The organism is Glycomyces tritici, from assembly GCF_030403505.1.
In genome coordinates this window covers 168,263-283,605 of the sequence record NZ_JAUEMJ010000003.1, presented here as the reverse complement: position 1 = coordinate 283,605, position 115,343 = coordinate 168,263, and the positions used below count along the sequence as shown (strand labels likewise).

At 69.4% G+C, this 115,343-nt stretch carries 102 protein-coding genes and 3 pseudogenes (2 of these 105 running past the window's edge); 69 read left to right on the top strand and 36 right to left on the bottom strand.

From position 1 onward, the window contains the following. The 10 genes from QWI33_RS11790 to QWI33_RS11745 all read left to right on the top strand — a co-directional run. Window positions 1-1,109, top strand: partial view of a glycosyltransferase family 4 protein gene (locus QWI33_RS11790; RefSeq protein WP_435367580.1) — the 3' portion only. The gene continues 418 nt to the left of window position 1, outside the view; only the last 1,109 of its 1,527 coding nucleotides appear in the window; its start codon lies beyond the left edge, outside the window; it ends in the stop codon at window positions 1,107-1,109. Beyond that, window positions 1,106-2,302, top strand: coding sequence for a glycosyltransferase (locus QWI33_RS11785; RefSeq protein WP_289957340.1), 1,197 nt, complete (start codon window positions 1,106-1,108; stop codon window positions 2,300-2,302). The genes QWI33_RS11790 and QWI33_RS11785 overlap by 4 nt, the downstream gene beginning before the upstream one ends. Beyond that, the gene (locus QWI33_RS11780) at window positions 2,299-2,838 is read left to right on the top strand and encodes a hypothetical protein (protein ID WP_289957339.1); all 540 of its coding nucleotides are present in this window, start codon (window positions 2,299-2,301) and stop codon (window positions 2,836-2,838) included. Before QWI33_RS11785 ends, QWI33_RS11780 begins: the two co-directional genes overlap by 4 nt. Then, window positions 2,828-4,162: a glycosyltransferase gene (locus tag QWI33_RS11775; protein ID WP_289957338.1), complete on the top strand. Its 1,335-nt coding sequence runs from the start codon at window positions 2,828-2,830 to the stop codon at window positions 4,160-4,162. Before QWI33_RS11780 ends, QWI33_RS11775 begins: the two co-directional genes overlap by 11 nt. Next, window positions 4,159-4,803, top strand: coding sequence for a hypothetical protein (locus QWI33_RS11770; protein WP_289957337.1), 645 nt, complete (start codon window positions 4,159-4,161; stop codon window positions 4,801-4,803). The genes QWI33_RS11775 and QWI33_RS11770 overlap by 4 nt, the downstream gene beginning before the upstream one ends. A 203-nt stretch (window positions 4,804-5,006) precedes the next feature. Further along, entirely contained in the window at window positions 5,007-5,927 is a 921-nt protein-coding gene (locus QWI33_RS11765; protein WP_289957336.1) for a proline dehydrogenase family protein, read from the top strand. A 132-nt stretch (window positions 5,928-6,059) separates the two neighbouring features. Beyond that, on the top strand, window positions 6,060-7,829 hold the full coding sequence (locus tag QWI33_RS11760) for a hypothetical protein (protein WP_289957335.1): 1,770 nt from the start codon (window positions 6,060-6,062) through the stop codon (window positions 7,827-7,829). Between the two features lie 198 nt (window positions 7,830-8,027). Continuing rightward, a complete protein-coding gene (locus QWI33_RS11755) occupies window positions 8,028-8,231 on the top strand; it encodes a helix-turn-helix domain-containing protein (RefSeq protein ID WP_030155806.1) in 204 nt (67 codons plus the stop codon). A gap of 143 nt (window positions 8,232-8,374) precedes the next feature. Beyond that, window positions 8,375-8,476 carry a 30S ribosomal protein bS22 gene (locus tag QWI33_RS11750; protein ID WP_081687713.1) on the top strand — a complete coding sequence of 34 codons (102 nt, stop codon included), beginning with the start codon at window positions 8,375-8,377 and terminating at the stop codon, window positions 8,474-8,476. 43 nt (window positions 8,477-8,519) lie between these two features. Further along, complete coding sequence (locus QWI33_RS11745; protein ID WP_289957334.1) at window positions 8,520-8,843, top strand: DUF2516 family protein; 324 nt, start codon at window positions 8,520-8,522, stop codon at window positions 8,841-8,843. Window positions 8,844-8,961: 118 nt separating this feature from the next. Here QWI33_RS11745 and htpX read toward each other — a convergent pair whose 3' ends face one another. The 5 genes from htpX to nuoK all read right to left on the bottom strand — a co-directional run bounded on the left by htpX (window position 8,962) and on the right by nuoK (window position 15,124). Further along, window positions 8,962-9,825: a zinc metalloprotease HtpX gene (gene htpX, locus QWI33_RS11740; RefSeq protein ID WP_289957333.1), complete on the bottom strand. Its 864-nt coding sequence runs from the start codon at window positions 9,823-9,825 to the stop codon at window positions 8,962-8,964. Window positions 9,826-9,930: 105 nt separating this feature from the next. Then, entirely contained in the window at window positions 9,931-11,547 is a 1,617-nt protein-coding gene (locus tag QWI33_RS11735) for an NADH-quinone oxidoreductase subunit N (protein WP_289957332.1), read from the bottom strand. After that, window positions 11,548-13,008, bottom strand: a complete 1,461-nt coding sequence (locus QWI33_RS11730) for a complex I subunit 4 family protein (protein ID WP_289957762.1) — start codon at window positions 13,006-13,008, stop codon at window positions 11,548-11,550. After that, window positions 13,008-14,810, bottom strand: coding sequence for an NADH-quinone oxidoreductase subunit 5 family protein (locus QWI33_RS11725; RefSeq protein ID WP_289957331.1), 1,803 nt, complete (start codon window positions 14,808-14,810; stop codon window positions 13,008-13,010). The genes QWI33_RS11730 and QWI33_RS11725 overlap by 1 nt, the downstream gene beginning before the upstream one ends. Beyond that, complete coding sequence (nuoK, locus tag QWI33_RS11720; protein WP_289957330.1) at window positions 14,807-15,124, bottom strand: NADH-quinone oxidoreductase subunit NuoK; 318 nt, start codon at window positions 15,122-15,124, stop codon at window positions 14,807-14,809. Before nuoK ends, QWI33_RS11725 begins: the two co-directional genes overlap by 4 nt. A gap of 246 nt (window positions 15,125-15,370) precedes the next feature. On the opposite strand from nuoK, the gene QWI33_RS11715 reads away from it, so the two are divergent. Further along, the gene (locus tag QWI33_RS11715) at window positions 15,371-16,432 is read left to right on the top strand and encodes a hypothetical protein (RefSeq protein WP_289957329.1); all 1,062 of its coding nucleotides are present in this window, start codon (window positions 15,371-15,373) and stop codon (window positions 16,430-16,432) included. Window positions 16,433-16,566: 134 nt separating this feature from the next. Here the strand turns inward: QWI33_RS11715 and QWI33_RS11710 are convergent, their stop codons facing one another. Beyond that, window positions 16,567-17,247 carry a TetR/AcrR family transcriptional regulator gene (locus QWI33_RS11710; protein WP_289957328.1) on the bottom strand — a complete coding sequence of 227 codons (681 nt, stop codon included), beginning with the start codon at window positions 17,245-17,247 and terminating at the stop codon, window positions 16,567-16,569. A 103-nt stretch (window positions 17,248-17,350) separates the two neighbouring features. Between QWI33_RS11710 and QWI33_RS11705 the strand changes: the two genes are divergently transcribed. Continuing rightward, entirely contained in the window at window positions 17,351-18,079 is a 729-nt protein-coding gene (locus QWI33_RS11705) for an NAD(P)-dependent oxidoreductase (RefSeq protein ID WP_289957327.1), read from the top strand. A gap of 2 nt (window positions 18,080-18,081) precedes the next feature. Here the strand turns inward: QWI33_RS11705 and QWI33_RS11700 are convergent, their stop codons facing one another. Further along, the gene (locus QWI33_RS11700; protein ID WP_289957326.1) at window positions 18,082-18,399 is read right to left on the bottom strand and encodes a hypothetical protein; all 318 of its coding nucleotides are present in this window, start codon (window positions 18,397-18,399) and stop codon (window positions 18,082-18,084) included. Window positions 18,400-18,401: 2 nt separating this feature from the next. Continuing rightward, window positions 18,402-18,725 (bottom strand): hypothetical protein, encoded by a 324-nt coding sequence (locus tag QWI33_RS11695; RefSeq protein ID WP_289957325.1) that lies wholly within the window; start codon window positions 18,723-18,725, stop codon window positions 18,402-18,404. A 377-nt stretch (window positions 18,726-19,102) separates the two neighbouring features. Between QWI33_RS11695 and QWI33_RS11690 the strand changes: the two genes are divergently transcribed. The 4 genes from QWI33_RS11690 to QWI33_RS11675 all read left to right on the top strand — a co-directional run bounded on the left by QWI33_RS11690 (window position 19,103) and on the right by QWI33_RS11675 (window position 21,702). Next, window positions 19,103-20,035: a helix-turn-helix domain-containing protein gene (locus tag QWI33_RS11690; RefSeq protein WP_353895451.1), complete on the top strand. Its 933-nt coding sequence runs from the start codon at window positions 19,103-19,105 to the stop codon at window positions 20,033-20,035. Then, entirely contained in the window at window positions 20,032-20,265 is a 234-nt protein-coding gene (locus QWI33_RS11685; RefSeq protein ID WP_289957324.1) for a DUF397 domain-containing protein, read from the top strand. The genes QWI33_RS11690 and QWI33_RS11685 overlap by 4 nt, the downstream gene beginning before the upstream one ends. A gap of 165 nt (window positions 20,266-20,430) precedes the next feature. Further along, window positions 20,431-20,955: a GntR family transcriptional regulator gene (locus QWI33_RS11680; protein ID WP_353895450.1), complete on the top strand. Its 525-nt coding sequence runs from the start codon at window positions 20,431-20,433 to the stop codon at window positions 20,953-20,955. 201 nt (window positions 20,956-21,156) lie between these two features. Beyond that, window positions 21,157-21,702: a glyoxalase superfamily protein gene (locus tag QWI33_RS11675; RefSeq protein WP_289957323.1), complete on the top strand. Its 546-nt coding sequence runs from the start codon at window positions 21,157-21,159 to the stop codon at window positions 21,700-21,702. Between the two features lie 115 nt (window positions 21,703-21,817). Here QWI33_RS11675 and mqnP read toward each other — a convergent pair whose 3' ends face one another. Together mqnP and QWI33_RS11665 are read right to left on the bottom strand one after the other, a co-directional pair. Next, a complete protein-coding gene (gene mqnP / locus QWI33_RS11670; RefSeq protein ID WP_353895449.1) occupies window positions 21,818-22,711 on the bottom strand; it encodes a menaquinone biosynthesis prenyltransferase MqnP in 894 nt (297 codons plus the stop codon). 42 nt (window positions 22,712-22,753) lie between these two features. Beyond that, the gene (locus QWI33_RS11665; protein WP_289957321.1) at window positions 22,754-24,214 is read right to left on the bottom strand and encodes a menaquinone biosynthesis decarboxylase; all 1,461 of its coding nucleotides are present in this window, start codon (window positions 24,212-24,214) and stop codon (window positions 22,754-22,756) included. Between the two features lie 253 nt (window positions 24,215-24,467). On the opposite strand from QWI33_RS11665, the gene QWI33_RS11660 reads away from it, so the two are divergent. Continuing rightward, on the top strand, window positions 24,468-26,102 hold the full coding sequence (locus tag QWI33_RS11660) for an MFS transporter (protein WP_435367574.1): 1,635 nt from the start codon (window positions 24,468-24,470) through the stop codon (window positions 26,100-26,102). A gap of 14 nt (window positions 26,103-26,116) precedes the next feature. Further along, window positions 26,117-26,818 carry a TetR/AcrR family transcriptional regulator C-terminal ligand-binding domain-containing protein gene (locus QWI33_RS11655; protein ID WP_289957319.1) on the top strand — a complete coding sequence of 234 codons (702 nt, stop codon included), beginning with the start codon at window positions 26,117-26,119 and terminating at the stop codon, window positions 26,816-26,818. A gap of 270 nt (window positions 26,819-27,088) precedes the next feature. Here the strand turns inward: QWI33_RS11655 and QWI33_RS11650 are convergent, their stop codons facing one another. The 3 genes from QWI33_RS11650 to QWI33_RS11640 all read right to left on the bottom strand — a co-directional run bounded on the left by QWI33_RS11650 (window position 27,089) and on the right by QWI33_RS11640 (window position 31,662). Then, entirely contained in the window at window positions 27,089-28,855 is a 1,767-nt protein-coding gene (locus QWI33_RS11650) for a glycoside hydrolase family 6 protein (protein ID WP_289957318.1), read from the bottom strand. Between the two features lie 663 nt (window positions 28,856-29,518). Then, window positions 29,519-30,970: a glycoside hydrolase family 6 protein gene (locus QWI33_RS11645; RefSeq protein WP_435367573.1), complete on the bottom strand. Its 1,452-nt coding sequence runs from the start codon at window positions 30,968-30,970 to the stop codon at window positions 29,519-29,521. Between the two features lie 479 nt (window positions 30,971-31,449). Next, entirely contained in the window at window positions 31,450-31,662 is a 213-nt protein-coding gene (locus tag QWI33_RS11640) for a BldC family transcriptional regulator (RefSeq protein ID WP_289957316.1), read from the bottom strand. Window positions 31,663-31,888: 226 nt separating this feature from the next. Between QWI33_RS11640 and QWI33_RS11635 the strand changes: the two genes are divergently transcribed. The 4 genes from QWI33_RS11635 (at window position 31,889) to QWI33_RS11620 (ending at window position 39,115) form a co-directional block, all read left to right on the top strand. Then, window positions 31,889-32,350 carry an Lrp/AsnC family transcriptional regulator gene (locus QWI33_RS11635; protein WP_289957315.1) on the top strand — a complete coding sequence of 154 codons (462 nt, stop codon included), beginning with the start codon at window positions 31,889-31,891 and terminating at the stop codon, window positions 32,348-32,350. A 1-nt stretch (window position 32,351) separates the two neighbouring features. Next, complete coding sequence (cds1, locus tag QWI33_RS11630; RefSeq protein ID WP_289957314.1) at window positions 32,352-33,422, top strand: L-cysteine desulfhydrase Cds1; 1,071 nt, start codon at window positions 32,352-32,354, stop codon at window positions 33,420-33,422. A 496-nt stretch (window positions 33,423-33,918) separates the two neighbouring features. After that, window positions 33,919-35,166: an RICIN domain-containing protein gene (locus QWI33_RS11625; RefSeq protein WP_289957313.1), complete on the top strand. Its 1,248-nt coding sequence runs from the start codon at window positions 33,919-33,921 to the stop codon at window positions 35,164-35,166. A gap of 226 nt (window positions 35,167-35,392) precedes the next feature. After that, entirely contained in the window at window positions 35,393-39,115 is a 3,723-nt protein-coding gene (locus QWI33_RS11620; RefSeq protein ID WP_289957312.1) for a rhamnogalacturonan lyase family protein, read from the top strand. A 41-nt stretch (window positions 39,116-39,156) separates the two neighbouring features. Here QWI33_RS11620 and QWI33_RS11615 read toward each other — a convergent pair whose 3' ends face one another. The 3 genes from QWI33_RS11615 to QWI33_RS11605 all read right to left on the bottom strand — a co-directional run bounded on the left by QWI33_RS11615 (window position 39,157) and on the right by QWI33_RS11605 (window position 41,758). Beyond that, window positions 39,157-40,080: a YihY/virulence factor BrkB family protein gene (locus QWI33_RS11615; RefSeq protein WP_289957311.1), complete on the bottom strand. Its 924-nt coding sequence runs from the start codon at window positions 40,078-40,080 to the stop codon at window positions 39,157-39,159. 441 nt (window positions 40,081-40,521) lie between these two features. After that, window positions 40,522-40,980, bottom strand: coding sequence for an RrF2 family transcriptional regulator (locus QWI33_RS11610; protein WP_289957310.1), 459 nt, complete (start codon window positions 40,978-40,980; stop codon window positions 40,522-40,524). Window positions 40,981-41,089: 109 nt separating this feature from the next. Further along, entirely contained in the window at window positions 41,090-41,758 is a 669-nt protein-coding gene (locus tag QWI33_RS11605; RefSeq protein WP_289957309.1) for a FadR/GntR family transcriptional regulator, read from the bottom strand. 257 nt (window positions 41,759-42,015) lie between these two features. Between QWI33_RS11605 and QWI33_RS11600 the strand changes: the two genes are divergently transcribed. The 9 genes from QWI33_RS11600 to QWI33_RS11560 all read left to right on the top strand — a co-directional run bounded on the left by QWI33_RS11600 (window position 42,016) and on the right by QWI33_RS11560 (window position 50,983). Further along, on the top strand, window positions 42,016-43,401 hold the full coding sequence (locus QWI33_RS11600; RefSeq protein WP_289957308.1) for an MFS transporter: 1,386 nt from the start codon (window positions 42,016-42,018) through the stop codon (window positions 43,399-43,401). Between the two features lie 47 nt (window positions 43,402-43,448). Beyond that, window positions 43,449-45,374 carry an acetoacetate--CoA ligase gene (locus tag QWI33_RS11595; protein WP_289957307.1) on the top strand — a complete coding sequence of 642 codons (1,926 nt, stop codon included), beginning with the start codon at window positions 43,449-43,451 and terminating at the stop codon, window positions 45,372-45,374. 220 nt (window positions 45,375-45,594) lie between these two features. Further along, window positions 45,595-46,302, top strand: coding sequence for a TrmH family RNA methyltransferase (locus QWI33_RS11590; RefSeq protein ID WP_289957306.1), 708 nt, complete (start codon window positions 45,595-45,597; stop codon window positions 46,300-46,302). Window positions 46,303-46,767: 465 nt separating this feature from the next. Then, a complete protein-coding gene (locus QWI33_RS11585; protein WP_289957305.1) occupies window positions 46,768-46,923 on the top strand; it encodes a hypothetical protein in 156 nt (51 codons plus the stop codon). Window positions 46,924-46,936: 13 nt separating this feature from the next. Next, complete coding sequence (locus tag QWI33_RS11580; RefSeq protein ID WP_289957304.1) at window positions 46,937-47,770, top strand: PH domain-containing protein; 834 nt, start codon at window positions 46,937-46,939, stop codon at window positions 47,768-47,770. A 242-nt stretch (window positions 47,771-48,012) separates the two neighbouring features. After that, window positions 48,013-48,558 (top strand): SigE family RNA polymerase sigma factor, encoded by a 546-nt coding sequence (locus tag QWI33_RS11575; RefSeq protein ID WP_270115268.1) that lies wholly within the window; start codon window positions 48,013-48,015, stop codon window positions 48,556-48,558. Next, entirely contained in the window at window positions 48,555-49,736 is a 1,182-nt protein-coding gene (locus QWI33_RS11570; RefSeq protein ID WP_289957303.1) for a hypothetical protein, read from the top strand. The genes QWI33_RS11575 and QWI33_RS11570 overlap by 4 nt, the downstream gene beginning before the upstream one ends. A 53-nt stretch (window positions 49,737-49,789) precedes the next feature. Then, window positions 49,790-50,413 carry a MarC family protein gene (locus QWI33_RS11565; RefSeq protein ID WP_289957302.1) on the top strand — a complete coding sequence of 208 codons (624 nt, stop codon included), beginning with the start codon at window positions 49,790-49,792 and terminating at the stop codon, window positions 50,411-50,413. A gap of 24 nt (window positions 50,414-50,437) precedes the next feature. Next, window positions 50,438-50,983, top strand: coding sequence for a hypothetical protein (locus QWI33_RS11560; protein ID WP_289957301.1), 546 nt, complete (start codon window positions 50,438-50,440; stop codon window positions 50,981-50,983). Window positions 50,984-51,049: 66 nt separating this feature from the next. Here QWI33_RS11560 and QWI33_RS11555 read toward each other — a convergent pair whose 3' ends face one another. Both QWI33_RS11555 and QWI33_RS11550 read right to left on the bottom strand, forming a co-directional pair. Next, a complete protein-coding gene (locus tag QWI33_RS11555; RefSeq protein ID WP_289957300.1) occupies window positions 51,050-51,277 on the bottom strand; it encodes a hypothetical protein in 228 nt (75 codons plus the stop codon). A gap of 162 nt (window positions 51,278-51,439) precedes the next feature. Next, on the bottom strand, window positions 51,440-53,149 hold the full coding sequence (locus QWI33_RS11550) for a DEAD/DEAH box helicase (protein WP_289957299.1): 1,710 nt from the start codon (window positions 53,147-53,149) through the stop codon (window positions 51,440-51,442). Between the two features lie 417 nt (window positions 53,150-53,566). Between QWI33_RS11550 and QWI33_RS11545 the strand changes: the two genes are divergently transcribed. From QWI33_RS11545 to hpf, 5 genes are all read left to right on the top strand, one after another. Next, window positions 53,567-54,259, top strand: coding sequence for a ferritin-like fold-containing protein (locus tag QWI33_RS11545; protein WP_289957298.1), 693 nt, complete (start codon window positions 53,567-53,569; stop codon window positions 54,257-54,259). Window positions 54,260-54,388: 129 nt separating this feature from the next. After that, complete coding sequence (locus tag QWI33_RS11540) at window positions 54,389-55,690, top strand: hypothetical protein (RefSeq protein WP_289957297.1); 1,302 nt, start codon at window positions 54,389-54,391, stop codon at window positions 55,688-55,690. Further along, entirely contained in the window at window positions 55,690-57,048 is a 1,359-nt protein-coding gene (locus QWI33_RS11535; RefSeq protein WP_289957296.1) for an ABC transporter permease, read from the top strand. Before QWI33_RS11540 ends, QWI33_RS11535 begins: the two co-directional genes overlap by 1 nt. Before the next feature lie 16 nt (window positions 57,049-57,064). Then, complete coding sequence (locus tag QWI33_RS11530) at window positions 57,065-57,799, top strand: ComF family protein (protein WP_289957295.1); 735 nt, start codon at window positions 57,065-57,067, stop codon at window positions 57,797-57,799. Between the two features lie 315 nt (window positions 57,800-58,114). After that, on the top strand, window positions 58,115-58,780 hold the full coding sequence (gene hpf, locus QWI33_RS11525; RefSeq protein ID WP_289957294.1) for a ribosome hibernation-promoting factor, HPF/YfiA family: 666 nt from the start codon (window positions 58,115-58,117) through the stop codon (window positions 58,778-58,780). Window positions 58,781-58,945: 165 nt separating this feature from the next. On the opposite strand, the gene QWI33_RS11520 is transcribed toward hpf, so the two are convergent. The 3 genes from QWI33_RS11520 to QWI33_RS11510 form a co-directional block, all read right to left on the bottom strand. Next, window positions 58,946-60,094: an Ig-like domain-containing protein gene (locus tag QWI33_RS11520; RefSeq protein WP_289957759.1), complete on the bottom strand. Its 1,149-nt coding sequence runs from the start codon at window positions 60,092-60,094 to the stop codon at window positions 58,946-58,948. Between the two features lie 84 nt (window positions 60,095-60,178). Next, window positions 60,179-61,150 carry a GNAT family N-acetyltransferase gene (locus QWI33_RS11515; protein ID WP_289957293.1) on the bottom strand — a complete coding sequence of 324 codons (972 nt, stop codon included), beginning with the start codon at window positions 61,148-61,150 and terminating at the stop codon, window positions 60,179-60,181. A gap of 70 nt (window positions 61,151-61,220) precedes the next feature. Beyond that, complete coding sequence (locus QWI33_RS11510) at window positions 61,221-62,342, bottom strand: GNAT family N-acetyltransferase (RefSeq protein ID WP_289957292.1); 1,122 nt, start codon at window positions 62,340-62,342, stop codon at window positions 61,221-61,223. 114 nt (window positions 62,343-62,456) lie between these two features. Between QWI33_RS11510 and secA the strand changes: the two genes are divergently transcribed. Together secA and QWI33_RS29580 are read left to right on the top strand one after the other, a co-directional pair. After that, complete coding sequence (gene secA / locus QWI33_RS11505) at window positions 62,457-65,357, top strand: preprotein translocase subunit SecA (RefSeq protein WP_289957291.1); 2,901 nt, start codon at window positions 62,457-62,459, stop codon at window positions 65,355-65,357. A 4-nt stretch (window positions 65,358-65,361) separates the two neighbouring features. Beyond that, window positions 65,362-65,778 (top strand): annotated as a pseudogene (locus tag QWI33_RS29580) (DUF6912 family protein); the annotation flags it as partial. A 47-nt stretch (window positions 65,779-65,825) separates the two neighbouring features. Here the strand turns inward: QWI33_RS29580 and QWI33_RS11495 are convergent. Next, window positions 65,826-66,749 (bottom strand): hypothetical protein, encoded by a 924-nt coding sequence (locus QWI33_RS11495; RefSeq protein ID WP_289957289.1) that lies wholly within the window; start codon window positions 66,747-66,749, stop codon window positions 65,826-65,828. Between the two features lie 201 nt (window positions 66,750-66,950). Here QWI33_RS11495 and pruA point away from each other — a divergent pair, with 201 nt between their 5' ends. The 8 genes from pruA (at window position 66,951) to QWI33_RS11455 (ending at window position 76,644) form a co-directional block, all read left to right on the top strand. Continuing rightward, window positions 66,951-68,576, top strand: a complete 1,626-nt coding sequence (pruA, locus tag QWI33_RS11490; RefSeq protein WP_289957288.1) for an L-glutamate gamma-semialdehyde dehydrogenase — start codon at window positions 66,951-66,953, stop codon at window positions 68,574-68,576. Between the two features lie 160 nt (window positions 68,577-68,736). Further along, window positions 68,737-69,120 (top strand): DUF397 domain-containing protein, encoded by a 384-nt coding sequence (locus tag QWI33_RS11485; RefSeq protein WP_289957287.1) that lies wholly within the window; start codon window positions 68,737-68,739, stop codon window positions 69,118-69,120. A gap of 335 nt (window positions 69,121-69,455) precedes the next feature. Further along, window positions 69,456-70,997, top strand: coding sequence for a S8 family peptidase (locus tag QWI33_RS11480; protein WP_289957286.1), 1,542 nt, complete (start codon window positions 69,456-69,458; stop codon window positions 70,995-70,997). Between the two features lie 9 nt (window positions 70,998-71,006). Further along, on the top strand, window positions 71,007-71,624 hold the full coding sequence (locus QWI33_RS11475) for an RNA polymerase sigma factor (RefSeq protein ID WP_289957285.1): 618 nt from the start codon (window positions 71,007-71,009) through the stop codon (window positions 71,622-71,624). Beyond that, window positions 71,608-72,144: a hypothetical protein gene (locus QWI33_RS11470; protein WP_289957284.1), complete on the top strand. Its 537-nt coding sequence runs from the start codon at window positions 71,608-71,610 to the stop codon at window positions 72,142-72,144. The genes QWI33_RS11475 and QWI33_RS11470 overlap by 17 nt, the downstream gene beginning before the upstream one ends. A gap of 10 nt (window positions 72,145-72,154) precedes the next feature. Next, a complete protein-coding gene (locus tag QWI33_RS11465) occupies window positions 72,155-74,668 on the top strand; it encodes a CHAT domain-containing protein (protein ID WP_289957283.1) in 2,514 nt (837 codons plus the stop codon). A 56-nt stretch (window positions 74,669-74,724) separates the two neighbouring features. Next, window positions 74,725-75,984 (top strand): MFS transporter, encoded by a 1,260-nt coding sequence (locus QWI33_RS11460; protein ID WP_289957282.1) that lies wholly within the window; start codon window positions 74,725-74,727, stop codon window positions 75,982-75,984. 231 nt (window positions 75,985-76,215) lie between these two features. Continuing rightward, window positions 76,216-76,644: a protein-tyrosine phosphatase family protein gene (locus QWI33_RS11455; protein WP_289957281.1), complete on the top strand. Its 429-nt coding sequence runs from the start codon at window positions 76,216-76,218 to the stop codon at window positions 76,642-76,644. Here the strand turns inward: QWI33_RS11455 and QWI33_RS11450 are convergent. Then, a complete protein-coding gene (locus tag QWI33_RS11450) occupies window positions 76,641-77,858 on the bottom strand; it encodes a Fic family protein (protein WP_289957280.1) in 1,218 nt (405 codons plus the stop codon). The two genes, QWI33_RS11455 and QWI33_RS11450, sit on opposite strands and share 4 nt — an antisense overlap. 222 nt (window positions 77,859-78,080) lie before the next feature. Between QWI33_RS11450 and QWI33_RS11445 the strand changes: the two genes are divergently transcribed. The 9 genes from QWI33_RS11445 (at window position 78,081) to QWI33_RS11405 (ending at window position 87,803) form a co-directional block, all read left to right on the top strand. Beyond that, entirely contained in the window at window positions 78,081-78,803 is a 723-nt protein-coding gene (locus QWI33_RS11445) for a DUF4129 domain-containing protein (RefSeq protein WP_289957279.1), read from the top strand. Beyond that, window positions 78,800-79,309 carry a hypothetical protein gene (locus QWI33_RS11440; RefSeq protein ID WP_289957278.1) on the top strand — a complete coding sequence of 170 codons (510 nt, stop codon included), beginning with the start codon at window positions 78,800-78,802 and terminating at the stop codon, window positions 79,307-79,309. Before QWI33_RS11445 ends, QWI33_RS11440 begins: the two co-directional genes overlap by 4 nt. Further along, a complete protein-coding gene (locus QWI33_RS11435) occupies window positions 79,309-80,304 on the top strand; it encodes an AAA family ATPase (protein ID WP_289957277.1) in 996 nt (331 codons plus the stop codon). The genes QWI33_RS11440 and QWI33_RS11435 overlap by 1 nt, the downstream gene beginning before the upstream one ends. Beyond that, a complete protein-coding gene (locus tag QWI33_RS11430; protein ID WP_289957276.1) occupies window positions 80,301-81,659 on the top strand; it encodes a DUF58 domain-containing protein in 1,359 nt (452 codons plus the stop codon). The genes QWI33_RS11435 and QWI33_RS11430 overlap by 4 nt, the downstream gene beginning before the upstream one ends. Window positions 81,660-81,690: 31 nt before the next feature. After that, on the top strand, window positions 81,691-82,305 hold the full coding sequence (locus QWI33_RS11425; protein WP_289957275.1) for a hypothetical protein: 615 nt from the start codon (window positions 81,691-81,693) through the stop codon (window positions 82,303-82,305). 20 nt (window positions 82,306-82,325) lie between these two features. Continuing rightward, on the top strand, window positions 82,326-83,702 hold the full coding sequence (locus QWI33_RS11420) for an NAD(P)/FAD-dependent oxidoreductase (protein WP_289957274.1): 1,377 nt from the start codon (window positions 82,326-82,328) through the stop codon (window positions 83,700-83,702). Between the two features lie 75 nt (window positions 83,703-83,777). Next, window positions 83,778-84,467, top strand: coding sequence for an MtrAB system response regulator MtrA (gene mtrA / locus QWI33_RS11415; protein WP_030155693.1), 690 nt, complete (start codon window positions 83,778-83,780; stop codon window positions 84,465-84,467). Then, window positions 84,467-86,095, top strand: coding sequence for an MtrAB system histidine kinase MtrB (gene mtrB, locus QWI33_RS11410; RefSeq protein WP_289957273.1), 1,629 nt, complete (start codon window positions 84,467-84,469; stop codon window positions 86,093-86,095). The genes mtrA and mtrB overlap by 1 nt, the downstream gene beginning before the upstream one ends. Beyond that, window positions 86,079-87,803, top strand: coding sequence for an LpqB family beta-propeller domain-containing protein (locus tag QWI33_RS11405; protein ID WP_289957272.1), 1,725 nt, complete (start codon window positions 86,079-86,081; stop codon window positions 87,801-87,803). The genes mtrB and QWI33_RS11405 overlap by 17 nt, the downstream gene beginning before the upstream one ends. A gap of 51 nt (window positions 87,804-87,854) precedes the next feature. On the opposite strand, the gene QWI33_RS11400 is transcribed toward QWI33_RS11405, so the two are convergent. Further along, entirely contained in the window at window positions 87,855-88,082 is a 228-nt protein-coding gene (locus QWI33_RS11400) for a DUF3107 domain-containing protein (protein WP_289957271.1), read from the bottom strand. A gap of 273 nt (window positions 88,083-88,355) precedes the next feature. Next, entirely contained in the window at window positions 88,356-88,982 is a 627-nt protein-coding gene (locus QWI33_RS11395; RefSeq protein WP_289957270.1) for a TetR/AcrR family transcriptional regulator, read from the bottom strand. Between the two features lie 314 nt (window positions 88,983-89,296). Between QWI33_RS11395 and QWI33_RS11390 the strand changes: the two genes are divergently transcribed. The 6 genes from QWI33_RS11390 (at window position 89,297) to QWI33_RS11365 (ending at window position 96,473) form a co-directional block, all read left to right on the top strand. Next, the gene (locus QWI33_RS11390; RefSeq protein WP_289957269.1) at window positions 89,297-91,174 is read left to right on the top strand and encodes a hypothetical protein; all 1,878 of its coding nucleotides are present in this window, start codon (window positions 89,297-89,299) and stop codon (window positions 91,172-91,174) included. A gap of 5 nt (window positions 91,175-91,179) precedes the next feature. Then, a complete protein-coding gene (locus QWI33_RS11385; protein ID WP_289957268.1) occupies window positions 91,180-92,166 on the top strand; it encodes an alpha/beta fold hydrolase in 987 nt (328 codons plus the stop codon). Window positions 92,167-92,234: 68 nt separating this feature from the next. Further along, entirely contained in the window at window positions 92,235-93,089 is an 855-nt protein-coding gene (locus QWI33_RS11380; protein WP_289957267.1) for a DUF3152 domain-containing protein, read from the top strand. A gap of 111 nt (window positions 93,090-93,200) precedes the next feature. Further along, window positions 93,201-94,379 (top strand): adenylyltransferase/sulfurtransferase MoeZ, encoded by a 1,179-nt coding sequence (gene moeZ, locus QWI33_RS11375; RefSeq protein WP_289957266.1) that lies wholly within the window; start codon window positions 93,201-93,203, stop codon window positions 94,377-94,379. A gap of 182 nt (window positions 94,380-94,561) precedes the next feature. Then, on the top strand, window positions 94,562-95,458 hold the full coding sequence (locus tag QWI33_RS11370; protein WP_289957265.1) for a serine hydrolase: 897 nt from the start codon (window positions 94,562-94,564) through the stop codon (window positions 95,456-95,458). Between the two features lie 136 nt (window positions 95,459-95,594). After that, a complete protein-coding gene (locus tag QWI33_RS11365; RefSeq protein ID WP_289957264.1) occupies window positions 95,595-96,473 on the top strand; it encodes a serine hydrolase in 879 nt (292 codons plus the stop codon). Between the two features lie 70 nt (window positions 96,474-96,543). Here the strand turns inward: QWI33_RS11365 and ahcY are convergent, their stop codons facing one another. Then, window positions 96,544-97,992 (bottom strand): adenosylhomocysteinase, encoded by a 1,449-nt coding sequence (gene ahcY / locus QWI33_RS11360; protein ID WP_289957263.1) that lies wholly within the window; start codon window positions 97,990-97,992, stop codon window positions 96,544-96,546. A gap of 339 nt (window positions 97,993-98,331) precedes the next feature. On the opposite strand from ahcY, the gene QWI33_RS11355 reads away from it, so the two are divergent. Next, window positions 98,332-99,363, top strand: a complete 1,032-nt coding sequence (locus tag QWI33_RS11355) for a GNAT family N-acetyltransferase (protein ID WP_289957261.1) — start codon at window positions 98,332-98,334, stop codon at window positions 99,361-99,363. 89 nt (window positions 99,364-99,452) lie between these two features. Here the strand turns inward: QWI33_RS11355 and manA are convergent, their stop codons facing one another. The 5 genes from manA to QWI33_RS11330 all read right to left on the bottom strand — a co-directional run bounded on the left by manA (window position 99,453) and on the right by QWI33_RS11330 (window position 104,236). Continuing rightward, window positions 99,453-100,601, bottom strand: coding sequence for a mannose-6-phosphate isomerase, class I (gene manA / locus QWI33_RS11350; RefSeq protein WP_289957259.1), 1,149 nt, complete (start codon window positions 100,599-100,601; stop codon window positions 99,453-99,455). A 152-nt stretch (window positions 100,602-100,753) separates the two neighbouring features. After that, window positions 100,754-101,947: an SIS domain-containing protein gene (locus tag QWI33_RS11345; RefSeq protein ID WP_289957258.1), complete on the bottom strand. Its 1,194-nt coding sequence runs from the start codon at window positions 101,945-101,947 to the stop codon at window positions 100,754-100,756. Between the two features lie 183 nt (window positions 101,948-102,130). Further along, complete coding sequence (locus QWI33_RS11340) at window positions 102,131-102,304, bottom strand: Trm112 family protein (protein ID WP_205326859.1); 174 nt, start codon at window positions 102,302-102,304, stop codon at window positions 102,131-102,133. Window positions 102,305-102,307: 3 nt separating this feature from the next. After that, window positions 102,308-103,687, bottom strand: coding sequence for a phosphomannomutase/phosphoglucomutase (locus QWI33_RS11335; protein ID WP_289957255.1), 1,380 nt, complete (start codon window positions 103,685-103,687; stop codon window positions 102,308-102,310). Window positions 103,688-103,795: 108 nt separating this feature from the next. Next, window positions 103,796-104,236, bottom strand: a complete 441-nt coding sequence (locus QWI33_RS11330; protein ID WP_289957253.1) for a DUF3499 domain-containing protein — start codon at window positions 104,234-104,236, stop codon at window positions 103,796-103,798. A gap of 121 nt (window positions 104,237-104,357) precedes the next feature. On the opposite strand from QWI33_RS11330, the gene QWI33_RS11325 reads away from it, so the two are divergent. Next, window positions 104,358-104,789, top strand: coding sequence for a metallopeptidase family protein (locus tag QWI33_RS11325; protein ID WP_289957251.1), 432 nt, complete (start codon window positions 104,358-104,360; stop codon window positions 104,787-104,789). A 448-nt stretch (window positions 104,790-105,237) separates the two neighbouring features. Here the strand turns inward: QWI33_RS11325 and QWI33_RS29350 are convergent. The 3 genes and pseudogenes from QWI33_RS29350 to QWI33_RS11310 form a co-directional block, all read right to left on the bottom strand. Beyond that, window positions 105,238-105,489, bottom strand: a pseudogene (locus QWI33_RS29350) (WhiB family transcriptional regulator); the annotation flags it as partial. A gap of 329 nt (window positions 105,490-105,818) precedes the next feature. Beyond that, window positions 105,819-106,340, bottom strand: a complete 522-nt coding sequence (locus tag QWI33_RS11315; protein ID WP_289957247.1) for a hypothetical protein — start codon at window positions 106,338-106,340, stop codon at window positions 105,819-105,821. A gap of 8 nt (window positions 106,341-106,348) precedes the next feature. Then, a complete protein-coding gene (locus tag QWI33_RS11310; protein ID WP_289957245.1) occupies window positions 106,349-107,437 on the bottom strand; it encodes a mannose-1-phosphate guanylyltransferase in 1,089 nt (362 codons plus the stop codon). Window positions 107,438-107,627: 190 nt separating this feature from the next. On the opposite strand from QWI33_RS11310, the gene QWI33_RS11305 reads away from it, so the two are divergent. Further along, complete coding sequence (locus QWI33_RS11305; RefSeq protein WP_289957242.1) at window positions 107,628-109,790, top strand: alpha-galactosidase; 2,163 nt, start codon at window positions 107,628-107,630, stop codon at window positions 109,788-109,790. A gap of 175 nt (window positions 109,791-109,965) precedes the next feature. Continuing rightward, entirely contained in the window at window positions 109,966-110,385 is a 420-nt protein-coding gene (locus QWI33_RS11300) for a hypothetical protein (protein ID WP_289957241.1), read from the top strand. Between the two features lie 56 nt (window positions 110,386-110,441). Here the strand turns inward: QWI33_RS11300 and nucS are convergent, their stop codons facing one another. Further along, window positions 110,442-111,107: an endonuclease NucS gene (nucS, locus tag QWI33_RS11295; RefSeq protein ID WP_289957240.1), complete on the bottom strand. Its 666-nt coding sequence runs from the start codon at window positions 111,105-111,107 to the stop codon at window positions 110,442-110,444. Window positions 111,108-111,325: 218 nt separating this feature from the next. Between nucS and QWI33_RS29575 the strand changes: the two are divergent. Further along, a pseudogene (locus QWI33_RS29575) lies at window positions 111,326-111,403 on the top strand (DUF3885 domain-containing protein); the annotation flags it as partial. Between the two features lie 141 nt (window positions 111,404-111,544). Here the strand turns inward: QWI33_RS29575 and QWI33_RS11290 are convergent. Continuing rightward, window positions 111,545-113,092, bottom strand: a complete 1,548-nt coding sequence (locus QWI33_RS11290; RefSeq protein ID WP_289957238.1) for a hypothetical protein — start codon at window positions 113,090-113,092, stop codon at window positions 111,545-111,547. A gap of 545 nt (window positions 113,093-113,637) precedes the next feature. Between QWI33_RS11290 and QWI33_RS11285 the strand changes: the two genes are divergently transcribed. The 3 genes from QWI33_RS11285 to QWI33_RS11275 all read left to right on the top strand — a co-directional run. Then, window positions 113,638-114,174, top strand: a complete 537-nt coding sequence (locus QWI33_RS11285; protein ID WP_289957235.1) for a hypothetical protein — start codon at window positions 113,638-113,640, stop codon at window positions 114,172-114,174. A gap of 77 nt (window positions 114,175-114,251) precedes the next feature. After that, window positions 114,252-114,638 (top strand): hypothetical protein, encoded by a 387-nt coding sequence (locus QWI33_RS11280; protein ID WP_289957233.1) that lies wholly within the window; start codon window positions 114,252-114,254, stop codon window positions 114,636-114,638. Window positions 114,639-115,006: 368 nt separating this feature from the next. Next, window positions 115,007-115,343, top strand: the 5' end (the start) of a protein-coding gene (locus tag QWI33_RS11275) for a cellulase family glycosylhydrolase (RefSeq protein ID WP_289957231.1). Its footprint extends 1,700 nt past the window's final position; 337 of the gene's 2,037 nt are visible here — the first part of the coding sequence; it begins with the start codon at window positions 115,007-115,009; the stop codon falls past the right edge of the window.

Sequence of the window (115,343 nt, the reverse complement as noted above, 5' to 3'; positions counted from 1 at the left end):
GCCGCGAACGCGCGAGCGGTGCGGTCGACCGGGCCGCGTTCCGATTCTGGAAGGGCGTGCTCGGCGACCGAGCCTGGCGCCGGCTCGACCCGGCCCTGTGGGACCTGGAGCTCGCGTTCGGCCCCGTGATCGACGAACTGGCCCCGGACCTGATCCACGCCAACGACTTCCAGATGCTCGGCGTCGGCGCCCGCGCGAAGCTGCGGGCCGCCGCGAAGGGCCGCGACGTGAAACTGGTGTGGGACGCGCACGAGTTCCTGCCGGGCATGAAGCCGTGGAAGGACCACCCGTGGTGGCACGCGGCGCAGGTCGGGCACGAACGCGAATACGCGCCCTACGCCGACGCCGTGGTGACCGTCGCCGAACCGCTCGCCGAACTCCTCGTCGCCGAGCACGGCCTCACCGAGCCGCCGGCGATCGTCATGAACACCCCCGACTTCGACGGCGCCGCCGACCCCGGTGACGGCGAGCCGGTCCCCGACCTGCGGGAGCTGTGCGGCATCGAGAAGGACACGCCGCTCATGATCTACAGCGGCGTTCCGCTCGTCCAGCGCGGCATCCACATCATGGTCGAGGCCCTGCCCTCGCTCCCGGACGTCCATGCGGCACTGGTGCTCTCGAAGCACCACTGGGCGTACGTGCGCTCCATCATGGCCCGCGCCGACGAGCTCGGCGTCGCCGACCGCGTCCACCTCCTCCCGCACGTCCCGCACCACCAGGTCGTGCCCTTCGTCGCGGGCGCCGACATCGGGGTCAGCCCCAACCACCACCACCAGAACCACGAGATCTCCTTGAACACCAAGTTCTTCGACTACTCCCACGCCCGGCTGCCGATGGTCGTCTCGGACGTGAAGACCATCGCCGCGACCGTGCGCGCCACCGGCCAGGGCGAGGTCTTCCGGGCCGAGGACACCGAGGACTTCATCCGCGCCGTCAAGCAGGTCCTCGCCGACCCCGACGGCTACCGGCGCGCCTACGACGAACGCGTCCCCCTCCGGACGTGGACCTGGAAGGAGCAGGCGCGCGTGCTCACCGGCGTGTACGAACGCCTCATCGGCAGCCCCGCGCCCCGGGGCGACCGCAACGAGACCGAGGAGCGCCGTCAGTGAGCGAACGCCGACACGTCACCGTGGTGACCCCCTGGTACCCCGACGCCCAGCGCCCCTACCGGGGCTCGTTCGTGCAGGCCATGGTCGAGGCCGTCGCCCCCGGCCTCGACAGCGTGGACGTCTACCACCTCGACGGCTGGGCCGTCACCCCCGAACCCGGGAAGCTCGCCCGCGTCCGCGACCTCCAGCACCGGCTCCTGCCGCGCGCCCTCGCGCCCGCGCCCGCCGTCGCTGGAGCGACCCTCTACCGCCTCCCCGTGGTGATCGAACGCAGCCGCGACCACGCCCTCCACGCTCGCCGCCACGCCGAATGGCTCCGCGTCGCATTGGACGGCGAGCCGATCGAGTCCGACCTCATCCACGCCCACGTGCCCATGTACGGCGGGTACGCGGCGCTGGAGAACGCCCGGCCCGGCGCGCGCGTCTACCTCACCGAGCACTCCTCGTTCCTCGCCGACGTGCTCGCCCAACAGGACGCCCGCGCCCTCTACGACGAGATCCTCGACCGCTGCGCCGGGATCTTCGTCGTCGGCGAACCCCTGCACCGGCTCATCGGGGAGGTCTTCCCCCACCACACCGGGAAGCTCGCCTACATCGCCAACCCGATCGACTTCACCGCCCAGCGGCCCGGACCGCCGACCGCGCTGCGGCGCTGGCTCTCGGTGGCAGGGCTCATCGAGCGTAAGCGCATCGACCACCTCCTGCGCGCGTTCGCCGACTGCCAGGCCGAGGACCCGGACCTGACGCTGACGCTCGCCGGAGAGGGCGAGCTGCGCCGGGGGCTCCTCGCCCTGAGCGCCGAACTGGGCCTGGAGGACGCGGTGGAGTTCATCGGCGCGGTCGAGCCGGGGGACGTCCCCGGACTCATGGCCGACCACGACCTGCTCGTGCACACCAGCCGCCACGAGACCTTCGGCGTGGTCGTCGTGGAGGCGCTCGCCGCCGGGACGCCGGTCCTCGTGACGCGCTCGGGCGGCTCCGACCAGGTCCTGGAGGGCATCGAGGACGATGCCGGGCAGCTCGTCGACGTGGTCGACGACCCGCGGGCCTTTGCCGACGCCTACCGCTCACTGCGCGACCGCTACCCCGAGAAGGTCGACCTCCCGCGGGCGCGGGCGCACCTGCGCGCCAAGTACGCCTACGACGCCGTGGGCGCCCACCACCACCGGATCTGGTTCGGAGCCGCATCGTGAACCTGCTCTTCCTCGCGCCGCAGGCCAGCCGCAAGCGCGCGGTCGCGGTCGAGACCCGCCGCGCCCTCGCCGACGGCCATCATGTGGTCCTCATCGCCGAAGCCGGCATCGGTCGCGAAGGCTGGGACCTCGACCCCCGCGTCGACGTCGAATGGCTGGAGGCGAACACCATCGACGCCGCCGAGTCCCGCTCGACGGCGTTCTTCGCCCGCAAGGTCCCGCTCGGCCTCCTGCGCCGCCTCGGCCGCGGCCCGCTCCGCGGCCCCGCGGAGAAGGCCGCCCGCCGCTGGCGGCGCCGCGTCGTGCAGCCCCTGGACGTCGGCCGCAAGCGCGAGACCGAGGCCATGCGCGAACGCCACCGCCTGGACCGCGTCCACGCCCGCCTGCGGGCGGTGCGACCGGACTGGCTGGTCCTGTGCGAATCGGCTGCCGTCGAACTGGCCGCCGAGTTCGTCCCCGACCTGCTCGACGCCCATCCCCAGACCCGCACGACCTTCTCGTACGAGCCCCGCCCAGGAGACGACCGTGACCGCTGAACCGCGACCCCTGCGGCTGCTGTACCTGGCCTTCTACTTCCCGCCCTCGCGCGCCAGCGGCGTCTACCGGGCGCGCGCCACCGCGAACTACTTCGCCGAGTCCGGCTGGGACGTCACCGTCGCCCGCGTCCCGCAGTGGTTCCTCACCGACGTCGTCGGCTCCACCGACGACGGCCTCCTGGCCACGGTGGACCCGCGCATCACCACCGTCAGCCCCCCGATCGACGACTTCCAGTGGGAGACCGACATCCGCAAGTTCGGGTCCTTCCGCGGGAACTTCCCGTTCCTGGCCTCCCGCTGGCACCAGTGGCGCCAGCGGTTCGCGTTCCCCGACAAGTACGCGTCCTGGGGCGAGTCCGCGGTCGAGGAGGGCCTGCGGCTGCACGCCGAACACCCCTTCGACCTCGTGATCGCCACCGGCAACCCCTTCGCGGCCTTCGGCGCCGCCTACGAGCTCGGCAAGCGCACCGGCCTGCCGTACGTGGTGGACTACCGCGACTCCTGGACCCTCGACCTCTTCAAGAACCAGGACGCGTTCCCCAAGGGCGACAAGGCATGGCGCTGGGAGAAGCGAATCCTCGAGAACGCCGCCGAGGCGCTGTTCGTGAACGAGGCCCTGCGCACCTGGCACGCCGAGCGCTACCCGCAGGCGGCCGACCGGATGCACGTGGTGCTCAACGGCTGGGACCCCGACGTCCTCCCCGAGATGCCCGAGTCCGCGGCGGACGAGAGCCGCCCGCTCTCGTTCGCCTACATCGGCACGCTGACCGCCTACCAGCCCGTCGACGCGCTCTTCGGCGGCTTCCGCGCCATGACCGAGCAGGGCTCCCACCCCGGCAGCACGCTCGACCTGTACGGCCACATCGGGTTCTTCGCCAAGTACGAGTCGCAGATGCGCAAGCGGCTGGGGCTCGACGGCGATCTCGAGGGCGTGCAGCTCCGCGGCCCGGTCTCCAAGGCCGAGATCGGCGCCGCCTACGGCGCGAGCGACGTGCTCGTGTTCCTCGTCGGCGGCTCCAAGTACGTGACCTCCGGAAAGATCTTCGAGTACATGGCCACCGGGAAGCCGATCGTCTCCGTCCACGAACCCGGCTCGGCCGCAGAGGAACTGCTCCGCGACTACCCGCTCTGGTTCAACCCAGGGAGCCTGGATCCGGACGCGGTCGCCGCCGCGATGGCCGAGGCGGGGGACGCCGCCCGCAAGTCCGATCCTGAACTGGCCGAACGCGCCCGCGCCTACGGTGCGGGCTTCACCCGGTACCGCGCGCTCGAGGCATTCGAGCGGCGCGCCCGCGACATCGCAGTGAAGAGGAGCCAGCGGTGACCACCACCCGGGAAGACACTGCCGTGAACGCCCTACCCGAGCGGGTGGTCGTGCTGCTCTTCGGCAACGGGGCCGTCAAGCGCACCAACGACTACGCCTGGCAGATGGCCCGCCGCGGCGTGCGCGTCCAAGCGGTCGTCGCTGACGGCCAGGGTTGGCGCCGCGCGCCCTCCCTCCACCCCAGCGTCGAGGTGTACTCGCTGGCGAAGCCCGAGAACCGCCAGCCGCTCCTGTGGTTGTACGAGGCGCTCGTCGAGCGCGCCCCCGCGGCCGTGCTGCGCCGGCTGGACGGAAAGCTGCCGGGCGCGGGCTTCGCCCGCCGCGCCCACCGCAAGGTTGCGGGCTTCTGCCGCCGCAATGTCTTCTGGAAGGTCTACCGCCCCTTCCGCCACCAGGCGCTCCGCGCGATCGCCCTCCGCCGCCTCGGGAGTCTTGACATCGGCGCTGCCGACCACGTGGTCTGCCCCGACCCGGCGGCCGTCCCGCTGGCCTGGTCGATCGCCAAGCGGCACCCCCGCCCCGTCGTCACCCGCGCGCTCCACTATGGCCCGTACAAGCCCTACCCGGTCGTGAACCCGATCGAGCCCTGGGACCCCGACGATCCCGCAGCGGCCCGCCGCGAGCCCTACACGCAGCTGTAAGACCGAACTCACGACCCAAACAGCGCTAACCAGCCTGAACTGGTCGAAACCGGTCACAAGCGAGTCGCGAACAGAGGCTGCAGCGTGCCCTCGCCTTCGAATGAGACGATCATTCTCATCTCGAGGCGCTGTTTCCAATGTTGCGGCGCACGTGTTATGCCACCGTGACCTGCGGCCGGGACGCGGGAAGCTACGCTGCAGGCATGTTGCGTTCTGTCATTCTCGCCGCCGCGAGGTCATCGAAGATCGAGCGGCTCGTCGGGACCGCGCCGGTTTCGCGATCGCTCGTCCGCCGCTACGTCGCGGGCGAGACCACGGCCCACGCCGTCGCCACCACCAGGACCCTCGCGGCCGACGGACTGCTCGCCACACTCGACTACCTCGGCGAGGACACGGTCGTCGTCGAGCAGGCCGACGCCACCCGCGACGAGTACCTCGGCCTCCTCGCCGCCCTCAAGGGCGAGGGCCTCGCCGGCTCCGCCGAGGTCAGCGTCAAGCTCTCCGCCCTCGGCCAGCGCATCGACCCCGAGCTCGCCTACGACCGGGCCCGCGAGATCTGCGCCGCCGCCGAGGACGCCGGGACCACGGTCACCGTCGACATGGAGGACCACACCGTCACCGACTCCACCCTGGAGATCGTGCAGCGCCTCCGCGAGGACCACCCCCGCACCGGCGCCGTGCTCCAGGCCTATCTGCGGCGCACCGAGGACGACTGCAAGACCCAGGCCGCCCCCGACTCCCGCATCCGGCTCTGCAAGGGCGCCTACAAGGAGCCCGAGTCGGTCGCCTACCAGCGCAGCCTCGACGTCGACCGGTCCTATGTGCGCTGCATCAACGCGCTCATGGCCGGCGAGGGCTACCCCATGCTCGCGACGCACGACCCGCGGCTCATCGAGATCGGCATCGACCGGGCCCGCTGGTACGACCGCGGCAAGGAGTCCTTCGAGTTCCAGATGCTGTACGGCATCCGCCCCACCGAGCAGCTGCGGCTCGCCGCCGAGGGCTACCGGATGCGCGTCTACGTGCCGTACGGGGACCAGTGGTACGGGTACCTGATGCGCCGCATGGCCGAGCGCCCCGCGAACCTCGCCGTCTTCGCGCGGTCACTGTGGACGAAGTCTTAGAGAGTTCTGAGGAACCGGGCCGGGCCGAGCACTGCTCCGCCCGGCCCGGTCCTGCTCACGGCCTTGGACGCCCAGCGCACACCACACTTCGCGGGCTCGCGCGGGTAGCGGTCGGCGACTACAGTTGCGAACGTGACTCAAGCCCCCGAGGACTTCACCCCGGACACCCCCGAGCGCGACCGCCCCGGCGAACCCCGCCCCGGGCAGGCCGCCTCGTCGCCGCTCGTGCCCGGCCAGCGGTCCGGCAGTGCCGCGCAGGGTGAAGCGCCGCGCAGCACCTCGCCCGGACCGGTGCTGCCGCAAGCGGGCACAGGCGATGCGGCGATCCCGCAGGCCGCGCCCATGCCGCCGATGCCGGAGCCGACGGCCCCGCCGTCGACGCTGCCGATCGACATGCTCCCGCCGGGGGCGATGCCGCAGGGGCACATGCAGGGCCAGCAGGGCCACTACGCGAACGCCCAGTACCCGCACGCCGCTTACCAGGGCGCGCCGCCCCAGATCCCGCCCGGGCCGATCCCGGTCACCGCGATGCCGCCGTGGCCCGGCGGCCCCGTCTACTACCAGCCGCGCCCCGACCGGAAGCGATCCCGGTTCGGGACGATCCTCGTCGTCCTCCTCCTCGTCACGGGCTCCGTCTTCGGCGGGGCCCTCGTCAACGGCTGGCGCCCGGGCATGCCCGCCGCCGAGACCGGCACGATCGAGGGGCTCGCGGTCCAGCCCGGCGAGGGCACCGTCCCCAGCCCGGGCCCGGACGCGTCCGAGGCCGAGATCCTCGCCTACCTCAAGGAGCAGGCGCAGCTCGTCCTCGACGCCCAGAGCGAGTCGCTCATCAACAACAGCCTCGAGGGCTGGCTGGCCGCGTACGACCCGGCGCTGCACCCCAAGATGACCGGCCGGTTCGAATCGCTCACGTCGATGCAGGTCTCCCGCTTCGACTACCGGATCGCCTCGGGTCCCATCGAGGACTCGGCCGGCGCGGTTCCGCTCTACGACATCTCGGTCGCGCTCTCGTACTGCTTCGTCGACCCGGCCGACACGTGCAAGGCCGCCGACATCGTCTTCGACTCGCGTTGGCGCGCTGGCGAGGACGGCCTGGTCATGGTCGAGGTCTCGGACTCGGAGTTCGGGGAGGGCCCGCACCCGTGGGAGGTCACCGACCTCGTTGCGGCCGTAGGCGAGCGCACCGTCACGGCGGTGCCGCTGGAGATGGCCGACCGCCTGGACGACGCACTTGAGATCGCCGAGGCCGCGGCGGTGAACGCGGACCAGTGGGCGTACTGGGAGAAGCCCGACCGGTACGTCGTCTACATCGCCAACGACGAGGAGTTCGAGGTCTGGTTCGGGGGCTTCTGGGACACCGAGGGCGTGGTCGGGTTCGCGCTGCCGCTCTCGGGCACGGTCGAAGGCGAGCGCCAGCCGTCCACGTACGCCACCGTCATGAACGTCGACGTCTCCGGCTGGGGCAACGATCTCACCTCGGTGATCCGGCACGAGCTCGGCCACGCCGTGACCCTGTGGGCCGCGCCCTCGGAGCGGTACGCGGACGACACGTGGTGGATGGTCGAGGGCATCGCCGAGTACATCGACGAGGGCGACAGCCCCTACGACCAGTACACCCGCCGGAACGACGTGCGCGAGTACGTCGGGCAGGGCGGCTGCGAGACCGACATCCTCCCGCCGGACGGGGACGACGACACGCTCGCCGGCTCCGGCAAGTACGGGTGCGGGTTCCTCGGCGTCACCTACATGATCGACGAGTACGGGGTCGACAAGTTCATCGAGCTCTTCGACGCGACGGCCCGTCAGGGCGAGCCCGCAGTGGACGCGGCGCAGGAGATCTACGGGAAGAGCTATGCAGAGCTGATGCAGGAGATTACGGCCTTCATTGCCCAGACCGTGTGAGATCGGGTGTTGCCGGGTGGCGCGGACTGCCGTAACATGAGCCTCATCCCAATCGAAAGACATCAACGTCACAGTCTGTGACGACCGACTTGTTTCGGTTCATATGGGCATTCGCGTCCGCCGCACCTCAACACACATCACACACCCCACGTCCTTGCATTAGTGCTCGCAACAGCCCTCGACAGAACGGTGAGACACATGAGCGAACCCGGGGACCTCCTCGACGAGGTCAAGTTCTTGACGGTGACGGAGGTGGCCGAGCTGATGCGCGTCTCGAAGATGACGGTGTACAGGCTCGTCCACAACGGCGAGATCGCGGCGGTGCGGGTCGGGCGCTCCTTCCGCGTTCCCGAAAGCGCTGTCAAGACCTACCTCTCCGAAGCGCTCCAGACCGACGACTGATCCCCTCGGCCCGGCAGGTCCCGCCACGCGCGAGCTGTGACGGGGCCTGCGGTTCCGCTCGCCCGGCGCGGGGGCCGCCGGGCACGCGCGTTAGGCTGGTCGGGCTCGAAAAATTGTCTAGTGAACATCTGTGAGGAAGCTCTATGGGCTCGGTCATCAAGAAGCGGCGCAAGCGCATGGCGAAGAAGAAGCACCGCAAGCTGCTCCGGAAGACCCGCGTGCAGCGTCGCAAGCTCGGCAAGTAGCCGAGCCGACCGGCTCCCGAGTTCCTGCGGGTAGGCTGGGCGCATGCCAGAGTTCGCAGCAGTGTTCGCCTTCGACGTGCGCTATTACGTCTATCTGCTCATTACGCTCGGAGCTGCCCTGCTCTCGGTCATCGCTCTCACCCACTGCGCGGTGCAGAAGCCCGATGCGTTCAACGCCGTCGGCACCCTTTCCAAGGGTGCGTGGCTCGGCATCCTGGCCGTCAGCCTGGCTTTGACGCTGCTGTTCATGCAGAGTCCCGGGTCGGGGCTCATCTTCACCCTGGTGACGATAGCCGCGGCGCTGGTGTACCTCCTGGACGTGCGGGCCGGGTTCAAAGACCTTCGTGGCGGCGGTTCGTCGTACTGAGCGGCTCCGCTCGAACACGTGAGAAAGCCGCGTCGACCTGTGTCGACGCGGCTTTCGCCATGCCCTGAGGCGGTCTCAGGGGTGTTCGAGCATCGACTCGCGGGACGCTCGACCATCCCTAGCGGACGACGCCGCGGGCCATCTCCCGCAGGCGCTGCACCCGCTCCGCCGTCGGCGGGTGGGTCGAGAACAGGCTCGCGAGCCCGCCGCCGCGCAGCGGCGACTCGATCATCAGGTGCGACTGCTCCGCGATGCGGCTGTCGGACCGCGCCGGCATCCGGTCGACCCCGGCCGAGATCTTCTCCAGCGCGCTCGCGAGCGCGAGCGGGTCGCCGGTGAGGCGGGCGCCGTCGGCGTCGGCCTCGAATTCGCGCGAGCGCGACACGGCCATCTGGATGAGCCCGGCGGCCAGCGGGCCGAGGATCATCGTCAGGAGCAGGACCAGCGGGTTCGGCCGGTCTTCGTCGTCGGAGGCGAAGAACGGCAGGAACATCGCCAGGTTCGCGAGCATCGTGATGATGCTGGCCAGCGCCCCGGCGACCGAGGAGATGAGGATGTCCCGGTTGTAGACGTGCGACAACTCGTGCCCGATCACCGCCCGCAGTTCGGCGGGCGTGAGCAGCTGCAGGATGCCCTCGGTGACCGCGACCGCCGCGTTCTCGGGATTGCGGCCGGTGGCGAACGCGTTCGGCTGCATCGTGGGTGAGACGTACAGGCGGGGCATCGGCTGGTTCGCGCGGTGCGCGAGCTCGCGGACCATCGCGTACAGCTGCGGGGCCTGCGCCTCCGAGACGGGCTGCGCCCGCATGGAGCGCAGGGCGATCTTGTCGGAGTTGAAGTAGGCGTAGGCGTTCATGCCCACGGCGATGACCGCTGCGATGAGGATGCCGGTCGACCCGCCGAGCACGTAGCCGATGGCGATCACGAGCGCCGACATCGCGCCGAGCAGCACCGCTGTCTTGAGGCCGTTGTGGTGCTTCATGGTGGTTGGATTCCCTCCTGGTGCCCTCGGCGAACCGTGCGAGCCGTAAATTTGTACAGCTGCAACGTCCTGGTTACGGCCAGTATTTCTCTGTGAGCTGGGAATTTACCGAGAAACGGCGGTGAAGTCCAACACGAGCTGCGGCGCGAGCGTGACGGCGAGCAGCGCGAGGCCGATCGCGGCCAGTGCGATCGCGAAGCGCCCCTTGCCGGCCGCGCGGCCGGCGGGCGCGGGGCCGAGGAGCACGGTGCGGGCGAGCGGCAGGTAGTAGGCGAGCCCGAGCACGGCCCCTGCGGCGACGATCACGGCGAGCCACACGGCCGAGGACGCGAGCACTTCGAGCACGGCCACTTTCGCGAAGGTCCCGGCGAGCGCGGGCGGCAGACCGGCGAGGCCGATCACGGAGAAGAGGAAGAGCGAGGCGGGCAGGGGAGCGGCTCGCCAGAGTCCGGCGAGTTCGGCGATCGAGCCGCCCTCACCGCCGGAAATGTGAACGCCCGCAGCTCCGGCACTTGCCTTGACATCGGACCCTCCGCCGATTGACGGCTCGCCGGCTTCGCCGAGACCGGGATCCTCCGATTGCAATGCTCCAGGAAGGGGACGACGTTCCATGTCCGCGAGCGGTGCTCGGGTTTCCGGCCCGGTCGCAGCGAGCGCGGCCCCGGACCGGACGGCGGTGAGCGCCGCGAAGGCCCCCGCCTCCAGCAGTACGAAGAACACCGCGTACGCCAGGGCCGCCGATGCGGCCGCCGCCGCGTCGGCCTGCCCGGCGGCCGTCGCGATCACCGCGAGGGGTGCGAGCGTGTAACCCGCATGGGCGATCCCGGACCAGGCCAGCAGCGGCACCGTCCGGCGCTGCACCAGCGCCCCGAGGTTTCCGATCACGATCGAGGCGACGCTGAGCGCCGCCACCACGATCCCGGTGCTCGTCCCGGCGATCGCGCCGAGCCCGAAGTGCACCACCCAGACGATCGCGACCGCACCGCCGAGCTTCGAGGCGCTCGCGAGGTACGTCGCGATCGGCAGCGGGGCCCGTTCGAGCACGAGCGGCGCCCAGGCGTGGAGCGGCGCGGCCGCGAGCTTGAACGCGAGCCCGCCGAGCAGCAGTGCGACCCCGGCCGCCACGAGCCCCGGTTCGGCTCCGTCGAGGCCGGCCGCGAGCCCTTCGAGGTGCACGGTGCCCGCCGCCGAGTACAGGAGCGCCGCGCCCATCAGCGCGGTCGCCGAGGACGTGATCGAGGCGATCAGGAACGTGACGCCCGCTTCGGCCCCGTCGCGGCCGGGCTCCTTCGGCGAAGCTTGCGAGCTTGGCCATGTGACCAGCGCGTACAGCGGCACCGTCAACGTTTCGAGCGCCACGATCAGCGTGATCAGGTCGCGCGCGCCCGCGAGCGTGATGCCGCCCGCCGCCGAGACCGCCAGCAGGAACCAGTACTCGCCGGTCTGCCGGCCGCTCAATGCGGCTACGAGGACGCTCAACCCGGCGAACACGACCGCCGCGCCCATCGCCGCGTCGTCGGCCGCGAACGAGTGCCAGTCGCCGACCGCGAACGTCGCGCGGTCCTCGCCGCCGCCCACCCACGCCGCCGCGATCGCCGCCGTGCTGAGCCCGATCATCATGCAGGCCTTCGCGAACCGACCCCCGAACAGCGCGAGCACCGCCGCTCCCGCCGCAAGGTAGAGCGGCAGCAGCGCCACGTGGTCGATCGCCTGCACCCGCATCTACAGCAGCCCCTCACCGAACAGGTCCAGCAGCGGGCCCGGGACCAGGCCGAGCAGCAGCGTCCCCGCCACCAGCGGCGCCCAGACCACGAGCTCCGCAGTGGAGGCGTCGCCGATGCCCGAGGCCGCGGGCGCCACGGGGCCGTGGCTGACCCGCCGCAGCATCCGCAGCAGGTACGCCGCGGCCAGGAACGCCCCGAACGCCGCCGCCGCGGCCAGTGCCAGCCAGGCGCCGCCGCGTTCGGCCGCCGCGAACACCGTGAAGGCCTCGCCCCAGAACCCGGCCAGGCCCGGCAGGCCGAGCGACGCGAACGCGGCGAAGCCGAGCAGCCCGGCGAGCGTCGGCGCGGCGAGCCGGAGTCCGCCGAGCGAGCCGAGGAGGCCGGTGTGCGTGCGGGCCTTGAGCGCTCCGGCTAGGAAGAACAGCAGGGGGGTGATGAGGCCGTGCGCGAGGTTCCCGAAGAGCGCGGCGTTGACGCCCGCCTCGGTGCCGGTGGCGAAGGCGAGGACCACGAAGCCCATGTGGCCCACGGAGGAGTACGCGATGAGGCGCTTGAGTTCGGGCAGGCTCAGGCACACCAGGCCCGCGACGAGGATGCCGAGCGCGGCGAGCACCGCGAGGACCGGTGCGGCGTCGGCCGCGCCTTGCGGGGCGATGCCGCCGGCGACGCGGATGAGGCCGTACGTGCCGAGTTTGAGGAGCACGCCCGCGAGGAGGACCGAGCCGACGGTGGGTGCTGCGGTGTGCGCGTCGGGCAGCCACGAGTGGAGCGGCCACAGCGGGGCCTTGACCGCGAACCCGATGGCCAGCAGCGCGAACACGAGGAGCGAGAGCTCGGGGCTGACGCCGCCGAGGACGATGAGCGCCCCGAGGTCGGCGGTCCCGGTGTCGGCGACCGCGACGAACAGGCCCGTGGCCATGAGCAGCGACCCGGCGACGGTGAACAGCGCGAACTTCGCGGCGGCATGGCGGCGCGCGGCCGGGTCGCCGTAGCGGTGGATGATCGCCCACATCGGGAGCAGTACCGCTTCGAAGGCGATGAAGAAGAGGACCAGGTTGTCCGCGAAGAACACAAGGGTCGAAGCGAACTGCACCGCCAGGAGCAGCGCGGTGAGCGTCGGCGACGGCCGCGCCGCCCCCAGTGCATTGTGGAGGCAGCACAGCAGTCCCAGCAGTGCCGTCAGCGTCGCGAGCGGCCACGAGATCCCGTCGACCGCGAGTGAGAGGTCCAGGTGGATCGAAGGCGCCCATGCGAACTCGACCTCGTGCCACCAGCCGCCGGTCATGCTCCCGCCCATGGTGGACCAGTTGCCGCTGCCGCGCCCGACCGGCAGCAGTGCGACCACCAGGAGCGCCAGCGCCGCCGCGCCCACTCCGATCCAGTGCGCGAACGCCCGGTCGCGCCAAGCCCACACCAGCACCGCCCCGAAGAACGGCACCGCGACCGCGGGCACCAGCATCAGCTCCACATGCCCACCCCGATCGCCACCGCCGCGACCAGCAGCGTCCCCGCCGCACTCAACCGCAGGTACCGCACCAGCCCGCCCCGGTGCCCGGCCGCGGTCTCCTCGGCCGCCGCGAGCGTCGCCCGCGCCGAGCCCTCCACGGCCGTCCGGTCGACCAACTGCTCGTCGAGGACCCGGGCCGCCGCGCTGGCGGCCCGTGCGATCGCGCGGGTCGCCTTGCCCGCCAGCCGTTCCGCGTAGAACCCTGCGGCCATCGCGGGCCGGGCCCGGCCGAGGACGACCGCCGGGTCGCGCTCGCCGTCCATTGCGGGCACCCCTCTGCGGTGTCCGCGCCACCAGGCGTCGGCGATCACGGCGAACCCGCCGAGGGTCGCGAGCAGCAGCAGCGCCATCAAGTCGAGGTGCAGTTCGGGGAGGTGGAACGGCCCGGCGAAGTACAGCCCGCCGAAGGCGACGACGACGACCACCAGCGCCCACAGGCTGAACGCCTCGGCGCCCGGCACGACCGCCCGTTCGTCCCGCGCGGGTGCGCCGCGCCAGAACAGCAGCAGCCACAGCCGGGCCGCGTACGCCGCGGTCAGGAGACTCGCGCCGATCCCGGCCCAGAACACGACCACCCCGGCCGGGGTCCCGGCCTCGTAGGCCGCGCCAAGGACCGCCTCTTTGCTGTAGAAGCCGCCCAGCGGCGGCAGGCCCGCCATCGAGGCGAGCCCGATCGTCATGGCCCAGAACGCCAGCGGCGAGTCGCCCGGCCGCAGCCTCGTCGTGCGCAGGGAGCCGTTCGTGCCCGCGATCGCGATCACCACGCCCGCGGTGAGGAACAGCAGCGCCTTGAAGCCCGCGTGCGAGACGAGGTGGAACAGGGCCGCGTCGCCCGCGGCGACCGCGACGGCCGCGAACATGAAGCCGACCTGGCTGACCGTGGACCACGCGAGCACGCCTTTGAGGTCCCTCGCCGCGAGCGCGCACAGGCCCGCGCCGACCATGGTCACCGCCGCCGTGATCGCGACGACCAGGAGCAGGTGCGCCGGCCAGACGGGGATGAGCCGCGTCAGCACGTACGCGCCGGCGGCGACCATCGTGGCCGCGTGGATGAGCGCGCTCACCGGGGTCGGGCCGGCCATCGCCGGGGGGAGCCAGATCTGGAGCGGGAACTGCGCGGACTTGCCGATGCAGCCGAAGAGGATCAGCAGCATGCCGGCCGCGGCGGGCCCGTCCGGGACGCCCGCGAGCTCGCCGATGCGGAAGCTTCCGGCGGCCGCGCCGAGGACCATGACGCCGAGGACGAACGCGACGTCGCCGAAGCGCGTCACCAGGAACGCCTTGGCCGCCGCGCCGGGCGCTTCGGGCAGTTTCGCGTAGTGGGCGATGAGGAGGTACGAGCAGGCGCCCATGACCTCCCAGCCGATGAGGAGGAACACGAGGTCGTCGGCGGCCACGACGAGGAGCATTGCGGCGCAGAACAGGTTGACCTGCGCGGCGTACGCCGGATAGTGCGGGTCGTCGCGCAGGTAGGCGACCGAGTACGCCTGCACGAGGAGGGTCACGAACGCGGTCGCGATCGCCACGGCCACCGCGGTGCCCGAGAGTTCGAGGGCGAGGTCGACCCGGATCGGGCCGAAGTCCGCGAGGGTCAGCGCGAACTCCGGGTTCGTGACGGCGCACATGGCCGCCATCCACAGCGTGAAGGCGGGCGCGGCGAGGGCGAAGCACCTGGCGAGGCCCCGGTGCCGGAACAGCAACCCGGCCAGGCCCGCCGCCGCGGGGAAGCCGATGAGGAGCAGCCCGGCGGTCATCGGCCGCTCCGGCTGTCGGGCTGCTCTTCAGGCAGGTCGTCGGTGTCGATGGTGGCCCGCTCGCGCCACAGGTTGAGGATGAGAGCGAGGCCCACCCCGACCTCGGCGGCGGCGATGACCACGATGAACAGTGCGAAGCTCTGCCCGGTGTAGGCATTGTGGACGAGGTCGGCGGTGACGAGCACCAGGTGCACGCCGCCGAGCATGAGCTCCGCGGCGGCCAGCTGGAGCACGGCGTTGCGGCGCGTGAGGACCCCGTAGAGGCCGATCGCGAACAGCCCCACGGCGATCAGGAACCCGATCAGCGGGTGCACGGCACCCTCCCCGGAGGGGTGAGATGGGTCGATCGGGGCCACATTGCCTCATCTTGGACTACCGGGCACCCGGAAGTCCAGCGTCGAGACCGTGTTGATACTCGTCGATCCGATTCGCCGCCAGGCGTCCGGCCGGGCGGTCGCGATACCCTGTTCGACCCGGGACGGCCCCGCTCGGCGGCCGCCGCCCGGAACACGGCGACCGAGACGCGGCGGCCGGCGCGCCGGCGCCGGAGAGGAGTCCACATGCGGCAGGAGCGGGACCTTCGGATGAACGAGCCGGAGCTGGCCCGGCTCGCGCTCTTCATGGAAGGGGTCGTGCCCGGCTACGAGCGGACCGAGACCGGCATGCGGCAGTTGGCCGCCGAGCTCGGATTCGCACCCGACTCGACGGTGCCGTGGCCGCGCCGGGCCGACGGCATGCTCCAGGGAGTCGTCTGCACCGCCCTTGTGGACGGCGAGGCGCGGCCCTGGACCGTGCACCAGGACCACCGCGGTGTCGTGGTCCCCCTCAGCCGCATCACCGCGGACGCGCCGGGCCACGCCGCGGAGTACTGCCGCACCGCCGTCGCCCTACAGCGGGTTCTGGGCTCGCCCGATTACTTCGGCACCTACGCGAACGACGACGCCGGTCGGTCCTGGGGCACGCCGCACATGCGCTGGAGAGAGAAGTACGCCACGGTCGAGCTGCGCGCGGGCGCATCGGGTCCGGAGCTGGTCTCCGACTTCACCGACCTGTGGGAGGAGGACTATCGGGAGGCCATGCAGCGCAATCCGACCGGCTTCATCGGCGCGAACGGGGGCGATGCGCTGCTGCACGTCCCGGCCGCGACGGCGCGCGATCTGGGCGAGTTCACCGAGTCCTTGGCGGCACTGCTCTCCTGCCTGCCCGCCGAGACGACTGCTCTCGGGGTCACGCTGGGCCTCGGCCTGTTCGGCAGGGTGCGGCAGGGGTTCAGTCCGCTCCTGTTCGACATCCGGTCCGGCGGGCACCTGCACGTGGGCTACTTCGCGCCCGACGGCGTGGCCGCGGCGGCGAGTGGCGAGGCGGCGGCGCAGCTGGGGTGGCGTCCCACTCGCCCCGCGGCGTTCCGTGACAGCGCCCGTCCGGCGCACTTCGATGCGCCCTGGCATTTCGACGGGGGCGCGCCGGGAGCGACGCGTGCGCGCGAGGCCGCCGACCTCATCGTCCGCACCGCCGTCGCCGCCGGTGTCGAATCCGTGGAGGACCTCGCTTTGGGCGGCGAAGCGGAGCAGCAGGGCCACCACTACTTCCGATACCCGGGCTTGCGCCTCAAGACCGTCTAAGCCACGGGTGGTGTAGCCCGAGACCGCCTGAGGTCGCGCCTCAAGACTGCCTGAGGGCCGACCCCTGTGCCTCAAGAGCGACCCCGGGTCGTACCGCAAGACCTCTTGAGGGCCGCCCGCCGCCCGCCGCCTGTTCAGCGCCAGGCGTCGCGCCGCAGTTCGAGCCCGTCGAGGATGAGGTCGAGGCCGATCCAGAACTCGTCGGCGTAGGCGTACCCCGGTTTCATGGCGTGCTCGACCGCCATCTCGGTCAGGTGCGGGAACTTCTCGGGCGGGGCCAGTGCCAGGACCGACTCCGCGGACTCCTGAATCTCCTCGGGAGAGTCGAGCGGCAGCGCCAGCTCCTGGACCACGAAGCCGTAGACGTAGCTGTCGAGCAGTGAGAACGCATGCGCCGCACCGGCAATGGTGAATTCGCCGGCGCGGAGGCAGCCGATGACCGCGTCGTGGTGGCGGAGGGTGGCCGGGCCGGGGTTCGCGCGGGAGTCCATGATCGCGATCGCCCAGGGGTGGCGGATGAGCGCTTCGCGCATCGAGGCGGCGCGCCGCCGCATGGCGGGCTTCCAGTCGTCGCCTTCGGCGGGGAGCTCGACTTCGGCGAAGACGAAGTCGACCATGCCGTCGAGCAGCGCGTCCTTGTTGCGGAAGTGGTGGTAGAGCGCCATGGCCTGCACGCCGAGCCGCTCGGCGAGCTTGCGCGTGCTCGGGACCTTACCGTCGGAGGCGTCCGCCATCGCCACGGCGGCGGTCACGACCTTCGCTCTGCTGAGCGTGTTGCGCCGCGCCGCAGGCGGTCCGCCCGTCTCGGTGCTCACCGGTCGCCTCCCGTCCGTGGGCCGTTTCCCGCAGGGACTTTACACTGTACGGTTTTACTGTACAGTGTAAAGGTAGAAGCACCCTTCGAGCGAGGAGCAAGTCATGGAACCGTCGAACCCGATCGTCCCGCAGACCGGCGTGGGCAAGCGGATCTGCATCGTCGGCGCGTCAGGGAAGCTGGGCCAGTACATGGTGCGGCACGCGCTGGCCCGGGGCTACGAGGTCGTGGGCGTCTGCCGGGAGAAGAGCGTCCCGAAGCTCGCCGAGGTCGCCGACCGGATCACCGTCTTCGGCGGCGACACGAACGACCGCGAGGTCATCGCGAAAGCGGTCGAAGGCTGCGACGCGGTCCTCACGGTGCTGGTGCCCTGGGGCGTGGACGACTACGCCTCGGGCACCGCGCGGGCCGTCATCGACCACGCGAAACCCGGTGCGCGCCTGGTCTTCTCGTGCGGCTGGCACATCTCCCGCGACGGCAAGGACGTCTACTCCTGGAAGATCAAGGCCGCGGTCGCCTTCGCCAGGTTCCTGCGCTTCACCCGCCTCCTCGACCTCGACGACCAGTACCGCGCCGCCGATCTGATCTTCAAGAGCGACACCCGCTGGACGCTCGTGCGCGGCTCGGACCTCGAGGAGGGCCCGAGCGAGGGCCTGCCGGTGTGGGCCCGCCGCGTCGGTGACCCGATCCTGGAGAGCAACATGACCCGCCGCATCGACTACGCGCTCTTCATGGTCGAAGCCGTCACCGACGACACCCTGGTCCAAGAGGCCCCGGCCATCGTCGGCTGCCGCACCCCCTCAGCCCTCGCCCACAAGCAGAACGCCGCCTGATCTCAACCGGACTCGGCCCGGTTCACCCGCGCTCTGATCCCGGCAACCGCCTGGTCAAAACAGGACTGCTGGAAATCGGCCCGGAAGAACACCTCACGGGCGAGGCTCAGGGCATCGGCGCGCAACTCCGCTGGGCACCCCTCCACAAGCTCGGCGGTCGGCGCTTCGCGAAGCGAGCGAACGACGCCTACGGGCGCGGTCGCTGCGCTGAACAGCAGCATGATGCGGACCTCTCCGGTAGTGAGGTCGGGTACGAAGCGGAAGCATTGACCCCCACGGCGAATCACCACTGAGCGGTCGGTCGCGGAAGGCTCGGCCATGGTCACCCCACCTGCCCGAGGGAGACGACCGGATAGGGCCGGGGCCTGCGCCGATGACGGGCGGGGGAGCGGCGGCGGAGGTTGAGGTCGTCGGGAGTGAGGTCGCCCGAGTCGATCGCGGCTGTTTTTTGGGCGGCGCTGGCGGTGTAGACGAACAGCTTCGCGGCAGATTTGCGTGTGAGGCAGCCATGACGACCCCAAGCCTCGCCGCACCATTCACAGCGCAAGCGGCCGAGGCCGAACCAGGTGCGGTAGGCCCGGTGCAGTTGCAGGTCGATCTTCGCCCAGGCCGGGACAGGGTCGACGGGTACGCTGATAAGACCCATGAGAAGGTTCGCTTTCTCTAGGTTGCGCGGCCCGCCGGTGAACTCGCCAAAGTTTCTGTTCCGGCGGGCCGCTGTCTATGTGCGGCCTTGTGCTGTTGGATTGGTGCAGTTGTAGATGCCCGCCCGACCTGGCCGCTTCGATGATCATCACCGGGCCGGGCGGGCCACGGTTCGGAAGGGCGGCGGCGGTCTTGCCCCACCAGCAGGACCCCCGCCCTGCAAGTCAGCCTTCCGAACCTAGGGATTCAAGCTTCGTGACCGACAGCCATCGAATGTCCTGCGGCATTGCGGTTCGTCACATATCGATGGTGGCATGCCGGTTGTCCGAAAGTCAAGAGACACGCCACTGAATATATTCAAATCGGGGGCGTACGATCATGCCCAAGAGGTCGCACCGAAGGTGCCGTACGATGTTGGGCACCTTGAAACACCAGGAAAGGCAGCGGCGAACCATGGCACAGCGGAAACCTTCCTGGCGGGCCAGGAAGTTCGGGGACCAGCTTCGCGATTTGCGAAAAGACTGCGACATGACGACCACCGAGGTTGGGGAGATCCTCGGGCGCGGTCAGGCTTATGTGGTCCGCTTCGAAAACGGTCGATACCCGGTCGGAGACAAGGAACTGGTTCAGCTGATGGACCTGTACCACATCTCCGACATGGGCCATCGCGAACGGCTGCTTCGAGACTCGGTCGAGGTTGCCAAGCGCGGATGGTGGGAGGGCTATGTGACCGACAGCGGCTTCGCGGACTTCCTCTGGGCCGAAAACCGCGCCAGCGCCATCAAGGTCTTCCAACTCGACACCGTGCCTGGCTTGCTCCAAACGCGCGCGTTCGCCGAATCCCTGATCAAGGTCGGCCCGCATGGCGATGACGAGCTTCAGGTTCGCCGTGACCTCGAACAGCGGCAGATGCGAAGCCGACTCCTCAAACGCGTCAACGCCCCCGAGGTTCGGTTCCTTCTTCACGAGGCGATTCTCTGGCAGCGAGGGGCAAGCACGGCGGTCCTTACCGAGCAGTTTCAGCACCTCCTTGATGCGGCCGAGTTGCCGAATGTCGAGTTGAGAGTCCTGCCGTTGGAATCCAGGGACCACATCGACGCTGGTGTCGCAACAGGCTTCCGCATCCTTGAAATGCCTGATGAGTGGCCAACCCTGGTCCAGATCGAGGCGGGTCCTGCGGGCTCAATCGTGCTGGAGGAGCCTGACATAGACTCGTTCCAAACGGCGTTCGCCAGGCTTTGGAACGAGTCCGTGCTGTCGGCGGGCGACTCCGTTGCGAAGATCAAGACGATCGCCAAGGAACTGAAATGAGTGATATGTCCGACCGCGAGCTGAACCCGTGGACCCGCGAGCGTTTCCGCAAGAGCTCGCGTAGCGACAGCGGAAGTAATGGTCAGTGCGTGGCGGTCGCTGTCCAGGGTGGCGAAGTCGCTGTGGGGGACACCAAGTCTCCCGTCGCCGACACTTACGCTCACCTCCGCGTGAGCGCCGCTGACCTCGGCGGCCTGCTCACCGGGATCAAGTCCGGCGACATCAGCTAACCCGCCCGGCCCGCAAGACACGGCGCGCTTCCCACTGCAAGGGGAAGCGCGCCTTCGACATCCAAGCCCTCCTCGTACCGCCCCAGCGGCGTCCTACGACCATCGACATCGCAGCGTTGAAGGGGCGCCCGGCAAGGCCCAGGCGACCACCCCGCAAAATTGGTAATGCGCACCTTTGAGCCGATCGTTCGTTCCTTTCCTGCCCGCCTCTCTGCCTGGCGGGAGGGGCAGTCGATCCAGGATGCAGACACTGGCAAGCGGGCCCGCATGGTTGAAGTGACAGTCGGCGAGACAGCCGCGAGCGAGAGTGTCGCCTCTGCATTCGGTCTGACCCCTGGCGATCTGGTTCTGCGCCGCTCACGGCGGTTCGCGGTCGAGGACCGACCAGTGCAGCTCGCCGATTCCTACTACCTGCTCGAACTGGTCCGGTCCACCGCGATCGTCTACACCGACACGGGGCTGGGCGGCGCTTACGCGCGCCTGGCCGAGATCGGCCACGCACCGGTGCACTTCACCGAGCGCTTGCGCGCCCGAATGCCGCTGCCCGTCGAATCCGCCGCCCTCGACCTGCCAGGCGGCACACCGGTCATCGCGATCACCCGCACGGCCTTCGACGCCGAAGACCGCTGCGTCGAAGTCACCGAGATGATCCTCGACAGCAGCGCCTACGAACTCGAGTACAACGCCTAGCTCGGCAGCTGACATGCCCTCGTACTTGACCGGGTCCGATCGGGGTCGTTATGCTGGGCGCGGCCGATGCGGCCGGCCGTCTGCGCCCTTCGGGGCATGGTGAACGCATCAGCATTCGCGCCGGTTCGGACCCTTCTCAGCGGCGAACCTGTCAGCAACGCAGGCACTGATCATGGCTTTCGCCCCACGAAGGACGACATCATGCGCGATTTCCGCGACGCCAAGACCATGGCCAAGGCCCTGCGCGCCGAGCTGACCCGGCAAGGTCTGGCCGAGATGACCCACAGCCAGTCTCTTGAGATCGTGGCGAGGCAGTTCGGGTTCGACGACTGGAACATCCTGGCCGCCAAACTCAATGCGGCCGAGACCTCCCGCGCCGAGGGCATCGCCCTGGATCCCGCCACGCCGATCCTGCGGATCTTCTCGGTCGAGAAGGCCAAGGAGTTCTACCTCGACTACCTCGGCTTCGACCTGGCCTGGGAGCATCGCTTCGAACCCGGTATGCCGCTGTACATGCAGGTCGAACGCGGTCGCACGCTCCTGCACCTGTCCGAGCATCACGGTGACGGCAGCCCCGGCGCAGCCGTCTTCGTTCCGATGACCGGCCTCGACGCCTTCCACCGAGAGCTCGGCGCCAAGGACTACCCCTACATGAACCCGGGCATCGAAGCGGTGCCGTGGGGCGCCCGGTCGGTGACCGTCACCGATCCGTTCGGCAACACGCTGCGGTTCAACGAATACCAGTAGCACCGCGGACGAGGTCGGGGCGCCCGGCATCCGGGTTCCCCGCTTCCCCGTTGTCGCGGCGGCTTTGGGTTGGGGAGGTCGCCGCTCCCTGTGTACCGGACGGTTCCGTGAAGTGTCAGCGCAGGAGCAGGTCGGCCAGGGCGAAGGCGAAGAGGGCGACCGCTACGAAGCCGTTGGCGGTGAAGAACGCCCGGTTGACCTTGGAGAGGTCGTCCGGCCGCACGACCCAGTGCTCGTAGGCGAGCGCGACGGCGACGACCGCGAGGCCGGTCCAGTAGAGCCAGCCGAAGCCGGTCAGCACGCCGAACCAGGCGAAGGCCGCCCACGCGAGCACGTGGGTGACCGTGGAAGCGTGCAGTGCCGCCTTCACGCCCCACCGCGCCGGGGTGGAGTGGACGCCGATCTCGCGGTCGATCGCGGTGTCCTGGCAGGCGTAGATGAGGTCGAAGCCGCCGATCCACAGGCCCACGGCCGCACCGAGGACGATGGCCGGGCCCGAGCCTTCGAAGGTGCCCGTGACTGCGAGCCACGCGCCCACGGGCGCGACCATCTGGGCGAGGCCGAGGATCGCGTGCGGGTAGTTCGTGAAGCGCTTCGCGTACGGGTAGACGACGAGCGGGGCCACGGCCAGGGGGCTGAGCCACAGGCACAGCGGGTTGAGCAGCCCGGCCGAGACCAGGAGCGCGGCCAGGCTCACCGCGCAGCCGACGTAGGCGGTCGTGAGCGAGACGCGGCCCGTCACGAGTTCGCGCTTGGCGGTGCGCGGGTTGAGGGCGTCGATCTTGCGGTCGATGATCCGGTTCGCGGCCATCGCCAGGGTGCGGGCGCCGACCATCGCGACGGTCACGAGGACCAGGACCCACCATGAGAACGCGTCCTCGAGCACCATCACCGTGAGGGTGGAGAGGTACGCGAAGGGCAGCGCGAACACCGAGTGCTCGAACGCGACGAGTTTCAGGAAGTCCTTGACGTGGTTCGGTTTCGGGGTGTCAACGAGCACAGCGGTCACTCCAGTTCGGGGGAGGCGGGCGCAGCGGGCCGGAGGGCGGGCCTAGTCAAGTCCGTACTCCTTCCATCGGCGGTCGACCATGGCCTCCACCGCGGAGCTCATGCGCATCGCCTCGGGCCAGCCGCGCGTGTAGCCCTCCTCGGGCCACTTCGCGGTGGCGTCGATGCCGGCCTTCCCGCCCCAGAACTGGTGGTAGGAGGCGTGGTCGAGGTGGTCGACGGGGCCCTCGGTGAGGAGCAGGTCCCGCGAGTAGTCCACATTGCCCAGTGCGCGCCAGGCGACCTCGCGGTAGTCGTGCACGTCGCAGTCGGCGTCGACCACGACGATGAGCTTGGTGTGGCTCATCTGCTGGAGGCCCCAGATCGCGCTCATGACCTTCTGCGCCTGCTTCGGGTACTTCTTGTCGATCGAGACGATCACGCAGTTGTGGAAGACCCCGGCGGCCGGCATGTCGTAGTCGATGATCTCGGGGACCATGATCCGGATGAGCGGCAGGAAGATCCGCTCGGTCGCCTTGCCGAGCCCGTGGTCCTCCTGGGGCGGGGCCGAGGTGACGATGGTGTGGTAGATCGGCTTCTGCCGCATGGTCATCGCCTCGATGTGCATGACCGGGAACGGCTCCACCGGCGTGTAGAAGCCGGTGTGGTCGCCGAAGGGCCCCTCCGGCATCCGCTCGCCGGGCTCGGCCCAGCCTTCGAGGACGATCTGCGAGTTCGCCGGGACCTGGAGCGGGACGGTGAGGCAGTCGACCATCTCGACGCGCTCGCCGCGCAGGAACCCCGCGAACAGGTATTCGTCGATGTCCGGCGGGAGCGGGGCGGTGGCGGCGTAGGCCATCACGGGGTCGGGGCCGATCGCGATCGCGACGGGCAGGCGCTCGCCGCGCTTCTCGGCCTCGGCGTAGTGGGAGGTCGAGTTCTTGTGGATCTGCCAGTGGAGGCCGATCGAGCGCTCGGTGTGCTGCTGGAGGCGGTAGAGCCCGACGTTGCGCTTGCCGGTCTCGGGGTGCTTGGTGTGGGTGAGCCCGAAGTTGTGGAAGACACCGCCGTCGCCGGGCCAGACCTGGAGGCCCGGGAGCATGTTCAGGTCCACGTCGTCGCCGGTGAAGACCACTTCCTGGCACGGGGCCTTGCGGACCTTCTTGGGCGGCACGGACTTGAGTTGCATGAGCTTGCCGAGGCCGTCGCGGATGCCGGACCAGCCCACGGGCAGCTCGGGCTTGGCGAGGGCGCCGATGCGGTCGCCGATCTCGTTGAGCGAGTCCACGCCGAGGGCTTTCGCCATGCGCGCCTCGGTGCCGAAGAGGTTGATCGCCACGGGCATGGTGCTGCCGGAGGGGTTCTCGAAGAGCAGCGCGGGCCCGTCCTCGCGGATCACCCGCTGGGTGACCTCGGAGATCTCCAGGTGCGGGTCGACTTCGGCGGTGATGCGCCTGAGGTCGCCGTCCGCCTCGAGGGCGGCCAGGAACGCCTGCAGGTCTTCGTACGGGAACTTGGGTGCCACGGAGTTCATTCAACCACCCGGCCGCGGTCACATTCCCGGGCTCTACTTCGTCGTAGCACCGGTAGGGCTTGCGCCTGTGAAGTGGATTACGATACGCTACCGTATCGTTTCGTATAGGCGTAGGCTCGAGTCGACACCACGATACGACCGGGGTACGACAACCCCGGGCTTCGAACACCAGCGCGCCCCGGGCCGGAACCAGCCCGCCGCGCGCACGAGCCGCGGTCGGCGCCGCGGCGGCAACTTCACTCAGATGCACGCACTCGCGGCACTGCACAGAAACGGAAACCCTGTGAGCGACACCCGTTCCGAACCGACCCCTGCGGAGGTCGAGGACCAAGGCCACCCGCGCCGGTGGGCCATCCTCGGCGTCCTGGTCATCAGCCTCATCGTCGTCGTCCTCGACAACACCGTCCTGAACGTCGCCATGAAGACCCTGGCCGCGCCCGAGCCCGAAGGCGTCGGCGCCAGCCAGAGCGACCTGGCCTGGATGATCAACTCCTACACGCTGGTCTTCGCGGGCCTCCTGTTCGCCTCCGGCATCATCGGCGACCGCCTTGGCCGCAAGCGGATGCTCCTGGCGGGCCTCGTCGTCTTCGGCGTCGCCTCGCTGCTCTCGGCCTACTCGACCACGCCCGACCAGCTCATCTGGTACCGCGCCCTCATGGGCGCCGGCGCGGCGATCATGATGCCCTCGACGCTCTCGCTGCTGCGCAACGTGTTCTCCGCCAAGGAGTTCCCGAAGGCCCTCGGCATCTGGACCGGCGCCGTCGGCATCGGCGGGGCCATCGGCCCCATCGTCGGCGGCTCCCTGCTCGAGCACTTCTGGTGGGGCTCGGTCTTCCTCATCAACGTGCCGATCGTCATCTTCGGCATCATCGCGGTCGCCGTCCTCGCCCCCGAGTCCAAGGGCAGCCAGGCCAAGGCCGACTTCGTCGGCATGGCCCTGTCCATGATCGGCCTCGTCAGCCTCACCTACGGCATCATCGAAGCCGGCGACGCCGGCTCGTGGTCCGGCATCGAGGTCTGGGGCACCATCGCACTCGGCGTCCTCGTGCTCGTCGCGTTCGTCCTGTGGGAGAAGCGCATCCCGCACGCCTCCCTGGACATGAAGCTGTTCAAGAACACCCGCTTCTCGGCGTCCTCGGCCATCATCACCCTGACGTTCTTCGGGATGATGGGCCTGATGTTCTTCATGACCTTCTACCTGCAGCTCCTCAAGGGCTACACGCCGCTGGAGACCGGCCTGCTCTTCCTGCCGTTCGGCGCCTCGATGCTGGTCTTCGCGCCGCTGTCGAACACGCTCGTCCAGAAGTTCGGCGCCAAGGCCGTGGGCATCGTCGCCATGCTCCTGGTGATCACCAACTTCACGGTCACCGCCGTGGTCTTCGAGGCCGACACCTCCGTCTGGGTCGTCATCGTCCTGTTCCTCATCACCGGCGCCGGCATGGCCAACCTCATGCCGCCCGCGATGAACACGCTGATGTCCTCGGTCCCCAGGGAGAAGGCCGGCGTCGGATCGGCCCTGGCCAACACCCTGCGCCAGGTCGGCGGCGCGCTCGGCGTCGCCGTGCTCGGCACCGTCATGGCCCAGTCGTACCAGTCCCTGATGGGCGACGCCGCCCCGCAGCTCGACGCGGACGCCCGGGAGTCCTACGCGGCGACGTACGGCGTGCTCGAGAGCGGCGCCCTCCCGCCCGAGGCGGCCGGCGCCGTCCAGAGCGCCGCGGACGCTTCGTTCATCGACGCCCTGCACACCACCGCGTTCGCGGCGATCGCCGTGGCCGTCGTCGGACTCATCATCATCGCGCTGTTCTTCCCCGGCAGGCAGCGCCGCGAGACCGAGACCCCTGAGCAGGCCGCCGAGCCCGCCCTCGTCGAGGCCTAGGGGAGAATCGCACCATGCCTCCCGAGCTCAGCGAGACGCCGACCGTCCCGGACCATGCCGCCCCCGACCGCACCGTGACCGACGGTGCCGCCGAAGACGGCGCGACCCCCGACGGCGCCGCGGCCCCGGCCCCCAAGGGCCGGCCCCGCAGCGAGGCGGTCAGCCAGGCGATCCTGGAAGCCGCCCTCGACCTCATCGCCGAGCACGAGAACACCACCGATGTCAGCGTGGAGGCCATCGCGGAGCGCTCCGGCGTCTCCAAGGCCTCCATCTACCGGCGCTGGTCCTCCAAGGAGGAGATCATCGCCGCGGCGATGGAGTGCATCAAGGCCCCCCTCCCGGCCGAGATGCCGCGCACCTCGCTGCGCGACGACCTCGTCCACCTGGGGCACAGCATGGTCCGCACCTACGGGGAGCGGGACACGAAGGTCCTCAGATGCATGATGGTCGCCATGAAGGACCCGGAGTACAAGCGCCACCACGACCGGCTGGTCGAACGGCGGCGCAGGTTCGTGCGCGACACGCTCGCGTACTGGGCCGAGCGCGGCCAGGTGCGCCCTGACCTGGACCTGCACCTGGCGGTGGCGATGATCGTCAGCCCGATGCTGACGATCTACGTCTACGGCCACTACGCGGAGCTCCAGGCGCCCGACACCGTCGAGCAGATCGTCGACGCCCTCGTCGGCGGCATCGGCACTGCGCTCGCGTCCGGATAGCCGGAGCACCTCGCGGCAGGGCACCCGGTGCGAAAACGCCTCGCGGCCTTCACGATCCGCCGATCGTGAAGGCCGCGTCCGTTCCCCCCGGACCGGATATGACCGGGCCCCGCCGTCCCGCGGGGCCCGGTCACCGGAAGGAACCGAGGATCTGGTCTAGGGGCCCGGCTCACCGCCTCCCGGTGAGCCGGGCCAGTACTGCGTTACCGTCTGGCTTCGGCGCCAGGAGCTCCGCGCTGTGCTTCTCGGTTCGCGGAGCTCCAAGGCCGATTAGTTGACCGGCGGGTACGCGTTCTCGAGGAGCTCCGCGAACTGCTCGGAGGACCAGTGGCCCGAGAGCGGCATGTTGTCGCGGGCACCCGAGGGGTTGTTGCCGTTGCGGATGTTCCCGTCGTAGTCGGGGTCGCACATCTCGTCGAAGCCCTTGCCCTCGTTGTTCGGGATCTCCTCAGAGGCGCCGTCGGACTCGCCCGGGGGCTTGATCCAGACGTAGGCGTCGATCCAGGGCTCGGGGTCGGCCTGCGGCCGCTCGCCGAGACCGGCACCGGCCTGGTTGCACCAGTTGCCCTTCTGGTAGCGCTGGTCGATGCGGGACTCGTCGACGAAGGTCACCGGGTTGGTCGAGGTGGAGGTACCGGTGGGCCGGTAGTCGCCGCCCCAGCCGTTGCGGCTGGTGTCGATCAGCATGCCGATGTCCTCGTTGAAGCCGTTGTCGATCAGCTCCTCACGCATGGCCTCGGTGAAGTCCTTCTCGTTGTTGAAGTCGTTCCAGTCGACCCAAGGCAGGTTCGGGTTCTGGTTGAGCGCCTGGCCGCCGACGTTCTGGTTCACGGCCCAGTAGGGCTCCTCCAGCGCCGAGTAGTTGGCGGTGTTGGAGATGAAGCCGTGCACGTCGTCAGCGGTCATCCCGTTCTCGCCGATGAGCGAGCCGAAGAGCTCGGCCGCGGCGAAGAAGTTGTCGTACTGCGGGTTCGTGTCGCCCCAGCCGATCCAGCCGTGGTGGCCGGCGTCGATGTAGTTGTACGTGTTCGGCAGGGCGCCGAGCTCGGACGCGGCGTAGGAGACGCCGTCGACGTAGTTGCCGTTGTTCTTCATGACGTCGCAGTTGGGGACCGCGGTCGCCCTCGGCGTCACGTTGGTGACCAGGTTCGGCAGCGAGTCGATCTCGATGACGTTGACGATCCGCAGGTCGGCGTACTTGGCCTGGCCCTGGATCTCGACGATCGGGTCGATGTACTCGCTCTTGTACTCGGCGATCTCGGTCTGGCCCAGCTCGCCGTTGGAGGCGAGCGCGGCGCAGTCGCGGCCGGGCAGGTTGTAGATGACGATCTGGACGACGTCAGCGCCCTGCTCGAGGGCCTCGTCGAGGTGGTCCTCCAGGCCCATCGAGCCCGTGGTGGGGGAGCTGTTGCCGTAGATCGCGCTGGTGCGGTCGAGCCACACGCCCGTGGGCTCGTCGGCGACCGCGTCGCCGCCCGGCTCGGCCGCGGCCCGCGCGGACCACTGCGGGTTCACGTAGACCTGGGCGTCCCGGTACGGGTTGTCGACCTTGTCGCCGCCGCCGCCCGGGTCACCGGTGGTGGGGCCGTCGGTGGGCGTCGTCGAGGTGGGGGGCTCGGTCGGTCCGTTGCAGACGTCGCCATTCACCGTGAACCGGCCCGGAGTCGCAGAGGACCCGCTCCCGATGAATCCGAAGACCTCGCGGCTCTGGCCGGAGCCGATGCTGGCGTTCCAGCCGACGTCCTTGCCGGTGAAGCCGGTGCCGCTCTGGGTCCATCCGACGTTCCACGCGTTGGAGACCTTGGTGCCGGACGGGAAGTCCCACTTCACCTCCCAGCCGTTGATCGCTTCGTCGGCGGTGATGACGACGTTGGCCTGGAAGCCTCCGCCCCACGTGCTGACGACGTTGTAGTCGACTTCGCAGCCTTCTTCGGCGAGTGCCTGGTTCGCCGACGCAAAGGTCAGACCGGTGGCCGCGAGCGCACCGACGGCTACGCTCGTCAGCGCGAGTCTTCTTCTCCTTCGAGATACTTGCATGTGTCGATGTCCTTCGGGGTTGATTGGCCACGTCAAGCGGCCCGGAACGGGTGACCATCCAGGGAAGCGCTCCCAAGATGTGCATTGATAATCTCCGATATATTGATGGACTGTCAAGAGGTCCACCAGGAAAATTCGCACATCCGGCCCGATTGGCCAACGCTTTCGAAGGCGTTCGCCAGAACGGCAAGCGCTTGACTCAGTGAAAACGCTCCCGCGCGGAACCGTACGGGACCCTTAGAAAAACTTCCCGCCGCGGCCGCCTGTCGCACCCTGCCCCCATCATTGATTCGGGAGCGTCGCGCATGTCCGTTTTGCGGGCGCTCGCCCAGGCCCGGCCCGTTTCACGTACGCCGACGGCGGGGCCGCGCCATGTGCAGGCCCGCACCAGGTCCGGCCCGTTCGCCTACGCCAACGGCGGGACCGCGCCAAGTGCAGGCCCGCACCAGGTCCGGCCCGCTTCCCTTACGCCAACAGCGCCGCCGCGCCAGGCACAAGCCCCGCCGCCCGACACGCCTCACCTACGCCGACGGCGGGGCCGCGCGATGCGCGGCCCCGCCGTCTTCATGCGGGCGAAGTGCCGGTTCGCCCTCTACCTGCCCGAATCAGATTCGGCGGCGGCCCGGCACCATGCCTCGGGGAGTGCCGAGCCGCCCCAGTCCGTCAGCCGACCGGCGGGTAGGCGTTCGCGAGCAGCTCCGCGAACTGCTCACTCGACCAGTGGCCGGAGAGCGGCATCTCGCCGCGCGCCCCGCTCAGGTTGAACCCGTTGCGGATGTTGCCCTCGTAGGCCGGGTCGCACATCTCGTCGAAGCCCTTGCCCTCGTCGTTGTCGATCGGCTCCGAAGCGCCGTCCGACTCCCCGGGGGGCTTGATCCACACGTAGGCGTCGATGCCCGCCTCGGGCGCGACGGTCGGGCGCTCGCCGAGGCCCGCGCCGGCCTGGTTGCACCAGTTGCCCTTGTTGTGGCGCTGGTCGATCCGCGATTCGTCCACGAACGTCACCGGGTCGGTCGAAGAGGACGGGCCGGCGGGCCGGTCGGGCCCGCCCCAGCCGTTGCGGCTGGTGTCGATCAGCATGCCGATGTCCTCGTTGAAGCCGTTCATGACCAGCTCGTCGCGCAGCGCCGTCGAGAAGTCGATCTCACCGTTGTAGGCGTTCCAGTCGACCCACTTGACGTCGCCGTTCTGGTTGAGCGGCTTGCCGCCCACCGACTGGTCGACCGTCCAGTGCGGCTCTTCCAGCGCCGAGAAGTTCGCGGTGTTGGTGATGAAGCCGTGCACGTGGTCGGCGGTCATCCCGTTCACGCCGATGAGCTCGCCGTACTGCGCCGCGGAGGCGTGGAAGTTGTCGTACTGCGGGTCGTCGTTCGTCCACCCGATCCACCCGTGGTGGCCCACGTCCAGGTAGTTGTAGGTGTTGGGCAGCGCGCCGAGCTCGGCCGCCGCGTACGAGACGCCGTCGACGTAGTTGCCGTTGGCCTTCATCGTGTCGCAGTTCGGGGTCGCGGTCGCCCGCGGCGAGACGTTGGTGACCAGGTTCGGCAGCGAGTCGACCTCGATCACGTTGACGATCCGCAGGCCGGCGTAGGCCGGGTCGCCCTGGATCGCGACGATCGGGTCGATGTACTCGTTCTTGTACCGGTCGATCTCATCGGCCTTCAACTCGCCGTTGGAGGCGAGCGCCGCGCAGTCGCGGCCCGGCAGGTTGTAGATCACGAACTGGATGACGTCCGCGCCCTGCGCCACCGCCTCGTCCAGATGGTCCTTCACGCCCATCGAGCCGGTGGTGGGGGAGCCGTTGCCCTCGATGGCGCTGATCCGGTCGATCCACACGCCGGTGGCCTGGTCGGCGATGGCCTCGCCGCCCGGCTCGGCCGCGGCGTTCGCGGCCCAGATCGGGTTGACGTAGACCTGCGCGCCCTCGTACGGGTTGTCGACCTTCGCCTGGGCGGCGTCCTGCTCCTGCGCGCCGGCGCTGGTCAGCGCCGCGGTGCTCACGGTGGCTGCGGCGAGCGCCGCCGCGGCCAGGGCGCCGAGGCGCTGCTTCCTTCGACTGAGTGTCATGTGCCTTCCCTCGATTGATAGTCGGGCTTGACGGCGGCGGGTGAGCACGGCTTCGCGCTCGCAGACCGGCCGCTCGGTCGGGAGCGGCTCCGCGGGTACCGGGTGGACACGGAAGCGCTCCCAAACTTCACATCGAAGTTTGCCTATGTCTCACTGTGATGTCAAGAGTCTCGATACCGGAGAATCCAGAATTTTCCCATTGGCGGCATGTATGGCGACTCAGTGTATTCGTCCGACTTCAAAAAGTGAACAAATGCCCTTAATGGAACAAATAGGCTCCACTTTGGATTCACGAGCCTCCGGGCAGCGAAAAACCCGCACCGCCGCTTGCTGCTGCAAGCGGCGGTGCGGGCTTCGGTGCTCCGTAGCGCTTCGGGCCCGAACATGCGAAAAGCCGGTACCGGGCGCGTCCTTCCTCGGCCGTGTGCGGACGTGGGGCGCTGCGCGGGACCGGCTTGTGCCGGACGGTCGTTCAGTTCACGGATTCGCGGCCGCTGTGGCGCCCGCGGGTGCGGCTGGGCCTGCGGTTACTGGGCGTTCCCGGACTCGAAAGTGGTCTGAGCTCCGGCGTCGCCCTCGAGCAGCGCCCGCACTTCCGACTCGCGGAACCGACGGTGCCCGCCCGGTGTGCGTATGCTCCCGATCCGGCCTGCGGCGGCCCAGCGCGTCACGGTCTTGGGATCGACCCGGAACAGCGTGGCCACTTCGCCAGGTGTGAGTAGGCGGTCCTCGGTCTCCATGATTTCTTCCTCCCCGTGATGAAGACTCACTTCGTGCGTTAAACCCATTACACCACTATTCAGTCAAACCTGCCATGAGTTCTTGGACATACTTTCGGCTGGTAGGTATTGCCTGAAAGTACCACGCGTATGTCAACGGCGCTCTGAGCTGAATCTGACGCTCTAGGAGTTCGCGGGTATGAGGTAGGCAGAGGGCGCAAGTGGCAACTCTGGTTATCCTCGACAAGTGGACGAGATCGACCAGACCATCGTGAACCTCTTGCGCTCCGACGGGCGCACCTCCTACGCCGAACTGGCGCGGCGGGTCGGTCTCACCGCGCCCTCCGTTCAGGACCGCGTGACCAAACTCGAGAAGAGCGGCGTCATCACCGGCTACAAGGCCGTGATCGACTCCGAGGCCATCGGGCTCGGGATCACCGCGCTCATCGGCATCATCCCCGACAACGCGGCCGATCACCGCGACATCTGCGAACGGCTGCGCGCCATTCCGCAGATCGAATCGTGTTATTTCCTCGCCGGCGTCGAGTGCTATCAACTCAAGGTGCGGGTGCCCAAGATGGGCGATCTGGAACGGCTGATCCATCGCGTGGGCGCGATTCCCGGTGTGGCGCAGACGCGCACCACCATCACGCTCTCGACCAAGTGGGAGGACCGGCCGCAGCCCGTCCCCTTCGAGCAGGCCGACTGAAATGCGCATCGTCGACCGGGCGCGGGATCGGCGCTGGACCGACTGGGCCATCACCACAGTGGAGGCTGACGCGAACCGCTCGGCCGACACCCACCTGCTGCCGTTCCCGCTGCCGGGGGACTGGGGCGTCGACCTGTACCTCAAGGACGAGTCGACCCACCCGACCGGCTCGCTCAAGCACCGGCTCGCGCGCTCGCTGTTCCTGTACGCGATCTGCAACGGCTGGATCGACGAGGGCACGCCCGTGATCGAGGCCTCGAGCGGTTCGACCGCGGTCAGCGAGGCGTACTTCGCGCGGATGCTCGGGCTGCCGTTCACCGCCGTGATGCCGCATTCGACGAGCGCCTCCAAGATCGCGCTCATCGAGTCCTACGGCGGGAAGGCGCACCTGGTGCGCGAGGCCGGCGAGGTGTGCGCCGAGGCCGAGCGGCTCGCCGCCGAGACCGGCGGGCACTTCATGGACCAGTTCACGTACGCCGAGCGGGCCACGGACTGGCGCGGCAACAACAACATCGCCGAGAGCATCTTCGAGCAGATGCGCCTGGAGCGGCACCCGGTGCCGGCCTGGGTCGTGGTCGGCGCGGGCACGGGCGGGACCTCGGCGACCATCGGGCGGTACGTGCGGTTCCGCAAGCACGCCACGAACCTGTGCGTGGTCGACCCCGAGCACTCGGCGTTCTTCGACGGGTGGCGCGAGGGCGACCCGGAGGCGACCTCCGAGCGCGGTTCCCGGATCGAGGGGATCGGGCGGCCGAAGGTGGAGCCCTCGTTCGTCCCCGAGCTCGTCGACCGCATGGTGAAAGTGGACGACGCCGAGTCGATCGCCTGCGTGCGCTGGGCCTCCGAACGGCTGGGGCGCCGCCTCGGCGGCTCGACCGGCACGAACCTCGTCGCGGCGCTGTCGATCATCGCGGAGATGCGCGAGGCCGGGCGCGGCGGCAGCATCGTGACGCTGCTGTGCGACTCGGGCCTGCGGTACGGCGGCACCTACTTCGACGACGAGTGGGTCGCGGCCCAGGGCATGGACCTCGACGTCGCGGCGGCGAGGCTCGCCCCGCTGCTGCCCGCCTGACGGCCGGATTCGAAGCTCGCGCCCGACCCGACCGCCCGCCTGCCCGCCTGACGGCCGGCTCCGAAACTCCCGCCCGACCCGACCGCCCGCCTGCCCGGACGCTCCCCTCGGCCTGACGATCGGCTCCGGCGCTTGGGGTGCCCGATCGTCCAGCGGCGGGGCGAAGCGTCCCCGCCCGACCGCTCGCCCGGCGGATCCGACCGCTCGCCGGGCCAGGCCTACCGCTCGTCCGACCGCAGTCCCCGTGCCACTTGTGGCGAAAACCCGCCCAGGGTTACGATTCCCGCCAAGCAAATCGAGGATTGCGAGTATATGGATTCCCTCGCGCGCCCGGCACCGCCGGGGGAGCCGCATCCGACCGATCCGCCGCAGCATTGAATCGTTTCAGCAAAGAACCTTGCGCGAAGCCTCCTGCACGAAGCGCCCCGCGCCCTCCGACAGGTCCCTCCTCACCGGGCCGCGGCACGGCCCGACCTCCCACTACTGGAGCGCACACATGACAAACGCACACTCGAACCCGTTCAGCGCCAAGCTCTCCCGGCGCAACCTCGGTCTCCTCGCAGGGATCGGCGCCGGCGCCGCCGCGGGCGGATTCCTCGGTGCGGGCGCCGCGAACGCGGCCTTCACCCCTGGGACCTGGTACCTCCTGCAGTCCCGCCTCTCCGGCCACGTCCTGGACCTCGGCGCCTCGACCGCCGACGGCGCCAAGCTCCTCCAGCAGACCCGGACGGACGCCGCCCAGCAGCAGTTCCGCTTCGTCGACGCCGGCGGCGGCTACTACAAGATCCAGGCCCGCCACTCCAGCAAGGTCCTCGACGTCTACGCCAAGTCCACCGCCAACGGCGCCGACATCGTCCAGTGGACCGACAACGGCGGCACCAACCAGCAGTGGCAGATCCTCGACGACGGGACCTACCTGCGCTTCGTCAACCGCCACTCCGGCAAGGCCCTCGACGTCTTCGAGCGGTCGACCGCCGCGGGCGCCCGCATCGCCCAGTACGACTCGAACGGCGGCACGAACCAGCAGTTCCGGGCCCTCCCGGTCGGCACCGCGCCGGAGGGCAACCCGACGATCTACATCGCCTCGGACTCCACCGCCCAGACCTACAACTCCTCGTCCTACCCGATGAGCGGCTGGGGCCAGAAGCTCGGGGCGTACTTCGACGCGAACACGACGATCGCCAACCACGCGATCGGCGGGCGCTCCTCGCGCTCGTTCATCGAGCAGGGCCGCCTCACCACGATCCTCAACGCGATCAAGCCGGGCGACTACCTCTTCGTCCAGTTCGGGCACAACGACGCCAGCACCGGCAACCCCGAGCGGTACACCTCGCCCGCGGACTACAAGCGGTACCTGCGCGACAACTACATGGCCGGAGCGACGGCCAGGGGCGCGACCCCGGTGCTGCTCACGCCGGTCAACCGCCTCGACTACAACTCGTCCACCGGCCGGTTCAACGAGTCGTTCGGGACCTACGCCGCCAAGGTCCACGAGCTGGTGGCCGAGACCGGCGTCGCCATGATCGACCTGGGGGCGCGCTCGCGCACCTACCTGAACTCGATCGGCTACGACCGGGCCCGCTGGGAGGTCTTCATGCACCTGCGGTCCGGGCAGTACCCGAACTACCCGAACGGGCTCGCCGACTCGACCCACTTCCAGGACAACGGCGCGAACCAGATGGCGCGCCTGGTCTCCGAAGGCGCCAAGGCGCTCCCGCTGCCGATCGCGGGACACGTCCGCTGATTGACTCGTGGCACATGCCCGACAAGTCGGGCATGTGCCACGAGTCCCGGGACCCTCCGCGATCCTGCCGTGTCTCATTACGTATCGACATGTATTGACTTTTCTGCATCCGCTCGGTACCGTCCCCTTCTAGAAATCGCTTGCCAGGCAACCGTCCTCGGAATTGAAACGATTCATATCCGTATGCCCGGTGAGCCCCCTCCTCCTCATCACTACGGAAGTGAACATGACTCCTCCTCCCTCCCGATGGCGGCGCGCCCTCGCGGTCGCCGCCGCCGGGGCCACCGCGGTCGCGGGCGTCCTCGCCGCGGGCGCGCCCGCGCAGGCCCAGGACGACGGCATCACCGTCTACCTCGCCTCCGACTCCACCGTCCAGACCTACGACCCTTACTGGGAGCCGCAGGCCGGCTGGGGCCAGGTCATCGACCGGTACTTCGACGAGAACGTCGAGATCGCGAACCACGCGATCGGCGGGCGCTCCTCGCGGTCCTTCATCGAGCAGGGCCGCCTCGACGCGATCCTGAACGAGATCCAGCCGGGCGACTACCTCTTCGTCCAGTTCGGGCACAACGACGCGACCGCCTCGGTCCCCGAGCGGTACACCTCGCCCGACGACTACAAGATGTACCTGCGCGACCACTACATCGCGGGCGCGATCGCGAAGGGCGCCGTCCCGGTGCTCGTCACCCCCGTCTCGCGCCGCAGCTTCAACGCCGAGACCGGCGAGTTCAACGTGTCCTTCGGCGACTACGTGAACAAGGTCCACGAGCTCCACGAGGAGACCGGCGTCGCCGTGGTCGACCTCTCGGCCTCCTCGCGCGCCTACCTCAACGAGATCGGCCCCGAGGAAGCGAAGTCGGTGTTCCTGCACGTCCCGGCCGGGGTCTACCCGAACCGGCCGAACGGCACCGCCGACGACACGCACTTCCAGGAGTACGGCGCCATCCAGATGGCCCGCCTGGTCGCCGAGGAGACCGCCACCCTGGGACTCCCGCTCTCCGAGCACGTCGTCGACATCGCGCCCCCGGCGAACACGCCCGCCGCACCGACCGGCCTCAAGGCCGCCACTGTGGCGAACGCGAGCGTGACCCTCAACTGGGACACCGCCGACGACGCCGACATCTACCGCGTGTTCGTGCGCGAGCCCGGCGCCGAATGGCGTCTCGGCTCCACGGCCACCGTGGGCGTCGGCCGCGTCTCCGGCCTCAAGGAGGACACGGCCTACGAGTTCGCCGTCGCGGGCGTCAACGGCAAGGGCGAGGGCGCGAAGTCCTCCGCGCTCACGGTCACGACCGCCACCGCCGGGTTCAAGTACGACTTCGGCCCCGCCTCGCAGACCGTCGCGCCCGGGTACACCGAGGTCAACCGCGGCACCGCTTACACCGCGGAGCTCGGCTACGGCTTCACCACCGACATGACGACCGCGATCGACCGCGACCGCGGCGTCGCCGCCGACCCGCTCGGCTCCGACTTCGTGGCCTGGTTCGGCGGCTCCTACGACTTCGCCGTCGACGTCGCCGACGGCCTCTACACCGCCCGCGTCATCACCGGCGACTACGTGGGCTCGGCCCGCGCGAACGTGAAGTTCGAAGGCGTCGACTTCGGCGCGGCCAACGCCGCCTCGAGGGCGATCCTCACCAAGGACTTCGAGGGCATCACCGTCGAGGACGGCCAGCTCAACCTCACCATCTCCGGCCAGACCGGCCACCTCAACGGCCTCGAGCTGACCCGCATCGGGGACGTGCCCGGCGGCGGCGGGGAAGGCCCTGCAGAGCCGTGCACCGAGTGCGCCGAGCAGATCGAGAGCCTCGACCGCGCCCCGGTCGCCGTCGGCGTCGAAGGCGGGAACTTCCTGAGCTGGCGCAGCCTCGCGCTGGACCCGGAGGGCCTCGCGTTCAACGTCTACCGCGACGGCCGGCTCATCACGCCCGAGCCGACGCAGCTGACCAACCTCACCGACCAGGGCGGCACCCCGAACGCGACCTACTGGATCGCCACGGTGTCCGAAGGCGTCGAGACCGGGTACACCAAGGCCTTCGAGGTCTGGGACGACCAGTACATCGACATCGACATGGAGCGCCCCGAAGGCGGCACCACCCCGGACGGCGTCGCCTACACGTACGCCCCGAACGACGCCACGGTCGCCGATGTGGACGGCGACGGCGTCTACGAGATCATCCAGAAGTGGGACCCCTCCAACGCGAAGGACAACTCCCGGAGCGGCTACACCGGGAACGTCTACGTCGACGCGTACACCCTCAGCGGTGAGCGCCTGTGGCGCATCGACCTCGGGCGCAACATCCGCGCCGGGGCGCACTACACGCAGCTCGTCGCCTACGACCTCGACTCCGACGGCAAGGCCGAAGTGGCCCTCAAGACCGCCGACGGCACCGTGGACGGCGAAGGGACCGTGATCGGCGACGCCGCCGCGGACTACCGCGGCACCGACGGCCGCATCCTGCAGGGCCCGGAGTTCCTCACGGTCTTCAACGGCCAGACCGGCGCCGCGATGGAGACCGCCGACTGGGCGCCCGCGCGCGGCGACATCTGCTCTTGGGGCGACTGCTACGGCAACCGCGGCGACCGCCTCATGCTCGCCGTGGCCTACCTCGACGGCGTGCACCCGTCGCTGATCACCAACCGCGGCATCTACGCCAAGAGCGAGGTCACCGCCTGGAACTGGGACGGCGACAACCTGCCGCAGCTGTGGACCTTCAGCTCCGACCGCTGGGGCGGCAAGTACGCGGGCCAGGGCAACCACCAGATGTCCATCGCCGATGTGGACGCGGACGGGCGCGACGAGATCGTGTTCGGCGCCATGACCATCGACGATGACGGGACGCCGCTGTACTCGACGGGCCTGGGCCACGGCGACGCGCTGCACGTCTCGGACTTCGACCCGTCCAACGAGGGCCTGGAGATCTTCAGCCCCTTCGAGTGCATGAGCTGTTCGGGCAACAAGGCCGGCGCGTTCCGCGACGCCGACACCGCCGAAGTGCTCTGGTCGATCCCGGGCACCCGGGACACCGGCCGCGGCACCTGCGGCGACATCGACCCGAACTACGCGGGCGCCGAATGCTGGGCCGCGAGCACCACGGGCGCCTGGAACTCGCGCGAAGGCGAGCTCCACGCGGCCGACGGCACCCTGATCGGGAACGCCATCCCGTCCGCGAACTCGATGGTCTGGTGGGACGGCGACCTCGGCCGCGAGATCTTCGACCACGAGTTCAACGAGCCCGACTACGTCCCGGTCTACCCGTTCATCGCCGAATGGGACTACGAGACCGGCACCCAGGAGGAGATCTTCACTCCTGAAGGGGTGGACACGAACAACGGCACCAAGGGCAACGCGGTCCTCACCGGCGACCTGCTCGGGGACTGGCGCGAGGAGGTGGTCCTGCGCAAGGAGTCGAACGACGGCGTGCGCCTGTTCACCACCACGATCGCCTCGGACCACGCGCTGCCGACGCTGATGAACGACCCGCAGTACCGCCTCGCCGTGTCGTGGCAGAACGTCTCGTACAACCAGCCGCCGTGGCCGAGCTTCTTCCTCGGCTTCGACATGGCCGCCCCCGAATGGGAGACGGTCACCTCGGGCCCGGTCCGCGACAGCGCCGCGGCGCCGTACGCGGCCGCGAACTGCCGGGTCGAGTACCGCGTGGCGGCCGACTGGGGCGACGGCTTCGTCGTCCAGGTCAAGGTCACCAACACCGGTGAGGCCCCGATCGAGGAGTTCGACCTCGCCTGGAAGTCCGGCGGCGTCACCTCGGTCGAGCACGACTGGGGCGGCACCATTGCGCTCGACGGGGACGCGATGGCGGCCGACCCGGCCTTCTGGAACTTCCCCCTGAGGCCGGGCCAGACCAAGCAGATCGGCTACCAGGGCACCGGCGACCCGCACGACCCGGGCATGTTCCTCATGAACGGCCAGGTCTGCGCCACCGCTTAACTGCAAGGGATCGACGGCCCGGGCGCATCGCGCCCGGGCCGTCACCGCTCTGTCTCGGGTTTGTGCAGGCGGCCGGTCTCGTAGGGGATGGCGGCGCGCTCGTACAGGTCGATGGCCTTGCCGCGCAGGGAGGTCGCCGTCCAGGAGGCGGCCAGGAGCATCATGACGTTGAAGATGTAGAGGAACACGAGGAGACCGACCGCGGTGGTCACGGCCTGGTAGGCGGGGCGGTCGGAGACGTGCAGGACGTAGATGCGGCCGGCGGTCTTCAGCAGCTCCGTGCCGATCGAGACCGCAACCGAGGCCCACACGACCCGCCGCAGCGGCATGACCACGCGCGGGAGGGCCTGGAGCAGGACCATCGCGAGCAGGGCGTTCGCGATGAGGCCCACGAGGACCGAGATGCCGCGGACGACGAGTGCGAGGTTCCCGGTGGCCTCGTCGAGCTCGAGCCAGGCGAGCACCCATTCCGCGCCGGCCGTCGCGCCGATCGTGATGAGCAGCAGGGTCGAGATCCCGATGAGGATCAGGAAGTCGATCGCCCACCGCAGGAACGGGTTCCCCGGCTGCGCGTCGAGGCCCCAGATCAGCCGGATGGCGGCCCGCACCGACTGCACCCAGGCGACTCCGGCGACGATGAGCGCGGCCGAGGCGAAGATCGTGACCGACTGGCGGGAGTCCTCCAGGACGCCGATGTCGATCACCGGCAGGTTGGTCGAGAGCCACTCCTCGACGGACAGGTAGATCTCGGGGGAGCTGAGCAGGTACCCGAAGATCGCCAGCGCCAGCAGCGACATCGAGAACGCCGCGAAGAAGGCGTAGTAGGAGATCGCGGCGGCCAGCTGGCCGCCGTGGACCTCGCCGTACCGCTCGCCTGCGCGCCAGGAGTGGTCGACCAGGTTGGACCGTTGCCGAGCCCCGAGGAGGACGCGGTCCCACCAGGCCCCCAAGTCAGGGAATTTCACGTGCCGATTCTGTCAAAGCCCGCGCATGGACGGAGGACCGAACGCGTGTTTCGTACTCTTCCTGCGAACTTCGAGCCGATCGGTCGTGAGGAAAACGAAGGATCATCGATGAGGCCTATGAGCGGCGAGCCGACCGCAGGTGATCATCGTCGCCGATACCTCCGCGTTGATCGCTGTGTTCAGCGTCCGCGACCCGCGTCATTCGCGCTGCGCCGACCTTTTCGAGTCGACCGGGGGTTTCGTGTACTCGCCGCTGGTGTCTACCGAGCTCGACCACCTGCTGCGCATCGAGTTCACTACGCGGTGGCCAAGCAGGCCTATGAGGCGCTACTCGATCGAGTCGAGGGTCCCGGGGCCACTTCGGAGACTGTCACCGCTGCCGGGCGGCGACAGCAGTTTCGACCGCTTCAGCATTCTCCCGACGGACCTCTGAGATCCGCGTCAGTCGCGGATGACCCAGGCGTCGGGGTCCTCGAGGAGCTTGGTGACGGAAGTGGGGAGGTCGTCGTTCGCGACGGCGGCGAGGGAGACCGATTCGAGGATGTTGCGCTCGGAGACGCGCAGGGCGATCCACACGTTCGTCATGGCGGTGGCGGTGCCGGAGTAAGGGACCGCCTCGGGGCGTTCGCCGCGGACGCCGACGAGCGGGCCGTCGACGGCGCGGATGACGTCGGCGAGGCTGATGTCGGTGCCGGGGCGCGCCAGCTGGTGGCCGCCTTCGGAGCCGCGCTTGGAGGTGGCGATGCCGCCGCGGCGCAGCTGGAGCAGGATCGACTCGAGGAACTTGCGGGGGATGCCCTGGTCCTCGGCGATCTGCTCGGCGGAGACCCAGCGTTCGCCGTACCCGGCCAGGGCCACGGCGGCCCGCAGTGCGTAGTCGACGCGGGCGGACAGGCGCATGGGGACTCCTTCGTACTCAGAGGCGAACAGTTCCGACTCTATCCCCCGGAGGCGGTGCCTCCGGTGGCCGACGCTGGGTCTGTGAGGCGTCCGGTGCCGGTGCGGTCAGTCAATCGTCGATGAGCAGCCGCAGGTACGCGGCGGTTTCGGCGGCGGCGAGGTCGGCGTCGCCGGCGATGATGGCCTCGATGGCGCGCGAGTGGTCTATGTGCGGCTCTTCGGCGAGGTTGGGGCCGAGTCCGGCGCGCACGGTCTCGCGCAGGGATTCGGCGAGTTCGGAGTACAGCTCGGCGAGGAGCTTGTTGTGGCTGGCTTCGGCGACGGCCTGGTGGAGGGCGATGTCGGCGGCCACGAAGGACTCGGTGTCGTTGACCTCGTGGGTGGCTTCGCGTTCGGAGAGGAGGATGCGCAGCCGGGTGATGTCGGCTTCGTCGCGGCGGTGGGCGGCGAGGCGGGCGGCTTCGACCTCGAGGCCGCGGCGGACCTCCATGGCGTCGGAGGCGGGGCTGGCGGCGATGCGGCGGCGCACGGCGGCGGTGACCTCGCTGCGGCCGACGACGAAGGTGCCGGCGCCTTGGCGGATCTCGAGGAGGCCGGCGTGGGCGAGGGCCCGGACGCCTTCGCGGATGGTGTTGCGGCCGACGCCGAGGAGCTCTGCGAGTTCGCTCTCGGTGGGGATGCGCGAGCCGAGTCCCCATTCGCCGTCGCTGATCTGCTGGCGCAGCTGTTCGATCACCTGATCGACGAGGGCGGACTTGCGTGTCGACTGCAATGCCACTGACGGACCTGACCTCTCCGGAGCGTCCACGGCCGACGGGGGCCCGCCGTGGGAGGGTGCGTGTTTCCCAACACTAGAAGGATTAAAGCAGACAGCCCTCGCGATACCGTTGACAGGCCGTCAATTCATCCTACGAATTGACCCCATCATATCTCGGCTGCTCAGGGCGCACCATCTTGTGTGCGATGACAGTTGGATAGCGGTTACCACCCCACCGGACCACCGCCCGCCTCCCGTCCCCGGAAGGAGCCGTCCGCGTGACGACGACCGACGCGCCCGCGACCGATGCCGCGCACCCCGCCCCCACCCCGCACGCCGAGATCGGCGACCCGCCGATCCCGCCGAAGCAGGCCGCGGCAGCGGCGAGCTGGCTCCTGGTCGCCGGGGTCGTCCTCGCCGCGTTCAACTTCCGCACCGCCGTCACCAGCGTCGGCGCCATCCTCGCCGAACTGCGCACCGGCCTCGGCATGTCCGAGACCGTGGCCGGGCTCCTCACCACCCTCCCGGTCCTCGCCTTCGCCGGCCTCGGCGCCCTCGCCCCGCGCCTCGCCCGCCGCTACGGCCCCCGCGCCCTGCTCACGGGCGCACTGCTGTGCATGAGCATCGGCATGATCGCCCGCGCCTGGGCCCCCAACGCCGCGCTCTTCCTCCTCTTCAGCCTCCTGGCGCTCGCCGCCGGCGCCGTCGGCAACGTCGCGGTGCCCGTGATCGTCAAGCGCTACTTCCCGAACCGCATCGGGCTCATGACCACCGCCTACTCCACGACGCTCGCGGTCGGCACCGCCGTCGCCGCCGCCGCCACGGCCCCGATCGACCACCTCGCGGGCGACTGGCGCATCGCGCTGGCGGTCTGGTCGCTGCCGGCGCTCATCGCGATCGTCCCGTGGCTGCTGTGGCGTCCCGTGCCCGCCGCGGCCGGGGTCGCGCCGATGGGCCGCCTCCACGGCGTACGGCGATCGCGCCTGGCCTGGACGATGCTGCTGCTCTTCGGCTGCCAGTCGGCCATCGCCTACATCCTCATGGGGTGGACGACCACGATCCTGGTGGCCGACGGCATGTCCGCCGCCGCCGCCGGGTCGATGCTGGGCCTGCTCACGATCGTGCAGATCCCCGTCTCGGTGGTCGTCCCGATCCTCACCGTCCGCTGGGGCCCGCGCCCGGTCTTCTTCATCCTCATGAGCTGCTACCCGCCCGCGGTCGCGGGCCTGTGGATCGACGGCGGCGGCGCGCTCACCTGGCTGTGGATGGCGCTGTTCGGCATCGGCACCTCGGTGTTCCCGCTGGTCCTGACCCTCTTCGGGCTCCGGGCCCGGACGCCGGCCGGGACGAGCGCGCTGTCTTCGTTCGCGCAGTCGGGCGGCTACCTCATCGCCGGGGTCGGGCCGCTGGCCGTGGGCTGGGTCTACGGCCTCACCGGCTCATGGTCGGTCCCGTTCGGCTTCATCGCGGCGCTCACCGTGGTCCTCTTCTGCGCCGGGCTCTACGTGATCCGCGAGCGCTACATCGAGGACGAACTCGCGCCCGCCCGGGACTTGTCGCGACATGTCCGCTTATGGCGGCGCGGTCGATCAGGTTATTCACTGAATAGGGGACGAAACCGCCGAAACGGACGGCCCCGCAGGCGGCCCGAAGCTTCCTCGTGACACGATAGTGCCGTGGACCACACTGTTGTGGAATCGGGGAGGCGAACGTGACCAACGAGGTGCTGTGGCTGCCGCGGCCTGACGCGGTGGAGACGACGAACATCGGGCGGTTCGGCCAGTGGCTGTCCCGCCGGGAGGAACGCGACCTCACCGGCTATCCGGCCCTGTGGCAGTACTCCGTCGAGCACCTGCGCCCGTTCTGGGGCGCGGTCTGGGAGTACTTCGGCCTCGGCAAGACCGTCCCGGAGCACCGGGTCCTCGCCGACGAGACCATGCCGGACACCGTCTGGTTCCCGGACGAGACCTTCAACTACGCCCGCGCGGTGCTCACCGCGCCCGGGGTGGACGAGGAGGACGTGCTCGTGCGCGCGTACTCCGACACCCGCGACCCCGTCGAGTGGACCCTCGGGGACCTGCGCGAGGCCGTGGCCCGCGCCCGCGCGGGGCTCGTGGCCCACGGCGTGCACCGCGGCGACCGCGTCGCGGCCTGGATGCCGAACATCCCCGAGACCTACGCGCTCATGCTCGCCACCGCGAGCCTCGGCGCGGTCTTCTCCAGCTGCGCCCCCGAGTTCGGGGCCAAGGCCGTGCTCGACCGCTTCGCGCAGATCGAGCCGAAGGTCCTCGTCGCCGTGGACGGCTACAAGTACGGGCCCAAGACCGTGGACCGCACCGCCGACCTGCGCCGCGTCGTACGGGGCCTCGAAGGGCTCGGCTCGGTCGTCACCCTCCCGTACATCGGCGCGGGGGAGGTCGAGGGCGAGACCTGGGACCGCTTCTGCGCGTACGACGAAGGGGTCGAGTTCGAGCCGCTGACCTTCGACCACCCGCTGTACATCCTGTACTCCTCGGGCACCACGGGCCTGCCGAAGGCGATCGTGCACTCCCACGGCGGCATGGCGATCGAGCACGCCAAGATGCACTCGCTGCACCACGACCTGGGCGTGGGCGACCGGTTCTTCTGGTACTCCACCACCGGGTGGATGATGTGGAACTACCTGATGTCCGCGCCGATCGTGGGCGCGGGGATCGTCATGTTCGACGGGGCGCCGGACCCGGCCGGGATGTGGCGCCTCGCCGCGGAGTCCGGCACCACCTACTTCGGCACGAGCGCGCCGTTCCTCATGGCCTGCCGCTCGCGGGGCATCAAGCCCATGGACGAGGCCGACCTGTCGCTGATCCGCGGCATCGGCTCGACCGGCGCGCCGCTCCCGGCGGTGGGCTTCGACTACGTGTACGAATCCATCAGCGAGACCGCGCAGCTGCAGTCCCTCTCGGGCGGCACCGACCTGTGCACGGGGTTCATCGGCGGCGCGCCCACCGTCCCGGTCTGGCGCGGCGAGCTCTCCTGCCGGTGCCTCGGCGCGGACGTGCAGTCCTTCGACCCCGAGGGGCACCCCGGGATCGGCCGCGAAGGCGAGCTCGTGATCGCCTCCCCGATGCCCTCCATGCCGGTGGGCCTGTGGGGCGACCCGCTCAAGCACCGCTACCGCGACACCTACCTCACCGACTTCCCCGGGATCTGGCGCCACGGCGACTGGATCACCATCACCGACCGCGGTTCGGCGGTGATCTCGGGACGCAGCGACGCCACGCTCAACCGCGGCGGGGTGCGCATGGGCACCTCCGAGTTCTACGCGGTCGTCGAGGCGATCGAGGGCGTGGCCGACTCCCTGGTCGTGCACCTGGACGACCCGGGCCAGGACCGGCTCCTGCTCTACATCGCCTGCAACGAGGGCACCGAGCTCGACGACGACCTGCGGCGGCGCATCGCGGCCGCCCTGCGCGAGCAGCTCTCGCCCCGCCACCTGCCGGACGAGGTGCGCCAGGTCCCCGCGATCCCGCGCACGCTCAGCGGCAAGAAGGTGGAGGTCCCGGTGAAGAAGATCCTCAAAGGCGTGCCGCCCGAAGAGGCGATCGCACGCGACGCCCTCGCGAACCCCGACGCACTCAAGGCCTTCATGCGGACCTAGGGCCTGGCCGAGACCTGAGTGACAAGGGACGTTCAATAACCCGATTTCCTTACGCGGCAAGGGAATTCAGTGAGGTGTGTGCCCGATCGCAGGCGTCCGGCCGCTACTATGCAACGCGTCGCCCCGGTAGGTTTCCCCCGTAGCCGCCGGGGCGGCGCTATGCCTTCCGCCGGAGCCCGCCTCGGCCACCGCGGCGCCCTCCTGTGCTCCAATAGGCGGCGTGACTGACCCGACCGGCCCCGCCGAGCCCGAACCCCAGCAGGACGCCGCCGACCAGGCCGCCGAAGACCAGGCCCCGGACGCGGTCGGCGTCGGCCCCTGGGAGGGCCCGCTCCCCGCCGGCGACCGGTACGACCCGGACCTGCTGCGCCTGGGCGACCGCCGCAACGTGGTCGACGAGTACCGGTACTGGAAGCGCGAGGCGATCGTGGCCGACCTGGACGAGCGCCGCCACGACTTCCACGTCGCCATCGAGAACTGGCAGCACGACTTCAACATCGGCACCGTCGTGCGCAACGCCAACGCGTTCCTCGCCAAGGCCGTCCACATCGTCGGCAAGCGCCGCTGGAACCGGCGCGGCGCGATGGTCACCGACCGCTACCAGCACGTCGAGCACCACGCCACCGTCGAGGAGTTCGTCGCCTGGGCCGCGTCCGAAGGCCTGGCGGTCGTGGGCATCGACAACCTGCCCGGCTCCGTCCCCATCGAGACCACCGCACTGCCCCGTAACGCCGTCCTGGTCTTCGGCCAGGAGGGCCCCGGCCTGTCGGCACCGGTGCGCGAGGCCTGCACGATGGTCTGCTCCATCACCCAGTTCGGATCGACCCGCTCCATCAATGCCGGGGTCGCCAGCGGCATCGCCATGCACGCCTGGGTCAGGGAACACGTGTTCGAGCAGACCCCGGCCGGGAAACATTCCAGTTCCTGAGAGGCGATCGTCAGGAATCCGACCGCTACGGGGTCACCGGATGTCGCCTCCAGGTGGCACTCTGGAATGGAGCACCTCCGTGCTCGGAGCTCCGATGGCGACGACGCCCCGGGACTCCACGTGACCGTGTCACTCCCCCTTGGGGGCGTAGGCGAACGGCTCGTGTCGGATACCTGACGCTTCTATGGGGCGGAGGGGGCGATGCGCCTACATTGAGCCAATGGCAGGTTACTTGGGGTAAGCTCCCGGTGGTACAAGCGAATAGGTTGAATCCGCTGGTAGATGGGCGGAGTCGGGCGAAAGTGGAACCATCGCGTTACGCTGATCCCGGCACCGGGCCTCACGGTTCACACCGTTGCGGCCCAGAACAAAACTGAAAGCCGAGTCATGCTCGTACGGTAGACTCGTGCCAGCCTGCGCCAGACGAACGATCGGCCAGGACCCTTGACGGGAGGGGTGAGGAAGTTGAAGAAGTTTCTGACTTGGGGCGGACTTGCGTTCCTGGTGTTCTTTGTGGCCTTCAGGCCGGGCGAAGCCAGTGACGTGGTCGGGAACCTCGCAGGCGGAATCCTCGATGCCGCAAACGGTTTCGCGGCGTTCTTCACGAGCCTCGTGACCTGATAGCGACGGCACTATGACCGAATCCGGTGCAGGCGGCTCGGGGGACAACAAGGACACCGAGCCGCTGGAACCTCCCAGCCCCCGCGCCCCCTCAGACAGTCCCGCCCCGGGCGCGGACACCCCCACGCGCGAATTCGGCTTCCCTCCGGGAACGGCCGGATCCGCGCCGGCGACCGCCGCGAGCGACATCGACGGCGTCCGCTTCGACGACGGCCTCAACAGCGGCCTGAGCGGCGGCCTCCTCGGCGGCGTGCGCGCCCCGTCGGTGCCCGACGTCCCCTCCCCGATCTCCGCCCGCTACCTCTTCCCGACCGAGAAGTACCGCGGCGAGTGGCGCCGGCACTGGGTGCACCTCATGCCCTGGTACGTCGTGGGCACGCTCGCGACCTTCATCATGGGCCTCATCTCCGGGATGCTGACCAAGTCGGGCGTCGACAACACCGCGCTCACCGTCACCGTCCTCGTCTGGCTGCTCATCCTCGGCTTCGTGGGCTGGAAGATCCTCGACTGGTACATGGACCGCTTCATCCTGACCAACAAGCGGATCATGCTCATCCAAGGGGTCATCACCCGCTCGGTGGCCATGATGCCGCTCGGCCGCGTCACGGACATGAAGTACTCCCAGACGCCGATGGGCCGCATGCTCAACTACGGCGAGTTCATCATCGAGTCCGCCGGCCAGGACCAGGCGCTGCGGAACGTCCCGCACCTGCCGAACCCCAACGAGCTCTACCTCCAGATGTGCGAGGAGATGTACGAGCCCGAGGCCGTCGACGAGCGCGAGGCCGAACCCGAGGAAGACCTCATCCCCGAAGGGGAGCCCGCACCGAAACCCGCGGACGCCTAACCGCGATTCCGTTCACCGTCCGCACACCCGTCGACACTGTCGGCGGGTGTGTTTCGTCCTGGTCTCAGCCCACATCACGGCATCCGATGCCGGGCCCCAGGGGGTTGCACCTACTTCGTATACTCAGTTTGTATCCGACCCTCGGTTGCCAGGAACACCCATCTCTTGGCAGAATTCCGGCCTACGGGGCAACCGTCCGCCGAGGGTAAGTCGTCTGTTCTTCGACCCCCCCAGGGAGACTCGTGAGCGAGACCAAATCGTCCCAGGACGAGGAGTTCCGCGAGTACGTGGCGGCTCGCTCCGCCGCGCTGCACCGTGCGGCGTATCTCCTTACGGGGAACTGGGCAACAGCGGAGGACCTGGTGCAGACGACCTTGACGAAGACCTACCTGGCGTGGAGCCGGATCAGGACTACTGATTCGGTCGACGCCTACGCCCGCCGCATCCTCTACAACACCAACGCCTCCTGGTGGCGCAAGCGGTCCAACCGCGAGAAGCCCACCGAGGTGTTCGAGGACAAGGTCGACCACTCCCGCGACTTCACCGAGCACTCGGCGGTGCGCGACGCCATGTGGCGCCACATCGCCGTCCTCCCCAAGCGCCAGCGTGCGGTCCTCGTCCTCCGCTACTACGAGAACCGCACCGACCAGCAGATCGCCGACATCCTCGGCATCTCCGTCGGCACCGTCAAGAGCCAGGCCTCGCGCGCGCTCGCGGGCATGCGCAAACGACTCGGTACGCCCTCGGCCGCACTCGGCCTGGCGATGGAACCGAGGAAAGCGGCATGAGCGGGGACATAGAGGCCCTCCTGCGCAGCGGGCTGGCCGAACGGGCCGACGCCGCGCCGGTCTTCGACGACCCCGGTCTGGCCGACCTGGCCATCGCCGGCGCCGGGCGCATCCGCCGCCGCAGGCGCGCGGCCGCCGCCGCGAGCGGCGCGGGCCTGCTCGTGCTCGGCGCCGCGGTCGTCTGGAACCCGCTGGTCGGACTCCACGGCGACGACGGCGACGGCACGATCGCCGCCGACACCAGCACCATCGAAGTGCAGAACGAACTCGGTATGGAGTTCCTGGTCCAGGACGAGGACGGCCGCTACAGCGTGCTCAACGAGGACGGCGAATCGCTGGCCTTCGACGCCGCCGAGCCGACCGGCTACGTCTACCGGCTCACCACCCAGTACATGCTGGAGTCCGAGTCCGACGTGTGGACGCTCGACCTCGACGGCGACCGGCTCGCCTCCGAGGAGAAGCCCTCACTCGAGACCACCACCAAGGTCAACAGCACCGGCGACCGCTACGCGATGGTCACCCCGAACGCCGAGTACACCGAGGAGGAGTACTCGCTGGTCGACGTCTCACTCCACGAGGAGACCGAGACGGTCGCGTTCACGACCAGCTTCGCCCTCACCCTCGAGGACTGGAACGAGACCACGGCGGTCTTCATGACCGACCTGCACTCGGCCACCGCCGGCGAAGCACAGGCCATGTGGTTCAACGACGAGCGCAACTTCGGCCTGGAGACGGTGAGCGACGCCGGCCTGCAGGCCGCGGTCCTCGTCGACCAGACCGACCCGAGCTACGTCTGCGTCTCGGACCTCGACGGCGCCGGCGCCGCCAGCGGCCAGGAGCAGTGCGGACCGCTGGACAGCGACGTGATCCAGGAGTCGCTGGCCGCCGCTGCCGGCGAGGAGGCCGCCGAGGACTCGGCCGCCATCACCGAACGCGTCGTCGCGATGTACCAGGTCGACGCCATGGCCGAGGCCGAGATCGAAGTGGACATGGGCGAGTACCAGGACCTGTTCGAGGACGCGACGGAGAACTGGACCGATCCGGCCGGGCTCTGGGAGGTCTGGGCCAACCGCGGCGACGAGACCTGGCTGCTCATCGACAAGTCCGGGGACGAGCCGGTGGTGTCCGAACTCGAACCGCCCGACGGCGCAGTGATGCCCATCGTGAGCTACACCTAACACGCCTGGTCGAATCCGGGGCTGTGACCTGGCGGACTTGACATACTCGCAGCGTGGAATATTTGCTGACGGTCATGGTGACGCTCTTCGTCATCATGGACCCTCCGGGGATCGTGCCGATCTACCTGGCCCTGACCGGGACCATGGATCAGCGCGAGCGCAACCGGGCCGCGCTTCAGGCGACACTCCTGTCCCTGGGCGTCATCTCGCTGTTCGCGCTGCTCGGCCAGCAGATCATCAGCTACCTCCACATCGACCTGGAGGCGCTGCAGGGCGCGGGCGGGCTGCTGCTGCTCCTGGTCGCGCTGCAACTGCTGACCGGCCAGGCCGATGAGCCCACGAACACCGCCACGTCGAACATTGCGCTCGTGCCGCTGGGCACGCCGCTGCTGGCCGGGCCCGGCGCGATCGTCGCGGTGATCCTGTTCGTGCAGCAGGCGCCGTCCCGAACGGACTACCTGTGGATCGCGCTGGCGATCGTCGTCATCCACATCTCGATCTACCTGGTCATGCGGTTCTCGGGCTTCCTGGTGAAGATCCTGCGGCGCGGCGGCATCGAGGTGCTGACGCGGATCGCGGGCGTGCTGCTGGCCGCGATCGCGGTGCAGCTCATCGCGGATGCCGTGATGGGCTACGTCGAACTCTTCGAAAGTTCTGCTGGGGCTTCCGGTTGGTGATCACTTTAGGGTTCAATAAACCCTATGACGACGATTCTCGATCTCCCGCTGCACCCGCTGGTGGTGCACGCGCCGATCATCCTCGTAGGGCTGCTCGTACTGGGCGGCCTCTGCTACCTCCTGATTCCGCCGCTGCGCCAACGCATCGGCTGGGCCGTGGCGGCCCTGGTGCTGATCGCGCCCCTGTCGGTCTTCGGCGGGATCTTCACCGGGCGCCAGCTCGCGGACTACAACGAACCGGACGGCTGGGACCAGGCGGTCTCGCAGCACCACGATTACGCGTTCTGGCTCTTGTGGACGCTCGTGGCGCTGGTCCCGGTGTGGTTCCTCTTCGCCGGCCTCGACCGCGGCCGCCGCGCGGCCCGTGCCCGCGACGGCGCGGCGCCCGCTCCCGCTGCGGACGGCGACGCGGCCCCGGCGGGGTCGTCCGATCCCGCGGCGACCGGACGCAGGATCGTCATGTTCATCTTCGGCGTGGTGGCTTTGGCCCTGCTGCTGCTGGCGGCCTGGTGGCTGTTCAAGACCGGGCACGCCGGCGCGGAGATGACCTGGGGCGGCCTGGTCCGATAGGCCGAGGCGCGGGGATCGAACGACGGCCCCGGTCGGGCATCGCCCGGCCGGGGCCGCTTTGCGCGGTCAGCCGTTGAGGAGGCCGATGATGAGCACGGTGAACATGAGGGTGACGCTGACGAGGGTGATCCAGTGGGTCACGAGCCGGGCGCGCTGCTCGGCCGCGTCGATGGCGGCGTAGTCCTGGCGCGGCAGCGGCCGGGGATCGCTCGGCAGCGCCACGGACTCGACCCGCCAGCCCAGCGGCGGCGGCACGTTGACGGGCGGGCCGTCGTACTCGTTGCGGTCGCTCATGCGGGAAGCCTAACGCCGAAGCGCCGAACCGGTCCCAGGGTCGCCGGGAGCGAGCGCGGCCCGGCCCGCGCAGTCGAGCGCGACTGATCGAAGCGTGACGCGGAAACGGCTCGGCCCGCCGGATCCCAGAGGATCCAACGGGCCGAGCCGTATCGCCTTGCCTTATTCGGCGCTCGCCTGGCGGTCGCTGTCGCCCGTGGGGCGGCGACGGCGGCGGCGCCTGCGCGCCGGGGCGTCGCCCTCAGCGGCGGCTTCGGCGCGCGGGGCGCTGTCGCCGTCGGCCTTGGCCTGGCGCGGGGCCTTCGCCGCCGCGCCGGACTGGGCGCTGTCGCCTTCGGTGCGGATGCGGCGGCGCTGGCGGCTGCGCGGGGCCGGAGCCTCGCCGCCGTCGGCGCTGCCGTTCACGACCGAGCCGTTGTCGTCCACGGTGATGCGCTCGCTCGAAGCGGGGCGCTCACTGCGCTCGCTCGAACCGGCGGGACGCTCGCTGCGCCCGCCCGAGCGTCCGCCGCCGCGGCGGTCGCTGCCGCCTCGGCCGCGCTCGCGGTCACCGCGCCCCCGGCCTCGGCCGGACTTGCGGCTGTCGCCCTCGACGTTCTCCTCGCGCTCGGCGCTGAGGCCGTCGCGCTTGCGCTGGTCGCTCGGGAGCGACGACGGCGCGCCTTCGGGGATGTCCAGGTCCGTGTACAGGTGGTCGGACGTGTGGTACGTCTCGACCGGCTCGCCGATGTCGAGGTTGTTGGCCTTGACGATGATCTTCCAGCGAGGCAGGTCCTCCCACGTGAGGAAGGTGACCGCGATGCCCGTGGCGCCCGCGCGGCCGGTGCGGCCGATGCGGTGCACGTACGTGTCGGCCTCTTCGGGCGCGTCGTAGTTGATCACGTGCGTGATGTCGGGGACGTCGATGCCGCGGGCGGCCACGTCGGTCGCCACCAGCACGTCGATCTTCCCGGCGCGGAAGGCCCGCAGGGCCCGCTCGCGCGCGTTCTGCCCCAGGTCGCCGTGGACCGAGCCGACCGCGAAGCCGCGGAAGTCCAGTTCGTCGGCGACCTTCTGCGCGGCGCGCTTGGTGCGGCAGAACAGGATCGTCAGGCCGCGCTCGCGGGCCTGGAGGATCCGGGCCGTGACCTCGACCTTGTTCAGCGAGTGGGTCATGTAGACCAGCTGGCGGGTGCGCTTGGCCGCCTCCTGGTCGGGGCCGGTCACGTCGGCGGCGACGGTCATCGGGCGGTGCATGTGGCGGCGCGAGAGCGACATGATCGTGTCGGGCATCGTGGCCGAGAACAGCATCGTCTGGCGCTCGGTCGGCAGGAGCTTGAGGATCTTCTCCACGTCCTCGGAGAAACCGAGGTCGAGCATCCTGTCGGCCTCGTCGAGCACGCAGTGCTTGATGGCGTCGAGCTTGATGTGCTTGGACTTGTGCAGGTCCAGGAGTCGCCCGGGGGTGCCGACGATGATGTCGACGCCGGCCTTGAGCGCCTCGACCTGGGGCTCGTAGGCCCGGCCGCCGTAGATCGGCAGGACCCGGATGCCGCGGGTCTTGCCCGCGTCCTCGAGGTCCCTGGAGACCTGGAGGCCCAGTTCGCGTGTCGGGACCAGGATCAGCGCCTGCGGCTTGCCGCTGGCGCCCTCCTCGGCGGAGGAGATCCGGTCGATGATCGGCAGGCCGAACCCGAAGGTCTTGCCGGTGCCGGTGGGGGCGCGGCCGATGATGTCCGAGCCGCGGAGCGCGATGGGAATCGCGTACTCCTGGATGGCGAAGGCCCGTTCGATACCAAGCGCTGCAAGGGCTTCGACGGTCTCTTCCCTCACGCCCAGCTGGGCGAAGGTCGGCCCCTCGTTCTTGAGCCGGTCGTTGTTCACTTCGTTCACTCTGTTCACCTCGTGGCGGAGGACGTCACCAGATCCGGGGAACTCGGCGCCACATTCAGTCTCGTCATACAGCGGCGACGACCGCCGGATTCGGGAAGTCGCCGCTTCGCAGGAGCGGTTCGGCGCCTGGCGCCGGTACCGCGTTCGAGGACCGCTCTCGCATCGCCGAACTCGTATGGTCGAACCAGTGATTCGCGAGCTTCGTCGAGGGGACTGCCACCAGATGGCCGCGGTCGCTCCCGTCCATCGTACGCCCCGAGCGCACGGCCGTCTCGGTGCGACGCTGCGATCAGGCCCGCAACGTGGGCGGACTCACCCGTTCGGGGCCGTGCCGACCTGCGAAGACGCGTGCATCGGTCCGCTTTCGGACAACCTGCGAAGGCGAAGGCCGCTCTGGGCCAGTGGTAACCTGCCCCCGTGTCCGAGACAACTGATGCCGCCGCGCAAAACGACGACCCGGCCCCCGCCGCCTCGGCCCCCGGCCGCGAAGCCGTCATCGATCTCCTTGGGCTGCTTGCCCTCGGCGAACTGCTCGCATTCGAACGGATGGTCTACGACGCGCGGCTCGCCCCCGACCTCGGACGCCGGGCCGCCCTCTCCGAAGCCGCGGTGGGTGAGATTCGCAACTACCGGCTCCTCGCCGACCGCCTGCAGGAGCTCGGGGCCGACCCGGGCGAGGCCATGGCCCCGTTCAAGGAGGCCTTCCGCTCCTTCGACGCCTCCACCTCGCCCCGCGACTGGCTCGAGGCGCTCGTGAAGGTCTACCTCGGCGACGCGGTCGCCGACGACTTCTTCCGCGTCGTCTCCGCCGGGCTCGAGGAGCAGGACCGCACCCTCATCGAGACCGTCCTGGCCGAGACCGGCGCCTCCGACCTGGCCGCCGAGGAGATCCGCGCCGCCGTCGAGGCCGACGCCGCCGTCACCGGCCGCCTCTCGCTGTGGGCCCGCCGCCTCGTCGGCGAGGGCATCAACCGCGCCCAGGGCGTGGCCGCCGCCAACGAGCGCCTCACCGCGATCATCGTGGGCGACGGGGGGACCCTCGACGCCCTGCTGCGCAGGCTCACCCGCGCGCACCAGGACCGCATGAAATCCGTCGGACTGAACAACTGAGCCTCTGATCGTTCACGGCTCGAAAGCACCACCGAGGCGACCGCGCAAGGGGCGTTACCGAATCGAGATGATTCGGCCGCAACTGGACCCTTCCTTCCACGCGTCTTGGCGGTGGAGGAGGACACAAACATGCGGCTCAAGAAAAGCCATGTCGTCAGCGGGGTGCTCGCCCTGGCCCTGCTCGGCGCCACCGGCACCGCCTGGTACTTCGCGCTGCAGGCGCGGACCCCGGCGCAGCGCGCCGAGGAGACGGCCGAACCCGATGACAGTGTGATCACTGTCCGGGTCGACCAGGACCAGCTGATCGACACGCTCGATTTCGACGCGGAACTCAACCGCACCGGGGACTTCGAAGTCCCGGCCCCGACCGACGCGCCCCCAGGGGTCGAGACCGCCCTGGCCTCGAAGATCCCGCTGGAGGTCGGCGACGAGGTGAAGGCCGGCACCGTCCTCTTGGAGGTCTCCGGCCGCCCGATGATCGCCCTGAAAGGGGCTGTGCCCGCCTACCGGGACCTTCAGGAGGGCGACACCGGGCCGGACGTGGAGCAGCTGCAGCTGGCGCTCCAGCAGATCTACGGCACCCCCAAGACCGGCAAGTTCGACGCGCGCACCGTCTCGGACGTGAAGAAGCTCTACGACAACATCGGCTACGACCACCCGACCACCTCCGAAGAGGTCGTCGACGAGACCCCCGAGGGTGAGGGCGAGGCGCCCCCCGAAGGCGAAGGCGACGAGAACGCCGAGAACACCGGCGACGGCCAGACCTCCACAGTGGAGCGCGTGATCGTGCCCGCCGCGGAGGTCGTGTTCCTGCCCGAGCTGCCCATGCAGGTCGGCAAGATCAACGCCAAGCAGTCCGCGCCCGTCACCGGCACCGAAGGACCCCTCATGGTCCTCGCCTCGGGCGACTGGAAGCTCGAGGCCAAACTCGACGAGGAGACCGCCTCCGCGCTCATGGACGCCGGCGGCGACGCCGAACTCGAGTTCGGCGACGGCCCCATGGAGGGCCAGGAGGTCGGCGCGTTCGAACTCGAAGAACGCGAAGAGGCCGCCGAAGGCGACGAAGGCATGTACCCGGGCGAAGAGGGGGAGGGGGAGCAGACCGTCGACGTCATCTACGCCGTCTTCGAGTTCGACGCCTCCACCGTCGAGGGCATCGACGACCTCGCCCCCGGCGAGGAGCAGGAGGTCACGCTCATCCGCGCCCGCTCGGCCGAGGACGCCCTCATCATCCCGCTCTCGGCCCTGTGGACCGACAGCGAGGACCGCACCATGCTCACCGTCGTCGAAGGCGAGGACGGCAAAGAGCGCCACGTCGAGGTCGAAGTGACCCTGCGCCACGAGGGCCGCGGGGTGGTCGAGGTCGTCGACGGCGAGCTCGCCAAGGACGACGAGGTCGTGATCGCCTGGCGCGACCGGGAAAACGCCTGATGGCCAGGGGGCGCCGCAAGCCCGAGACCGACACCGAGCTCCTGGAGTTCGTCTCCGCCGGAGACGAGGAGCCGGTCGAGGCCCAGCCCCGCGGGCGCAAAGCACGCCGGGCCGCCAAGAAGGAGGCCAAGGCGGAGCGCAGAGCCGCCGAAGCCGAAGTACCGCAACGCCAGGGCGCCTTCGGCGTCCGCAGCATGGGCATCGCCTACGAGGCGCTCCAGTCCCTGCGCGGCCGCTCCATGCGCACCTGGATGACCGCGATCGGCATCGCACTGGGCATCGCCGCCACCGTCGCCACCGTGGGCCTCTCGTCCACGTCTGCCAACGCCATCGCCGAGCGCTTCAACGCCACCGAGGCCACCCAGGTCACCGTCTCGTTCTCCAACAACATGCGCGACGCCGGCTTCGCGCCCTCACTGGACGCCAGCGAGCGGGTGCGCGCCATCATCGGCGTGGAGAACGCCGGGATCCTCTGCACCTCCAGCGAGGAGCGCAAGGCCTCCCGCACCGAAGGCCAGGACTACACGCGGGACGTTCCCGTCCTCGGCATGGAACCGGGCGCGATGGAGGCCTACGGCTTCACCTTCGTGCAGGGCGCCGCCTTCGACATGGGGCACGTCGAGCGCGACGACAAGGTCGCCGTCATCGACGAGTCCGCCGCCCGCGACCTGGGCTACGCCTCGCTCGCAGGCGGCCCGATGATCTACCTCAACGGCGAGGAGTACGCCCTCGTCGGCGTCTACACCGCGCCCGAGGGCGAAGCCAAGCTCACCGGCGCCGTGATCATCCCGCCCACCCCGTGCACCACCGGCGACCCCGAGTTCGGGGCCGCGGAAGTGTTCATCCGCACCGACCTCGGCGCCGCCGACAAGGTCGCCCAGACCGCGCCGACCGCCGTCTTCCCCGAAGGCGCCGAGAACCTCAACACCACCAAGCCCTCGGACCTGCGGAACTTCCGCAAGGGCGTGGAGAACGAGATGCAGGCGCTGCTGCTCGGCCTCGCCGGCGTCTCGCTCGTCATCGGCGCCGTCTCGGTCTCCAACACCGCGCTCGTCTCGGTCATGGAGCGCCGCAGCGAGATCGGCCTGCGCCGCGCCGTCGGCGCCGCCCGGCGGGCCGTCGCCATGCAGTTCGTGTGGGAATCCACCCTCATCGGACTCATCGGCGGTCTCTTCGGCACCGTGCTCGGCGTCAACGTCACCGCGATCGTCTCGCTCTACCGCGACTGGCAGATCGTGTTCGACCCGATGCTGTTCGCCGCCGGGCCGGTCATCGGCGCGGTCGTGGGCGTCGTCGCCGGCGTCTACCCGGCGTGGCGCGCCAGCCGCATCCCGCCCGCGGTGACCCTCCGCGCCTGACACTCGTTAGTCCCCGGTGAGACTCACCGAGGACGCACGGGACCTGTTCCTGCCCGCCGCCTGCGCCTCCTGCCGGAGCGCGCCGGCGGCGGGCAGCGGTCTGTGCGCCGACTGCGCCGCCGACCTGCTCGCCCTCCGCCCGGTCCTGGCGGCCCCGGCCCGGCGCACCGCCCCGCCCGTGGTCGCGGGCGGGCCCTACGCCGGGGCGCTCGCCGAGGCCCTCAACGAGTACAAGGAGCGCGCCCGCCGCGAACTCGCCCCCGCGCTCGGGGCCCTCCTGGGCCGCGCGCTGGCGGTCGTGGCCGCCGAGGTCCCGGACGCCGTGCTCGTCCCGGTCCCGCCGACCCGGGCCGCGCGCCGCTCCCGCGGCTTCGACCATGTCGCCCACGCCTGTGCGGGACTGGGGGAGCTGCATCCGGTGCTGCGGGCCGGGCCCCGGCCCGACTCGGTGGGCCTGACGCCGCAAGGGCGCGCCGCCGCGGCGCGCGCGAGCCTGCGCGCCGCCCCGCGCCGCCTCGCCGCCCTCGCGGCCTCGGGGCGCCCTGCGATCCTCGTGGACGACATCGTGACCACCGGCGCGACGCTCGACGCCGCTGCCGCGGTGCTCCGTCGGGCGGGCGTCGCGGTGCCGGCCGCGGTCGTCATCGCCGCCGCTTTAGTGGGGCGGCAGGGGTTCATGTGGCGGTACCGGCGGGTACCCCTCTGGGTGTCGGCAACTCGACAAGGTCCGAAACGCCACTTCGGCCGCTAATGCGAAGAGTTATCTCCAGTCCGCCGAAATTCGCGCGGACGCACCCATTGGCATTGGAGAATTCCGGTAGCCGAAGGGTCGACTTTCGGTGACCGAGGGGATAGTCTCGAAATCTCGGATCGGTAACGAGACGACAGAGGCCAGATGGCCCAAAGGTGAACGCCCCCAATCCAGAGGCGCGGAAACCCCGGTCGTTCTACCCGTGAGAGGAGGTCGCTCCTTACGCCGTACCGGACCATCGGCTCCGGACCCAGCACGCACAACATCGTCAGCATCGCCGCCAGGCAGAGCGGGATGCACCTGGGAGGTTCAGAGGTGGACATCGTCGTCAAGGGTCGCAACGTGGAGGTTCCCGACCACTACCGCGAGCTCGTCGAAGAGAAGATCGAGTCCAAGATCGCCAAATACCTCGCCCGTTACGACGGGGAGGCGATCGATATCGACGTCGAGCTCTATCACGAGCCCAATCCCCGCCAAGCCGACCACGCCCAGCGAGTCGAGATCACCTGCCGTCCTAAGGGGACGGTCATGCGCGCCGAGGCCTGCGCCGAGGACTTCCGGTCCGCGTTCGAACTCGCCGTGACCAAGCTCGGGCACCAGCTCCGCAAGAACACCGACCGCAAGCGCATCCACCGGGGCGGGACCAAGGCCCCGATGTCGGTCGCGCAGGCGACCTCCAACGGCAACGGCGGGTTGAACGGCACCCTGCTCGCCGAACCCGAAGTGAAGGACGCCGCCGCGGCGCACTTCATCTCCGAGGACATCGACCATTTCGAAGGCCTCGTCGAAGACCACCTGCCCGGCCGGATCGTCCGCGAGAAGATCCACCCCGGTGAGCCGATGACCGTCGACGACGCGCTGCAGAACATGGAGCTCGTCGGCCACGACTTCTACCTGTTCCACGACAAGGAGAGCGGCCGCCCGACGGTCGTCTACCGCCGCCGGGCCTTCGACTACGGCCTGCTGCGGCTCGACATCTAGCCACCCGGGGCGCCGCGCGCCGGCGCCGGTGAAGAGGGGGACTTTCCTCTTGGGTTCGGATGTTGTTGAGGGGTGGCATCCGGACCGGACGAGGCCCCGGGCGCAAGCCCGGGGCCTCGATCCATGCTCAGTTCGCTTTTCGGTGGGGGAGAAGCACACCGGACCCTAGAGGGCCGAGCCTTCCTTCCACTCGTCGAAGGACAGGATCCAGTAGCCCCAGCCGTTGTCCCACGGCATCGCGCGCGGGGACGACTCGCCGACGACCTCGACCGGGTCGCCGCGCTGGGCGATGTTGAAGAACCACTCGGCGTCGGCCTCGCTGGCGTTCAGGCAGCCGTGCGAGAGGTTCGCCGATCCCAGGCTGCCGTTCCACGGGGCGCCGTGGACGAATTCGCCGGTGGCGTTGATGCGGGTGGCCCAGTTGACCGGGGTCGAGTAGTAGCCCTCGTCGCCCTCTTCCTTGCCGGGGGAGACCATCGTCTTCTCGGCCATCTTCTCCATCACCAGGTGGGTGCCGGTCGCGGTGTAGTACTCGTACTCCTCGCCCGAGCCGCCGCTGATCGGGATCTCTTTGGCGACCTCGCCGTCGATCTCGACGGTCATGGTGTGGGTGTCCAGGTCGGCGACGGAGATGTTCGCCTCGCCGATGACCATCTGGGCGGTGTAGTCCTCGCCGCCCCAGGTGTCCTCGCCGAGGAACTCGCCCGCGAAGTTCGCGGTGAACGTGACGGTCTGGTGGCCTTCCCAGTAGTCCTTGGTCCGGTAGATCACGGTGTCGTCGTCGATCCACCGCCAGGCGCCCTCGTGGCCTTTCTCGGACTCCACGACCAGGAGCCGTTCCACGGCGGCGCGGTCGGGGGCGTCTTCGGTGAAGGTCACGATGAGCGGTGCGCCCACGCCGACCTCCTCGCCTTCGGCGACCGGGGTGACGTCGGCGACCTCGAAGCCCGAGCTCTCGCGCGCTTCAGTCGTGAACTGCTGCTCGAACTCGGTGACGGTGCCGTCCGAGCTGACGGCCTTGGCGACCACGGTGTGGGTGGATCCGGCGTCGAGGATGCCTTCGGAGGTCCAGGTGGTGAGGTCTTCGGAGAAGGAGCCCTCGATGGTCTCGGAGCGGTCGGAGGTGACGTTGACCTCTTCGAGGATGCCGTCCACCACGGACAGGGTGAACGGCGCGGTCGGGTCTTGTGCTTCGACGGCGTCCATCGACACCGCCGGGACGATCGGCGCGGGCGTGAACGTCCCCGTCTGGGGTGCGGCGCAGGCGCTCATGACGAGCGCCAGGGACAGCACCGCCAGGGCGCGCGCGGGCATGGGCTTCAAAGGGGGTTCCTCCACAAAGCGAAGTGACTGGATCACTATATCCACGACGCTCGGCGCCACCTGTTGGGTTGCACGTCAATCGCTACTTAGCGAAGCCCACAGCAACGTGTCCCGCCGCCGCCCCGCGATCGTCGGCAGACCGCCCCGCTCGACGCCCTCGAGCCGGAAGCCGGCGCGCCGCAGGACCGCCTGCGACGCGGTGTTGTGGATGTCGGTCCCGGCCCACACGCGGTCGAGCCCGACCTCCTTGAACGCCCACGTGCGCACCATCCGCACCGCACGCGTCGCGTACCCCCGGCCGCGCGTCTCGGGCCGCAGGTCGTAGCCGATCATGCCGGTGCCCGCGACGCGCGCCACGTCGTAGAGCCCGATCGTGCCCTGGTATCCGGCGCCGTCGTCGATCACCATGAGGGCGTTGCGACCGCGCAGCCACTCCAGTGCCGCCCGCCACTCGCAGACCTCGCGGGCCTCCACCCGGCTCGGCGGCAGCGGCAGGACCGCGCCCGAGTAGACCTCCGGCCGCGACCGGTGCCGCAGATGCGCCTCGTAGTCCTCGGGCATCAAGGGCCGCAGGGCGATCACACCGTCCCTGAGGGCCCCGCCCGGCAGGTCGGGCAGCACCCGCGGGAACGGCCCCGGCCCGTCCTGGGGCAGCAGCCCGAGCGTCAGGGCCTCGGTGCCGTCCCAGGCCGCGCCGCGCGCCACACCGCTGTCGGGCCGGAACCCGGCCCGCATCGCGGACCGGATCGCGGCCTGGTCGCGCACCGGCGGCCGCACCTCCAGGCGCCACGCCCCGCGCTCGAACACGCCGGGGACCGCGGCCCGCAGCATCGCCGCCGCCAGGTGCTTGCCGCGCCGCTCGGGCGCGACCCAGAACCGCGCGGTCACGATGCGGTCGACGGCGGTGAAGCCCAGCGCGCCCCAGACGGACTCGCCTTCGGGGCCGTACGCGAGGGCGTCGGGACTGAACCCGCAGTCGACCTTCACGTCCTCGGGCGCCGGGCGCAGCGAGAACGTCGCCGATTCGACGGGCTCGAAGTCATACACGCCCTCAGCCAAGCAGGGGCGGGACCGTTCCGTCAACCATTCCCGGAACGGAATTCGCGTTCTTCGCGAATCAGGCGACGTCCTCGGGGAGCAGGCTCCCGACCCAGGAGTCGACGCGGCCGTCGCCGCCGTGCCGCGTGCGCCTGCGCGTGCCCTCGACGGTGAACCCGGCCTTCTCGGCGACGCGCCGCGAGGCCTCGTTCCCGACCACCGCGCGCCAGTTGACGCGCTCCAGCCCCAGCTCCTCGAAGCCGAGCCGGCACAGCCGCCGCACCGCCGCCGTCATCCAGCCCCGCCCGCGCGCCCACGGCGAGCAGAAGTAGCCGATCCCGGCCTCGCCCCCCGCCTCGAGCACCAGCTCCACCGAACCGCAGTAGCGGTCGTCGGCGTCCGCGAGGACGAAGAGCACGCTCCGGCCCCGGTCCCACCGCTCGGCGCACTCGGCGAACCAGTCGTCGGCCATGGCCCGGGTGTAGTCCCCCGGGAGGGTCGTCCAGCGCTGCACCGCCTCGTCGGCGCAGCTCACCGCCAGGTCGTCCAGGTCCGCCTCCCGCAGCGGCCGCAGCCGCAGGCCCGCCACCTCGGTCTCCAGCTCCTCGCGCTCGGCCAGGAAGAACCCGGCCTGCCGCTTCAGGATCCCGTAGTCGGACGGGGGGTCGTCCGGCCCGCGCACCTCGCCCGGCAGGATGCCCCCCACCCAGCAGTCCTTCGAGAGCCCGCGCTGGTACACCCCGTTGCGGGCGATGCCCTCCACAGTGAAGCCGGTGCGGATCGCCGCGAGGCGCGAGGCGTGGTTCCCCACGATCGCGTCCCACGCGATGCGCTTGGCCCCCAGGTGCTCGAACCCGAACTGCACGGCCGCGCGGATCGCCCGCTGCGCCACCCCGCGGCCCCGGGCCCACGGCGCGGTCACGTACGTGATCGTCAACTCGTACGGGAACGACTTCGTCAGCGCCATCGAGCCGACCAGCGCGCCGACCTCGTCGACCACCGCCCAGCGCGGGTTCCCGCTCTGCCAGTGCCGCTCCTGCAGCCACACGAAACGCTCGCGCGCGGTGCCGGCCCAGGGGAGCGGCATGACCAGGAACCGCTCGATGAGCGGGTCGGCGTAGATCTTCGCGAGATCGCTCATGTGCCGCTGCTCCCACGTGACGAGTCGCAGGCCGTCGGCGGTGAGGGTGACGGGTTCCATAGGCAACGATTGTGCCCCACCGGCGGCCGTCGGGACCAGCCGCCGACTGGGCGTACTATTGACCGGGAAATCCACCCGATTTGGCCGAGACGTTGCTGTGGGAGCTGATCTTCCGTGTCGTTGTTCGAGAAGGTACTGCGAGCCGGCGAGGGCCGTGCGCTCAAGCGACTCAACGCGATCGCCGATGCGATCGACTCCTTGGAGGACGAGTACGAGTCGATGACCGACGCGGAGCTCCGCGCGCTCACCGACGAGTACAAGGAGCGCCTGAAAGACGGCGAGACCACTGACGACCTGCTGCCGGAGGCGTTCGCCACGGTGCGCGAGGCCGCCAAGCGGGTCCGCGGGATGCGGCACTACCACGTGCAGCTCATGGGCGGCGCCGCGCTGCACCAGGGCAACATCGCCGAGATGAAGACCGGTGAGGGCAAGACCCTCGTGTCCACGCTCCCGGTCTACCTCAACGGCCTCACCGGCAAGGGCGTGCACCAGGTCACGGTCAACGACTACCTGGTCCGACGCGACGCCGAGTGGATGGGCGAGATCCACCGCTTCCTCGGCCTCACCGTGGGCGTCGTGCTCCCGGGCGAGGGCGCGGAGAAGCACCGCGAGGCCTACAACTGCGACATCACGTACTCGACGAACAACGAGCTGGCGTTCGACTACCTGCGCGACAACATGACCAGCTCGGCGGACACCCTCGTGCAGCGCGGCCACCACTTCGCGCTCGTCGACGAAGTCGACTCGATCCTGGTCGACGAGGCCCGCACCCCGATCATCATCTCCGGCCCCGCGGACCACACGCCGCGCTGGTACAAGGAGTTCGCGGAGATCGTGCGCTCCATGAAGCGCGACGAGCACTACGAGGTCGACGAGGGCAAGCGCACGATCGCGATCACCGAGTCGGGCGTGGCCCGGGTCGAGGACCGCCTGGGCATCGAGAACCTCTACGACTCGGTGAACACCCCGCTGGTCGGCTACCTCAACAACGCGATCAAGGCCCACGAGCTGTTCGAGCGCAACCGCGAGTACATCGTCTCCGAGGACAAGGAAGTCCTCATCGTCGACGAGTTCACCGGCCGCGTGCTGCCGGGCCGGCGCTTCAACGAGGGCATCCACCAGGCCATCGAGGCCAAGGAGAAGGTGGACATCAAGCAGGAGAACCAGACGTTCGCCACCACCACCCTCCAGAACTACTTCCGCATGTACGACAAGATCGGCGGCATCACCGGTACCGCGCAGACCGAGGCCGCCGAGTTCAACAACGTCTACGGCATGGGCGTCATCCCGATCCCCACGAACAAGCCGATGATCCGCAACGACCAGTCCGACGTCATCTACAAGACCGAGGAAGCCAAGTTCCAGGCGGTCGTGGACGACATCGCCGAGCGCCACGAGACCGGCCAGCCGATCCTCGTGGGCACCACCTCGGTCGAGAAGTCGGAGATGCTCGGGCTCCTCCTGAAGAAGCGCGGCATCCCGCACCACGTGCTGAACGCGAAGAACCACGCCAAGGAAGCGGACATCATCGCCCAGGCGGGTCAGCGCGGCGCGGTCACCGTGGCCACGAACATGGCCGGCCGCGGTACGGACATCATGCTCGGCGGCAACCCCGAGTACCTGGCCGCCGCCGACCTGCGCGCGCGCGGCATCGACGAGGCCGACGAGGAGACCTACGCGGCGGCTTGGGAGGAGGCCCTCGAGAAGTTCGAGGAGACCACCAAGGCCGAGGCCGAGGAAGTGAAGGACGCGGGCGGCCTGTACGTGCTGGGCACCGAGCGCCACGAGTCGCGGCGAATCGACAACCAGCTGCGCGGTCGCGCCGGGCGCCAGGGCGACCCGGGCGAGTCGCGGTTCTACCTCTCGCTCTCCGACGACCTGATGAAGCGGTTCAACGCGGATGCGGTGCGCGCCATGATGAACCGGCTGCGCGTCCCCGACGACGTGCCGATCATCTCCAAGATGGTGTCGCGCCAGATCGAGTCGGCGCAGTCGCAGATCGAGGGCCACAACGGCGAGATCCGCAAGAACGTCCTCAAGTACGACGAGGTCATGAACCGCCAGCGCACGGTCATCTACGACGAGCGTCGCAAGGTGCTCAACGGCGAGGACGTGTCGGAGCAGATCGGGCACTTCATCGACGACACGCTCGAGGCGTACGTCGCGGGGGCGACGAGCGACGGGTACGCGGAGGACTGGGACCTGGACGAGCTGTGGAGCGCGTTCAAGCAGCTCTACCCGATCCAGATCGCGCACAAGGACCTGGTGAAGAAGGCCGGCGGGCTCTCCGAGCTCGACGCCGAGACGCTGCTGGCCGCCGTGAAGGAGGACGCGCACGAGGTGTACGCCTCGCGCGAGGAGGAGTTCGGCGAGGAGATCCTGCGCAAGCTGGAGCGCCGGGTCCTGCTGCAGACGATCGACCGGAAGTGGCGCGAGCACCTGTACGAGGTGGACTACCTCAAGCAGGGCATCAGCCTGCGGGCGTACGCGCAGCGCGACCCGGTGATCGAGTACCAGCGCGAGGCCTTCGACATGTTCCAGACGATGCTCGACGGCATCAAGGAGGAGTCGGTCCGGTTCCTCATGAACGCCGAGCTGAAGCAGAAGACCGAGGGGTCCTCCGCTGAGCCCGAGGCGCAGATCAGGGGCCTGGAGCCGCTGAAGAAGCCGGAGATGCTGACGCAGTCGGCGCCGTCGATGGACACCGCGAGCGGTGTCGAGCAGCAGACCACGACCGAGGACGGCGCGGTGTTCAAGCGCCCGCCGAAGCCGGTCCCGGGCCAGAAGCGGGCCGTGAAGCGCACGCCTGGGGCGGGTTCGAAGGGCGCGGCGAAGGTCGCGCCGAAGTCGGCCCGTTCGGCCGGTCCGCGCAAGGCGTCGACCGCGCCTCCGGCGAAGCAGGCGAACCCGCAGCAGCGCCAGTCCGAGAAGGTCGGGCCGAACGAGCCGTGCCCGTGCGGTTCGGGCAAGAAGTACAAGCGCTGCCACGGCGCCCCTGGCGGGGCTGCAAACTAGGGGCATGCAGAAGAACTCAGGTCACGGTTCGAAGGGCGCGCCGAGGCGCGTCTACGTGCCCGCGAACGTGGAGATGCTGGCGCACCTCGCCGCTCACGGCGAGGTGAAGCCGGTGCTCGATGTGCACACGGTGACGGCGTGGCTCAGGCGCGAGGCGCCGGACGCCGACGTCGAGGACCTGGAGTACACGGCGTTCGCCGATGCGGCGCTGTCGTCGGTGGCGCTCCTGGTCGACCAGGCGCCGCGGCGGGTGGTGATCTCCGCTGACGTCCCGGCCGATCTGGTCGAGGACAAGTCGGGGGGCACCGCCGCTCGGCTCGATGGCGGCGTGAAGTTCGAGAAGGTGGCGGCGATCCACATCGACGACGCGGTCGCGGCGGTGCAGATCGCGGCGGAGCTCGTCTCGGGTGAGCCGGACCTGGAGCTGATCGAGTCGAACGTGCTCGACTGGTACGCCCCGGAGGAGCTTCAGGACCTCTTGGCGGGCTTGGCCTTAGGGCGCTTCGGCAGTAGCAGGCCGAAGGCGAGCACGGCGCAGAACGCTCCGGCGAACATCGCGGTCATCGACCCGTTGTACTGGGACTGGAAGCTCAGTGCGAGGTTGGCGCTGTCGAGCGGGTGCACTTCGTCCGCGCCGACGGCCAGGACCGATTCGACGCCGAACTGGGCGATGATGGTCGAGAGCATCCAGATCGCGCCGGGGATGGCGCCGGCGAACAGGTGGCCGATGAGCTTCACGTTCGCTTTGCGCCCGCGCAGGTACAGGAACGCGCAGATGCCGCAGGCGAGGCCGACCAGGAACGGGGCGGCGGTGCTGAAGGCGTTGTACTCGTCGATCGGGTCCGAGAAGAGGCTCCGGGACGAGGCGGCCTCGAAGATGCCGCGCGCGTACATGAACCCCAGCAGCACGAGGGTCGCGATGAGTCCGGCGGCGATGGCGGTGGCGTGCTTCGACAGGGCGATGAGTCCGCCGACGAGTCCGGAGGCGACCAGGGTCAGGCCGATCGCCAGGGCGATCGAGGCGTCGACGCTGAACAGCGCGTAGGCCGCTGCGCCTGCGACGAGTCCGGCCACGAGGGCTCCGATGAGCGCGGTGAGCTTCTGCGGGCCTTTGACCAGGCGCGGGGCGATGAGTGCGGCGACCGCTCCGGCGAACACGGTGACGATGATGGGGCTGAACAGGCTGAGGGCCAGAAGGATGACGCCGGTCTGGTCAAGGCCGTCGGCCATGCCGGTGACCCGGTAGAGGGAGAAGAGCACGCCGGCCACGGAGAGCAGTGCGGCGGCGCCGAGCACCCAGAGCGCGACGCGCCCGGGCCGGACCGCGGGCGGGGCCTCCGCTCGCTGCTCGGTCTCCTGCTCCTGCGCCTGTGCTTCCTGCGTTTCAGTCACCAGCCCAGAGTACGGACCGGGCTCTCGGGGCATCCGTGCGGAGCCGCGAGTGTGGGCTGAGCGGACACCTGCGCGTTTGTTCGCATCGCAGCAGGTCGCGGGCCTCGAACTGTGCGAGGATGGCGACAGGGCGCAGAGTCTTGTAGCCTGGTTATCAAAGACTTCTCACCGCAGTAGCCATCGATTCGACGGGAGAGCGCGATGGACGCCTTGTTTACGGTTCCCACTCCGGAGAATGAACCGGTCAATTCGTACGCACCGGGCACTCCTGAGCGCGAAAGCCTCCAGAAGGCGCTCGCCGAACTCGCCGGCACCGAACTCGACCTCGACCTCAACATCTCCGGCGAATGGCGCCGCGGTACCGGCGCCGAGATCAAGGTCGTCCAGCCCCACAACCGCGCCCACGTCCTCGGCACCACCCGCGAGGCCACCGCCGCCGAATGGGGCGCGGCGGTCGCCGCCGCCAAGGCCGCCCGCCACGACTGGATCCGCACCGACTTCGCCGACCGCGCCGCGATCTTCCTGCGCGCCGCCGAACTCATCGCCGGCCCGTACCGCGACGTCCTCAACGGCGCCACCATGCTCGGCCAGTCCAAGACCGCCGTGCAGGCCGAGATCGACGCCGCGTGCGAGCTCATCGACTTCCTGCGCTTCAACGTCAGCTTCGCCGAAGGCATCTACCGGCAGCAGCCGAACTCCTCCAAGGGCCTGTGGAACCGCACCGACCACCGGCCGCTCGACGGGTTCGTCCTCGCCATCACCCCGTTCAACTTCACCGCCATCGCCGGCAACCTGCCCACCGCCCCGGCCCTCATGGGCAACACCGTGGTGTGGAAGCCCTCGCCGACCCAGCAGTTCGCGGCGCACTTCGTCATGAAGGTGCTCCTGGAGGCGGGCCTGCCGCCGGGCGTGATCAACATGGTCACCGGCGTCGGCACGAGCAGCGAGACCGCGCTCCTGGACCCCGACCTCGGCGGCATCCACTTCACCGGCTCCACCAAGACCTTCCAGCACCTGTGGAAGACGGTGGGGCAGAACATCGCCGGGTACCGCACCTACCCGCGGCTCGTCGGCGAGACCGGCGGCAAGGACTTCATCGTCGCCCACCCGAGCGCCGACCTCCAGTCCCTCGCCGTCGCGATGGTCCGCGGCGCCTACGAGTACCAGGGCCAGAAGTGCTCGGCGCTCTCGCGCACCTACGTGCCGGCGTCCCTGTGGAAGCACGGCCTGCGCGACGCGGTCGTGGGCATGACCGAGGACATCACCTACGGCGACGTCACCGACTTCGCGAACTTCGGCGGCGCCGTCATCGACGACCGCGCCTTCGCCAAGCACACCGCGCTCTTCGAACGCCTGCAAGGCGATGCGAAGGCCACCGTGGTCACCGGCGGCTCCGCCGACGACTCGCAGGGCTACTTCGTGCAGCCCACGCTCATCGAGTCCACCGACCCGACCCACGAGCTGTTCTCCGACGAGTACTTCGGGCCGATCAACGGCGTCTACGTCTACGACGACGCAGACTTCGACACCGTCGTCCGCCAGGCCGCCGACATCGCCCCGTACGCGCTCACCGGCGCGGTCTTCGCCAACGACCGGGCCGCGATCGCCCGCGCCAGTGAAGAACTGCGCTTCGCCGCCGGCAACTACTACATCAACGACAAGCCCACCGGCGCAGTCGTCGGCCAGCAGCCCTTCGGCGGCGCCCGCGGCTCGGGCACCAACGACAAGGCCGGCTCCTGGCAGAACCTCGTCCGCTGGGTCAGCCCGCGTTCGATCAAGGAGAACTTCCTGCCGCCCACGGAGTACCGCTACCCGCACCAGGGCTGACGCCCGAGCGGGCTGTGGACACAGCCGCTGCCGCCTGATCCGCGGCGGTACCGCCCGACCTGAGGGGGCCCGGACCGTGAGGTCCGGGCCCCCGTGTGCTCCGCTGCTGTGACTCGCGGGGGCCGTGCGAGCGCGCACGACCGCCTTTTATGCTGGGGCCATGACGAAGCGTGAGCATCCCCTCAAGGGTGAGTTCGACACTGCCACCGCCCGTTGGGAACGCACCACCCACGAGGACGGCACGCCCGCCGCGCTCGAGATCGGCTACGCCGACAACGGACTGGTCGCCCTCCGCATGGCGGAGGATCCCGAAGGCGACGTGCTCATCTACACTCCGGCCGAGTGGGAGGCCTTCGTCGAGGGCGTCCGCGACGGCGAGTTCGACATCGAGACCTGGGACGACGAGCCCATCGTCGAGATCATCGAAGACGACGAGGATGAGGCCGGAGCCGGAGCTGGAGCCGATCGCTCAGCGGCGAACGACCGCACCGGCGGCGACGCGAATGCGAACGCAGACGCGGGCGAAGCGAAGTCCGCCTCTTAGCAAGCCCCGCAAGGACTCACGGCCGCGCCGACGGGAAACCGCCGACGCGGCCGTCCGCGTACCCGGACCTGTTGCCGCATCGCCGGAACGTGCCAACCTGAATTTCTCGGGAAGCTCTTGTATCCGAACGGACTCGAAGGTCTCTTCCCTGGTGAATGACGTGATACCCGCCCAGCCAGTGGTGTTCGCGGCATTCCGGGCGTGACTGCCTCCCTACCTATCGGCGCCATGCGTGAACCCTGCGCGTGGCGATGGGCGAGGAGAATGGATCACGAAGAGATCCCCCTCCTCACCGGACAACCGCATAGACCCCCGAGAAAAGCAGAGGAGCTCCCATGCGATTGGTGTTCGCCGATCACGAACCCCATCTGAAGCCCAACCCCCGCCGCGACCACATGAGCGGCGTGCCCGAGCTTTCGTACTCCACTCTGGACCGACACGGCGGCCGCGTCCTGGCCCCTGGTCAAGTGATGCGCACGGCTGGGCAGTCGGCCCCGGTCGGCACGATCTACCGGTACGACCGGTTGCTGGTCGACGAGTCGGTCATTCACGACTCCGAGACCCGCGAGCAGCTGGAGAAGGCGATCCGCCCGACCGGAATGCTCATGGAAAGCCAGGCTGCGCGTTCGATCGTCCCGGGACAGGGTTCGTACCGCGTTCCCGTGCTGAGCAACCACGGCGACCAGGCTGCGGTTGACGCTTGGTCGCTGCTGCAGCGACTGCGCACCATGAACGACGAGACCAGTCTGTCCGGCGAGATCCTTGACAAGGTTCGCCTGGAGCACCTGATGATTTGCTCCAAAGGCAACCCGGGCGTGAGCGGCGGTGAGCCGCCCGTCGCCGATTCCCGAGCGTTCGGGCTCGGTCGCATTCCGGTTGACATGGTCAACCCGATGCCCAGCCGCAAACAGCTCGACCGCCGTTTGCGAGTTGCCGTACTCGACACCGGTGTCCCGAACCGGCACCCCGCTTTCGACGTGTCCGACCGAACCGAGGACGAGGACACCTTCGTGGTGGTCGACCACGCCTTCCAGGCGAAGCTCGGCGAACACTCCGATTCTCCCGCTGCCCCGCTCGACGACCCGTGGGAAGGTCCGGTCCACGAACCGACCCTGATCGGTGAGGTCGCCAGTCACTACGGGCACGGCACGTTCATGGCGGGCCTGCTCCGCCAGATTTCGCCGGATGTCCAGCTCTACTCGCTCCGAGTGGTCCATAACGATGGACTCGCCTATGAACACGAGGTCATCGCGGCGCTGCACCATGTCGCCGACCAGGTGGAGGCGGTCCGCCGAGGTGACTCCGAGGCGTTCGGAGTCGACATGGTGGTGCTCGCCATGGGGTACGTCGACGAGAGTCCGGACGACCAACCCGGGGGGTGGATCGGCGAGGCGGTGCACCGTCTGGCCGGACTGGGCATTCCGGTGGTCGCCGCTGCGGGGAACCAGTCGTCGGACCGACCGTTCTACCCTGCTGCCTTCGCCGCGCATTCACAGGTCGAAAACGCCGCGCCGGTCCTGAGCGTCGGGGCGCTGAACCCCAACCGCCACATCGCCATGTTCTCGAACGAAGGCCCTTGGGTCTCGTGCTACGCCACCGGGGCCGGGCTGGTGAGCACGTACCCGTGCGAGGCGAAGGGTTCGCGAATGCCCGACCGCCGGGCGAAGTCCTCGATCTTGAACCGTCATCGCGAAAGCCACGACCCCGACGACTTCTCGTCTGGTTTCGCGGTCTGGAGCGGCACTTCATTCGCCGCGCCGCTAGCCGCGGCGTTCCTGCTGAACGCGATCACTGATCTGGGCGTGACCGAGGTGGACGATGCCATTCAGGCGTCAGCGCGTGCACACGAAGCGTTGAAGCGTCTGAAGAGCCGCTAGCCTGAAGTCATGAACGCGACTTCGGCTCACTCGATGGCGGCCGTGGATTACGACCGGCGCGCGCAGCTCTACCTGGCTGCGCGCGCCGGCGACCGCACCTCGCAGCATGCGCTCGTCGAAGAGCTCAACGAGCTCCTCTGGAGAGCGGCCCGGCGCACGGGCCTCGATCGGGAGAGCGCCTCGGACGTCGTACAGACGGCCTGGCTTCGACTATGGCACATCGAGAAAGAGCTGGAACAACCTCGCGCGCTGACCAAGTGGCTGCTCACCACGGTCAGCCGCGAGGCTTGGAAGCAGATCGGTCACATGCGGCGCGAAGTGGTCGCCGACCCGATCGACATCCGCGAAGAAGCGGCCATCGACGGCGTCGAGGACGTGCTCGTCCGAGCTGTCGAACGAGAGGCCGTGCGCCGTGCCTTCCTCGCCCAACCTGAGCGGTGCCGGCGACTGCTCGCCTTCGTGGCGACGGTTTCACGGCCCGACTACGACGTCATCGCCGAGGCACTGGGGATGAAAAGGGGGAGCATCGGACCCACCAGGGGTCGGTGCTTGGACAAACTGAGAAGGACGCTCCTAGAGGATCCGTCCTGGAGTGGAAGTGAGGGGCGGGATGAACATGGGGCCTGAATCTGAAAGTCAAGGTGAATTCGAGTCACTGGACTCCTGCGACGAGCGGATTCTCTCGGTGATCAACGAGCTGCATCATCGTGACGATCCGATTCCCAGCGATCTCAATGCCCGGGTTCAGTTCGTACTCGAACTCGAAGCCGAACTCGACGCCCGTGTCGCACGGGTATCGCGCTCGAGCGAGCTGGTACTGACGCGGGGCGATGCGGAGTTGGCCGTCGGCCAAGGAGATCCGGCGACGGTCACCTTCGACTGCGAGTCGGTCACGGTGATGGTCACGCCACGGCCTTCGGCGTTGAAGGAACGGCGGCTCGACGGGTGGATAGGTCCGGAAGGGATCTATGAGGTCGAGCTCAGGAGTACCGATGGATCGAAACGGGCTTCCACGGATGAATCAGGTCGGTTCGTTCTCGAAGGTCTCCCCGAAGGACAGTTGTTCCAACTTGTGATCAGGCCGCATGAAGCACTGCAACGAGAAGGCCTGCCTGCGGTGGTCGTGACACCCGCCGTTCAGCTGTAGCATGTGAAGAATGCTTCAACACGCTTGGCGGGCGTTCTCGCGTGGTCAACGCCTGCATCGGCGCGGCCGCATCAGCGAGGCCGGAGAGATGCTTGATGAAGCCCTTTCGCTGCTCGGGTGGAATCCCGAGCGACCCCCTGCCGCCGGAACGGCACGCGCCCGGCTGATAACCAAGACGCTGCTGATCCGATCAGCGAATACGGCCACCCAGGGGAACACCGCCGAAGGGTTGCGACTGCTCGACTACGCGGACGAGTTCGTGACCGCCGAAGACCTGGGGATGCTGATGCACCAGCGGGCCTTCATCCTATGGGCGAGTGGTCGGCTCGGAGACGCCATGCGATGGTTCGATGAGGCCGAACCGTATCTGGCGGAACACGGGCCCGAGAACATCTACGCGGCGCTCTTCATCAACCGCGCGTCATTGTGCCGTGATCGCGGAGAACTCCGGAGAGGCCTGGAGAACATCCAACGGGCGGTGCAGCTCTACCGCGATATCGACGTCCCGGTGAACCGGGCCAAGGCGATCCACATGGAAGCGCTTCTGCGGCTCGATCTCGGCGAGGTCGCGAAAGCACTGCTCAGCCTTGACGATGTTCGGGAGCTGTACCGCAAGCACGCCCCCGAACTCGAAACGCTGATCGACTTCTCCTACGCCGAGGCGATGTTGTCGGTCGGCATGTATCAGCAGGCGATAGACCGGTGGACCGAATCGATCGAATCGCACCGTTCTGCCGGTGAGCACCGAACCGCCGCGATCGGAGAATTCTGGCGGGCGGTCGCCGCATACGAGGACAATCAGTTCGGGCTGGCCGAGCGATGGGCCCATCAGGCGATGGAGTCCCTGTACGAGCAGGGCAACGAACCGATGGCCTTTCTGGCCCGACTGCTCATCCTCCAAGGTCGGTTCGACTCAGGCCAAGTGGGTTCGGACTTTGCCGACAAGGTGTCGCGCTTGTGCGATGCGTTGGAGCAGAGGGGATGGGCACTTCGCCTCAGCCAAGCCAGAATCCTGGCTGCGCGTGCCAGAATCCGGGCCGGTGAACTGGAAGGCATCGAATCGGCACTGCAAGAGGGGCGAGACGGTCCGGGCTACGATGCGTTGGCCGAAAGCCTCGCACGGCACCTCGCAAAGGCCGAACTTGCCATCGCACGCAACCTCGATCCCATGCCCGAATTGCGAAGAGGGCTCGACCTTCTCGATGAGTACCGCATGGCATTCGGCTCGGTCGAGTTTCAGGCGGGCGTCTCCGCGCTCGGAATAGCGCTGGCCAGTAAGGGCTTGATCTATACCACCGAAACCAGTGAGCCCGCAGAGATGTTCTGGTGGGCAGAACGCTGCCGCGCCCAGGCGCTGCGCATACCTCCGGTGAAGGCTTCCTCGAATCCTGAATCTCGTGAGGTGCTCGGGCGTCTTCGCCAAGCGCGACAGGACCTCTGGAATGTCCAGGTGGAGGGCGAGGACGCTGCAGAGGCGGCGGCCCGGGTGAGTCGGCTCGAAGAGACCATTCGGCAGTTCGACTTCACCAAGCCCGGCCCGAGACGGCAGGCCGCGCGCGTTGCGACCGAGGACATTCAGGAGTTGGCCGAGGCTCGCGACACCGTCGTGGTCAGCCTCTACGAGGTCGGAGGGGACGTACGAGCGATTCTTGCGGGCGGCAATGGACTCCGGCACGTTCGCCTCATGCCGCTCGAGGAGGCCGCTGAGCTCGAACGGCGTCTCGGCGCAGACCTCGATGCCCTGGGCAAGCCTTTCCGGCTCCCTCCCCGTTTGCAGGCGAGCGTCGAGGGGTCGCTGCGCCGCAACGCTGAGGCCCTTGCCAAGGGCATCTGGGAGCCGATCGCCGATTACGTGGGAGACCGTCAAGTAGTCATCGTTCCGCACAGCCGACTCGCATGGGTGCCCTGGCCCCTGCTGCCGCAGCTGCGCGGTCGTCCGGTGACCGTCTCGCCGTCGGCCGAGGCCTGGTGGCGGGCGGTGCACCGAACCAGCGCCACCGGCCCGGCCCTGGTAGCGGCCGGCCCGGCGCTGTCCCAGGCCAGTGGTGAGATTGAAACGATCGCAGGGCTATACCCGGGCGCGAACCTGATCACCGCCGATCAGTCGGACCCTGAGATGGTTTTGAAGGCGCTCGACGGCGCCTCCGTGGCTCACATTGCGGCGCACGGGCATCACGAGCCTGACAACGTCCTGTTCTCCCGCCTGGACTTCGGTCTCGGGCCGCTCAACGCCTATGAGCTCCTCGGCCTCGACCAGCCGCCCAGCCACGTGGTCCTCTCCTCCTGCGACCTCGGCCGCTCCACCGTCGCGGTCGGGAACGAGACACTGGGCTTCACTGCGGCGCTCCTGCACGCCGGCACCTCCACGGTGGTGTCCAGCCTGGGCCGCGTCCCGGACGACATGGCCGCCGAGATGATGATCGAGTACCACCAGCACTGCGCCGCGGGCGCGACCCCGGCCGAAGCCCTTGCGGCCGTGGGGGAGCACCGCCCCTGGCATCCCTTCGTCGCGTTCGGCGCCTAGCCCTCACCTCACCCGCCCGCCACCTTCCCCGCCACCTCTCGAGAAGGTCCACCCCGATGACCGAAGCCCCGTCCAAGCCCGTTTCGATGTTCCGCAAACCCGACTACCGACGAATCTTCACTTCGGTCGGGGCCAGCCAGATCGGCCTGCAGGTCGCGTACTTCTCGATCTCGATCATCGCGGTCGTCGTGCTGGACCTCAGCGAGTCGCAGATCGGTGTCCTGTACGCGATGGACCAGATCGCACTGGTCATGTTCGGCTTGCTCGTCGGCGTCTGGGTGGACCGGTTGCGGGACAAGCCGATCATCGTCGTGAGCGAGATCCTCCGCGGCGTGGTGATGCTGAGCGTCCCCGTCGCGTGGGCGCTCGACGCGCTGACCGTGTGGCATATGTTCGCGGCGATGTTCCTGCTCGGCCTGACCTCGGTGTTCTTCGATATCGGGCAGGCGAGCTACGTGCCGAGGCTGATCGACAACAAGAGCCTCGCCAGCGGCAACTCGCGTATTCAAGGGATCAGGTCGGCCTCCGACACCGGCGGACCACTGGCCGCCGGGCCGCTGGTCTCGCTGCTCACCGCTCCGGTCGCGGTCATCGTGGCGGTGGCGTCGTTCGCGGTGTCGGCGTTCTCCGTGGCCCGCATCAAGTACCGCGAAGAGGAACCGGAGAAACCCGAGAAGCCGCACCTCGGCGTCGAGATCGTCCAAGGCGTCAAGTTCATCTTCGGTGACAAGACCTTGCGGGGCATCGTGCTCGTGAGCGCCTGGTGCAACCTGTCGGTCGGGGCGTTCCAGGCCATGCTCATGGTGTTCCTCATCCGCGAGGCGGGCCAGTCGAGCGAGGTCGCCGGGTTCGTCCTCGCCGGCTCCGGTGTCGGCGGCGTGCTCGGGGCGATGCTGGTCGGCCGGATCTCGAAGAAGGCCGGCGTCGGCCCTACTGCGATTGCGGCGCTGGCGCTTTCGGGCCCTGGAATGGCGATCGTGGCCGCTTCCGGTCCGGGTTGGGGTGCGGCGGTGGCGTTCGTCGGGCAGGTGGTGTTCGTAGCGGCGATCGTCGTGTTCAACGTGAACGTCATCAGCTACCGGCAGGCGGTCACCCCGGACGACATGCAGGGCCGCGTCGGCGCGACGCAGCGCGTGATCTGCTGGTCGGGTCTCGCGGTCGGTTCGATCGTCGGCGGCTTCACCGGCGACCTGTTCAGCGCCCGGACCGCACTCCTGATCGCGGCCGCGATGCTCTTCGCCGGATTCCTGCCGCTGCTGCGCACGCCGCTGCGGACGCTCCGCGAGATCCCTGAGGAAGACGCGCTGGCGTCCTGAGCGATGCCGCCGCAAACTCCTCGTGCAATTGGCCAGCGGTGGCGGTGCTGTGCGTACGTCCACGCCGAGGGGAAACTGCTCCGAGATCGCGGTCTGCGCCTATGCGACGGCCGCTCTCGACGGTGTAGTCCCGGCGGCTCCTGGTCGCCCAGACTCCACGTCGTGAACCCATACGCGTGCCCCCCATTTCGGTCGATGCCCGAGTCGTTGGCACGCAGTAGATTCCGGTGCATGAAGGAAACCTGGGACCCCGCCGCCCCCGGCGTCATGCGCCTGCCGTCCGGCCGACTCGTCCGCGGCCGCGGACTCGCCAAGCCACTGCCGGACGGCCCGACGCCGGACTTCGCGCTCTACCTCCTCGGCAAGGAACCGCCGGCCGTCGCCTGGGAGTCCGAGTGGATCCGCTGGCCCGACTTCCGCCTCCCCAGCGACAAGGCGGCCTTCGCCACCGCCCTCCACGCCGCCTGGGCCCGCGCCGAGACCGAACGCGTCGAATTCGCCTGCCACGGCGGCCACGGCCGCACCGGCACCGCCCTCGCCTGCCTAGCCGTCCTCGACGGCGTCCCCGCCGCCGAAGCGGTCGCCTACGTGCGCGCCGAATACGCCCCGAAGGCCGTCGAAACCCCCTGGCAGCGCCGCTTCGTCGTCCGCTTCCGTTAGCGGCGGCCGCTACGGAGCTCCCAATCGCCTGTCCGTGTGAGCACCTCCATGACGGCGGACGCCTGGTATTGGTGGCGATACTTGCCGGTCAGTTTCTCGAGCAGTCCTATTTCGACGAGCTGATTGACCGCATTGGCAACGCCCTGCGGGGTTGCCTTGTTGAGTCGCTTTGACAGCGAGGGGACCGTGAAACACGGATACCCGATCAAGCTTCCGGCGATGTCACGAGCCAGTCCGCTTCGTGGGAGCTGCGTTTGGACCTGATCCAGAAAGGCCCCCTGAAGTTCGAGGAGATCCTCCACGCGGAAGCGCGTGTCCTCGGCCGCGGCTTCCAGCCCGGAACTGAAGAATCGGATCCATTGATCCCATTCGCCTTTCGCGGAAACGTTGTAGAGGCCTTCCAGGTATTCATCGCGATTGGCTTCGAACCAGGGCGAGACGCTGAGCAGCGGTTGCTGCAGCGCACGATCGGTGATGAGCTGCAGGACGATGAGCATGCGGCCGATGCGCCCGTTGCCGTCCGAGAAGGGGTGCAGCGTCTCGAATTGATAGTGGGCCATGGCAGCCGAGATCACAGGGTCGCGCTCAGTGCCGTCCTGGACCCAGTCCATCAGGTCCTGGACAGCAGCGCGCAGTTCGATGCCTGGCGGCATCGGGATGAACCGGGCTGATTCGATGGAAGCGTCGCCGTTGGCGATGGCGACCTGGACAGTTCGAAGACGCCCTGGATCTCTCCGCTCGGATGCCGTTCCGAGCACCAGCAACCGCTGCGCTTCCTCCAGCAAGCTGACGGTGATCGCGTGCCCGTCCTCGATCTGCTCGAAGGCGTGCTCCGCGGCGTAGACGTAGTTGAGAACTTCCACCAGCGCCGTTCCCATGGGCCCCGTTTCATCGGCTTCGTCGACCTCGGAGAGGACTCGTTCCAGCGGGGCGAAGGTGCCCTCGAGCGCTGAGGTGCTCTGTGCTTCTCGTCGAAGGGTGGGCCTGCGCAAGAGGGCCGGGTTGGGGACTTGCAACGAGGCCTGGTCGAGGCGGCCGAGTGCCAGATTCGCTCGCGCCACCGCTTGCCAGGTGGCTTGCTGCAGGTTGACCGCTGAGTCGAGCGGTCGGGGGATGTATGCCATGTGCCGGAAGGGGCGGCCGGTTCGCCTGTCCGTGCCTGCGATCGGTGTCAGATGCCCGGTCGGACTTTGCGAGAAGACGTCCAGTTCCACATCTCAAATCTTAGGCCTGAGAGTTGAGATGTTGCGGAACATCTCAACTCGGATTGGCGAGCCCTCGGATATCTCAACTCTCAGCCTTGGGAGTTGAGGTGCTGCGGAGGATCTCCACCAGAGTCGAGAAGCCGGTGGGATATGGGTGGTAGGCGGTTGCAGCATGGTTGGCATAGGGTGGTCCGCGTAACTCCGGAAGACGAGCACCCCTTGAGGTCCCGTATGGCGCAACCCCAAACGCAGCGGCGAACCGCGCTCAGGCGCTGGCTGCCCGTGCTCGTGGTGGTCGCCGCCCTCCTGGTCGTCGGGCTCGCCGCGCAGGGGGCCGGGCTGCAATGGGACGAGGCCGAGATCCCGTCCGCGACCGGCGGGCAGGACGCGCCCCCGCCGGACCGACTGCAGACGCAAGAGCTGCCCACCGCGATGGAGGAGGGCGAGCCCCGCGAATCGTATGCGCTGCCGCCCTGGGTCTCCTGGGTCGTCCTCGCCATCCTCGTCGGCATCCCGCTCTTCTTCGTGCTGCTGTTCCTGACGCGCAAGCTCATCGACTGGCTCACCGACGCACCGCCCAGCAGCGGCATCGCCGACCCTGAACCCGAGTACCTGCACCGGGACTTCGACCTCGTCGAGGAAGCCGTCAACGCCGCCCTCGCCGAAATGGACCTCGGCGACGACCCCCGCGCCGCCATCATGGCCTGCTGGCTGCACTTCGAGCGGGCCTCCGAAGCCGTCGGGATCGAACGCGAACCCTCCGACACCCCCTCCGACCTCGTCCGCAAGCTCCTGGTCCGCCACGAACTCGACGGCGCCGCGCTTCGCCGCCTCTCCGAGGCCTACCTCCGCGCCCGCTACTCGCCGCACCAGGTCGTCGAAGCCGACCGCGACCAGGCCCGCGACGCGCTCATCGCGCTCCAGGCCCAGCTCGGCCTCCGGGTGAGCCGATGAAGGAGTTCCTCGCCCCCTTCGGGCGCCTCAGACTGTGGCCCGCCGTCGGCGCCGTCGCGCTGGCCGTCGTCTTCTGGGGCGCCGCGCGCGTCAGCGGCGTCGACTTCGCGATCTGGCAGCTCGTGCTGCTCTCCCTCGCCGCACTGCTCGCCAACTCCGTCGTGAACGGCATGCGCGCCGACAACCAGCCCGCCCCGCCGCTCGCCACCACGAGCGTGAACGAACCCAGCTGGCGCCCCTTCACCGAGGTCAACCGCTGGGAGGACCGGCTCATCTTCGCCGAGGCCAAACCGGGCCGCTTCGAAGGCACGAACGCGAAGCAGCAGCTCGTCGAGGTCGCCTCCGAACGCCTCCGGCTCCGCCGCGGCCTCTCGCTCACCGAACGGCCCGACGAGTGCCGGGAACTGCTCGGCGAGCGCACCTTCCTGTTCCTGACCCGACCCGCGCCCGACTGCCCGACCCCTCGGCAGCTCGGCGAACACCTGCAAGCCATCGAGGAGATCTAATGGCAGACACCCCGAACATCAGCCTCGACCAGGTCGCCGACCATGCGAGCGCGGTCCTCAAGTCCGTCCAGTCGGTCATCGTCGGCAAGGAGGAGCCGCTGAAACTGGTCCTCGCCGGCATCCTCGCCGGAGGCCACATCCTCCTCGAAGACCTTCCCGGCCTCGGCAAGACGCTCACCGCGCGCTGCTTCGCCCAGAGCCTCGGGCTCGACTTCCGGCGGCTCCAGTTCACCCCCGACCTGCTGCCCGCCGACGTCACCGGCTCCCTCCTCTACAACCAGAAGAGCGGCGAGTTCGTCTACCGCAAGGGACCGGTCCACACCAACCTCCTGCTCGCCGACGAGATCAACCGGACGCCCCCGAAGACCCAGTCCGCGCTGCTCGAAGCGATGCAGGAGCGCCAGGTCTCGGTCGAGGGCGAGACGCACCTGCTGCCCGAGCCGTTCACCGTGCTCGCCACCTCCAACCCGGTCGAGTTCGAGGGCACCTACCAGCTCCCCGAAGCGCAGCTCGACCGCTTCCTGCTGCGCGTCTCCTTCGGCTACCCCACGCCCGACGAGGAGTGGGAGGTCCTGCAGCGCCGCATCTCCCGTCGCGTGGAGGCCGTCGACCTCGCACCCGTCATCGACGCCCCGACCCTCGTGGGCATGCAGCGGGCCCTCGAGCACGTCACCGTCGAGGACTCCGTGGGCCGCTACATGGTCGCCATCACCACCGCCACCCGCGGCCACGCCCAGGTCCAGGTCGGCGCCTCGCCCCGCGGGTCGCTCGCGCTGCTGCTGGCCTCCCGCGCGCTGGCGGTCCTGGCCGGGCGCGACTTCGTGACCCCTGACGACGTCAAGGGCGTCGCGGGCGCGGCCCTCGCCCACCGCATCACCCTCAAGCCCGAGCTCTGGATGCGCCGCATCGACCCGGCGTCCGTGGTCGCCGACATCTGCCTCGGCGTCGAGGCGCCCCAGACCGCCCAGGCCCCCACCTATTCAGCCCAGCAATGACGGCGATAGGCGATCCCGTCCTCGGCCTGCGCACTGACGGCGCGCGGCCTGTCAGCCGGGCGCAGTCCGAGCCGCCGGTCACGTGGCGCCGCACGCCTGCCTTGACGCGCGCGGTCGCGCTCGTCGCGGTCTGCCTGCTCGTCTCGGTGGCGTTCGGCCGGGTCGACCTGGTGCTCATCGGCGCGCCCTTCGCCATCGGCACCGCGATGCTGCTCCAGCACCGGCCCACCCGCGCGCCCGAGGCCCGGCTGATGCCCCTGGACGACGCGACCACCGCTGAAGGCGCGACCGCAGCCGCGAGCCTCACCGTGGTCAACCCCGAGCCGGTCCCGATCACGACGCTGGTCACCGCGGCCGCCGATCCCTGGATCGACCTGCACACCGGCAAGGGCGACTTCGCCGAGCGCCTCGCTCCCGCCGCCGGCCGCGAGATGGTCGTGGCCGGGCGGGCCCGCCGCTGGGGCGGCCACCACCTCGGGCCGATCCACGTGCGCTCGATCGCGTGCGGCGGCCTGCTCGAGACCACGGTGCAGCGCCTGCACGGCGCGACCGTGTGGGTCCTGCCGGTCCCGGACTGGTTCGACTCGGCCGAGTCCCTGCCGTTCGCGGACGGCGTGACGGGCGTGCACCGCTCCCGGCGCGGCGGCGACTCCGGCGAGCTCGCCGAGGTCCGCCTCTACCAGCCGGGCGACCGCCTGCGCCGCATCGACTGGCGCACCTCGATGCGCACCCAGGACCTGTACGTCAACGCCACACTGTCCGAACGCGACACCGACGTGACCCTCATCCTCGACCTCCAGGTCGAGGCCGGGATCTCCGGCGGTCTCGACGGCGCGGCCTCGATCGCGGACCTCACCGTGCGCGCCGCGGGTGCCGTGGCCTCCCACTACGCGCTCCAGGGCGACCGGGTGGCCTGCGTCGAGTTCGGCGCGCGCGGGCGCCGGATGCGGGCCGGAGCCGGGCGCCGCCATGCGGCCGCGACGCTCCGCTGGCTCGCCTCGGTCGACATGCCGGCCGATCCGCTGCCGCCCTCGCCCGAGATGCTGCGCCGCCAGCTCGCCGGGCAGCGCAGTCTGAACGTGGTGTTCACGCCGCTGCTCACGGACCGCTCGCTGGCCCTGATCGCCGCGATCGCCCGCGCCGGGCGGCCCGTGCTCTGCGTCGACACGCTCCCGCCGCACGTCTCCCCGCCCGACCGGACACATTGGACGCCGTACGCGGAGCGGCTGTGGCGGCTCTCGCGGGCCAACACCGTGATGGAGCTGCGCGACCTCGGCGTCGCCGTCGAGCCCTGGCAGGGTTCGGCGTCGCTGGACAACGTGCTCGCCGAACTGAACCGGAGGCGCTACCGATGAGCCCCCTCTTGACGAAGCCTGCGAGCCACCGATGAGCGACACCCGCCGCAGCCTGGCCAAGGCCCTCGCCGAAGGCGCCCGCGAGCGATACAAGGCCGGCCGGGCCGGCAGCGTCTCCTGGGCCCGCCGGGTCGCGCCCGCCGGGGTCCTGCTGCGGTTCGCCATCGCGCTGCCGCTGTTCATCGCCGCTGAGGTCGCCGTCCCGCTCGAGTGGGCCGCCACGCCCTTCTATGTGGGCGCCGCCGCGCTCTTCGCCCTGGTCGCGGCCTTGATGCCGGGCGGCATCGCGCCGACCCTCGCCATCTTGTTCGTGCTCGCCTCATGGCTCATCAGCGGCGCCCTGAACGACGACCACACTTCATTGTGGACGGCCACCGCCCTCGCCTGCCTGCTGTATACGGCCCACGCCACTGCCGCCGTCACCCAGCGCTTCCGAACAACTACCGCAATGGACGGTGAGATCATCCTCACCTGGGCCCGCCACCTGGGACTCGTCCTGGCGTCGACAGTGGCCGTGGCCGGTACCCTGGCCCTGTTCACCGCGTATTTCACCGGTCTCGCCGCCGGTCTCGTCATTGCGGCCGGGATCGTGGCAGCGGTAACAGTGATCTACGTCCTCGCGCGTTCGCTACACAAGAACCCCTGAGCAAGGACAGAATTGAACCCGTGAAACGTATTGTCGTGATAGGTGCCGGTCACGTCGGTTTTTACGTTGCCGAACGCTTGAGCAAGCTCTTGAAGAGCGACATCAAGCGCGGTCAAGTGGAACTGATGGTCATCGACCCCAACCAGCACATGACCTACCAGCCGTTCCTGCCCGAGGCGGCCGCTGGCTCCATCTCCCCGCGTCACGGTGTTGTGCCGCTCCGACAGGCCCTCAAGCTCTGCACCATCCTCACCGGTGCGGTCACCGAGATCAACCACGCCGAGCGCAAGCTCGTCGTGCAGCCGTTCGTCGGACCCACCCGCGAGGTCGAGTACGACGAGGTCATCGTCGCCCCCGGCTCCGTCACCCGCCCGCTTCCCATTCCGGGCCTGGCCGACGTCGCCATCGGCATCAAGTCGATGGGCGAGGCCATCTGGCTGCGCAACCACGTGCTCCAGCGCTTCGACATCGCCGCCACCACCGAGGACCCGGACGTGCGCCGCAAGGCCCTCACGTTCGTGACCGTCGGCGGCGGCTTCGCCGGCGCGGAGACCCTCGGCGAGCTCGAGGACCTCACGGCGAACATCGTGAAGAACTACCCGATGCTCGACGCCGACGAGATCAAGTGGTACCTCGTCGAGTACGCGAACAAGATCCTCCCCGAGGTCGGCCCTGAGATGGGCGCCTACGCGGCCCGCGAGCTCACCAAGCGCGGCGTCGACATCCGGCTCGGCACGACCCTCAAGTCGTGCATCGACGGCCACGTCATCCTCACCGACGGCGAGGAGTTCGACACCGACACCATCATCTGGACCGCCGGCGTCATGCCGCACCCGATGTTGAAGAAGTCGGACCTGCCGATCGGCCCGCGCGGCCACCTCGAGTGCAACACGCGGCTCCAGGTCGCCACCGGCGTCGAGGCCGGCCAGCACACCATCGGCGAGGTCGTCGACGGCGCCTGGGGCGCCGGCGACTCCACGCAGGTGCCCGACACCTCGGACTTCCCGATGGACTGGTGCACGCCTTCGGCGCAGCACGCCGTCCGCCAGGCCCGCATCCTCGCCGACAACGTGTACTTCAAGCACGTCGGCCGCGAACTCAAGCCGTACGAGCACAAGTACATCGGCTCGGTCGCCGGCCTCGGCCTGTACAAGGGCGTCGCCAACACCTACGGCTTCAAGGCCAAGGGCCTGCTCGCCTGGCTCATGCACCGCGGCTACCACCTGTCGCGCGTGCCCGGGACCGGCCGCAAGGGCCGCGTCCTCGCGGACTGGATCGTCGGCTTCTTCACGAAGCGCGAAATGGTCCAACTCGGTGAAATCCAGGCCGGCCGCGAGCCGTTCGAGGCCATCGCCGCAGGCACCGACCCCGCACGGGCCGCCAAGTCCGTCGGTTAGTCGTTACAGTTGGAGCACCACGGGTAAACAGACCCGTGGTGCTTCAGCCTTTAGCGAGGTGGAAAACTGGTGTCCATGAGAGCACGTGTACTCGTCGTCGACGACGATCCGGCCCTGGCGGAGATGCTCGGCATCATCCTCCGGACCGAAGGCTTCACCCCCACGTTCGTCACCGACGGCGAGAAGGCCCTCGCCGCGTTCAAGGAGCACCGCCCCGACATCGTCCTGCTCGACCTCATGCTCCCGGGCATGAGCGGCATCGACGTCGCGAAGGCGATCCGCGGCGAGTCGGGCGTGCCGATCGTGATGCTGACCGCGAAGTCGGACACCGTGGACATCGTCCTCGGTCTCGAATCGGGCGCCGACGACTACATAGTGAAGCCCTTCAAGCCCAAGGAGCTGGTGGCCCGCATAAGGGCCCGCCTGCGCCGCGGCGACGACGTCACCCCTGAGCGCCTCGAGATCGGCAAGCCCGGCCTCCAGGTCCAGATCGACGTGCCCGCCCACCAGGTCACCCTCAACGGCGCCGAGGTCAAGCTGACGCCGCTCGAGTTCGACCTGCTCGTGGCGCTCGCCCGCAAGCCCCGCCAGGTCTTCACCCGCCAGGTCCTCCTGGAGCAGGTCTGGGGCTACCGGCATTCGGCCGACACCCGCCTGGTGAACGTCCACGTGCAGCGCCTGCGCGCGAAGATCGAACCCGACCCCGAGCGCCCCCAGCTCATCCAGACCGTGCGCGGCGTCGGGTACAAAGCCGGATTGGGTTAATGACGCGCGATCAGGGCCGGACTCGCGAGAGTCCGGCATGGCTGCGGCGCCTCGCCCAAGGGGCCGCCCGCTACGCGGGCCGCGTCTCGCGGCCGCTGGTCGACCGCTTCCGCGCCTCGCTCCAGCTGCGCGTGGTCTCGTCCACCCTGATCGCCTCCACGATCCTCGTCCTCATCTTCAGCTTCGTCGTGGCCGGATCGGTGACCTCGGGGCTCCTCGACGAACGCCAGGACACGGCCGTCGAGGAGACCGAGAACGCCGCCGAGCGCGCCGCCGAGCAGCTGGGCACCTTCTCCACCGCGTCCGACACGGCGCTGCCGGCGACCATGCAGCGGATCGTGAACGAACTCGCCGAGGACCCGGTCTACGCGCCGTACATCATGCTGCGCACCGCCGACGGCGAAGTCGCCAAGACCCACCCGGTCTCGGGCAGCGCCGAGCCGAGCGCCGAACTCATGGAGACCGTCGCCGGCGGCAAGGTCGCGACCCAGTACACCGAGTTCGACATCGAGGGCGACGGGCCGCAGCCCTACCTCGTCGTCGGCTCGTTCATCGACCTGAACATCGAGTACGAGATCTACGCGTTCTACCCGCTCGAGTCCCAGCAGGACGCCATCGGCCTGCTGCGCACCAACCTGGCCCTCGCCGGGGTCGCGCTGGTCCTGCTCCTCGGCGTGATCGCCGCGCTCGTCACCCGCCTCGTCGTCACCCCGGTGCGCGAGGCCGCCCGCACTTCGCAGCGGCTCGCCGCCGGGCTCCTGCACGAGCGCATGGAGGTGCGCGGCTCCGACGACCTGGCGCGCCTGGCAGGGTCCTTCAACCTCATGGCCGAGAACCTGCAGAACCAGATCCGCAGGCTCGAGGAGATGTCGATGATGCAGCGGCGCTTCACCTCCGACGTCTCGCACGAGCTGCGCACCCCGCTCGCGACCATCCGCATGGCCGCCGACCTGCTGTACGACAACCGCGACGAGTTCGACCCGCTCACCAAGCGCTCCACCGAACTCCTCCAGCACGAGATCGACCGCTTCGAGGACCTCCTCCAGGAGCTGCTGGAGATCTCCCGCTTCGACTCCGGGTTCGCCTCGCTCGAAGTGGAGGCCGTGGACGTCGGCCGCATCGCCGAGGACGTCGTCGAGGGCCTGTCGCGGCTCGCGGACGAGTGCGGTGTGGCGATCACGATCGACAAGCCCTCGCGCCGTGTCATCGCCGAGGTCGACCAGCGCCGCGTGCACCGCATCCTGCGCAACCTCGTCTCGAACGCGATCGAGCACGCCGAGGGCCGGCCCGTCGAGATCACCATCGCCGAGAGCGAGACAGCCGTGGCCGTGGCCGTGCGCGACCACGGCGTGGGCCTCAAGCCCGGCCACGCCGACCGCGTCTTCGACCGGTTCTGGCGCGCCGACCCCTCCCGCAACCGCAAGACCGGCGGGACCGGACTGGGCCTGGCCATCAGCCTGGAGGACGCGAAGCTGCACTCCGGCACGCTCCAGGCCGCCGGCGCTCCCGGGGAGGGCACGCTGTTCGTGCTCACCCTCCCGCTGCAGTCGGGGAACCGGGTCATCAACTCGCCGATCCCGCTGCGGTTCGAGCAGAAGAAGGAGGCCCCGCATGCGACGCAGGACTAGCCTCGCCGCCGCGGCCGCCCTCGGCGCCGCCTGGGCGCTGACCGCTTGCGGCATCCCGACGGACAAGGCGCCCGAGGTCGTGAGCGACGCCCCCACCGACTTCGACTCGTCCGCGGGCGCCAACCCGACGGTCTACAAGCCGACCACGGTCGCTGAAGAGACGGTCGAGAACTTCCTGAAGGCCGCCTCGGGCGATCCCGACAGCCGCAACGACCAGCTCAACAGCTTCACGGTGAGCGGCGACTCGCAGTTCTCCGAGCCTTCCGAGGGCATCCGGCTCGTCGCCGGTATCGATGTGACCGTGAGCGACACGAGCGACATCCACGCGGTGATGGTGCAGGTGACCGGCTCGGTCGTCGGCAACTACCTCGAGGACGGCTCGGTCCGCATGAACTCGAGTCCGGGCGAGTACGACGAGACCTTCACCCTCCAGCGCGAGGACGTCTCCGATGTCTGGAAGATGAACACGCTGCCGGTGCAGGTCGCCCTCGACTACGACCACTTCACGAGTGCGTACGAGCAGGCGCCCATGTACTTCCAGGCCGGGCCCGCCGACCTGCTCGTCCCCGACCTGCGCTGGATCTACCGGGAGCTCGACGCCGAGACCCGCCAGCGGCTGCTCTTCGCGTGGCTCTTCCAGCGCCCCGGCGACTTCGCGAGCGTGTCGGCGCGCAACGCGATCCCGACCGACACCGTCGGCAAGATCAGCCCGGACGGCGCCGAGGTCGACCTCTCGCCGAGCGAGACCATCGACGACGAGACCGCCGAGGCCATTGCCGCGCAGATCGTGTGGACCCTCGGCCTCAGCGGCGAGTTCACCCTGACGACGGACGGCGACGTGCGCGTCGAGGGCGATGCCGCCAAGTGGCGGAACTGGAACGCCATCCCGCAGGACCTCCCTGAGACCGCGTACTTCATCGCCGACGGCACGGTGTGGGAGTACTCGGCCGATCGGCGGGTCACGCAGCACTCCAACGAGCACCCGTGGGTCGGCTACCAGGCCGAAGGCCTCCGGCAGGTCGCGGTGGGCCCCACGGGGAGCGTCGCGGCGATCGTGGCCGGCTCGGGCGGCGACGTCCTGCAGACCGGCGCGAACACGTCGACGGTCCGCGAGGTCGCCGGTCTCACCGGGAGCCTCGCCGACCCGCAGTGGCTCGAGGAGGGCACCCTGCTCGTGATCGACGACGGCGTGCCGACCCTGGTCACCCCGTCCACCGGCGCCACGCAGCCGCTGGGCGTGGGGGAGGACGTGACCGCGATGGCGCTCGCGGCGGACGGGCGGCGCCTGGCCTACGTCGAGGGCGGTTTCGCCTGGGTGGCCCCGCTGGGCCTGGACGCGGACCAGAACCTGACCGTGGGCACGCCGCGCCGGATCGGCCCGGACATCGAGAACGTGGCCGACGTGGCCTGGAGCTCCGAGAACTACCTGTGGGTGGCGGGCGAGCGCGAGGACGAGCAGCTGTTCCGGGTCGCGATCGACAACTCGCGGACCGTGCCGCAGGAGGGGACGGGCACGTTCCTGCCGATCACGCAGATCGCGGCGAACCCGGCCGAACCGACGCGGGAGAACTCCGACCGCGGCGAGCCGGTGATCATCGTGGCGAACTCGACCCTGTGGCGCGTCTACACGAGCGGCCCGGACGAGATCAGGAACGGCGACCAGCCGGTCGGCGGCACCGCCCCGTTCACGGTGCTGTCGATCCTGTAGCGACGCGAAAGGCCCGGAGCGGATGCTCCGGGCCCTTGCAGCTCAATCCGACTACTTGTCGACGGCGAAGCCGACCGACCGCAAGTTGGTCGCAGCGACCTCGACGTAAGCGATCTTCTCTGCGGGGATGTACACCTGCCGGCCCTTTTCGTCTTCGAGACGGAGGACGCCGCCGTTCGTCACGGCCTGCTCGATCGTCTCGGACAGGTCCTTCGGCGACAGCTTGCTCTCCAACACCAGTTCGCGTGGGGCGTATTGGACACCGATCTTGACCTCCACGGGCCCTCCTCAATCGAAATACTGTGACGTCTCTACGGTTGCAAGACTACTAGCGAGCCCCGCCCGTGACGGCCGCGGCGCAGTGCGCCGAGAGCGAACGAAACCGCGCGGGGGACGTGGCCAGGTTCACGAAAAACGTTCCGATTCACTGGAAAACGGCTCCGCCGACTCGCGGATTGCGCTGTTTCCACCCTTGCTCGGCTTCGCCTTCGCGCGGACTGTGCCTCTTCTTACCCTTACTCGGCTTCGCCTTCGCGCGGACCGTGCCTCTTCTTACCCTTGCTCGGCTTCGCCTTCGCGCGGGAAGTGGGAGATCCCGCGCCAGGCCAGCGTGCTCATGAGCTGCACGGCATCGTCCTTGGGGATGGCGCGGCCGGAGGCGATCCACTTCCGGGCCGAGATCTCGGCGATGCCGAGCAGGCCGGTCGCGAGGAGTTCGGCGCGGGCCTTGTCGACATGCGTGTCGCCCATGATGGTCTCGGCCATGGCGGCCACGCAGTCGGCCTCCATCTTCAGCACCCGCTCGGAGACCTCGGGGTCGTTGCGCTGGTCGGACTCGAAGACGAGCCGGAACGCCTCGCCCTGCGCGTCCACGAACTCGAAATAGGCCCGCATCGCGCGGTTGACCCGCTCCTTGTTGTCCTCAGTGGAGTCGAGGGCGTGGCGGACCTGGCCGACGAGTTCGGCCGCGCGCCCGTCCAGCAGCGCCAGGTAGAGCTCGAGTTTCGAGGTGAAGTGCTGGTACAGCACGGGTTTGGAGACCCCGGCGTTCTCGGCGATGTCGTCCATGGAGGTGCTGTGGTACCCCTTGGACACGAAGACGTCCTGGGCGGCTCGCAGCAGCTGCGCCCGGCGTTCGCTTCTGGGCAGTCGGACCCGGCCCTCACCAGCGCTGTTCACCAGGGCACCTCTCCTCGGCACATGTCGGTCATCCGTCAGTGGCCCGCTCTTGCGACCTGAATGAAGTTTACGGAAACCTGAATACAGTCTCCCAGCGTACGGGGGCGACAAACGCGGGTTCGAGTCACTGGGCACGCCACGGTACCTTGAGGGCGGGAATATGAAGGAGTTGTCTAGTGGTGCATGACCAGAACCGACCGGATGAGCCGCAGCGTCCGAGCGGGGAGGAACGACCCGCCCGCAGGCGCATCGGCAGGTCTTGGGGACCGCCCGCCGAGGAGGCTCCCGAGCCCGCCGAGGAGGCGCGGCAGGGGATGGGCCAGTCGCCTGAGCAGTACCGGTTCGATCCGGACCGCGGGCGCCGCCACCGCTACAGCGAGGACCCCACCGGGCAGTCGCCGAACGTGCCGGTGGAGATCGCCGAGACCGGCCCGATGGTCCCGGCCACCCGCCGTCCTTCACCCGGCGAGCAGTTCGAGCCGATCCCGCCCGCCCCGCAGCATTCCCAAGCCCCCCAGCACTTCCCAGGCGAGCAGCAGCAGTTCGCTCCGCCCGGCGCGGGCCAAGAGTTCAGCGCTCCGCAAGGTGCGAACCAGGAGTACAACCCCCAGCAGGGCGCGAACCAAGGGCACAACGCGCAGCCCGGTCCCGACCAGGACTTCAACGGGCCTCCCGGTGCCGGTCAGGAGTACGGCGCGCAGCCCGGTTTCAACCAGGAATACGGTGCGCCGGGCCAGAACCAGGAGTACAGCCCGCCCCCGCAGGAGCAGGGCGCGCCGCAGCAGCACCCCGGTTACAGCGCCCCGCCCATGTCCGGCGACTACGCGGCCCCGCAGCATCACCAGAACCCGGGCCCGCCGCAGCCGAACCAGGAGTTCGCCCCGCCCAGCGCGAACGGCTCCGCACCCGCGAACCACCAGCAGGAGTACGGCGTGCAGGACCAGAACGCCCACGCGCAGCAGTTCTACAGCGCCCCGCGCCAGGCCATGCCGAGCGCGCCGCCCGCGAATCCCCAGTTCGGCCCGCCCGCGAACCAGGAGTTCAGCGCGCAGCAGCAGCACAACCAGGAGTACAGCGGCCCGCAGCACCAGGACTTCGCCGCCCCTCCGGGCGTGAACCAGGAGTTCGCGCCCGGCGCGAACCGCGAGTACGGTGCGCCGAGCGCCAACGGTTCGGCCCCGGCCCAGGAGTACAGCCCGCAGCCGGCCACCCCGCAGCACCCCGAGGCGATCGAGGCGCCGCAGGACCAGACCGCGCCCCCGCCGCTCCAGCCCCCCGGGCCGCAGCAGCACACCGGCCCTATCGAGGTGCCGCAGCAGGCCGGACCGCAGACGCCGAGCGCGCCGGGCCCGCTGCCGCGCTCGCTCTCCAACGCGGAGCAGCAGACCGAGCAGTTCCCGATCGTGCAGCCCCAGCCGCCGGTCACCGAGGTCTCGCCCGCGGCGGTCCCGAGCCCGCCGGTCACCGAGCAGGCCCCGCTGCGCACGCTGCCGTCGAACCGCCCGCCGTTCGCCGAGCCCACTCCTCCCGCGACCGTGGAGAAAGACGTGAACGACCCCGAGTCCGCGCGCTTGGTCGACGCGGTGCGCCAGGTCCCCGGCGTCCGCGACGCGTTCCACGTGACCGCCCCCGACGGCAACTCCAGCCTGCGCCTCGAGCTCGAGGACGGCGTCGACCCCGATGAGGTCCACGCGGTCGTCTCGGCCGTCGTCGCCGAGCAGCGCGCCGTCGAGCCCGGCCCGCAGACGGCCGACGAGCCGGAGGTCCACGACCAGGTCGAGTCCCCGTCCGCCGAGATCGAGGTCGCGAAGGTCGGACCGGTCGAGCTGCGCCGCGTCGAGATCGAGTCCGCCGGGCTCGAAGCCGAGGTCAGCGTGACGCTCGCGCTGGGCGACGCCGAGTCCACCGGCAAGGTCGCGGTGCCGCCGATCGACTGGCACATCCAGCACGCGGCGGCGGCGGCCACGGTCGAGGCCCTGCGTCCGCGCCTGGGCGCGAACGACGTGCGGGTCGAGGTCGAGCACGCCTCGATCGTCCCCACCGGGCCGGTGAAGACCGCCGTCGTGGTCATCCTCTGGCTCGACGGCCGCTCCGTCCGCCGCCTCTCGGGCGCCTCGGTGGTCACCGCCGAACGCTCCCGCGCGGTCGTTTCGGCTACTTTGGGCGCGCTGGCTGGTGAAGTGACACACTAGGTCACATGAAACGGGCACGGCTGGCCGAGGCGGGCGGGGTTCGCAATCCGACCCGCCCCCACCCGCCGTTTCCCGGGGTCGAGCACCAGCTCAGCCGCCGTCGCCTCTTCATCAGGCACACGCCGCCGACGGCGCCGAACGCCGAGCCCGCCGTGTTCGTGCACGGGCTCGGCGGGTCCGCCCAGAACTGGACGGACCTCGCGGACGCGCTCTCGGACCACCTCGCGGTCGATGCGATCGACCTGCCCGGTTTCGGGCACTCGGCCCCGGCCCCGCGCGTCACCGTGCCGCTGCTGGCGCAGGACGTGGCGGCGTGGATCGTCGAGTCCGGCCGCGCCCCGGTACACCTGGCGGGCCATTCGCTCGGCGGGGCCGTCTCGGTCTACCTGGCGGCGACCCGCCCGAACCTCGTGCGGACGCTGACGCTGATCTCGCCCGCGATGCCGTTCGCGAACCCGCGCCGCTCGCACCAGTCGCGCTACGTGCCGATGCTCGTCCTTCCGCGCATGGCCTGGTTCGCCGACCGCGCGATGAAGGCGCGCACGCCCGAGCAGGTCGTGGACGACATCTTCCTCGGCACCTGGGCCGACCCTTCCTCGGTCCATCCGCAGCGCCGCCGCGAGGCCCTCGCCGAGGCCCGCCGCCGCCTCGCGACCCCGTGGAACTCGCGCGCGTACATCCAGACGTACCGGGGCCTCATGGCCTCGTTCTTCCAGGCGTTCGTGCCCGGCACGCACTCGCTGTGGCGGCTCGCCCGGACGATCGAGTGCCCGGCCCTGGTGGTGTGGGGCAAGCAGGACCGGGTGATCGACGTGCGCCAGGCGCCGCCGGCCGCCCTCGCGATCCCGGACTCGCGGCTGCTCATCCTCGACCGGACCGGGCACGTGGCGATGATGGAGCGCCCGCAGGCCGTGGCCCGCGCGATGGCCGCGATGTTCGATGAGGCCCGACAAGCTTTGGACCCGACCGACAATGCTTTGTCCGTATTGTGAACAGGAACCGGGCCACAGGAACCTCAGGTGTCGGCCCCGCGCGGCTCCGTCTGTCTTAGACTCGGCAGGTGACTGAGGGACGGCTGGCACGGCTCAAACGCATCCGCAGGCTCCGCCGGCGGCGCCGTTTCGTATTCCTCGCCATCCTCGTCCTCACGGCCGGCGCCGGCCTGTACTTCGCGCTCGGCGCCACCGACTCCGAGAAGCCCCAGGCGCTCGACGAGGAGGAGCGGATCGCGCCGACCACGGTCGCCGACCCCGTCCCGTCCGCATCGGCCTCGCCCTCGCCGGAAGCGGAAGTCGCCTTCACGCCGCCGCTGTACTTCTCCGGCACCGGAACCTGGACCTACGCCGCGCCCGTGAGCGACGCGGTCGTCGGCGACGCCGGCACCCTCCTCCAGTACGACGTGGCGGTGGAGGACGGCCTCGAGCTCGACGCGGCCGAGTTCGGCGCGTTCGTCAACGCGACCCTCGCCGACTCCCGCTCCTGGACCGCCGGCGGCGCCTGGCGCTTCCAGCAGGTCGCCGAGGGCGCCGGGGCCGACTTCACGGTCTACCTCGCCAGCCCCGAGCAGCGCGCGTACCTGTGCGGCTCCCAGAACACGACGGTGTCGTGCCGCAACGGCGACAACGTCGTCATCAACTCGGCCCGGTGGATCACCGGCGTCGAGCACTGGGACGGCACCCTGGACACCTACCGCCAGTACGCCGTGAACCACGAGGTGGGCCACCGGCTCGGCCACGGCCACGAGGTCTGCCCCGCCGACGGCGAGACCTCCCCGGTGATGGCCCAGCAGACCTACCAGCTCGCGGGCTGCGTCGGCAACGCCTGGCCCTTCCCCGACGGCACGACCTACGTCTCCGGTCCCGTGGGCGACTACAACGGGCCGGACCTCCCGCCGGACGACTTCGTCGACCAGTAGCGCAGGCAGAGGCGTTCCAAGATGCGGGACATCGCGTCCCATGCGCGTGAAGAACCGCACACCGGGCTTCCCGGTGGAATATCCAGCCCTTGGACATGCATTATTGACCATATGAGTTTGCCGCCGCTGGTCGAACCAGCCTCAGAGCTGTCGGTCGACGAGGTGCGCCGCTATTCGCGCCACCTCATCATCCCCGACGTCGCCATGGACGGTCAGAAACGACTCAAGAACGCCAAGGTGCTCTGTGTGGGCGCGGGCGGCCTCGGGTCCCCCGCCCTGATGTACCTGGCCGCAGCCGGAGTCGGCACGATCGGCATCGCCGAGTTCGACACCGTCGACGAGTCGAACCTGCAGCGCCAGATCATCCACGGCCAGTCCGACATCGGCCGCCCCAAGTCCGAGTCCGCCGCCGCCTCGATCCGCGAGATCAACCCGTACGTCGACGTCGTCATCCACAACACGGTGCTCGACAACGACAACGTGTTCGAGATCTTCGGGCAGTACGACCTCATCATCGACGGCACGGACAACTTCGCCACCCGCTACATGGTCAACGACGCGGCCGTGCTGCTCGGCAAGCCGTACGTGTGGGGCTCGATCTACCGCTTCGACGGCCAGGCCTCGGTCTTCTGGGCCGACCAGGGCCCGTGCTACCGCTGCCTCTACCCCGAGCCCCCGCCGCCCGGCATGGTCCCGAGCTGCGCCGAGGGCGGCGTGCTCGGCGTCCTCTGCGCCTCGATCGGCTCGATCCAGGTCACCGAGGCCATCAAGCTCCTCACCGGCATCGGCGACCCGCTCGTCGGCTCGCTCATGGTCTACGACGCGCTCGAGATGACCTACCGCAAGATCAAGGTCCGCAAGGACCCGAACTGCGCGGTCTGCGGCCCCAACGCCACGGTCACCGAGCTCATCGACTACGAGGATTTCTGCGGTTCAGTGACCGACGAAGCAGCGGAGGCCGTCATCGGATCCACCATCACCGCCCGTGAACTCGAGGCGTGGATCAAGGAGGGCCGCGACATCGACCTCATCGACGTGCGCGAGCCCGCCGAGTACGAGATCGTGCGCATCCCCGGCTCCCGGCTGATCCCCAAGGGCGACATCGTCTCCGGTGCCGCGCTCGCCGATCTGCCGACCGAGCGGCAGGCCGTGTTCTACTGCAAGGCGGGCGTCCGCTCGGCCGAGGCGCTGGCCGCGGCCAAGGCCGCCGGCCTGAAGAACGCCGTGCACGTCCAGGGCGGCGTGCTCAGCTGGATCAACCAGGTCGACCCGAGCCTGCCCACCTACTAAGGGGCGCAAGCAAGACGACAGGATCGAAGGGCGTGCGGCCAACGGCCGTACGCCCTTTCCCGTGTCCGCGAACGCACCGTTCGGTTGCCTCGGCCGGATATGAGATATCGAACCCCTGTCGCGCAACGAATACCGATGAGAGGCATTGACTCTCGCTTGACCGGTTCCGTACCCTCGCAAGGATGATCCGCAAAAGCGAACCATTCTCTCGACGCCTCACCCCCACCCGCCGCAACCTGCTGCGGATCGGCGTGCCCGCCGCGGCCGTCCTCGTGGGCGGCGGCGCCGTAGCCACGGTCGCCGCGAACGCAGCGGAAGACGGGACCGGGATCTTCGGCCCGTCCCGCGAGGACCTCGAAGCCGACCTCAAGACCCGGATCGACGAGTACCTGGCGGGCACCGGCACCGCCGTCGAGGCCTCCGTCGCCGTCGAACGCGGCGAACTGCGCCTCGAATACAACGCCGAGCAGACCCACATCACCGCCTCCATCGTCAAAGTGGAGATCCTCGCGATGGTCCAGCAGTACTGGGGCTCGGTCGACGCCATCCCCGCCGACCAGCTCGAAGCACTGCAGCTCATGATCACCGAGTCCGACAACGACGCGGCGACCACCCTCTACAACTACCTCGGCGGCGCCCCGGCCCTCGCGGCCGCCCACGAGCGCTTCGGCCTCACGAACACCACAGTGGACTCGCAAGGGCGCTGGGGCGTCGGCTGGTCCAGCGCACCCGACCAGCTCAGGATCACCGACATCAACCTCTTCGCCGCCTCCGGCGTCCTCAACGAGGAGCAGGTCGACCTCGGCCGCGAGCTCATGGGCGCCGTGATCGAGGAGCAGGCCTGGGGCATCTCGGCCGCCGCCAGGGAAGGCGAGACGGTCTGGCTCAAGAACGGCTGGGACGTCGAATCGCAGCTCGACGGCCTCTGGGTCGTCAACTCCATCGGCGTCCTCGACGGCGAGGGCGACGCCCCGGTCAAGCTCGCCGTCCTCACCAGCGGCGCCGTCGACGACGTCGAGGGCATCCCGATCGTGGAGGAGATCGCCAAGATCGCCCGCGACGTCATCGAGATCGACTAGCCGTCACTCTGCGGCGCAAGCGAAGTCGACGGGCGCCCGGCCCCGGCCGGGCGCCCGTCGCGGTTCCCGGCCGCCGCGGACGCGGTGGGGGCCACCGGCCTCCACGGGTAGTGAGGCGGTTTCATACTCTTGCGCTATGACCCTTCACACCCCTGAACGACCGGCCTTCAAGCCCTCCCGCCGGCTCCTCCTCCGCGCCGGCATCCCGGCCGCCGTAGCCCTCGCGGGCGGCACCGCCCTGTACGGCGCGACCATCGCCGCCGCGCAGACCGGCCCCACCGACGCCGAACTCTCGGCCGAACTCGCCACCAAGGTCAAGGCCTACCTGGGCACCACGGGGACGGCGACCTACGCCTCCGTCGCGGTCTCGCGGGGCAACCGCCGTGCCGTCTACAACAAGAGCCGGGTCCACGACACCGCCTCCGTCGTCAAGATGGAGATCCTGCTGATGCTGCTGGAGAAGTACGGCACCGTCAGCGCGATTCCCGCCGAGAAGAAGGACTGGGCGCGGCTGATGATCACCCAGTCGCACAACGACTCCACCACGAAGCTGTACAACTTCCTGGGCGGCTGCGACGCGCTCGCCGCGGCCCACGTGCGCTACGGCCTCACGAGCACCAGAGCCTCCTCGGACTGCCGCTGGGGGCTGACCACCACCACCGTCACCGACCAGCTCAAGGTCGTGGACAACCTGCTCTACACCGGACGGCTCACCGCCGAGAAGGCGGACTACGCGCGGAGCCTCATGGGGAGTGTCATCGACTCCCAGGACTGGGGCGTCTCGGGCGCCGCGAACTCGAGCGACACGGTGTGGCTCAAGAACGGCTGGGACACCCGCACCTCGCTCGGCGGACTGTGGGTCGTGCACTCGGTCGGCGTCATCAACATCCCGAACAAGCGCCCCGTCAAGATGTCCATCATGACCAGCAAGGCCCCCAGCCAGAGCAAAGGCGTCGCGATCGTCGAGCAGATCGCCAAGATCGCCCGCCCGGTGATCATGAAGGCCGTGATCTGAGGCCTGGATCCGAGGCCGCGCGAAACGGCCCGGGCCGAAGGGCCCGGGCCGGAATCGTCGATCCTGTCGGCTAGTACCGGTAGTGGTCGGGCTTGTACGGGCCTTCGACCGGGACGCCGATGTAGTCGGCCTGCTTCTTCGAGAGGGTCGTCAGCTTGACGCCGAGCGCGTCGAGGTGCAGGCGCGCGACCTCCTCGTCGAGCTTCTTCGGCAGCGTGTAGACGCCGACCGGGTACTCGGCGAGGCGCGTGTGCAGCTCGATCTGGGCGAGCACCTGGTTCGTGAAGCTGTTGCTCATCACGAAGCTCGGGTGGCCGGTCGCGTTGCCCAGGTTGAGGAGGCGGCCCTCGCTGAGCACGATGATCGAGTGCCCGTCCGCGAACTGCCACTCGTGCACCTGCGGCTTGACCTCGAGCTTCTTGATCCCCGGCTCGGCGGCGAGGCCGGCCATGTCGATCTCGTTGTCGAAGTGGCCGATGTTGCCGACGATCGCCTGGTGCTTCATGCGGCGCATGTGGTCGATCGTGATGATGTCGCGGTTGCCGGTGGTGGTGACGAAGATGTCGGCGTACCCGACCGCGTCCTCGATCGTCAGCACCTCGTAGCCGTCCATCGCCGCCTGCAGCGCGCAGATCGGGTCGACCTCGGTGACGATGACGCGCGCGCCCTGCCCGCGCAGCGACTCCGCCGAGCCCTTGCCGACGTCGCCGTAGCCGCAGACCAGGGCGACCTTGCCGCCGATGAGCACGTCGGTGGCGCGGTTGATGCCGTCGACCAGCGAGTGGCGCACGCCGTACTTGTTGTCGAACTTCGACTTGGTCACCGAGTCGTTGACGTTGATCGCCGGGAACGGCAGGCGGCCTTCGCGCTCGAGCTCGTAGAGGCGGTGCACGCCCGTCGTGGTCTCCTCGGTGACGCCCTTGACCGCGGCGGACTTGCGGGAGTAGCGCTGGGGGTCCTCCTTGATGGAGCGGGCGAGCAGCGCCAGCACGACGCCCTCTTCCTCGCTCTCGGCGGTGGACAGGTCGGGCACGACCCCCTCGGCCTCGTACCGGGCGCCGTTGACCACGAGCATCGTGGCGTCGCCGCCGTCGTCGAGGATCAGGTTCGGCTCCTCGCCGCCCCAGTCGAGGGCGCGCTCGGTGCACCACCAGTACTCCTCGAGGGTCTCGCCCTTCCAGGCGAACACCGGGACGCCCTGCGGCGCTTCCACGGTGCCCGCGGGGCCGACCGCGATCGCGGCGGCGGCGTGGTCCTGAGTGGAGAAGATGTTGCACGAGGCCCAGCGGACCTCGGCGCCGAGCGCCGTGAGCGTCTCGATGAGGACGGCGGTCTGGATCGTCATGTGTAGGGACCCGGTGATGCGGGCACCCTCCAGCGGGCGGGACGCGCCGTAACGCTCGCGCAGGGCCATGAGGCCGGGCATCTCGTGTTCGGCCAGGCGGATCTCATGGCGGCCGAAGTCGGCCAGCTTGAGGTCGGCAACCTTGTAGTCGTCGGCACGCAGCGTGTTCGTCATGGCGGAAATGCTACGCGCCGCGCCTGGAAGACCTGAAGAACGCCACTGCGGCGGCTGCCTGGAGCACTGTCGGCCGGGCGCCGCGGAAAAAAAGTTTCCAGCAACGCGTGTTTCTGCTTGACACTGCGGAGGCTGTGGGTAATATTGCAGATACACAGCGTCACGGAGATGCGGGAGGGCCCACAGGGTCCGGAACCTTCACTGAGACGCCGGGGAATACCAAACCGGGGGGAGTGCCGGGCGGTCTGGGGTGGCCGCCCGGCACATTTTTCACCCAATTGGCAAGCGATATCATGAAATTCGTTTGCGAGCCGTCCCGATCTGCGGGAAGGTCAGTGCGTGAGCAACCCTGACCTTCGCATCGTCCCGATCGACCCGTTGAACCGCGACCTGGTCAACGGCTGGATCCGCGCCCAGCGCGCCGCCGTCGAACACGACCAGCCCGGCGAGCCCCTGCCGAGCCCCGCCTTCCAGCGCCTGCGGCTCCTGCTGTGGCCCGACTCGCTGAACGTCGAACGGTACGTGGCCGTCCAGGACGGCGAAGTCCTCGGCTCCCTCCAGTACTCGATGCCGAACCAGGACAACCAGCACCTCCTGGAGCTGGAACTCGACGTCCGCCCCGACCGCCGCCGCGAAGGCATCGGCACCGCGCTCCTGGAGTTCACCGAGCAGCGGGCCGCCGAGCTCGGCCGGGACACGATCCTCGCCTTCGCCGTCGACTCCCTCGACGACGGCCCGCGGTTCGACCACTCCGGCCAGCACTTCGCGAAGGCCCGCGGCTACAAGACCGTCGACCAGGAGATCCACCGCCGCAACGACCTCACCCTCGTCGGCGACGACGAACTCGGGAAGCTCTACGCCGACGCCTGGCAGAAGGCCGCCGGATACGAGCTGGTGCAGTGGACCGACCGCTGCCCCGACGAGGTCATCGACGACTACGCGGCGCTCAACGAGCGCATGTACACCGACCCGCCCATGGGCGAAGAGCTCGACATCCGGCCCGCGGTGTACGACGCCGCGCGCATCCGCAACCTCGAGTGGACGACCGCCGAACGCGGCCAGGCCCGGTTCATCACCGCCGTGGTCCACGTCGAATCCGGCGAGGTCGCCGGCATGTCGGGCCTCGGCACCGTCCCCGGCGAGGAGCTGCACGCCTGGCAGGAGGACACGATCGTCGAGGAGAAGCACCGCGGCCACCGCCTCGGCGTGATCCTCAAGATCGCCAACCAGCGGCTGCTGCGCAGGTACCGCCCGCAGATCCGCTACATCCACACGTGGAACGCCGAGGTCAACGACCACATGATCGCGATCAACGAGGCCATGGGCTACCGGGCCCTGTGCCGCGACCTGGACGTGCAGAAGAAGCTCTAGTACGCGAGATGCCCGCGTCATTCCGCGGCGCAGTGCGATGGGAACCGGCCCCGGCGGAGCACGCCGGGGCCGGTCTTTCGCTTCGGGGGTTACGCGCTGGCGATGAACAGCTCGCCGTTCCCGCTCGCGGTGACCGGTCCGGCCGTGCCCGGCGAGAACGCCGCGCGGCCGGGGGAGAGGGCCACCTCGCCCTGGTCGTCCGCGACCGTGACGCTGCCGCCCGTGCTCAGGCAGATCCGCGGGCCGTCGACCTCGATCCGGACCGGGTCGCCCGTGAGTTCGACGCGCCGCAGCGCGAAGTCCTCGATCGGGACCGGCCACGAGCGCACCGGACCGGCGTCCTCGGCGATCGCCCGGGGCTCGTCGATCGCGTTGAAGTCCAGCACCCGCAGCAGCTCGGGCACGTCCACGCGCTTGTTCGTGAGGCCGCCGCGCAGCACGTTGTCGCTCGCGGCCATGATCTCCACGCCGAACCCCTTGAGGTAGGCGTGCAGGTTCCCCGCGGGCATGTACACGGCCTCGCCCGGCTGGAGCGTGATGTGGTTGAGCAGCAGGCTGACCAGGACGCCGGGGTCGTCGGGGTAGGAGCGGGCCAGGTTCACAAGGTCGGCTGCGTCTGCGGTCGCCAGCTCGGCGGCGGCCTTCGCGGCGGCGTCGATGATGCCCCGGCACTCCTCGCGCCCGAGCCCCAGCAGGTCCGGGACGGCCCGGCGCAGGCCGGCCTTCGGGTCGCGCAGGGTCGCGCACAGCGCCGCGAGCTCGGGGACGCCGAGCGCCTCGATGTCCGCGGCGGCCGCGAGCGGGTCGCGGAAGCCGCACATCGCGCGGAACTCGGTGAGCGCCACCAGGAGTTCGGGCTTGTGGTTGTCGTCCACGTAGTTGCGGTAGGCCATGTCGATGCCGATGCGCATCTCGCGCTGGTGGCCCGAGTTGGCCTGGCGCAGGTTCGGGTGCGCCTGGAGCGACAGGGGCTTCCCGGCCGCGAGCAGCTTCAGCAGGAACGGCAGCTTCGGGCCGAAGCGGTCGAGCGCGCGCCGGCCGAGCATCTCGGCGGGCGCGGAGGCGATGGCGTCGTCCAGGGGGCGGCCGTCGTGGAGGGTCGAGGGGGCGCTGTGGTGGGCGCCGAGCCATTCCTCGGCTTCGGGGAGGTCGGCGGGCACCTCCCGGCCTTGCAACTGGGCGATGTCGACTTGCGATCCCCACGCGTAGTTGCGGATGACACCGTAGAGCCCCTGCACCGCCGCTCCTCACTGTTCGGGTTGAAGGCCTCAACTCTAACGGTTCGGCCCGCGCGGCCCGCCACCCCGGCCCGTCCGGGCACGGGACGCGGAAGGCCGCGGACGACGATGCCGTCCGCGGCCTTGCAAGCGTTGCAGCCCTTGCTGAACCGCTAATCCGATCCGAGGGTGGCGTCCTTCATCTCGGAGACGGCCGGGACGCGCATCGGGTCGAGGCCGTGGGCGAGCGCCAGGTACACCGACGCGAAGTCGGGGACGGCGATGAGGGAGGCGAGCCGCTCGAGCGAGCAGCCGCCCTCGGCGGGGAGCACGTCGCAGCGGACGCCGCGGCGGGAGGCCAGGTCGGCGACGGCTTCGGCCCGGCGCACGTCCGGCATGGGGCCGGTGTCGTCGCCGTCGAGGCCGTCGTCGCGCATGAGCACGATCCGCAGGCGGGTGAGCTCGGAGTCCTCGGGGTCGGCGAAGATGTCCGTCTGACCCTCGGCGAGCGAGCCGAACACGCCGTCGAGGAGGCCCACGCGACCGCGGCCGACCTCGCCGAGCTCACCGGAGACCACCGGGTAGCGGGAGTTCGCGGCGAGCATGTCGCCGAAGCGGCGGGCCGCGACGCCCGCGAGCGGGCTCGAACCCCACACCACGGGGATCGACCCGGCCAGGTTCATCGCCAGTTCCTTCGCCGGGTTCACGTACGCGTCGGCGTCGGGGCGGCAGCGCTCGGCGTCCTCGTCGAGGCGCCGCGCCGTCTCGGCGATGTCGGCCTCCACGAGGTTCACGAGCCCGAGTTCCCTGGCGGCCATGAGGACCGGGACGGTGAGCGCCCACAGGCTCAGGCGCGCGGGGGCGCGGCGCGGCACGGCCACGAACGAGGCGCGGGCGCGCTCGGCGAGGGCCTGCAGCTCCGAGTCGGGGGCGCCGATGGCGACCAGGCGCGCGCCGCGGCGGGCGGCGGCCTCGGCGGCGGCGAGCGCCTCCGGGCTGCGCCCTGAAGCCGAGACGGCGATGACCACGTCGGCCGCGCCGACCCAGCCGGGGACGCCGGCGGACCGGTGCCCCAGGATCGGCACGGGGCAGCGGGGGCCGGCCACGGTGGCGAGGATGTCGCCGGTGCGCGCGGCGGTGCCGACGCCCGCGACGACGACCGCCCGGGGGCGGCCCTCCTCGGCGAGCGCGGTGAGGCCGGCGTCGGCGGCGAGCGCGGCCGATTCGCGCAGCTGCGGCCCGGCCGAGGCGAGCGCCCACAGGGCGCCGCCGGGCCGGATCGACTCGCTCAGGTCGCCTTCGATACGTCGCTCGTCGGGGAGCCGGTCGCCGGTGATCCCGGCGAGGCCGTCGTCCTCAAGACCCATGCTGTACTCCTCCTTGGCCTGCGGCCCTGGGCGGTTCGCTTCGTTGCCGGACGGTACTCGGGTGCGGCGCGCACGTCTCGCCGCGGTACTCACGTGCGGTCTGCAGGCGCCGCCGCGGTGCTCGGGTGCGGCTCGCCGGCGTCGCCGCGGTGCTTCCGCACTGCCCCGGAAGGCGGGTGCGGGCTACTCCGGGCCGTCGAGGAGCATCACGGGGATGCCGTCCTCGACGCGGAAGACCTTGGCGCACTCCGAGCAGGTGAGCGCGTTCGCCTCGCGGTCGTACGAGAGCGGGGCGTGGTGGGGCTCAGGGCAGCGCAGCAGTTCGAGGAGCACTGGCTTGGGCGCGGTGGCGGGCATGGGCTAGTTCCTTACGGTGCGGAGGATGTCGTCCCGCAGCCGCTCCATGGACGCCTGGTCGGGGCCCTCGGCGTTGAGGCGCAGCAGCGGTTCGGTGTTGGACGGGCGCAGGTTGGCCCACGAGCCGTCTTCGAGCATGATCGTGAGGCCGTCCAGGCGGTCCGTCGTGACGCCTTCTCGCGCAGCGTACTGCGCGGCGACCTCTTCGATCTTCGCGTGCGGGTCGGCGACCTTCGAGTTGATCTCGCCGGAGGGCGTGTAGCGCACGAACTCGTTCGCGAGATCCGAGGCGCTGCGGTCGCCTTCGCCGACGGCGGCCAGGACGTGCAGCGCGGCGAGCATGCCCGTGTCGGCGAACCAGAAGTCCCGAAAGTAGTAGTGCCCGGAGTGCTCCCCGCCGAAGACCGCGTCCTCATCGGCCATGACGGCCTTGATGTAGGAGTGGCCGACGCGGGTGCGCAGCGGCCGGCCGCCGTGCTCGGCGATGATCTCGGGGACGGCCTTCGAGGTAATGAGGTTGTGGCAGACAGCGCTGCCGGGGTGCTTGGCCAGCTCGCGGGTGGCGATGAGCGCGGTGATCGCCGAGGGGGTGACGGGCTCGCCGTCAGCGTCCACGACGAAGCAACGGTCGGCGTCGCCGTCGAAGGCCAGGCCGAGGTCGGCGCCCACTTCCCGGACGCGGGCCTGGAGGTCGACGATGTTCGCCGGCTCCAGCGGGTTCGCCTCGTGGTTGGGGAAGGTGCCGTCGAGCTCGAAGTACAGCTCGTCGATCTCCAGCGGCAGCGCGGCGAGGAGCTGGTCGCCCAGGACGGCGGGGACGGTGTGGCCGCCCATGCCGTTGCCCGCGTCGACCACGATCTTGAGCGGGCGGATGCCCGAGAGGTCCACGAGCTCGCGCATGTACGCGGCGTAGGACGCGAGGAAGTCCTCGCGCGTGACCGTTCCGGGTGCGTCCGCCTCAGGTGCGGGCTCGCCGTCGAGGATCGCCTGGGCCTTGTCGCGGATGTCCGCCAGACCGGTGTCGAGGCCGATCGGGCGGGCCCCGGGGAGGCACATCTTCAGGCCGTTGTATTCGGCCGGGTTGTGGCTGGCGGTGAACATCGCGCCGGCGACATCGCGCTGGCCGGCGATGAAGTAGACCATGTCGGTCGAGCAGAGCCCGGCCTCGATGACGTCCGCGCCGGCCTTGGTCGCGCCGCGCGCGAAGGCTTCGGCGAAGCCGGGGCCGGAGTCGCGCATGTCGTGCCCGACAGCCCAGGTCCGCTCCCCGGTGACGGCCACTGCGGCCGCACCGATGGCTTCCATGACCTCGGGTGTGAGCTGCGAACCGACAAGTCCGCGCACGTCGTAGGCCTTTACGAAATCGCTGAGTCTGGGTGCCACTCAGTTGCCGCCTTTCCGGTGTTGCGGGTCCGGTGGGGAGACGCCCGGCGCTCGGCGAAGCTTGCGAGCCGAGATCGTGCACTGCGCAGAGGCCGCCCCGTGACGAGACTAGCGCTGTAGGTCCTCGTCTCCGGACACCACCCGGAGGTGACGCCTGGCACCGATCTGGGGCGCGGCGGGGCGGAGCCCTTGGCGCGGAGACGCATCCGTGTCGTCGTACCGGCTCCCGGACATCGGGGCCGGTTCGGCGCCCGGCGGCTCCAGCTCGTGCCTGTCGCCCACGGCGGCTTCCCGCACGGCGTTGGCCAGGGCGACCAGGTCGTCGTCGGTGGGCATGGGCACCGTGTAATCGCCTTGATGGCGGACCAGTTCCCAACCATGGGGCACGGTGAGGCGCCGGGCGTGCGCATCACACAGGTCATAGCTGTGGGGTTCCCGCGTCGTGGAGAGCGGGCCGACCACAGCCGTCGAATCCGAGTAGATATATGTCAAAGTGGCCACCGCAGGCTGGCGGCAGCCGTTCCGGGAGCAACGCCGATCCGACCTCACCCCACGAAACTACCACTCGCGGTGGCGAAGTCAGCGGCGCTGAACTGTGGTCCGATGCGGAATTGTCCGGATCGCGATCGCGGGGACCGAATTCGTCGGGCGCGAACGCTATGGTTTCCCCATGCGCAGAGATCGACACGGACGGGGGATGCGGGGGCCGCTGGCGCCCCGCGCCCTGCCGCTGCGTCGCACGCACGTCGAGCAGTTCGACGCGCTGGTGATGGATTCGGTGGTCGAGATCGAGCGCCGTCTGGCGGAGTCGCTGGGTTCGAAGTTCACGGATCTGCGGCACATCGAGTTCGCCGTCGACGAGGTGCCGCCGGAGTCGCAGCACTACGACGCGGACATCGTGGAGGACCGCGGGGTGCCGCTCTCGAAGCTGTACCCGGCGCAGCCGGGCACCGTGGCGGCCTCGCCGCGGATCGTGCTGTACCGCAGGCCGATCGAGCTGCGGGCCGAGGGCAAGGCGGAGATGGAGGGGCTGGTGCGGTCGGTGCTGGCCGAGCAGCTGGCGTCCCTGCTGAACCTGCCGCCCGAGGACCTGGAGTTCTGAGGCCGGCTCGCTTCTTGTTCGAAACGGTTCGTGTCGCACCCGGGACATAGAGTTAAACCAGGGGGCCCCTAAGGGACAAATCGGGAATATCCCGTTTCATGTTTCGCGGGGCACGGAGTGGGGACCGGTCTTGCAGCGGCGCAGGGGCGGGACATCGATGTCCCGCCCCCGCCGCTCGCTCGTAGGGATGTGCTTATGCGGCGACCGGAATGCGCTCCTGCACGACCGGTTCCTCCGCGAGTTCGCCGACCGGAGCGGGCATGCGGGCGCCGACCAGCTCCTCCAGCAGTCCCACCTGGGCGCCGATGCCGCCGCCGACCAGGACGGGCTCGGCGTGGCGCTGCTCTGCCGCGAAGACGACCTCTGACGCCAGCGCGGGGTTGATCATCGGGCTCGGGAAACACACCACCACCGGCAGGCGCTCGGTGCGCCGCCTTGCCGCTTCGCGCGCCTGGCGTTTGATCTTGCGGCGCTCCCGTTCGGAGAGCCCGCCCCAGATGCCGAAGCGCTCATCGTGGTCGAGTGCGTACTGCAGACAGTTCTCTTTGACCTCGCACCGCGCGCAGATGCGTTTCGCATCCCGCGTGGAGCCCCCTTTTTCGGGGAAGAACGCCTCCGGATCGGTCTGCGCGCACAATGCGCGAGCCTGCCACTCCGGAACGTTACCCAACAGGTCGGCCAAGTAGTCACGGCCGTCCATATGCGTCCGCCTCCTCGTTCGCGCACCGGCAGTGCCGGTGCTCCCCCCTTGCAATCACTTGCGCTGCACCGGGATGCGGATGGCGGGCTGGACGCGTCCCCTCCCCTGAAACGCGTACGGCCCTGCTGCGGACGAGCCGGTCGTCCGCTGGTGCCTGTCCTGCATGGTTGTGCTTCTTGGTGAAGCCCGGTGCCCGCGGGCGGCCTGTAGATGGGGCCGCACCGCCATTACTCGTCGCTATGGACGATGAGTGCTCATCGCTTTTCGGTCACGGTTCGATATCAGACGATAGCGCACAGTGAACTGAATGATGGAAGGACCCCTCAGACTCACGCTTGTGGGGGACTTAACTTGACAGGTTTCGGAGTGGAGGATCGCTCGCGAGTCCCGTTCCATCGCACCGCGACGAGGCCGATTCCGGCCAGCGTCAGCCACACCGCGTCGAGCAGCAGTCGCTCCACGGCGGCGCGGGTGTCGATGAAGACCTGTCCTTCCTCAACCAGTTGCCTGGCATCGTCGAATCCGTACCGGGCTGCCGACAGTGCCAGCAGTACACCGATAACGAGGTAGGCGACATAAACGAGACGGGTAAGGCGGACTGTCACCCGTCCGGGTCGCGTGTCGGGGGCGAGGAACGCCGCGAGCGCGGGCAGTGCGACCGGGAGGATCGAGAAGAGCGTGCCGCGGGCCTCGTCGTTGTAGCCGATCCCGGCGGCGCGGCGGAGGGTGTCGTCGCGGGGGTCGAGCCCGACCCCGAACAGCCATTGCGACAAGGCGACGGCGATGACGATGACCGCGAGGGCGAGGAGCAGGCCGGCGAGCACCGACCGTTGGCGTGACCCGAGCTTCATGGGCGCCATTAGACCAGATCGGTTCGGTTGGCCTGCTTGAGTTCCTCGACCAGGCCCTTGACCTCCTGAGCCCTGTCCCTGGGGCACACCAGGAGTGCGTCCGGCGTGTCGACGATGATGAGGTCGTCCACCCCGACGGTGGCGATGAGCCGCCCGGCGGCCGGCACGACCACGTTCCGCTTCGACTCGGTCAGGAAGGTCTGGGCGGAGCCGCGCGGCTCGACGACGACGTTGCCGACCTTGTCGTTGGCCTTGAGGACCTGGCCGAGGGTGTTGTAGTCGCCCACGTCGTGCCACTCGAAGTCGCCGGGGACGACGCCGACCTTGCCCGCGGCGGCCGCGGGCTCCATGACGGCGTAGTCGATCGAGATCTTCTCGAGGGTCGGCCACAGCCGCGCGAACAGGGCCTCGCGGTGGTTGGAGTCCCAGGCGGCGGCGAGGGTGCGCACCGCGTCGTGCAGCGCGGGCCGGTGGCGCTGGAGCTCGGCGAGGTAGGCGTCGACGCGCCACACGAACATGCCGGCGTTCCACAGGTAGTTCCCGGCCGAGACGTACTCGACCGCCGAGACCTGGTCGGGCTTCTCGACGAACGCGCCGAGCTGGTAGCCGGGGCCGACCGGGGGGCCGAGCCGCAGGTACCCGAAGCCGGTGTCGGGTCCCGTGGGGGTGATGCCGATGGTCATGAGCAGGCCCGTGGAGGCCAGTTCCATGGCCTTGGCGACGGTCTTGGCGAAGGCCTCGCCGTCGAGCACGAGGTGGTCGGCGGCGAAGGCGCCCATGATCGCGGCCGGGTCGCGCTCGGCGATGACGGCGGCGGCGAGGCTGATCGCTGCGGCAGAGTCGCGCGGCGAGGGCTCCACGAGGATGTTGTCGCCGGGGACCTCGGGCAGCTGGCGGGCCACGTCGACGGCGTGGGCCGCGCCCGTCACGACGTAGACGTGGTCGGGGTCGGAGAGCAGTCTCGCCCGTTCGACGGTCGATTGCAGCAACGACGAGTCCGTGCCCGTGAGAGGGAGCAGGAACTTGGGTCGTTGCGCGCGAGACAGGGGCCAGAGCCGAGTTCCGGAACCGCCTGCGGGGACCACCGCGTGAAGCATGCCAATAGTCTTGCATGCCGCTCCCACGTGCCCGTTCACCACCTGCGGCGGGCCCCTCGGAGTGACACGGCGGTTGCGGGGGCGTGAAGATCGGGGCAACTCGGGCCCGTCTTAAGGAATGAAACCGGTTTCTATACGGGGCGGTTCCCGGTGCAGACTGGAGCCGATCTCGATCTTGAGGAGCCTGCAAATGCCCATCCGCTTCGATGAAGCCGCCCTCACCTGGCACCTCGCCGGGCCCGGCCTCTCCTACGTCGTCGGCCTCCAAGGCGGCCTGCCCCGCCAGCTCCACTGGGGCCCCGCGATCCCGGACGAGGCCGTGGCCTCGCTCGCGGTCGAGTGGCGCGAGGCGTACTCGTGGGACGACCGGCTCCACACCGGCGCCGAACTCCTCGGCGAACTCGGACCGCAGTTCGCGACCCCGTCCCTGCAGCTGCGGCACCCCGACGGCGCCAAGGGCTTCGCCTGGAACTACGCCGACCACTCGATCGAGGGCGACCACCTGGCGATCCACTTCACCGACCGGACTCTGGCCCTCACCCTGCACTACCGGCTGTGGGACACCGGCGTGCTGGACCGCTGGGCCTCCCTCGAAGCCGCAGCCCCGGTCGAGCCCGACGCTGCTGCCTCGGTCGAATCGACCCGCTTCGACGGCGCTCCTTCGGTCGCGACCCGCTTGGACGCTGCTCCTTTGGTCGAATTGACCCGCTTCGACTCTGCTGCCTGGACCCTCCCGCACTGGGACGACTACCGGCTCTCCCACCTGAGCGGCGAATGGGCCGCAGAGTGGCAGCTGCGGCGCGTCCCCCTCCCCGTGGGCGAGACCGCGATCGGCTCGCGGCGCGGCGGCACCAGCCACCAGGCCAACCCCTGGGTCGCCCTCGACGACGGCACCGCCACCGAGACCGCCGGGACCGTCTACTCCACGAACCTCGCCTGGTCCGGCTCGTGGCGGGTCCTCCTGCGCCGCTCCGCCCAAGGGCGCGTGTCCATCACCGGCGGCGCCGGCCACGAGGGCCTGCGCTGGACCCTGCGGGACGGCGAGACCTGGACGACCCCCGTCGCCTCCGGCCTCTTCACCCCCGGCGGCTTCGGCGGCGCCTCGCGCGCCTGGCACGAGCACCTGCGACGCCACGTCATGCCCACCCCCGAAGAGGACGCGCCGGTCCTGTTCAACTCCTGGGAGGCCGTGTTCTTCGACGTGGCCGAGGAGAAGCAGCTGCCGCTCGTATCCCTGGCCGCGCGCATCGGCTGCGAGCAGTTCGTCGTCGACGACGGCTGGTTCGGCGCCCGCGTCACCGACCACGCCGGCCTCGGCGACTGGAGCCCCAACCCCGACCGGTTCCCCAAGGGCCTGGGGCCCCTCATCGACGCCGTGCACGCGACCGGCATGAAGTTCGGGATCTGGGTCGAACCGGAGATGTGCAATCCCGACTCCGACCTTTACCGCGCCCACCCCGACTGGGTCCTGCATCAGGCCGGGCGCGACCGCACCGAACTGCGCCAGCAGCTCGTCCTCGACTATGGCCGCCCCGAAGTCGCCGCCTGGGCCTTCGCCTGGCTCGACGAACTGCTGAGCGGCAACGACATCGACTACCTCAAGTGGGACCACAACCGGCCCTGGACCGAGGTCGGCCGTCCCGGCCACGCCGACCCCGACCGGGCCTGGTTCGAGCACGTCGAAGCCGTCTACGCACTCAAGGAGCGGCTGCGCGCCGAGCACCCGAACGTGCGCATCGAAGGCTGCGCGGGCGGCGGCGGCCGCGTCGACCCCGGCATGCTCCGCCACGTCGACCAGGTGTGGACCTCGGACAACACGGACGCCGGCGACCGCGTCGCCATCCAGTACGGCTTCAGCCAGGCCTACCCGACCCGCGCCATGGACACCTGGATCACCGACGAGCCCAGCGGCTTCAACCGGCGCACCACCTCGCTGCGGTTCCGCTTCCAGGTCGCCAGCGCGGGCGTGCTCGCCGTGGGCGGCAACCTGACCGAGTGGACGGAGGCCGAACTGGAGGAGGCCGCCGAGCATGTGGCGCACTACAAGCGGCTGCGGCCGGTCGTGCAGCATGGCGTGCAGCACCGGCTGGGCGACCCGGAGGCCTCTCCGGTCACCGGCGTACAGTACGTGCGCGGCGATCAGATCGCGGTGCTGGCGTTCAAGACCCCGTGGCATTGCAACCGGCCGCTGGCGCCGCTGCGGCCCGAGGGGATCGCGTCCGACTCGCGCTGGCTGGACGAGGACACGGGCGACCTCCACTGGGGAGCAACGCTGAACGTGCTCGGCCTGCCGCTGCGATGGGCCGGCGCCGATTGGGACTCGGCGATCCTGCGGTTGCGCAGGGTGGAATAGCGAACTCGCTCGGTGATGAACACTGTGGGTGGTTACCCTGGTCCTAATGGTGAAAGTACGGACTATTCCGGCTATTTACCCGATGGCCAGCGTTTTGCGCTTTGCGCCGCTGCCCTAGACTCCACGCTGTTCCGCCCGAACCTCCCAATCGATCGACCTCAATAGGAGAAATCTCGTGGCCTACCCGCCCGCCCCTGCCCCCATGCAGCAGCCCGCCCCCATCAAGCAGGGCAACGGCTTCGGCGTGACCGCCCTCGTGCTCGGCATCATCGGCCTCGTCCTGGGCCTGATCCCCGTCGTCAACGTCTTCACCGGCATCCCGCTCGGCGTGCTCGCCATCATCTTCGGCATCATCGCCCTCGCCAAGGCCGGCTCGCGCGGCGGCAAGGGCAAGGGCACCGGCGGCACCGGCCTGGTGCTCGGCATCCTCGCCATCGGCGCCGCCATCGTCATCAACTACGTCTTCGTCCAGGCGGCCGACGAGTACATCGACGAGGAGTGGAAGCAGGCCTGCGAGGACGCCGGTCTGACCGAGGAAGAGTGCGGCGACTACGAGGACTGGGAGTCCCAGCTCGAAAACCTCGAGACCCCCTAGTTCCGGCTGAATGTCGAAGGGCCGCAGCGATACCGCTGCGGCCCTTCGCCGTTCGTCTAGAACAGCCTCGGCTGGCTCTCGTCGACCGCCCCGCGCAGGTCGTCGTAGTCCAGGACCACGCAGCGGATGCCGCGGTCCTCGGCGAGGACCCGGGCCTGGGGTTTGATGGACTGGGCGGCGAAGACGCCGTCGACCGGGGCCAGGAGCGGGTCGCGGTTGAGCAGTTCGAGGTAGCGGGTCAGCTGCTCGACGCCGTCGATGCCCCCTTGCCGCTTGATCTCGACGGCGACGTGCTTCCCGTCGGAGTCGCGGCACATGAGGTCCACGGGCCCGATCGCGGTCGGGTACTCGCGGCGCACCAGCGACCAGCCCTTCCCGAGCGGCCCGGTGTCGGCGGCGAGCAGCTCCTGGAGGTGCGCCTCGACGCCGTCCTTCTGCAGCCCGGGGTCGACGCCGAGCTCGTGGCTCGAGTCGTGGAAGACCTCTTCGATGGTGATCTTCAGCTGGTCGCCGGTCTTCTTCGAGGTCACGGTCCACTCGGTGGCGCCTTCGACGACCGTGCACGGCGGCGTCATCCAGTTGAGGGGCTTGTACGACCCTCCGTCGGCGTGCACCAGCACGCTCCCGTCCGCCTTCCAAATGAGCAGACGAGTCGCCATGGGCAAATGGGCTGAAAGCCGCCCCGTGTAATCAACCTGGCACCGTGCCACCAACAAACGCATGCCGAAGACCCTACCTGTGCGGCCAGATGCGACTGGGCGTGCCGTGGCTAGCCTGAGACCTGTGCATGACGATTTCGAGGCGGTTTGGACACGGCGTTGGCCGATGATGCTACTCGGGCCAGAGTTCGGGAACACCTACGCGCACCTCTTCTTGAAACGATGTGAGTGGCGGAGGGGCTTGATCGACGAGGCGCTGCGCCGAGTCGCCAACTATCAGGATGTTGGGGGCGGTCACCGATTTGGAAGCGCGCTGGCTGTTCCACCCCTACGACGGCGGCATGGACGTCATCGCCCCGACAGCCGCGTGCCGGGGCACTCGCTCTGCCAAGATTCTCGCACCTCCTACCCGTGGCGCGTTAGCCCCATCCAAGGCGGGCTGCTTGGTGATCGGACCTTCGGGCCGCGGTCGGAGCGGCCCGAAGATGTTGGGTTCCAGGTCAGCGAGGCGGTGGCCACGGATATCCCAGCGCTTCCGCGTGCGCCTGAGAACCGCCGCAGACCTGCCCGGCCAATTTCGGGTCTGTGGTGCGGAGCCGCTCGAGGATCTCCTCGACTCGTGCCGCGATGGCGCCGTTATCGACAGTAATGGAGTCGAGGACCTTGACCGGGTACTTGAACTGAAGCCAGGGGCGGTCGGGATTGGGCGGTTCCGGGTGCCATAGATGCAACTGCAGGAGCGATCGGTCGGAGTTCCATGAGCCCACCCCACCGTTGCGGCAGTCCCAGCGGTCCAGGAGTGCGGGTTCGTCGCGCAGTCGCTGGTTGAGCAGCCGAGCTGCCTGCAGTGCAGGCCATTCCCACGAGCGGTCTTCTTCAGCGCGGGCCACCTCGGCGTCGTACTCGTCCGCGTTGAAGGTGAACGGCGTAGGTTCGGAGCGGCTGCGGGTCGCCTTCACCTCCCAGAGCACCTGGCCCGAGGCCTCGTCTCTGCGGATCTGCGCAGCCAAGACGCCGCAGCAGCCTTCCGTGCAGTCGGCTTCGGCGAGCCAGACCTCGTGTACTTCGGCCCGTGCCCGCAGGCCCTGCTTCCGATGAAGCAGACGCGACGGGCTGTCCGGCACGCCGAGGTCGAACAGGTTCGTGACCAGGGGGACGCCGTCCACGACAAGGTGCGTCCGTGGTGGCTGTCCCGTGGCGGGAGCTGGGACGGCGATGCGGATAGCCAGGCCAGGAGGGAAGTCGCCGTCCCCGTCGTCGGCCCGCTCGATGTATTGATGCAGCCAGATCGCTTCGCTGTCATGGGGATCGAGTGCCAGAGCCGCCGACACGAGTGCGCGACGCTCGGGGGCTTGCAGCGCGGCGAGGAGGTCGCGCGCGATGCTGGCGCGCAAACCTTGCTCGATCTCGAGGAAGGCGCTGTGCCCGTAGAGGAGGTCGTCGCGGACCTGCACGATTCCCGTGAGCCCGGACAGGCCCGGGCCGAACAGTTCCGGCCGCTTCGCGGCAAGGGCTAGAGGAACGGCGAACTGCTTGCCACCCTGCATCCATGTGGGGGTATGGCTTCGGTGGCTCATCATCCGGATGAGTTCGACTCGATCCGCGGCATTCAGCTCCGCAAGCAGCGGCTCGATGTCCTCGGCGGAGAGTGCTGCGAGTGCGTCGGTGTACGTGGTTTGGTCCGGAATCGAGGAACGTACGGCCAGCCAATGCAGGGAATGCCCCGGATTCGAGCAGGTCCTGAGCATTTTCGTTGCGGCATAGCCGTAATCGCCTTGAAGCAGGGCGATTTCGCGGATGAGCTCGATGTCCTCGTCCGAGACGACGGTGGTCAGCAGCTCGAGTCCGGTCATGATCTCGAGGATGGTGACACCCTGTCGCAGCAGGTGGAGCGCGATAATGCGGATCGTCTCCGGATCAAGCCCGAGATCGCCGTCGGCGTGCTCGAACCGCAGGCCCCAGTGGTACTGGATTCCGCGCATCTCTTCACAGAGCCGATCGAGATCCTCCGCGAATCCCGGCGCCGCAGCCTGGAGGATGCCTCGCACTACTGCGCGCCCTGCGCGGCGATCGCTGCGGCCGGCTATGAGAGCGTCCTTGCCGCGTACCAAGCGATCGGGTATGAGCTGGCGACTGCCGGGCCTCGGTCGCGCCGCATCGCTGCGGAGCGCCTTGATCGCACCGTCCGGGATGGGACTGTCGGGATGACGAAGCAGTAGTGCGCGAATGCACTGATGAAGGGGTACGAGCACTGGGTCGAGCGCACTGCGCTCGCCGGGCCCCGTCATGAACCTGAAGTGCTCGTTTCGTTGAACATCATGTCGACAATCTAGCCGTCCCCATCCGGATCACGCAACTAGGCATCGACGAACGCGAGATGAGATTCCGAGCGCCGCTGCCATGACACGGCCGTACTTGGTGGCGGGTAACGGCGTCCAGATCGCCTGCTGCTCAGGTGAAATCGAGCGATTCGATGCCCCAGAGGGATCCTTCCCCGTGGTGGCAGGGATTCTTCGAATAGCCGAGTTACGAGTGTCAGTACGTGGCGCTACGATCCTCGCGCCCCTACACCCCATAAAAGAAGACCCAGCTCATGACTCTCACAACCCCACCTCGCCCCTACGAGATCCTCACGCCGTTCCCGGAACTCGCTGCGTACGCCAAGTCCGCAGTGCGGCTCCATCCCCGGCCCGGAACTCCCTCCATCGACGAGAGCTCGGTCGGTGGTCCGCTGCTGTGGCCCGTCGACGAGCCGTGGCCGACATGCGAGCTCGAGCATGAGGACTGGGGCGACGAGCCCTTCGACTACGTACGCGCTGAGCGGGCGTTTCTGAGTGACCGTGACCGTCGCGAGGAGCTCGGGGAGAAGCTCGACTGGGCTGTCGAGCGCGAGCGCTTGCACCAACTGCGCCTGGAACATTCCAGTGACAACCATCCCGACTACGACGAAGGCGCGCCGCAGCCGCTTATCCCGGTCGCGCAGCTGTACATGACGTGCCCGGCCTGCCCTGGTCCGACCGGTACGACCTCCTGCAGGTCCTCTGGTGTCCACGCGACCACCCTGACGTGGACGTGCCATGCAACCCGGTCTTCCAGCTTCGCTGGCGCCGAACCGAGGAGGTTGCCGTGAGGCTAGCTGATCCGCCTCTCCCGGTGATCTGCAAAGGGGACTATGTGCCGAACATGTGCGCCGTCCACCCTGAGACGGTGACCGAGTATCCGAACACGGAGAACCTGCCCGGGCCGCTTGCCAAGCGCATTCTCGATTGGGCGAATAGGCAGGACCTGTCGTCGGCCTACAACTGGAACGTCGCGTTCGCTCCCGGTTGGAAGGTCATGGGGCACGGGGGGATCTGGGGCATCATCGACCCGCACCCGATCATGTGCGGCTGCGGTGCCGAACAGCTGCCGCTGTTCACGGCCTCCAGTGGGGAGTTCGATGGGGGCACAGGGAGTTGGCAGCCCGTTGAAGAAGCCGGAACCGAATACCGCCACTCGGACCCGGTGGAGGTGACGATCGGACGCGGGTACACGCTCCAGCTGTACTACTGCCCCGAGTCCGAGCGCCACACCAGCTGCACCGAAATGTTCTAGACCCCGAACGCCTCGACGAGGTGGGCATGAGGTTTGTATTCTTCCGTCCGCTTTCCTTGATCTTCGCCGACCCGCCCGGGCTCGGGAACACGCACGCACATCTCTTCCTGGGTCCGAAGCGAGTGGCGACGCGGTCTCAGACGAGGTGTTGCGCAGGGCCGCCGGCTATCAGGATGCCAGCGGGGTCGTCACCGGCGCAGAGGGCGAGTGGCAGCCTTGGGCGGGGGCGGGGCGGTATCGAAGAGTGCAGATTGGTCTATTGACTATGGTCGGTCGGCGAACCTAGGCTGGGATCGCACAAGGAGACGACCCCCCTCCGGCGGCGGAAGTCGCGCCCTCACGGAAATCACTTTCCCTCAAGGAGATCCGTGAAGACATCAGATGCTGTCCATAGAAGACGACTGCGCCTCGGCGCGATCGCCGCAGTCGCGGTCACCGCTTTGACCGCGGGGCTGATCGGCGCCTCCGGCGCTCAGGCGGCCCAGGGCTGCGAGGTCGATTACCAGGTCACCGGCCAGTGGTCGGGCGGCTTCAACGCCAACGTCGAGGTCACCAACCTCGGCGACCCGGTCAACCACTGGGACCTCGAGTGGACCTGGGCCGACGGCCAGCGCATCACCCACATGTGGAACGCGAAGGACAAGAGCAAGGCCGCCTCTGCCAAGGCTTCCAGCCTCGGACACAACGCCTCGCTGGCGACCGGCG

Coding starts and splice junctions, on each gene's coding strand:
- QWI33_RS11455 (WP_289957281.1), top strand. CDS start 76,216: ATGAAGGAAACCTGGGACCCCGCCGCCCCCGGCGTCATGCGCCTGCCG.
- mtrA (WP_030155693.1), top strand. CDS start 83,778: ATGAGAGCACGTGTACTCGTCGTCGACGACGATCCGGCCCTGGCGGAG.
- QWI33_RS11640 (WP_289957316.1), bottom strand. CDS start 31,662: ATGGAGACCGAGGACCGCCTACTCACACCTGGCGAAGTGGCCACGCTG.
- QWI33_RS11305 (WP_289957242.1), top strand. CDS start 107,628: ATGCCCATCCGCTTCGATGAAGCCGCCCTCACCTGGCACCTCGCCGGG.
- QWI33_RS11405 (WP_289957272.1), top strand. CDS start 86,079: ATGCGACGCAGGACTAGCCTCGCCGCCGCGGCCGCCCTCGGCGCCGCC.
- pruA (WP_289957288.1), top strand. CDS start 66,951: ATGGACGCCTTGTTTACGGTTCCCACTCCGGAGAATGAACCGGTCAAT.
- QWI33_RS11370 (WP_289957265.1), top strand. CDS start 94,562: ATGATCCGCAAAAGCGAACCATTCTCTCGACGCCTCACCCCCACCCGC.
- QWI33_RS11655 (WP_289957319.1), top strand. CDS start 26,117: ATGCCTCCCGAGCTCAGCGAGACGCCGACCGTCCCGGACCATGCCGCC.
- QWI33_RS11765 (WP_289957336.1), top strand. CDS start 5,007: ATGTTGCGTTCTGTCATTCTCGCCGCCGCGAGGTCATCGAAGATCGAG.
- QWI33_RS11745 (WP_289957334.1), top strand. CDS start 8,520: ATGCCAGAGTTCGCAGCAGTGTTCGCCTTCGACGTGCGCTATTACGTC.
- mtrB (WP_289957273.1), top strand. CDS start 84,467: ATGACGCGCGATCAGGGCCGGACTCGCGAGAGTCCGGCATGGCTGCGG.
- QWI33_RS11475 (WP_289957285.1), top strand. CDS start 71,007: ATGAACGCGACTTCGGCTCACTCGATGGCGGCCGTGGATTACGACCGG.
- QWI33_RS11610 (WP_289957310.1), bottom strand. CDS start 40,980: ATGCGCCTGTCCGCCCGCGTCGACTACGCACTGCGGGCCGCCGTGGCC.
- QWI33_RS11465 (WP_289957283.1), top strand. CDS start 72,155: ATGCTTCAACACGCTTGGCGGGCGTTCTCGCGTGGTCAACGCCTGCAT.
- QWI33_RS11705 (WP_289957327.1), top strand. CDS start 17,351: ATGGAACCGTCGAACCCGATCGTCCCGCAGACCGGCGTGGGCAAGCGG.
- QWI33_RS11480 (WP_289957286.1), top strand. CDS start 69,456: ATGCGATTGGTGTTCGCCGATCACGAACCCCATCTGAAGCCCAACCCC.
- QWI33_RS11555 (WP_289957300.1), bottom strand. CDS start 51,277: ATGAGCGACCGCAACGAGTACGACGGCCCGCCCGTCAACGTGCCGCCG.
- QWI33_RS11580 (WP_289957304.1), top strand. CDS start 46,937: ATGACCGAATCCGGTGCAGGCGGCTCGGGGGACAACAAGGACACCGAG.
- QWI33_RS11315 (WP_289957247.1), bottom strand. CDS start 106,340: ATGAAGCTCGGGTCACGCCAACGGTCGGTGCTCGCCGGCCTGCTCCTC.
- QWI33_RS11365 (WP_289957264.1), top strand. CDS start 95,595: ATGACCCTTCACACCCCTGAACGACCGGCCTTCAAGCCCTCCCGCCGG.
- QWI33_RS11680 (WP_353895450.1), top strand. CDS start 20,431: ATGCGCACCTTTGAGCCGATCGTTCGTTCCTTTCCTGCCCGCCTCTCT.
- QWI33_RS11535 (WP_289957296.1), top strand. CDS start 55,690: ATGGCCAGGGGGCGCCGCAAGCCCGAGACCGACACCGAGCTCCTGGAG.
- QWI33_RS11460 (WP_289957282.1), top strand. CDS start 74,725: ATGACCGAAGCCCCGTCCAAGCCCGTTTCGATGTTCCGCAAACCCGAC.
- QWI33_RS11520 (WP_289957759.1), bottom strand. CDS start 60,094: ATGCCCGCGCGCGCCCTGGCGGTGCTGTCCCTGGCGCTCGTCATGAGC.
- QWI33_RS11695 (WP_289957325.1), bottom strand. CDS start 18,725: ATGGGTCTTATCAGCGTACCCGTCGACCCTGTCCCGGCCTGGGCGAAG.
- QWI33_RS11385 (WP_289957268.1), top strand. CDS start 91,180: ATGAAACGGGCACGGCTGGCCGAGGCGGGCGGGGTTCGCAATCCGACC.
- QWI33_RS11570 (WP_289957303.1), top strand. CDS start 48,555: ATGAGCGGGGACATAGAGGCCCTCCTGCGCAGCGGGCTGGCCGAACGG.
- QWI33_RS11540 (WP_289957297.1), top strand. CDS start 54,389: ATGCGGCTCAAGAAAAGCCATGTCGTCAGCGGGGTGCTCGCCCTGGCC.
- QWI33_RS11725 (WP_289957331.1), bottom strand. CDS start 14,810: ATGACCGCCGGGCTGCTCCTCATCGGCTTCCCCGCGGCGGCGGGCCTG.
- QWI33_RS11510 (WP_289957292.1), bottom strand. CDS start 62,342: ATGGAACCCGTCACCCTCACCGCCGACGGCCTGCGACTCGTCACGTGG.
- QWI33_RS11285 (WP_289957235.1), top strand. CDS start 113,638: ATGACTCTCACAACCCCACCTCGCCCCTACGAGATCCTCACGCCGTTC.
- QWI33_RS11625 (WP_289957313.1), top strand. CDS start 33,919: ATGACAAACGCACACTCGAACCCGTTCAGCGCCAAGCTCTCCCGGCGC.
- QWI33_RS11755 (WP_030155806.1), top strand. CDS start 8,028: ATGAGCGAACCCGGGGACCTCCTCGACGAGGTCAAGTTCTTGACGGTG.
- cds1 (WP_289957314.1), top strand. CDS start 32,352: ATGCGCATCGTCGACCGGGCGCGGGATCGGCGCTGGACCGACTGGGCC.
- nucS (WP_289957240.1), bottom strand. CDS start 111,107: ATGCGTTTGTTGGTGGCACGGTGCCAGGTTGATTACACGGGGCGGCTT.
- QWI33_RS11440 (WP_289957278.1), top strand. CDS start 78,800: ATGAAGGAGTTCCTCGCCCCCTTCGGGCGCCTCAGACTGTGGCCCGCC.
- htpX (WP_289957333.1), bottom strand. CDS start 9,825: ATGAAGCACCACAACGGCCTCAAGACAGCGGTGCTGCTCGGCGCGATG.
- QWI33_RS11470 (WP_289957284.1), top strand. CDS start 71,608: ATGAACATGGGGCCTGAATCTGAAAGTCAAGGTGAATTCGAGTCACTG.
- QWI33_RS11735 (WP_289957332.1), bottom strand. CDS start 11,547: ATGCGGGTGCAGGCGATCGACCACGTGGCGCTGCTGCCGCTCTACCTT.
- QWI33_RS11435 (WP_289957277.1), top strand. CDS start 79,309: ATGGCAGACACCCCGAACATCAGCCTCGACCAGGTCGCCGACCATGCG.
- QWI33_RS11700 (WP_289957326.1), bottom strand. CDS start 18,399: ATGGCCGAGCCTTCCGCGACCGACCGCTCAGTGGTGATTCGCCGTGGG.
- QWI33_RS11560 (WP_289957301.1), top strand. CDS start 50,438: ATGACGACGATTCTCGATCTCCCGCTGCACCCGCTGGTGGTGCACGCG.
- QWI33_RS11390 (WP_289957269.1), top strand. CDS start 89,297: ATGGGCCAGTCGCCTGAGCAGTACCGGTTCGATCCGGACCGCGGGCGC.
- QWI33_RS11325 (WP_289957251.1), top strand. CDS start 104,358: ATGCGCAGAGATCGACACGGACGGGGGATGCGGGGGCCGCTGGCGCCC.
- QWI33_RS11675 (WP_289957323.1), top strand. CDS start 21,157: ATGCGCGATTTCCGCGACGCCAAGACCATGGCCAAGGCCCTGCGCGCC.
- moeZ (WP_289957266.1), top strand. CDS start 93,201: ATGAGTTTGCCGCCGCTGGTCGAACCAGCCTCAGAGCTGTCGGTCGAC.
- QWI33_RS11340 (WP_205326859.1), bottom strand. CDS start 102,304: ATGCCCGCCACCGCGCCCAAGCCAGTGCTCCTCGAACTGCTGCGCTGC.
- QWI33_RS11485 (WP_289957287.1), top strand. CDS start 68,737: ATGACGAAGCGTGAGCATCCCCTCAAGGGTGAGTTCGACACTGCCACC.
- QWI33_RS11425 (WP_289957275.1), top strand. CDS start 81,691: ATGAGCGACACCCGCCGCAGCCTGGCCAAGGCCCTCGCCGAAGGCGCC.
- QWI33_RS11345 (WP_289957258.1), bottom strand. CDS start 101,947: ATGGGTCTTGAGGACGACGGCCTCGCCGGGATCACCGGCGACCGGCTC.
- QWI33_RS11730 (WP_289957762.1), bottom strand. CDS start 13,008: ATGCTGGTGCCCGCGGTCGCGGTGCCGTTCTTCGGGGCGGTGCTGGTG.
- QWI33_RS11650 (WP_289957318.1), bottom strand. CDS start 28,855: ATGCAAGTATCTCGAAGGAGAAGAAGACTCGCGCTGACGAGCGTAGCC.
- QWI33_RS11620 (WP_289957312.1), top strand. CDS start 35,393: ATGACTCCTCCTCCCTCCCGATGGCGGCGCGCCCTCGCGGTCGCCGCC.
- QWI33_RS11750 (WP_081687713.1), top strand. CDS start 8,375: ATGGGCTCGGTCATCAAGAAGCGGCGCAAGCGCATGGCGAAGAAGAAG.
- QWI33_RS11685 (WP_289957324.1), top strand. CDS start 20,032: ATGAGTGATATGTCCGACCGCGAGCTGAACCCGTGGACCCGCGAGCGT.
- QWI33_RS11430 (WP_289957276.1), top strand. CDS start 80,301: ATGACGGCGATAGGCGATCCCGTCCTCGGCCTGCGCACTGACGGCGCG.
- ahcY (WP_289957263.1), bottom strand. CDS start 97,992: ATGACGAACACGCTGCGTGCCGACGACTACAAGGTTGCCGACCTCAAG.
- QWI33_RS11690 (WP_353895451.1), top strand. CDS start 19,103: ATGCCCAAGAGGTCGCACCGAAGGTGCCGTACGATGTTGGGCACCTTG.
- QWI33_RS11715 (WP_289957329.1), top strand. CDS start 15,371: ATGCGGCAGGAGCGGGACCTTCGGATGAACGAGCCGGAGCTGGCCCGG.
- QWI33_RS11310 (WP_289957245.1), bottom strand. CDS start 107,437: ATGCTTCACGCGGTGGTCCCCGCAGGCGGTTCCGGAACTCGGCTCTGG.
- QWI33_RS11660 (WP_435367574.1), top strand. CDS start 24,468: ATGCACGCACTCGCGGCACTGCACAGAAACGGAAACCCTGTGAGCGAC.
- QWI33_RS11445 (WP_289957279.1), top strand. CDS start 78,081: ATGGCGCAACCCCAAACGCAGCGGCGAACCGCGCTCAGGCGCTGGCTG.